At 49.7% G+C, this 114,585-nt stretch carries 119 protein-coding genes; 58 read left to right on the top strand and 61 right to left on the bottom strand.

Features of this window, described 5'->3' with window-relative positions:
* Positions 1-49: 49 nt before the first annotated feature.
* The 3 genes from pfkB to AACS80_RS10435 all read left to right on the top strand — a co-directional run bounded on the left by pfkB (position 50) and on the right by AACS80_RS10435 (position 2,333).
* Entirely contained in the window at positions 50-979 is a 930-nt protein-coding gene (gene pfkB / locus AACS80_RS10445) for a 6-phosphofructokinase II (RefSeq protein WP_135410208.1), read from the top strand.
* 101 nt (positions 980-1,080) lie between these two features.
* Positions 1,081-1,368 carry a type V toxin-antitoxin system endoribonuclease antitoxin GhoS gene (gene ghoS / locus AACS80_RS10440; protein ID WP_135410008.1) on the top strand — a complete coding sequence of 96 codons (288 nt, stop codon included), beginning with the start codon at positions 1,081-1,083 and terminating at the stop codon, positions 1,366-1,368.
* Between the two features lie 104 nt (positions 1,369-1,472).
* Complete coding sequence (locus AACS80_RS10435) at positions 1,473-2,333, top strand: fructosamine kinase family protein (protein ID WP_130257723.1); 861 nt, start codon at positions 1,473-1,475, stop codon at positions 2,331-2,333.
* Between the two features lie 40 nt (positions 2,334-2,373).
* Here the strand turns inward: AACS80_RS10435 and AACS80_RS10430 are convergent, their stop codons facing one another.
* Positions 2,374-2,910 carry a YniB family protein gene (locus tag AACS80_RS10430; protein WP_130224655.1) on the bottom strand — a complete coding sequence of 179 codons (537 nt, stop codon included), beginning with the start codon at positions 2,908-2,910 and terminating at the stop codon, positions 2,374-2,376.
* 146 nt (positions 2,911-3,056) lie between these two features.
* Here AACS80_RS10430 and hxpB point away from each other — a divergent pair, with 146 nt between their 5' ends.
* The 3 genes from hxpB to tcyP all read left to right on the top strand — a co-directional run bounded on the left by hxpB (position 3,057) and on the right by tcyP (position 6,001).
* Positions 3,057-3,725, top strand: coding sequence for a hexitol phosphatase HxpB (gene hxpB / locus AACS80_RS10425; protein WP_130208296.1), 669 nt, complete (start codon positions 3,057-3,059; stop codon positions 3,723-3,725).
* Positions 3,726-3,886: 161 nt separating this feature from the next.
* Positions 3,887-4,477, top strand: coding sequence for a metal-dependent hydrolase (locus AACS80_RS10420; protein ID WP_064529159.1), 591 nt, complete (start codon positions 3,887-3,889; stop codon positions 4,475-4,477).
* Between the two features lie 132 nt (positions 4,478-4,609).
* Complete coding sequence (gene tcyP / locus AACS80_RS10415; RefSeq protein WP_135491412.1) at positions 4,610-6,001, top strand: cystine/sulfocysteine:cation symporter; 1,392 nt, start codon at positions 4,610-4,612, stop codon at positions 5,999-6,001.
* A 46-nt stretch (positions 6,002-6,047) separates the two neighbouring features.
* Here tcyP and cedA read toward each other — a convergent pair whose 3' ends face one another.
* A complete protein-coding gene (gene cedA / locus AACS80_RS10410) occupies positions 6,048-6,311 on the bottom strand; it encodes a cell division activator CedA (protein ID WP_130208300.1) in 264 nt (87 codons plus the stop codon).
* Positions 6,312-6,493: 182 nt separating this feature from the next.
* Between cedA and katE the strand changes: the two genes are divergently transcribed.
* Positions 6,494-8,755, top strand: a complete 2,262-nt coding sequence (gene katE / locus AACS80_RS10405) for a catalase HPII (RefSeq protein WP_138183779.1) — start codon at positions 6,494-6,496, stop codon at positions 8,753-8,755.
* Between the two features lie 139 nt (positions 8,756-8,894).
* Here the strand turns inward: katE and chbG are convergent, their stop codons facing one another.
* The 7 genes from chbG to osmE all read right to left on the bottom strand — a co-directional run bounded on the left by chbG (position 8,895) and on the right by osmE (position 14,790).
* A complete protein-coding gene (gene chbG, locus AACS80_RS10400; protein ID WP_135410011.1) occupies positions 8,895-9,653 on the bottom strand; it encodes a chitin disaccharide deacetylase in 759 nt (252 codons plus the stop codon).
* Between the two features lie 12 nt (positions 9,654-9,665).
* The gene (celF, locus tag AACS80_RS10395; RefSeq protein WP_130259850.1) at positions 9,666-11,018 is read right to left on the bottom strand and encodes a 6-phospho-beta-glucosidase; all 1,353 of its coding nucleotides are present in this window, start codon (positions 11,016-11,018) and stop codon (positions 9,666-9,668) included.
* A 119-nt stretch (positions 11,019-11,137) separates the two neighbouring features.
* Positions 11,138-11,980, bottom strand: coding sequence for a transcriptional regulator ChbR (gene chbR / locus AACS80_RS10390; RefSeq protein WP_171021440.1), 843 nt, complete (start codon positions 11,978-11,980; stop codon positions 11,138-11,140).
* A gap of 7 nt (positions 11,981-11,987) precedes the next feature.
* On the bottom strand, positions 11,988-12,338 hold the full coding sequence (gene chbA, locus AACS80_RS10385; RefSeq protein WP_064529165.1) for a PTS N,N'-diacetylchitobiose transporter subunit IIA: 351 nt from the start codon (positions 12,336-12,338) through the stop codon (positions 11,988-11,990).
* A gap of 53 nt (positions 12,339-12,391) precedes the next feature.
* Entirely contained in the window at positions 12,392-13,750 is a 1,359-nt protein-coding gene (gene chbC / locus AACS80_RS10380; RefSeq protein ID WP_130208308.1) for a PTS N,N'-diacetylchitobiose transporter subunit IIC, read from the bottom strand.
* Between the two features lie 81 nt (positions 13,751-13,831).
* A complete protein-coding gene (chbB, locus tag AACS80_RS10375; RefSeq protein ID WP_000412160.1) occupies positions 13,832-14,152 on the bottom strand; it encodes a PTS N,N'-diacetylchitobiose transporter subunit IIB in 321 nt (106 codons plus the stop codon).
* 299 nt (positions 14,153-14,451) lie between these two features.
* Positions 14,452-14,790 carry an osmotically-inducible lipoprotein OsmE gene (gene osmE / locus AACS80_RS10370; RefSeq protein ID WP_064529167.1) on the bottom strand — a complete coding sequence of 113 codons (339 nt, stop codon included), beginning with the start codon at positions 14,788-14,790 and terminating at the stop codon, positions 14,452-14,454.
* 200 nt (positions 14,791-14,990) lie between these two features.
* Here osmE and nadE point away from each other — a divergent pair, with 200 nt between their 5' ends.
* On the top strand, positions 14,991-15,818 hold the full coding sequence (gene nadE / locus AACS80_RS10365; protein WP_135410012.1) for an ammonia-dependent NAD(+) synthetase: 828 nt from the start codon (positions 14,991-14,993) through the stop codon (positions 15,816-15,818).
* Between the two features lie 234 nt (positions 15,819-16,052).
* Complete coding sequence (gene cho / locus AACS80_RS10360; RefSeq protein ID WP_130259852.1) at positions 16,053-16,940, top strand: excinuclease Cho; 888 nt, start codon at positions 16,053-16,055, stop codon at positions 16,938-16,940.
* Here cho and ves read toward each other — a convergent pair.
* The 7 genes from ves to astC form a co-directional block, all read right to left on the bottom strand.
* On the bottom strand, positions 16,900-17,475 hold the full coding sequence (ves, locus tag AACS80_RS10355; protein ID WP_131161167.1) for an environmental stress-induced protein Ves: 576 nt from the start codon (positions 17,473-17,475) through the stop codon (positions 16,900-16,902). The genes cho and ves overlap by 41 nt on opposite strands.
* Positions 17,476-17,672: 197 nt before the next feature.
* On the bottom strand, positions 17,673-18,158 hold the full coding sequence (gene spy / locus AACS80_RS10350; protein ID WP_130208314.1) for an ATP-independent periplasmic protein-refolding chaperone Spy: 486 nt from the start codon (positions 18,156-18,158) through the stop codon (positions 17,673-17,675).
* A gap of 328 nt (positions 18,159-18,486) precedes the next feature.
* The gene (gene astE, locus AACS80_RS10345; RefSeq protein WP_135410013.1) at positions 18,487-19,455 is read right to left on the bottom strand and encodes a succinylglutamate desuccinylase; all 969 of its coding nucleotides are present in this window, start codon (positions 19,453-19,455) and stop codon (positions 18,487-18,489) included.
* Complete coding sequence (gene astB / locus AACS80_RS10340) at positions 19,448-20,791, bottom strand: N-succinylarginine dihydrolase (RefSeq protein ID WP_135410014.1); 1,344 nt, start codon at positions 20,789-20,791, stop codon at positions 19,448-19,450. Before astB ends, astE begins: the two co-directional genes overlap by 8 nt.
* A complete protein-coding gene (gene astD / locus AACS80_RS10335) occupies positions 20,788-22,266 on the bottom strand; it encodes a succinylglutamate-semialdehyde dehydrogenase (RefSeq protein ID WP_135410015.1) in 1,479 nt (492 codons plus the stop codon). Before astD ends, astB begins: the two co-directional genes overlap by 4 nt.
* Positions 22,263-23,297, bottom strand: a complete 1,035-nt coding sequence (gene astA / locus AACS80_RS10330; RefSeq protein ID WP_135410016.1) for an arginine N-succinyltransferase — start codon at positions 23,295-23,297, stop codon at positions 22,263-22,265. The genes astD and astA overlap by 4 nt, the downstream gene beginning before the upstream one ends.
* Positions 23,294-24,514, bottom strand: coding sequence for a succinylornithine/acetylornithine transaminase (astC, locus tag AACS80_RS10325; protein ID WP_135410017.1), 1,221 nt, complete (start codon positions 24,512-24,514; stop codon positions 23,294-23,296). The genes astA and astC overlap by 4 nt, the downstream gene beginning before the upstream one ends.
* A 445-nt stretch (positions 24,515-24,959) precedes the next feature.
* Between astC and xthA the strand changes: the two genes are divergently transcribed.
* The 9 genes from xthA to ynjE all read left to right on the top strand — a co-directional run bounded on the left by xthA (position 24,960) and on the right by ynjE (position 33,307).
* On the top strand, positions 24,960-25,766 hold the full coding sequence (gene xthA, locus AACS80_RS10320; protein ID WP_130259859.1) for an exodeoxyribonuclease III: 807 nt from the start codon (positions 24,960-24,962) through the stop codon (positions 25,764-25,766).
* A gap of 167 nt (positions 25,767-25,933) precedes the next feature.
* A complete protein-coding gene (locus AACS80_RS10315) occupies positions 25,934-26,644 on the top strand; it encodes a TVP38/TMEM64 family protein (protein ID WP_131161163.1) in 711 nt (236 codons plus the stop codon).
* A 4-nt stretch (positions 26,645-26,648) separates the two neighbouring features.
* Complete coding sequence (gene ydjY / locus AACS80_RS10310) at positions 26,649-27,326, top strand: lipoprotein YdjY (RefSeq protein ID WP_135410018.1); 678 nt, start codon at positions 26,649-26,651, stop codon at positions 27,324-27,326.
* 14 nt (positions 27,327-27,340) lie between these two features.
* Positions 27,341-28,048: a TVP38/TMEM64 family protein gene (locus tag AACS80_RS10305; protein ID WP_135410019.1), complete on the top strand. Its 708-nt coding sequence runs from the start codon at positions 27,341-27,343 to the stop codon at positions 28,046-28,048.
* Positions 28,048-28,596, top strand: coding sequence for a carboxymuconolactone decarboxylase family protein (locus AACS80_RS10300; protein WP_135410020.1), 549 nt, complete (start codon positions 28,048-28,050; stop codon positions 28,594-28,596). The genes AACS80_RS10305 and AACS80_RS10300 overlap by 1 nt, the downstream gene beginning before the upstream one ends.
* Positions 28,597-28,605: 9 nt before the next feature.
* Positions 28,606-29,772 carry an ABC transporter substrate-binding protein gene (locus AACS80_RS10295; protein ID WP_135410210.1) on the top strand — a complete coding sequence of 389 codons (1,167 nt, stop codon included), beginning with the start codon at positions 28,606-28,608 and terminating at the stop codon, positions 29,770-29,772.
* Positions 29,745-31,280, top strand: a complete 1,536-nt coding sequence (locus tag AACS80_RS10290; RefSeq protein ID WP_135410021.1) for an ABC transporter permease subunit — start codon at positions 29,745-29,747, stop codon at positions 31,278-31,280. Before AACS80_RS10295 ends, AACS80_RS10290 begins: the two co-directional genes overlap by 28 nt.
* Positions 31,280-31,933, top strand: coding sequence for an ATP-binding cassette domain-containing protein (locus tag AACS80_RS10285; protein ID WP_135410022.1), 654 nt, complete (start codon positions 31,280-31,282; stop codon positions 31,931-31,933). The genes AACS80_RS10290 and AACS80_RS10285 overlap by 1 nt, the downstream gene beginning before the upstream one ends.
* Before the next feature lie 66 nt (positions 31,934-31,999).
* Positions 32,000-33,307, top strand: a complete 1,308-nt coding sequence (gene ynjE / locus AACS80_RS10280) for a thiosulfate sulfurtransferase YnjE (RefSeq protein WP_135410023.1) — start codon at positions 32,000-32,002, stop codon at positions 33,305-33,307.
* Positions 33,308-33,315: 8 nt separating this feature from the next.
* On the opposite strand, the gene AACS80_RS10275 is transcribed toward ynjE, so the two are convergent.
* Positions 33,316-33,936 carry a CDP-alcohol phosphatidyltransferase family protein gene (locus tag AACS80_RS10275; RefSeq protein ID WP_130208343.1) on the bottom strand — a complete coding sequence of 207 codons (621 nt, stop codon included), beginning with the start codon at positions 33,934-33,936 and terminating at the stop codon, positions 33,316-33,318.
* Positions 33,937-34,023: 87 nt separating this feature from the next.
* Here AACS80_RS10275 and AACS80_RS10270 point away from each other — a divergent pair, with 87 nt between their 5' ends.
* The gene (locus tag AACS80_RS10270; protein ID WP_135410024.1) at positions 34,024-34,431 is read left to right on the top strand and encodes a pyrimidine (deoxy)nucleoside triphosphate diphosphatase; all 408 of its coding nucleotides are present in this window, start codon (positions 34,024-34,026) and stop codon (positions 34,429-34,431) included.
* On the opposite strand, the gene AACS80_RS10265 is transcribed toward AACS80_RS10270, so the two are convergent.
* Positions 34,397-34,669: a YnjH family protein gene (locus AACS80_RS10265; protein ID WP_130208347.1), complete on the bottom strand. Its 273-nt coding sequence runs from the start codon at positions 34,667-34,669 to the stop codon at positions 34,397-34,399. The two genes, AACS80_RS10270 and AACS80_RS10265, sit on opposite strands and share 35 nt — an antisense overlap.
* 296 nt (positions 34,670-34,965) lie before the next feature.
* On the opposite strand from AACS80_RS10265, the gene gdhA reads away from it, so the two are divergent.
* A complete protein-coding gene (gene gdhA, locus AACS80_RS10260) occupies positions 34,966-36,309 on the top strand; it encodes an NADP-specific glutamate dehydrogenase (protein ID WP_130259869.1) in 1,344 nt (447 codons plus the stop codon).
* A gap of 102 nt (positions 36,310-36,411) precedes the next feature.
* On the opposite strand, the gene topB is transcribed toward gdhA, so the two are convergent.
* The 3 genes from topB to AACS80_RS10245 form a co-directional block, all read right to left on the bottom strand.
* A complete protein-coding gene (gene topB, locus AACS80_RS10255; RefSeq protein WP_138183778.1) occupies positions 36,412-38,373 on the bottom strand; it encodes a DNA topoisomerase III in 1,962 nt (653 codons plus the stop codon).
* 4 nt (positions 38,374-38,377) lie between these two features.
* Positions 38,378-39,421, bottom strand: a complete 1,044-nt coding sequence (gene selD, locus AACS80_RS10250) for a selenide, water dikinase SelD (RefSeq protein WP_001295485.1) — start codon at positions 39,419-39,421, stop codon at positions 38,378-38,380.
* A 116-nt stretch (positions 39,422-39,537) separates the two neighbouring features.
* Positions 39,538-40,089, bottom strand: coding sequence for an NAD(P)H nitroreductase (locus tag AACS80_RS10245; RefSeq protein WP_130218825.1), 552 nt, complete (start codon positions 40,087-40,089; stop codon positions 39,538-39,540).
* Between the two features lie 161 nt (positions 40,090-40,250).
* On the opposite strand from AACS80_RS10245, the gene sppA reads away from it, so the two are divergent.
* The 4 genes from sppA to pncA all read left to right on the top strand — a co-directional run bounded on the left by sppA (position 40,251) and on the right by pncA (position 44,733).
* Positions 40,251-42,107, top strand: a complete 1,857-nt coding sequence (sppA, locus tag AACS80_RS10240; RefSeq protein WP_135410025.1) for a signal peptide peptidase SppA — start codon at positions 40,251-40,253, stop codon at positions 42,105-42,107.
* A 115-nt stretch (positions 42,108-42,222) separates the two neighbouring features.
* Positions 42,223-42,933 (top strand): SIMPL domain-containing protein, encoded by a 711-nt coding sequence (locus AACS80_RS10235; protein WP_135410026.1) that lies wholly within the window; start codon positions 42,223-42,225, stop codon positions 42,931-42,933.
* Positions 42,934-43,064: 131 nt separating this feature from the next.
* Positions 43,065-44,081: an asparaginase gene (gene ansA / locus AACS80_RS10230; RefSeq protein ID WP_130208360.1), complete on the top strand. Its 1,017-nt coding sequence runs from the start codon at positions 43,065-43,067 to the stop codon at positions 44,079-44,081.
* A gap of 10 nt (positions 44,082-44,091) precedes the next feature.
* Complete coding sequence (gene pncA, locus AACS80_RS10225) at positions 44,092-44,733, top strand: bifunctional nicotinamidase/pyrazinamidase (protein ID WP_131161153.1); 642 nt, start codon at positions 44,092-44,094, stop codon at positions 44,731-44,733.
* A 101-nt stretch (positions 44,734-44,834) separates the two neighbouring features.
* On the opposite strand, the gene AACS80_RS10220 is transcribed toward pncA, so the two are convergent.
* The 10 genes from AACS80_RS10220 to msrB all read right to left on the bottom strand — a co-directional run bounded on the left by AACS80_RS10220 (position 44,835) and on the right by msrB (position 54,638).
* A complete protein-coding gene (locus tag AACS80_RS10220) occupies positions 44,835-46,193 on the bottom strand; it encodes an MFS transporter (RefSeq protein WP_135410027.1) in 1,359 nt (452 codons plus the stop codon).
* A gap of 119 nt (positions 46,194-46,312) precedes the next feature.
* Positions 46,313-47,071, bottom strand: a complete 759-nt coding sequence (locus tag AACS80_RS10215; protein ID WP_135491437.1) for a DeoR/GlpR family DNA-binding transcription regulator — start codon at positions 47,069-47,071, stop codon at positions 46,313-46,315.
* Positions 47,072-47,207: 136 nt separating this feature from the next.
* Positions 47,208-48,188 (bottom strand): NADH-dependent methylglyoxal reductase, encoded by a 981-nt coding sequence (ydjG, locus tag AACS80_RS10210; protein WP_130259875.1) that lies wholly within the window; start codon positions 48,186-48,188, stop codon positions 47,208-47,210.
* A 9-nt stretch (positions 48,189-48,197) separates the two neighbouring features.
* Positions 48,198-49,145 carry a carbohydrate kinase family protein gene (locus AACS80_RS10205; protein WP_135559505.1) on the bottom strand — a complete coding sequence of 316 codons (948 nt, stop codon included), beginning with the start codon at positions 49,143-49,145 and terminating at the stop codon, positions 48,198-48,200.
* A gap of 4 nt (positions 49,146-49,149) precedes the next feature.
* Positions 49,150-49,986: a ketose-bisphosphate aldolase gene (locus AACS80_RS10200; RefSeq protein ID WP_130223455.1), complete on the bottom strand. Its 837-nt coding sequence runs from the start codon at positions 49,984-49,986 to the stop codon at positions 49,150-49,152.
* A 20-nt stretch (positions 49,987-50,006) separates the two neighbouring features.
* The gene (locus AACS80_RS10195; RefSeq protein WP_131161150.1) at positions 50,007-51,050 is read right to left on the bottom strand and encodes an NAD(P)-dependent alcohol dehydrogenase; all 1,044 of its coding nucleotides are present in this window, start codon (positions 51,048-51,050) and stop codon (positions 50,007-50,009) included.
* Between the two features lie 16 nt (positions 51,051-51,066).
* Positions 51,067-52,446, bottom strand: coding sequence for an MFS transporter (locus AACS80_RS10190; RefSeq protein WP_135410029.1), 1,380 nt, complete (start codon positions 52,444-52,446; stop codon positions 51,067-51,069).
* A 26-nt stretch (positions 52,447-52,472) separates the two neighbouring features.
* Positions 52,473-53,549: a zinc-binding dehydrogenase gene (locus AACS80_RS10185; protein ID WP_130208378.1), complete on the bottom strand. Its 1,077-nt coding sequence runs from the start codon at positions 53,547-53,549 to the stop codon at positions 52,473-52,475.
* A 361-nt stretch (positions 53,550-53,910) separates the two neighbouring features.
* Positions 53,911-54,183 (bottom strand): YeaC family protein, encoded by a 273-nt coding sequence (locus AACS80_RS10180; RefSeq protein ID WP_130208380.1) that lies wholly within the window; start codon positions 54,181-54,183, stop codon positions 53,911-53,913.
* Positions 54,184-54,224: 41 nt separating this feature from the next.
* Complete coding sequence (msrB, locus tag AACS80_RS10175; RefSeq protein ID WP_135410030.1) at positions 54,225-54,638, bottom strand: peptide-methionine (R)-S-oxide reductase MsrB; 414 nt, start codon at positions 54,636-54,638, stop codon at positions 54,225-54,227.
* Between the two features lie 341 nt (positions 54,639-54,979).
* On the opposite strand from msrB, the gene gapA reads away from it, so the two are divergent.
* Positions 54,980-55,975, top strand: coding sequence for a glyceraldehyde-3-phosphate dehydrogenase (gene gapA, locus AACS80_RS10170; RefSeq protein ID WP_000153502.1), 996 nt, complete (start codon positions 54,980-54,982; stop codon positions 55,973-55,975).
* An 83-nt stretch (positions 55,976-56,058) separates the two neighbouring features.
* Positions 56,059-56,943 (top strand): D-hexose-6-phosphate mutarotase, encoded by an 885-nt coding sequence (locus tag AACS80_RS10165; RefSeq protein WP_135410031.1) that lies wholly within the window; start codon positions 56,059-56,061, stop codon positions 56,941-56,943.
* Between the two features lie 48 nt (positions 56,944-56,991).
* Here the strand turns inward: AACS80_RS10165 and AACS80_RS10160 are convergent, their stop codons facing one another.
* Both AACS80_RS10160 and mipA read right to left on the bottom strand, forming a co-directional pair.
* The gene (locus AACS80_RS10160) at positions 56,992-57,846 is read right to left on the bottom strand and encodes an aldo/keto reductase (RefSeq protein ID WP_135410032.1); all 855 of its coding nucleotides are present in this window, start codon (positions 57,844-57,846) and stop codon (positions 56,992-56,994) included.
* Between the two features lie 89 nt (positions 57,847-57,935).
* Positions 57,936-58,682 carry a scaffolding protein MipA gene (mipA, locus tag AACS80_RS10155; protein ID WP_130208388.1) on the bottom strand — a complete coding sequence of 249 codons (747 nt, stop codon included), beginning with the start codon at positions 58,680-58,682 and terminating at the stop codon, positions 57,936-57,938.
* Positions 58,683-59,117: 435 nt separating this feature from the next.
* Between mipA and yeaG the strand changes: the two genes are divergently transcribed.
* The 5 genes from yeaG to yeaK all read left to right on the top strand — a co-directional run bounded on the left by yeaG (position 59,118) and on the right by yeaK (position 66,286).
* Positions 59,118-61,052, top strand: coding sequence for a protein kinase YeaG (gene yeaG / locus AACS80_RS10150; protein WP_064529211.1), 1,935 nt, complete (start codon positions 59,118-59,120; stop codon positions 61,050-61,052).
* A 111-nt stretch (positions 61,053-61,163) separates the two neighbouring features.
* Entirely contained in the window at positions 61,164-62,447 is a 1,284-nt protein-coding gene (locus AACS80_RS10145; protein WP_138183777.1) for a YeaH/YhbH family protein, read from the top strand.
* Between the two features lie 146 nt (positions 62,448-62,593).
* Positions 62,594-64,069, top strand: a complete 1,476-nt coding sequence (locus AACS80_RS10140; RefSeq protein WP_171021439.1) for a sensor domain-containing diguanylate cyclase — start codon at positions 62,594-62,596, stop codon at positions 64,067-64,069.
* A gap of 180 nt (positions 64,070-64,249) precedes the next feature.
* A complete protein-coding gene (gene dgcJ / locus AACS80_RS10135) occupies positions 64,250-65,740 on the top strand; it encodes a diguanylate cyclase DgcJ (RefSeq protein WP_130208727.1) in 1,491 nt (496 codons plus the stop codon).
* Positions 65,741-65,782: 42 nt separating this feature from the next.
* Positions 65,783-66,286 (top strand): mischarged aminoacyl-tRNA deacylase, encoded by a 504-nt coding sequence (gene yeaK / locus AACS80_RS10130; protein ID WP_135410033.1) that lies wholly within the window; start codon positions 65,783-65,785, stop codon positions 66,284-66,286.
* On the opposite strand, the gene yoaI is transcribed toward yeaK, so the two are convergent.
* Positions 66,287-66,391, bottom strand: coding sequence for a small membrane protein YoaI (gene yoaI / locus AACS80_RS10125; RefSeq protein ID WP_130218789.1), 105 nt, complete (start codon positions 66,389-66,391; stop codon positions 66,287-66,289). It abuts the gene before it with no gap.
* Between the two features lie 169 nt (positions 66,392-66,560).
* Here yoaI and AACS80_RS10120 point away from each other — a divergent pair, with 169 nt between their 5' ends.
* Positions 66,561-67,007, top strand: a complete 447-nt coding sequence (locus tag AACS80_RS10120) for a DUF441 domain-containing protein (protein ID WP_130208396.1) — start codon at positions 66,561-66,563, stop codon at positions 67,005-67,007.
* Positions 67,008-67,088: 81 nt separating this feature from the next.
* A complete protein-coding gene (locus AACS80_RS10115) occupies positions 67,089-67,436 on the top strand; it encodes a DUF488 domain-containing protein (RefSeq protein WP_064529217.1) in 348 nt (115 codons plus the stop codon).
* Positions 67,437-67,457: 21 nt separating this feature from the next.
* Here the strand turns inward: AACS80_RS10115 and AACS80_RS10110 are convergent, their stop codons facing one another.
* A complete protein-coding gene (locus AACS80_RS10110; protein ID WP_130208398.1) occupies positions 67,458-67,712 on the bottom strand; it encodes a putative hemolysin in 255 nt (84 codons plus the stop codon).
* A gap of 184 nt (positions 67,713-67,896) precedes the next feature.
* On the opposite strand from AACS80_RS10110, the gene AACS80_RS10105 reads away from it, so the two are divergent.
* From AACS80_RS10105 to yoaJ, 3 genes are read left to right on the top strand one after another with little or no spacing between them, the layout of a single operon-like run.
* Positions 67,897-68,922, top strand: coding sequence for a sensor domain-containing diguanylate cyclase (locus AACS80_RS10105; protein ID WP_130259884.1), 1,026 nt, complete (start codon positions 67,897-67,899; stop codon positions 68,920-68,922).
* Positions 68,923-68,954: 32 nt separating this feature from the next.
* Positions 68,955-69,053 (top strand): YoaK family small membrane protein, encoded by a 99-nt coding sequence (locus AACS80_RS10100; protein WP_001219350.1) that lies wholly within the window; start codon positions 68,955-68,957, stop codon positions 69,051-69,053.
* 2 nt (positions 69,054-69,055) lie between these two features.
* Positions 69,056-69,130 (top strand): protein YoaJ, encoded by a 75-nt coding sequence (gene yoaJ / locus AACS80_RS10095; protein ID WP_001386836.1) that lies wholly within the window; start codon positions 69,056-69,058, stop codon positions 69,128-69,130.
* A 59-nt stretch (positions 69,131-69,189) separates the two neighbouring features.
* On the opposite strand, the gene AACS80_RS10090 is transcribed toward yoaJ, so the two are convergent.
* From AACS80_RS10090 to dmlR, 5 genes are all read right to left on the bottom strand, one after another.
* Complete coding sequence (locus AACS80_RS10090) at positions 69,190-69,438, bottom strand: GlsB/YeaQ/YmgE family stress response membrane protein (RefSeq protein ID WP_064529219.1); 249 nt, start codon at positions 69,436-69,438, stop codon at positions 69,190-69,192.
* Positions 69,439-69,586: 148 nt separating this feature from the next.
* A complete protein-coding gene (locus AACS80_RS10085) occupies positions 69,587-69,769 on the bottom strand; it encodes a DUF1869 domain-containing protein (RefSeq protein WP_064529220.1) in 183 nt (60 codons plus the stop codon).
* 3 nt (positions 69,770-69,772) lie between these two features.
* Positions 69,773-70,123 carry a DUF1971 domain-containing protein YeaR gene (gene yeaR / locus AACS80_RS10080; RefSeq protein WP_240725503.1) on the bottom strand — a complete coding sequence of 117 codons (351 nt, stop codon included), beginning with the start codon at positions 70,121-70,123 and terminating at the stop codon, positions 69,773-69,775.
* Between the two features lie 181 nt (positions 70,124-70,304).
* On the bottom strand, positions 70,305-70,943 hold the full coding sequence (gene leuE, locus AACS80_RS10075; protein ID WP_130208404.1) for a leucine efflux protein LeuE: 639 nt from the start codon (positions 70,941-70,943) through the stop codon (positions 70,305-70,307).
* A gap of 126 nt (positions 70,944-71,069) precedes the next feature.
* Positions 71,070-71,993 (bottom strand): DNA-binding transcriptional regulator DmlR, encoded by a 924-nt coding sequence (gene dmlR / locus AACS80_RS10070; protein ID WP_130223483.1) that lies wholly within the window; start codon positions 71,991-71,993, stop codon positions 71,070-71,072.
* 102 nt (positions 71,994-72,095) lie between these two features.
* Between dmlR and dmlA the strand changes: the two genes are divergently transcribed.
* The 4 genes from dmlA to yeaX all read left to right on the top strand — a co-directional run bounded on the left by dmlA (position 72,096) and on the right by yeaX (position 77,219).
* A complete protein-coding gene (dmlA, locus tag AACS80_RS10065; RefSeq protein ID WP_135410034.1) occupies positions 72,096-73,181 on the top strand; it encodes a multifunctional D-malate/3-isopropylmalate/tartarate dehydrogenase in 1,086 nt (361 codons plus the stop codon).
* 250 nt (positions 73,182-73,431) lie between these two features.
* Positions 73,432-75,042: a BCCT family transporter YeaV gene (gene yeaV / locus AACS80_RS10060; protein ID WP_138183776.1), complete on the top strand. Its 1,611-nt coding sequence runs from the start codon at positions 73,432-73,434 to the stop codon at positions 75,040-75,042.
* 31 nt (positions 75,043-75,073) lie between these two features.
* Complete coding sequence (yeaW, locus tag AACS80_RS10055) at positions 75,074-76,198, top strand: carnitine monooxygenase, oxygenase subunit YeaW (protein WP_000067822.1); 1,125 nt, start codon at positions 75,074-75,076, stop codon at positions 76,196-76,198.
* A 55-nt stretch (positions 76,199-76,253) separates the two neighbouring features.
* Positions 76,254-77,219, top strand: a complete 966-nt coding sequence (gene yeaX / locus AACS80_RS10050; protein ID WP_135410035.1) for a carnitine monooxygenase reductase subunit YeaX — start codon at positions 76,254-76,256, stop codon at positions 77,217-77,219.
* Between the two features lie 41 nt (positions 77,220-77,260).
* Here the strand turns inward: yeaX and rnd are convergent, their stop codons facing one another.
* The 5 genes from rnd to AACS80_RS10025 all read right to left on the bottom strand — a co-directional run bounded on the left by rnd (position 77,261) and on the right by AACS80_RS10025 (position 83,631).
* Complete coding sequence (gene rnd / locus AACS80_RS10045; protein WP_135410211.1) at positions 77,261-78,376, bottom strand: ribonuclease D; 1,116 nt, start codon at positions 78,374-78,376, stop codon at positions 77,261-77,263.
* A gap of 81 nt (positions 78,377-78,457) precedes the next feature.
* Positions 78,458-80,143, bottom strand: coding sequence for a long-chain-fatty-acid--CoA ligase FadD (fadD, locus tag AACS80_RS10040; RefSeq protein WP_130218771.1), 1,686 nt, complete (start codon positions 80,141-80,143; stop codon positions 78,458-78,460).
* A gap of 204 nt (positions 80,144-80,347) precedes the next feature.
* Positions 80,348-80,929 (bottom strand): Slp family lipoprotein YeaY, encoded by a 582-nt coding sequence (gene yeaY, locus AACS80_RS10035; RefSeq protein WP_130218769.1) that lies wholly within the window; start codon positions 80,927-80,929, stop codon positions 80,348-80,350.
* Positions 80,930-80,967: 38 nt separating this feature from the next.
* Entirely contained in the window at positions 80,968-81,663 is a 696-nt protein-coding gene (tsaB, locus tag AACS80_RS10030; RefSeq protein ID WP_130208422.1) for a tRNA (adenosine(37)-N6)-threonylcarbamoyltransferase complex dimerization subunit type 1 TsaB, read from the bottom strand.
* Between the two features lie 57 nt (positions 81,664-81,720).
* Entirely contained in the window at positions 81,721-83,631 is a 1,911-nt protein-coding gene (locus tag AACS80_RS10025) for an ATP-dependent DNA helicase (protein WP_135410036.1), read from the bottom strand.
* A 131-nt stretch (positions 83,632-83,762) separates the two neighbouring features.
* Between AACS80_RS10025 and AACS80_RS10020 the strand changes: the two genes are divergently transcribed.
* Together AACS80_RS10020 and AACS80_RS10015 are read left to right on the top strand one after the other, a co-directional pair.
* Positions 83,763-84,107 (top strand): RidA family protein, encoded by a 345-nt coding sequence (locus AACS80_RS10020; RefSeq protein WP_010376144.1) that lies wholly within the window; start codon positions 83,763-83,765, stop codon positions 84,105-84,107.
* 433 nt (positions 84,108-84,540) lie between these two features.
* Complete coding sequence (locus AACS80_RS10015; RefSeq protein ID WP_130208426.1) at positions 84,541-84,840, top strand: DUF1889 family protein; 300 nt, start codon at positions 84,541-84,543, stop codon at positions 84,838-84,840.
* A gap of 124 nt (positions 84,841-84,964) precedes the next feature.
* Here AACS80_RS10015 and AACS80_RS10010 read toward each other — a convergent pair whose 3' ends face one another.
* On the bottom strand, positions 84,965-85,117 hold the full coding sequence (locus AACS80_RS10010) for a hypothetical protein (protein ID WP_240725813.1): 153 nt from the start codon (positions 85,115-85,117) through the stop codon (positions 84,965-84,967).
* Between the two features lie 6 nt (positions 85,118-85,123).
* Positions 85,124-85,303, bottom strand: coding sequence for a YoaH family protein (locus AACS80_RS10005; RefSeq protein WP_130218763.1), 180 nt, complete (start codon positions 85,301-85,303; stop codon positions 85,124-85,126).
* A 73-nt stretch (positions 85,304-85,376) separates the two neighbouring features.
* Between AACS80_RS10005 and pabB the strand changes: the two genes are divergently transcribed.
* The 4 genes from pabB to AACS80_RS09985 all read left to right on the top strand — a co-directional run bounded on the left by pabB (position 85,377) and on the right by AACS80_RS09985 (position 90,597).
* Positions 85,377-86,738 carry an aminodeoxychorismate synthase component 1 gene (pabB, locus tag AACS80_RS10000; RefSeq protein ID WP_135410037.1) on the top strand — a complete coding sequence of 454 codons (1,362 nt, stop codon included), beginning with the start codon at positions 85,377-85,379 and terminating at the stop codon, positions 86,736-86,738.
* A gap of 3 nt (positions 86,739-86,741) precedes the next feature.
* Positions 86,742-87,320 carry a CoA pyrophosphatase gene (locus tag AACS80_RS09995; RefSeq protein ID WP_135410038.1) on the top strand — a complete coding sequence of 193 codons (579 nt, stop codon included), beginning with the start codon at positions 86,742-86,744 and terminating at the stop codon, positions 87,318-87,320.
* Between the two features lie 183 nt (positions 87,321-87,503).
* Positions 87,504-88,868: an L-serine ammonia-lyase gene (sdaA, locus tag AACS80_RS09990; RefSeq protein ID WP_138183775.1), complete on the top strand. Its 1,365-nt coding sequence runs from the start codon at positions 87,504-87,506 to the stop codon at positions 88,866-88,868.
* A gap of 130 nt (positions 88,869-88,998) precedes the next feature.
* Positions 88,999-90,597 carry an EAL domain-containing protein gene (locus tag AACS80_RS09985; RefSeq protein WP_138183774.1) on the top strand — a complete coding sequence of 533 codons (1,599 nt, stop codon included), beginning with the start codon at positions 88,999-89,001 and terminating at the stop codon, positions 90,595-90,597.
* Between the two features lie 3 nt (positions 90,598-90,600).
* Here the strand turns inward: AACS80_RS09985 and yoaE are convergent, their stop codons facing one another.
* Positions 90,601-92,157: a CNNM family cation transport protein YoaE gene (gene yoaE, locus AACS80_RS09980; protein ID WP_000394983.1), complete on the bottom strand. Its 1,557-nt coding sequence runs from the start codon at positions 92,155-92,157 to the stop codon at positions 90,601-90,603.
* Positions 92,145-92,303: a protein YoaL gene (locus tag AACS80_RS09975; protein WP_001327808.1), complete on the bottom strand. Its 159-nt coding sequence runs from the start codon at positions 92,301-92,303 to the stop codon at positions 92,145-92,147. Before AACS80_RS09975 ends, yoaE begins: the two co-directional genes overlap by 13 nt.
* Positions 92,304-92,619: 316 nt before the next feature.
* On the opposite strand from AACS80_RS09975, the gene manX reads away from it, so the two are divergent.
* The 5 genes from manX to mntP all read left to right on the top strand — a co-directional run bounded on the left by manX (position 92,620) and on the right by mntP (position 96,756).
* Entirely contained in the window at positions 92,620-93,591 is a 972-nt protein-coding gene (manX, locus tag AACS80_RS09970) for a PTS mannose transporter subunit IIAB (protein ID WP_130223509.1), read from the top strand.
* Positions 93,592-93,653: 62 nt separating this feature from the next.
* Positions 93,654-94,454: a PTS mannose transporter subunit IIC gene (manY, locus tag AACS80_RS09965; RefSeq protein ID WP_064529241.1), complete on the top strand. Its 801-nt coding sequence runs from the start codon at positions 93,654-93,656 to the stop codon at positions 94,452-94,454.
* A 12-nt stretch (positions 94,455-94,466) separates the two neighbouring features.
* Positions 94,467-95,318, top strand: a complete 852-nt coding sequence (manZ, locus tag AACS80_RS09960) for a PTS mannose transporter subunit IID (RefSeq protein ID WP_130208438.1) — start codon at positions 94,467-94,469, stop codon at positions 95,316-95,318.
* Between the two features lie 54 nt (positions 95,319-95,372).
* The gene (locus AACS80_RS09955) at positions 95,373-95,831 is read left to right on the top strand and encodes a DUF986 family protein (RefSeq protein ID WP_000156255.1); all 459 of its coding nucleotides are present in this window, start codon (positions 95,373-95,375) and stop codon (positions 95,829-95,831) included.
* A 358-nt stretch (positions 95,832-96,189) separates the two neighbouring features.
* Positions 96,190-96,756 carry a manganese efflux pump MntP gene (gene mntP / locus AACS80_RS09950; RefSeq protein ID WP_001353153.1) on the top strand — a complete coding sequence of 189 codons (567 nt, stop codon included), beginning with the start codon at positions 96,190-96,192 and terminating at the stop codon, positions 96,754-96,756.
* Here mntP and rlmA read toward each other — a convergent pair.
* The 5 genes from rlmA to mgrB form a co-directional block, all read right to left on the bottom strand.
* Complete coding sequence (gene rlmA / locus AACS80_RS09945) at positions 96,753-97,562, bottom strand: 23S rRNA (guanine(745)-N(1))-methyltransferase (protein WP_135410039.1); 810 nt, start codon at positions 97,560-97,562, stop codon at positions 96,753-96,755. The two genes, mntP and rlmA, sit on opposite strands and share 4 nt — an antisense overlap.
* Positions 97,563-97,729: 167 nt before the next feature.
* A complete protein-coding gene (gene cspE / locus AACS80_RS09940) occupies positions 97,730-97,939 on the bottom strand; it encodes a transcription antiterminator/RNA stability regulator CspE (RefSeq protein WP_001062678.1) in 210 nt (69 codons plus the stop codon).
* Between the two features lie 39 nt (positions 97,940-97,978).
* A complete protein-coding gene (locus AACS80_RS09935; RefSeq protein ID WP_064529246.1) occupies positions 97,979-98,095 on the bottom strand; it encodes a DUF2627 domain-containing protein in 117 nt (38 codons plus the stop codon).
* Positions 98,096-98,759: 664 nt separating this feature from the next.
* Entirely contained in the window at positions 98,760-99,047 is a 288-nt protein-coding gene (locus AACS80_RS09930) for a YebO family protein (protein ID WP_130223513.1), read from the bottom strand.
* 74 nt (positions 99,048-99,121) lie between these two features.
* Positions 99,122-99,265: a PhoP/PhoQ regulator MgrB gene (mgrB, locus tag AACS80_RS09925; protein WP_130208449.1), complete on the bottom strand. Its 144-nt coding sequence runs from the start codon at positions 99,263-99,265 to the stop codon at positions 99,122-99,124.
* 156 nt (positions 99,266-99,421) lie between these two features.
* Between mgrB and AACS80_RS09920 the strand changes: the two genes are divergently transcribed.
* A complete protein-coding gene (locus tag AACS80_RS09920) occupies positions 99,422-99,661 on the top strand; it encodes a YobH family protein (protein WP_130208729.1) in 240 nt (79 codons plus the stop codon).
* A 146-nt stretch (positions 99,662-99,807) separates the two neighbouring features.
* On the opposite strand, the gene kdgR is transcribed toward AACS80_RS09920, so the two are convergent.
* Positions 99,808-100,599, bottom strand: a complete 792-nt coding sequence (gene kdgR, locus AACS80_RS09915) for a DNA-binding transcriptional regulator KdgR (RefSeq protein WP_096849880.1) — start codon at positions 100,597-100,599, stop codon at positions 99,808-99,810.
* Positions 100,600-100,775: 176 nt separating this feature from the next.
* Here kdgR and AACS80_RS09910 point away from each other — a divergent pair, with 176 nt between their 5' ends.
* On the top strand, positions 100,776-102,149 hold the full coding sequence (locus tag AACS80_RS09910; protein ID WP_135410040.1) for an MFS transporter: 1,374 nt from the start codon (positions 100,776-100,778) through the stop codon (positions 102,147-102,149).
* A 47-nt stretch (positions 102,150-102,196) separates the two neighbouring features.
* Here AACS80_RS09910 and htpX read toward each other — a convergent pair whose 3' ends face one another.
* The 4 genes from htpX to msrC all read right to left on the bottom strand — a co-directional run bounded on the left by htpX (position 102,197) and on the right by msrC (position 106,630).
* Positions 102,197-103,078, bottom strand: a complete 882-nt coding sequence (gene htpX / locus AACS80_RS09905) for a protease HtpX (RefSeq protein ID WP_000984517.1) — start codon at positions 103,076-103,078, stop codon at positions 102,197-102,199.
* Between the two features lie 191 nt (positions 103,079-103,269).
* Positions 103,270-105,318: a carboxy terminal-processing peptidase gene (prc, locus tag AACS80_RS09900; RefSeq protein WP_135410041.1), complete on the bottom strand. Its 2,049-nt coding sequence runs from the start codon at positions 105,316-105,318 to the stop codon at positions 103,270-103,272.
* Positions 105,319-105,337: 19 nt separating this feature from the next.
* Positions 105,338-106,036 (bottom strand): RNA chaperone ProQ, encoded by a 699-nt coding sequence (gene proQ, locus AACS80_RS09895; protein WP_000431365.1) that lies wholly within the window; start codon positions 106,034-106,036, stop codon positions 105,338-105,340.
* A 96-nt stretch (positions 106,037-106,132) separates the two neighbouring features.
* On the bottom strand, positions 106,133-106,630 hold the full coding sequence (gene msrC, locus AACS80_RS09890) for an L-methionine (R)-S-oxide reductase (RefSeq protein ID WP_135410042.1): 498 nt from the start codon (positions 106,628-106,630) through the stop codon (positions 106,133-106,135).
* 129 nt (positions 106,631-106,759) lie between these two features.
* Here msrC and yebS point away from each other — a divergent pair, with 129 nt between their 5' ends.
* The 5 genes from yebS (at position 106,760) to AACS80_RS09865 (ending at position 112,815) form a co-directional block, all read left to right on the top strand.
* On the top strand, positions 106,760-108,043 hold the full coding sequence (gene yebS / locus AACS80_RS09885) for a membrane integrity lipid transport subunit YebS (RefSeq protein WP_135410043.1): 1,284 nt from the start codon (positions 106,760-106,762) through the stop codon (positions 108,041-108,043).
* Positions 108,012-110,645, top strand: a complete 2,634-nt coding sequence (yebT, locus tag AACS80_RS09880) for a lipid-binding membrane homeostasis protein YebT (RefSeq protein ID WP_131161133.1) — start codon at positions 108,012-108,014, stop codon at positions 110,643-110,645. Before yebS ends, yebT begins: the two co-directional genes overlap by 32 nt.
* A 79-nt stretch (positions 110,646-110,724) precedes the next feature.
* Positions 110,725-112,164 (top strand): 16S rRNA (cytosine(1407)-C(5))-methyltransferase RsmF, encoded by a 1,440-nt coding sequence (rsmF, locus tag AACS80_RS09875; RefSeq protein WP_135410044.1) that lies wholly within the window; start codon positions 110,725-110,727, stop codon positions 112,162-112,164.
* A 117-nt stretch (positions 112,165-112,281) separates the two neighbouring features.
* The gene (locus AACS80_RS09870) at positions 112,282-112,518 is read left to right on the top strand and encodes a YebV family protein (RefSeq protein WP_002431586.1); all 237 of its coding nucleotides are present in this window, start codon (positions 112,282-112,284) and stop codon (positions 112,516-112,518) included.
* Positions 112,519-112,623: 105 nt separating this feature from the next.
* Positions 112,624-112,815, top strand: coding sequence for a YebW family protein (locus tag AACS80_RS09865; protein ID WP_130208463.1), 192 nt, complete (start codon positions 112,624-112,626; stop codon positions 112,813-112,815).
* On the opposite strand, the gene pphA is transcribed toward AACS80_RS09865, so the two are convergent.
* A complete protein-coding gene (pphA, locus tag AACS80_RS09860) occupies positions 112,816-113,472 on the bottom strand; it encodes a protein-serine/threonine phosphatase (protein WP_135407048.1) in 657 nt (218 codons plus the stop codon).
* A gap of 477 nt (positions 113,473-113,949) precedes the next feature.
* Positions 113,950-114,504, bottom strand: a complete 555-nt coding sequence (gene pinE / locus AACS80_RS09855) for a site-specific DNA recombinase (protein ID WP_000904983.1) — start codon at positions 114,502-114,504, stop codon at positions 113,950-113,952.
* Between the last annotated feature and the right edge of the window lie 81 nt (positions 114,505-114,585).

Genomic DNA, 114,585 nt, shown 5'->3' with positions numbered 1-114,585 from the left:
CTTTCCACTGATTCAGTGCCAGACTGAAATCAGCCTATAGGAGGAAATGATGGTACGTATCTATACGTTGACACTTGCGCCCTCTCTCGATAGCGCAACAATTACCCCGCAAATTTACCCCGAAGGAAAACTGCGCTGTACTGCCCCCGTGTTTGAACCAGGTGGTGGCGGTATTAATGTCGCTCGCGCTATTGCTCATCTGGGCGGGAGCGCGACGGCTATATTCCCGGCCGGCGGCGCGACCGGCGAACATCTCGTCGCTCTGCTGGCCGATGAAAATGTCCCTGTTGCCACTGTCGAAGCGAAGGACTGGACCCGCCAGAATCTGCATGTACATGTGGAATCCTGCGGTGAGCAGTATCGCTTTGTCATGCCCGGCGCAGCTTTAAGCGAAGATGAATTTCGTCAACTTGAAGAACAAGTTCTGGAAATCGAGTCTGGGGCTATTCTGGTTATTAGTGGAAGCCTGCCACCAGGCGTGAAACTGGAAAAATTAACGCAGCTTCTTTCTGCTGCGCAAAAACAAGGAATACGCTGCATCGTCGACAGTTCCGGCGAAGCCTTAAGCGCAGCACTGGCGATTGGCAATATCGAGTTAGTTAAACCTAACCAAAAAGAACTCAGCGCACTGGTAGGTCGCGAACTCACTCAACCCGATGATGTGCGTAAAGCCGCGCAGGAAATTGTTAATAGTGGTAAGGCCAAACGGGTCGTCGTTTCCCTTGGTCCACAAGGAGCGTTGGGGGTAGATAGCGAAAACTGCATTCAGGTTGTGCCACCGCCGCTAAAAAGCCAAAGTACCGTCGGTGCTGGCGACAGTATGGTTGGGGCTATGGCGCTGAAGCTGGCAGAAAATGCCTCGCTTGATGAAATGGTTCGTTTTGGCGTGGCTGCCGGTAGTGCCGCAACACTCAATCAAGGAACACGCCTGTGCTCCCATGACGATACACAAAAAATTTACGCTTACCTTTCCCGCTAATCGAGACATTCCCCCCTCGGTTGGGGGAATCACCACAAACCTGTCAGCAATGCGTTTCTGCGACTATGCTAAAAAATCACGTGATAACAAAGAGGTGAATTATGGCTGGTGGCGATCTTGTCCGTTATGTCATTACCGTCATGTTGCATGAAGATACATTAACTGAAATTAATGAGTTAAATAACTTTCTGACACGCGATGGCTTTTCACTGACCATGACAGACGATGATGGGAATATCCATGAACTCGGGACGAATACCTTTGGACTTATCAGTACGCAAAACGAAGATGAGATAAGAGAACTCGTTGCCGGACTCGCCCAGAGTGCTACAGGCAAAGACTCCGAGATAAGGATCACAACCTGGGAGGAATGGAATAGCAACAAATAAAGATTTTTGGGCAATAATCAGTCTGTGGTGTGCGTTAGCTCGTGTTTTTACACCTTATTCTTGCGCTAACCTTATGATCTGGCAGACAGCATGGGAGAGACATCATGTGGCAGGTAATCAGTCGTCTTTTGAGCGAGCAGTTAGGTGAAGGCGAAATCGAACTGCGTAATGAACTGCCTGGCGGGGAAGTCCATGCCGCATGGCATTTGCGCTATGCAGGACGTGACTTTTTCGTCAAATGTGATGAAAGAGAATTGCTTCCCGGTTTTACCGCCGAAGCCGACCAACTGGAGTTATTGTCTCGCAGTAAAACCGTCACCGTACCCCGGGTGTGGGCAGTTGGCGCTGACCGTGACTACAGTTTTCTGGTGATGGATTATCTCCCTCCTCGGCCGTTGGATGCACATAACGCCTTTATTTTAGGGCAGCAAATTGCGCATCTACATCAATGGAGCGACCAGCCACAATTTGGCCTCGATTTCGATAACGCCCTTTCTACTACCCCTCAACCCAATACCTGGCAACGCCGTTGGTCAACGTTTTTTGCTGAACAACGGATTGGCTGGCAACTGGAGCTGGCAGCAGAAAAAGGGATCGCCTTCGGCAATATCGACGCCATCGTCGAGCATATCCAGCAGCGCCTGGCCTCACATCAGCCGCAACCATCACTGTTACACGGCGATCTATGGTCAGGGAATTGTGCGCTAGGTCCGAATGGTCCGTATATTTTCGACCCTGCTTGTTACTGGGGCGACAGAGAGTGCGATCTGGCGATGTTGCCGCTACATACCGAACAGCCTCCGCAAATCTATGATGGTTATCAATCAGTGTCACCGCTACCGATCGATTTCCTCGAACGCCAACCGATTTACCAGCTTTACACTTTGCTAAACCGTGCAAGGTTGTTTGGTGGTCAACATCTGGTTATTGCTCAACAATCATTGGATAGATTGTTAGCCGCGTGACGGGAGTCGATGATAATGGCCGCACCGCGCGGCCTTTGTATTAAATGAAACCGAGCAGAGAAAAGAACACGTATCCCGCAGCAATACAAATGACCGGCAGGATATAGAGTGAAAAAAACTGCGTGAAGATAGTATGGCGTGGAACGACAATGCGCGACTCGATCTGTTCACGCGTTAACCCCTCTTCCCCTTTAGCCTTCTCCAGAATGAGTTGATCTTCAACGCCTTCGCGCAAGAAGCGCACCTGACGACTCATGCGTGCTCCAGAGTCTTGCAACGCCAGACCGACAAAAATCAGGATAAAGATCACCCAGAACATAACGTTCACACCACCATTAAAATTGGGCGTCGGCGAGTTATACCAGAACAGATTCAAAAAAGGCGTATTCGCCTGCATCATATCGATCATGACATGGGCAAAGTCGAGCATTACCGCATTAATGCCTTCCTGGGTTTCTTGCCGGGTATTCATAAACTTCAGCAAGGAAATCAACGTGGAAACAAGTGTTGGTATAAAAATCACCCAACCGAAAATCCTTTTCAAAATAGCAATGCGTCCAGCTTGTTGATACGTCATGAGTTCTCCTTGATTAAGACGCGTCGATTCACTTAGTTTACCTGTAGATATCTGTTTTCGCCCATTCTTTAAAGGCGATATGATAGGCGCTTAATCATAAGCACTGCTTAATACCTTACACATAATGCTCTAAAGGAGAGGTTGTAATGTCAACCCCACGACAGATTCTTGCTGCAATTTTTGATATGGATGGATTACTTATCGATTCCGAACCATTATGGGATCGGGCCGAACTGGATGTGATGGCAAGCCTGGGGGTGGACATCTCCCGTCGTAATGAGCTACCGGACACCTTAGGTTTACGCATCGATATGGTGGTTGATCTGTGGTATGCCCGGCAACCGTGGAATGGACCGAGTCGTCAGGAAGTGGTCGATCGGGTAATTGCCCGTGCCATTTCGCTGGTTGAAGAGACGCGTCCACTACTGCCTGGCGTGCGAGAAGCCGTTGCTTTATGTAAAGCGCAGGGCTTATTGGTTGGCCTGGCTTCAGCGTCACCGCTGCATATGCTTGAAAAAGTGCTGGCCATGTTTGACCTACGTGACAGTTTCGATGCCCTCGCCTCCGCCGAAAAATTGCCTTATAGCAAGCCACATCCGCAGGTTTATCTCGACTGCGCAGCAAAACTGGGCGTTGACCCAATCGCCTGCGTGGCGCTGGAAGACTCTGTTAATGGCATGATCGCCTCGAAGGCAGCACGAATGCGCTCCATCGTCGTTCCTGCACCAGAAGCGCAAAATGATCCACGTTTTGTGTTGGCGAATGTAAAACTTTCATCCTTGACAGAACTCACCACGAAAGACCTCCTCGGCTAATAAAAAGGGGCGTGGTGACACGGCCCCTGGTTGCTTATCTGAAATCACGTTCAACTGATGATTTTATCATCATATTATGATGAAGAGTTACACCGTCACCACTTCCGCGCACTGTACAAAAACCCTATACTGTACGTATCGACAGTTTAGTGAGTTTTATCATGACGGCGGAAGGTCACCTCCTCTTTTCTATTGCTTGTGCGGTGTTTGCTAAAAATGCCGAGCTTACACCCGTGCTGGCACAGGGTGACTGGTGGCATATTGTCCCTTCCGCAATATTAACTTGTCTGTTACCGGATATTGACCATCCAAAGTCGTTTCTTGGGCAGCGATTAAAGTGGATATCAAAACCCATTGCCCGCGCTTTTGGTCACCGTGGCTTCACCCACAGTCTGCTGGCGGTGTTTGCTCTACTGGCGACCTTTTATCTGAAAGTTCCGGAAAGCTGGTTTATTCCAGCTGATGCTCTGCAAGGTATGGTTCTCGGTTATTTGAGTCATATTCTTGCTGATATGCTGACCCCTGCTGGCGTTCCCCTACTCTGGCCGTGCCGATGGCGTTTCCGTCTGCCAATTCTGGTTCCACAAAAAGGCAACCAGTTAGAACGTTTTCTCTGCATGGCGTTGTTTGTCTGGTCAGTGTGGATGCCCCATTCACTGCCCGAAAACAGTGCCGTGCGTTGGTCATCGCAAATGATTAATACCTTGCAGATCGAGTTTCATCGCCTTATTAAGCATCAGGTTGAATACTAAAAAAACAAAAATCGCTTTTCTGGAATAAGCCATTCCATTTGAATATAAGAGCCAGCTCACAGTTCTGTTAATCTTGCTTCAACACTATGGCTACTGCGTAGCGATAGAAATAATAAGATCAGGAGAACGGGGATGAACTTTCCATTAATTGCGAACATCATAGTGTTCGTTGTGCTGCTGTTTGCGCTGGCCCAAACCCGCCACAAACAGTGGAGTCTGGCCAAAAAAGTGCTGGTAGGTCTGGTGATAGGGGTGGTTTTTGGCCTTGCCCTGCATACCATTTATGGTTCTGACAGCCAGGTACTTAAAGATTCTGTTCAGTGGTTTAACATTGTCGGTAACGGCTATGTTCAGCTACTGCAAATGATCGTCATGCCGCTGGTATTTGCCTCCATTTTAAGTGCGGTTGCCCGTCTGCATAACGCGTCTCAACTAGGCAAAATCAGTTTTCTGACTATTGGTACGCTACTGTTTACCACGCTGATTGCGGCGCTGGTCGGTGTACTGGTCACTAATCTGTTTGGTCTGACAGCTGAGGGGCTGGTTCAGGGTGGCGCTGAAACTGCGCGTCTGAACGCTATCGAAAGCAACTATGTCGGTAAAGTCTCTGACCTGAGCGTTCCGCAGCTTGTCTTGTCCTTTATCCCGAAAAACCCGTTTGCCGATCTGACCGGTGCCAATCCGACGTCAATTATCAGCGTGGTAATTTTTGCGGCTTTCCTGGGCGTTGCAGCACTGAAACTGCTGAAAGATGATGCGCCGAAAGGTGAACGAGTCTTAACCGCTATCGATACGCTGCAAAGCTGGGTGATGAAACTGGTTCGCCTGGTCATGCAACTGACGCCATACGGCGTTCTGGCACTGATGACCAAAGTCGTTGCTGGCTCCAACCTGCAAGACATCATTAAACTGGGTAGCTTCGTTGTCGCGTCCTACCTCGGTCTTATCATTATGTTTGCAGTGCATGGCATTCTGCTGGGTATTAATGGCGTAAGCCCACTGAAATACTTCCGTAAAGTCTGGCCAGTGCTGACGTTTGCCTTCACCAGTCGCTCCAGTGCTGCGTCTATTCCGCTGAATGTAGAAGCACAAACGCGTCGTCTGGGTGTTCCTGAATCCATAGCCAGTTTCGCCGCCTCTTTCGGCGCGACCATTGGTCAAAACGGCTGTGCCGGGCTGTATCCGGCAATGCTGGCAGTGATGGTTGCGCCTACGGTTGGCATTAATCCGCTGGACCCAATGTGGATTGCGACACTCGTTGGTATCGTCACTGTGAGTTCAGCAGGTGTTGCAGGCGTTGGTGGCGGTGCAACATTCGCCGCACTGATTGTACTCCCTGCAATGGGCTTGCCGGTAACGCTGGTGGCATTGTTAATTTCCGTTGAACCACTTATCGATATGGGCCGTACGGCACTGAACGTCAGCGGTTCTATGACCGCAGGTACACTGACCAGCCAGTGGCTGAAGCAGACCGATAAATCCATTCTGGATAGCGAAGATGACGCCGAACTGGCTCACCGTTAACCCTGGCTTATAACGCAAAACGCCTGTCATCCCGACAGGCGTTTTTTTATTCTTCGACCTCATTCTCTTGTCGAATCTGATTCGCCCAGCGCTGGGCCGCCTCCGGCACACTAAACGCCGGTGAGCGCAAGAATGACTCCCCCACCAGAACAAACGCTACATATTTGCCACGTAATATCCAGACATCACGAAACGAATCCATTTTAATTGCATGCTCCGGCGGCGCAGGTTCCGTGCGCGGGACATAGCTAATAATCGGGCGGTTTTGCTGACGTAGCGGTTTCTTCATTACTGGCTTCACTAAACGCATATTAAAAATCAGAAAAAATGTAGTTTAGCCGATTTAGCCCACGTCCGTCCTGCTTTGCGTACATCTTCAAATACTTTCGCCGACACCACCTCCAGAGCGAGACATCCCCGATGGTCTATAGTTAGAGGGTTTTTTGACCAAAAAAGCGGCCCTTTCAGCAATGAAATAAGGAGACGAGTTCAATGTCGCAACATAACGAAAAGACCCCACATCAGCACCAGTCCCCCCTGCACGACTCGAACGAAGCGAAACCAGGAATGGACTCACTGGCACCTGAGGACGGCTCTCATCGCCCAGCGGCTGAACCGACCCCGCCAGGCGCGCAGCCTACCGCGCCAGGCAGTCTGAAAGCCCCTGATACGCGTAATGAAAAACTCAATTCCCTGCAAGATGTACGTAAAGGTAGTGAAAATTATGCGCTGACCACCAATCAGGGCGTGCGCATCGCTGACGATCAAAACTCACTGCGTGCCGGTAGCCGTGGTCCAACGCTGCTGGAAGATTTTATTCTGCGCGAGAAGATCACTCACTTTGACCATGAGCGTATCCCGGAGCGTATTGTTCATGCGCGAGGATCTGCGGCTCATGGTTATTTCCAGCCGTATAAAAACTTAAGCGATATTACCAAAGCCGACTTCCTGTCTGACCCGAACAAAATCACCCCAGTATTTGTCCGTTTCTCGACCGTTCAGGGTGGTGCTGGCTCGGCAGATACCGTGCGTGATATTCGCGGTTTTGCCACCAAATTCTATACTGAAGAGGGTATTTTTGACCTTGTCGGCAACAACACGCCGATCTTCTTTATTCAGGATGCGCATAAATTCCCCGATTTTGTTCATGCGGTAAAACCGGAACCGCACTGGGCGATCCCACAGGGAGGTAGCGCCCACGACACATTCTGGGATTATGTTTCCCTGCAACCGGAAACGCTGCATAACGTGATATGGGCGATGTCGGATCGCGGGATCCCGCGCAGCTACCGTACGATGGAAGGTTTCGGCATCCACACTTTCCGCCTGATTAATGCCGAAGGGAAAGCGACGTTTGTGCGTTTCCACTGGAAACCTCTGGCAGGTAAAGCCTCGCTGGTATGGGATGAAGCGCAGAAACTCACCGGACGTGACCCGGACTTCCACCGCCGTGAGCTGTGGGAAGCCATTGAAGCAGGCAATTTCCCGGAATACGAACTGGGCTTCCAGTTAATCCCGGAAGAAGACGAATTCAAGTTTGATTTCGACCTTCTCGATCCAACCAAACTTATTCCGGAAGAACTGGTGCCAGTACAGCGCGTCGGCAAAATGGTGCTTAACCGCAACCCGGATAACTTCTTTGCCGAAAACGAACAGGTAGCTTTCCATCCAGGGCATATTGTCCCCGGTCTGGATTTCACCAACGACCCGTTATTGCAGGGGCGTTTGTTCTCTTATACCGATACACAAATTAGTCGTCTTGGTGGGCCAAATTTCCATGAAATTCCGATTAACCGCCCGATCTGCCCTTACCATAATTTCCAGCGTGACGGCATGCACCGCATGGGAATCGACACCAATCCGGCAAACTACGAACCAAACTCGATCAACGACAACTGGCCGCGCGAAACACCGCCGGGGCCGAAACGCGGCGGATTTGAATCATACCAGGAACGTGTTGAAGGCAACAAAGTCCGCGAACGCAGCCCATCGTTTGGCGAATATTATTCCCATCCGCGTCTGTTCTGGCTAAGCCAGACGCCGTTTGAACAGCGCCACATTATCGACGCTTTCAGCTTTGAATTGAGTAAAGTTGCTCGTCCGTATATTCGTGAACGCGTCGTTGATCAACTGGCACATATCGATCTCACTCTGGCGCAGGCTGTGGCGGAAAATCTCGGTATCGAACTGACTGATGAGCAACTGAATATTACCCCGCCACCAGACATCAACGGTCTGAAAAATGCCCCGACATTAAGCCTGTATGCCATTCCTGACGGTGATGTCAAAGGCCGTGTGGTAGCGATTTTGCTTAATGATGAAGTGAGATCGGCAGACCTGCTGGCCATTCTCAAGGCGCTGAAAGCCAAAGGCGTTCATGCCAAACTGCTTTATTCACGGATGGGCGAAGTGACCGCCGACGACGGCACAGTATTGCCAATTGCTGCTACCTTTGCCGGAGCGCCTTCGCTGACGGTGGATGCGGTCATTGTCCCTTGCGGTAATATTGCGGATATCGCAGACAACGCCGATGCGAACTATTACCTGATGGAAGCCTACAAACACCTTAAACCGATTGCGCTGGCGGGAGACGCCCGCAAGTTCAAAGCGACAATTAAGGTGGATGACAAAGGTGAACAAGGGGTTGTGGAAGCCGACAGCGCCGACGGTAGTTTTATGGATGAACTGTTAACGCTAATGGCGGCGCACCGCGTCTGGTCACGTATGCCTAAGATTGACAAAATTCCGGCGTAAATATGGGTGGCGCAATTGCGCCACCTTTGCCTGATGCGCTGCGCTTATCAGGCTTACCGGATGCTCATAATGCTTTGAAATTTCAATATATTGTATGCCGAACAAGGTGTTTACGCCGCATCCGGCAAAACAGCCTTACCTACACATCCAGATAACTACCCAACCGATAACCACGCTCGGCAATGGCATACTTCAACGACGCCGACGTTAACACATCCAGTTCCGCTAACCGTGGGAAACAGTAAGCACTCTGGCGAATTGTATTATCGACAAACGCAGGATGGCACATCACTTCCAGTGAGCGTTCACCGCGATGACTGGAATCATCCAACACTTGCAGGAACAGTGATTCACTGATCTCTTCACCATAGAATGCACTACTGAAGCCCTGTGAACTGCGCAGATTTGCGGGTAAATCACCGTCGTTAAATACTGGCTGGCGATCAATACGCAACGCAATCTCCTCTTCAACCGCAAACTTCGCCACAATCGGGAAAATCTGCGGGAACATATGCACATGATGATGACTATCAAGATGTGTTGGTTTGCGGCCAAACAATTCAATGAATCGCAGATACTGGCTGGCGAGTTCCTGGGAAATTTCTTCCAGTGGTAAGGCATCATCTTCTGCCAGCTGCCAGATCCATTTCCCCAACACACCTTGCCGGGTCAGCCCAGGCATCTCAGTCAGCGGCTTACCCAGTGTAAGGACAAAGTGCATCCCAACTGCCAGACTCGGCTCATCACGACTTAACCGCACCGCATGGTCGATAGCTTCCCCATTCACCAGCGCCGTCGTTGAGGTGACAATACCATTACGACAGGCCTCGATAATGCCGTAGTTCTGGCCTTTACTTAAGCCAAAGTCATCGGCATTAACAATCAGTAAGCGTTCCATAATCAGCCTCAGTTAATGTGCTTTTTTGAGTTCTGCAATGCAGTCAGCAAAGTTTGGCAACCACTTCTCATGCGCCAGAATCATCTCTCTTGCCAGCAGTTCCGCGTCACGATCGGAATGCACCAGCGGGCTAAGGTTGAGCGCCAGTAACACATCGTTAAATTCACCGCTAAGGGCTGCGTGACTAGCGGCAATCTCAAAACCTTTGATGGTATGAATCAAGCCCATCACTTTGTCATCGAAGTGTGTAATGCGTGGATGTGGCGTCGCGCCATCGCGCCCCAGTGTACAGGTCATTTCTACCGCCCAGTCTGCCGGAATATTATCAATATGCCCATGATGCGGTATATTAACGTAATGTTCCGCTTGCTTGTCGTTGTAGATAGCATTAATCACTTCACACGCCGCATCTGAGTAATATGCCCCGCCGCGCTGTTCCAGTTCTTTCGGCTTAACTTTCAGGTCCGGATTTTTATACAGGTCAAAGAGTTGTTTCTCGACTTTCTGTACCACCTGTGCACGTGCGCCGCCTTTATAATACTCACCCATTTCAATCGCCAGCATCTCTTTTTGCTTGAAGTAATAAAGCAGATACGAGCACGGCAACAGATTCAGTGAGCGAATTAAGCCTTCGCTAAACGGCAGATCGAAAATATTTTTTACACCAGACGCTTTTAACTGCCCGGATGCCACACCATCAAGCAATTCGGCAAAGCGAGACTTGCCATTTACCAGAACATCTTTAATAAACACCATGTGGTTCAGCCCGAACAGATCGATAGATAAATCATCGTTCTCATTCAACGCTAAAACATCGCTGATAAACATCTTCATGCCAATCGGAATATTACACACGCCGATAAAGCGTTTAAATCCGGTATGACGATAAACGGCTTCGGTGACCATTCCCGCTGGGTTCGTAAAGTTAATCACCCAGGCATTGGGGCAGAGTTCTTCAACATCTTTGACTATGTCAAAAATCACCGGAATAGTACGCAGACCTTTAAACAGGCCACCTGCACCGTTGGTTTCCTGGCCGAGATAACCATGACTTAACGGAATACGTTCATCGAGTTCGCGTGCTGGTAATTGACCTACGCGCAGCTGGGTGGTGACGAAATCGGCATCTTTCAATGCTTCGCGGCGATCAAGCGTTTTATAAAGCTTCATTGGTACACCAGCGTTATCAATCATCCGCTGGCAGAGATCGAAAATAATATCCAGCTTCGCTTTACCCTCTTCGATGTCCACCAGCCATAATTCACTCACCGGCAATTCGTGATAACGTTTAATAAACCCTTCCAGTAATTCCGGGGTATAGCTGCTCCCGCCACCAATAGTGACGACTTTTAATTTCTGGCTCATAATTTCTCCCTTCATTAGGAAATACTGATATTCGTCGTGCCTGCCGCTAAGTCAGGAATAACCCGGAAACACCAGGTTATACAGAGCAAGCATGTAAATTTAGTGTTCTGATACAATGGCTACTGATTAAATTCAGTCAATTTTTTACGATAGCTATTGGGTGTAAACGAGGTCAATTTCTTAAACGTTTTAATAAACAGACTGGGGCTACTATAACCGGCTTCAAATGCAATATCTGTTACCGAATAGTTGGTCATTTCCAGTTGTTTTTTGGCAAAATTAATGCGAATTTCATTAATAATTTGCATTGGCGTTTTGCCATAATATCGCTGGGTCGCACGCGTCAAATATTCCTGCGATTTCGCCGACAGTATCACCATATTTTCCAACGCATTTTCACTAAACTGCTCTTTATCATGCATCTTTTCAACCGTGCTTTTCAGCCACTGAGGCACATCATCAATTACCTGTTCTTCACGATAATGACGTAAGCGGTTGATAACATAAAAAGTCACTGTCTCAACAAACTCTTCCAGCCCGGTTTCACGGAAATTCAGTGAAGAGATGACCGTTTCCACATAGGTGAGAAAAGCGCTATTGGTCCGGTATACCTGTGATGCGACAAAGCAATAAGGCAACAACGGCAGATAATGCTGCTCAAAAAAACGTTTGCTGATCCCAACATTTAATATACGCGTGGCGCCAAACTCATAAAAACTTTGATGGTGCGAGCCCAACGGAATAAAGACAAAATCGCCCCGCTCCAGCAACACGCGTTTACCGTTTATCTCCTGGTAATAACGACCCGTTAACACCAGGGTGAATTCATAATAGTCATGTTGATGCAGCCCACTGATACTCTCAGTTTTGTTGTAGATAAACACATGGAAGTTTTTGCCATTAAACAGTTGTTGTTCACGGGCTGTGGCAATTTCCGGCGCGTTAATCACTGGCTGCATCATCAACTCCTTATGCCTTCAATTTTTCATGAAGCTCAATTAATTCGCTAATTAGTTCACGTGCAAGCATTGAGGTCATTAAATGATCCTGAGCGTGGACCAGCACCAGACTCACTTTCATCTTACCTTCGCCCGCATCGCCTTCAATCAGTTTCGTCTGTACCAGATGCGCTTCATTCAACGCCATTCGTGACTGATCCATCATCGCTTTTGCTGCCGCAAAATCGCCCTGCTTTGCCTGTTTCAGCGCCGCATACGCCAGACTGCGCGCCTGCCCGGAGTTGATGATAAGCCCCATCACCACTTCTTCCAGTTCTTCGGCTTCGGTTTGCGTATCCGGGATATTGTCGAGATCCATCATACTCAGTTCCTCACTTTCCTTACCCGGCACAGCGTTACCTGTGCCGATATCGATTAAAATTTCAGCGCGTTAGCAATATCTTCTTCACTCTCTTCTTTATCAATCACGTTTTGTGCTTTGTTAGCCACCACAACAAATGGCAGATAAATCAGCGTGGCGATACCGAGGTTGAAGAGTGCGACCAGTAAGGCGGCGACGCTACCGTTGGTGTTAAAGAAGGCCCCCAGACCGGTTGGCATGGTCCACGGCGCAATGTTGGTCACTGGTGGAATAATGCCCATGTAATATGCCGCCAGGGTGATTGCCGCCAGAATCGGTTGTACCAGCACAAACGGGATAAACATCACCGGGTTCATAATAATCGGCAGACCAAACAGAATCGGTTCGTTAATCTGGAAGATGCCTGACGGCAGAGCCAGTTTTGCCACCTGACGATAATCAGCACGGCGAGAAGCAATAAAGATAGCCAAAATCAGGCCCAGGGTCGCGCCACTACCACCGAGGAAAATAAAGGAGTCCAGCATCGGCTTGGCCCAGATATGGAAGGTCTTACCGGCAGCTAATGCCGCTTCGACGGAACCATATTGCTGGTAGGTCGCAATGTTTTCCAACGCCCACGGCGTCATGATGCCGTTGTCCAGTGCAGTCAGCGCCAGCGCGCCGTGAATACCGAAGAACCACAGCAGTGGAACAAAAATCACATACGCCCAGCCGACCACACTGCCCAACGATGCCAGCGGCGTCGAGATAGTATCCATAATGATCTGATGGAAGTTTGTGCCCCAGGTCGTCAGCGCCCAGGCAATAATCCCCATCACGGAAAGAATAATAAAGCCGGGAATCAATGCAGAGAAAGAACGCGATACCGACGCAGGTACGCTATCGGGCAGTCGAATTACCCAGTTGCGGCGGACAATAAAGGTAAACATTTCTGCCACCACCAGGCCGATAATAATCCCGGAGATGATATTCGCGCCGCCTAACCAATTAGCGCCGACGGCATAAGCCTCGCCGACGCTATAAGGCGTGACGGTCATAAACGCCGCAACGGATAACAATCCCGCTGCCAGCGCATCGACTTTACGCTCTTCTGCCAGCGCCATGCCGATAAAAAACGGTGCCATTAAAGACATAATCCCCAATGTTCCGTTATAAACATTTCCGCCAATACCTTTCAGACCATTGAGTGTTTCAATGGTCGAGGCGTCGAGGCGAATACCTAAGGAATAAAAAAACGACCCCTCCCCAAAGCTAAGGAAAACGTTATTAATTAATACAAACATCGCCCCTGCGAGGGTTAACGGCATTAAGCGAATAAAACCGTTTTTGATTGCATTAACGTGCGGCTGCTTTCCTATTTTAACTGCAAAAGGGAGGAGTACCTTTTCAAGCGATGCAATAACATTACTCATAGAAAAATACCCTTAAAAACCGCAACTCAAATATTGCGGTATAGATTTATGAAATAACTCTTTGACGGGAAAATTTAAAAATTAATTTGCTGCGGCTTTTTTAATTGCTGCAACTGCAGCCTTAAGCACGCCTAAACCATCGACTTTGCCATATAACAACGAGTCAATTACTTCCACCGGTTTGTTGGGTAACAAACGCTGAATTTCGGGCAACATATAAGCAATCTGCGGCCCTAATAAAACGACATCGGCATTCAGCCCTTTTTCACCAGCCAGCGTTTCTGGAAATGCTTCAATAATGACCGGAACTTCATATTTTTCTGCCTGAGCGCGCATTTTTGATACCAGTAAAGAGGTAGACATGCCCGCAGAACAAAACAGATAAATGTGTTTCTTTTCCATAAAACTGCCCTCATCAACGATTATCTGTCAGCCAGACACTCCGCAAGCCTTCACCTGCTTCCATGCTCTGGGTAACTTGCGAAACCAACATGACTTTTTTTGGTGGCTGAAAAGAGTATACGGTATTGACCTGAGCAATAGTATTTCTTTGACTATACAAATTGTCTCTCCTTGACCTGCTGTTATGACCACCTTCACATTTCGGTTAAATAATTCGCGTCAACAAATAAGAACACGCGCATAAAAAAACCGGCACAATGGCCGGTTTTCGTTGTGACTCAAGCTTTCAGATGAAGGAATTACTTCGCAGCCTGCGGATCAGTGTCGTATTCGGCACAGGTCTGATAGCCGGTATTGATCACATGCCCGGTATCATCTAACGCGACAAAATAGGTTTCTGCTTTACCATCACGTTGACCCAGAATGTAGGTCTGGCAAGTACCACGAGCATGGATCATGCTCACTTCAGACGAAGGTTTACCCGCAATTTGTGCAACCTGCGCCCGGCTCATGCCTTTTTTGACGTCTTTCACCACAGGCTGTACAAACTGGTCTTTGGTACGATCATACGCCGTACAACCTGCCAGCATGGTTAATACCGCCGCTGCACCCAGAATTCCTGCCATATTCTTGTTCATATTCCGTCCTCTTGTTTATCAGCGTGTTAGATAAGCCTGGAATACATCGGGGGCTTTTTCAAGCCTGAGAGCGAAACGGTTTCGCTTTCAGAGGATTCCTGTATGACGTTTTAACCACCATTCAACCTGCTGTCGCTTGTCGTTTCTGTAGCAACGGGTTAGCTTTAAGGAAGTTTTATTTTTCTGTCTGGAGGGGTTCAATGACATTGCAGCAACAAATAATAAAGGCGCTGGGCGCAAAACCGCAGATTAATGCTGAAGAGGAAATTCGTCGTAGCGTCGATTTTCTGAAAAGCTATCTACAAACCTACCCGTTCATTAAATCACTGGTACTCGGCATTAGCGGTGGTCAGGACTCTACCCTTGCCGGTAAGTTGTGTCAGATGGCAATTAATGAACTGCGCCAGGAAACCGGTAATGAATCACTGCAATTTATCGCCGTGCGCCTGCCCTACGGTGTTCAGGCCGACGAACAAGATTGCCAGGACGCCATTACCTTTATTCAGCCGGATCGCGTATTAACCGTCAATATCAAGGGCGCGGTACTCGCCAGCGAACAGGCATTGCGGGAAGCGGGTATCGAACTGAGCGATTTTGTGCGTGGCAATGAAAAAGCACGTGAGCGGATGAAAGCGCAATACAGCATTGCGGGTATGACTAATGGCGTCGTAGTTGGCACCGATCATGCGGCAGAAGCCATTACTGGATTCTTCACTAAATATGGTGATGGTGGCACAGACATTAACCCTCTGTATCGTCTGAACAAACGTCAGGGTAAACAGTTACTGGCGGCGTTAGGTTGCCCTGAGCATCTCTATAAGAAGGCCCCAACAGCCGACCTGGAAGATGACCGCCCGTCACTGCCAGATGAAGTCGCGCTCGGCGTAACGTATGAAAATATCGATGACTATCTGGAAGGGAAAAATGTCCCGGAACAGGTCGCCAGAACGATTGAGAACTGGTATCTGAAAACCGAGCATAAACGCCGCCCACCCATTACGGTTTTCGATGATTTCTGGAAAAAATAAACAGTGCGGCCTCCCCGCCTGAGATTGTCGACACCAAATACTTTATTCATGCCGGATGTGGCGTAACCGCCTTATCCGGCCTGCAAAACTTTGCAAATTCAATACATTGCAGGAATCGAGTAGGCCTGATAAGCGTAGCGCATCTGGCAGTTTACATTTGTCATCGGCCTTGCCTCTTTTTTAATCGCCACCCACCCGCTATACTGGATAAATGACCAGCACTCGGAGTAAACAGTGGTACGGCGTTTAACTTCCCCGCGGCTCGAATTTGAAGCGGCGGCAATTTATGAATATCCCGAACATTTACGTTCATTTCTTACTGACTTACCCACCCGACCCGGTGTGTATCTGTTTCATGGTGAAAGTAACACTATGCCGCTCTATATCGGCAAAAGCGTTAACATCCGCAGCCGCGTCCTTTCCCATTTACGTACCCCGGATGAAGCGGCCATGCTGCGACAATCCCGACGCATTAGCTGGATATGTACCGCGGGCGAAATCGGCGCTCTGCTCCTTGAAGCGCGTCTAATCAAAGAGCAACAGCCTTTGTTTAATAAACGGTTGCGCCGCAATCGTCAGCTCTGCGCCCTGCAACTGAATGAAAAACGCGTAGATGTGGTGTACGCCAAAGACGTGGATTTTTCTACTGCGCCAAACCTGTTTGGCCTGTTTGCCAATCGCCGCTCGGCATTACAGGCATTACAGACAATCGCCGATGAACAAAAGCTCTGTTATGGCCTGCTCGGGCTGGAACCGTTAAGCCGCGGTCGTGCTTGCTTTCGGTCGGCGCTAAAACGTTGCGCCGGAGCGTGCTGCGGAAAAGAGAGCCATGAAGATCATGCTCAACGTCTGCTCCAGTCGCTGGAACGTTTGCGGGTGATCTGCTGGCCGTGGCAAGGGGCGGTTGCGTTGAAAGAACAGCACCCGGAAATGACCCAATACCATATTATTCATAACTGGCTGTGGCTGGGGGCAGTTAATTCGCTGGAAGAGGCGGCAACGTTGATCCGTACGCCTGCCGGATTCGATCACGATGGTTATAAAATTCTTTGTAAACCACTACTTTCCAGTCGTTATGAAATTACTGAACTTGATCCGGTGAATGGCCTGCAAGCCAGTTAATTTCACTGAACAGCAGTTTGCCTTGCGGTTGCAAAAGCCGCAGGGTGTGTTTGCCATCGTACCAGCACGCGCCCTGGTCGGTGGTTAACAATTTTTCGCCCAGTTGCCATGCCCCGCTAATCACAAACACCACCCCGCCGCGTGAGCCAAAAGTGGTGAACGTGCGATCGGCAATTCTGACTTTCGCCTTACAGGCATCCAGGCGCGTCATAATGTTGAAATCCATCGACATCAGCCCTTCCGTCAGTTTCGCTTTTACCACCTGGTCCGCCGCAAAAGCAAAAGGCTGTAACGGCTTTAAGGTATGACTAAAACGGTCTGCGCTTTCAAGAAGCATCTCACCGCCTTCCAGCAGCGTCACACTTCTTTCCATCCCAGGAAATAAAGAAAATTCACCATTGGCCGCAATGGACGCAATGCTGGCACGCCAGTAAAAATCACGTTTCGCAGGGGGAAAACTACAGATCTCACGAGTTTCACCGGCAGCGTTTCGCCACAGGTTCACCGACATTTTACGCATATCAAAGTATTCCATACTCGCTCCGGGCATGCTCTTTTCATTGTTATCGCTCAGGCAACCGTGGATTGTTATCGGCAACTCGTATGATTTACCTTAACGTTTTCGCAAAAATGACAGGCACAGGCGCATAAAAGAAAACCGCCGATCCTGTCCACCGCCTTACTGCAAGGTAGTGGACAAGACCGGCGGTCTTAAGTTTTTTGGCTGAAAGATTATTCAGCAGTTGCAGGCATTTTACCTTTTCCCGCTGGGCGTTCTGTCAGACGCTTCTCAAAATTAGCATTAAATTGCTTTTTCTGCTCCGGCGTCAGGATGTTGTAAATCTTGTTCTGGGTTTCCATATGCGCCAGCATGTTAGCTTTGCGCTGTTCTTCCATTTTAGCAATCTGCGCTTCAGCTTTTGCTTTGTCGAAAGTATCGCTGGCGATGATGTCATGCATTGCGCGGCGTTCTTCCAGCGGCGGACGTTTCATCTGGTCACGCTGGCCTTTCATGATTTCACGAATCTGCTGTTTCTGCGCGTCGGTCAGGTTCAGGTCTTTGAACATCATGTCCTGATGCGGACCGAACTTGCCTTTATGGTGCATCATCGGCTTCGCGTCAGCCGGTGCTGCGGTAGTGGTGTCAGCGGCGTGGGCCAGGTTAGCCGCGCCAAGAGCCAGGGTAGAGGCAACAAACAGTGCAGTTAATTTACGCATATTCTATATCCTTCCTTTCAGTTATTTGTTACGGCTTTCTTAAGTAACGTGCCGTGTTGACGAGATTAACTTTACTGAGTTTAGCGTCAATTAATCAGAGCAACGGTAAATCAATGAAAGTATAAAAAACATTTTTTCGCCAATTATGGAGAAAAAAAGAAAAATTGAAGGAAAGTGATGAATAAATATTACAAGACAATGATTTTGCAGAAATTATGAAGGACTATACCTGATAAATGGCGATAAATAAAGCAAACATCCAGGATTAATCCGTATTATTCCGAAAGTCGTTATTAAATACCCGCAGAAACCTTTCTGCGGGCAAGTGCTAGGTTATTTTTTCCAGCATTAATCCCGCGCGTAATCCCAACGCCACCAATGGATTGGGGAATAGCACATATTCAATATCATGAGTCACGGTAAAACGTTCCTCATCATCCTGCGCCAATAACGTTCCTTTCTTAAACGGCGTGAAATTCAGCGTCTCGCTCGCCATATGCAACTCGAAGGCAGCAGTGTGACGGGTAATCTGCGAAACCACCCGGTAACGCTGGGGCAGTTTTCTCTCTATACCGACACTTGCCCCTGCTAACAGCGCAGCAATTGCATTGGTGGTTGGCGCAAACTGACGAAGATCGTTTTGCCCAAACGGCAGTGCTTTGCCTAGCTCCAGCGTACACGCCAGTGCGCCAAAATGTTGGCAGCTGAAATGGGTAAACGTGCCGCCGGGCGCCTGATGAAATACCAACGCCTCTAGCCCTGCCGCGCCCAGCCATGTCAGAAAACTTTCGTCCCAGGGAATTTCTCGTTGCGGTAAAACACCAAACCGCTGGTGATACGAACCGCGGATGGCTGTATGCAGATCAAGATGCCAGCGAACAGACTCTTTCCCCTGCTGATAAAAATCTTCCAGGCACTGTTCCAGCTCGCGGGCGCGGCAGGTTTCGCCGCTTTCGGCAAATTGCTGCCAGCGTCCGCCAAACATCCGGTTTATATCGCTATGGCAATAGCGCTTTCCTTGCTTGAGCGCAGGGGGATTTCCGAGGATTGCCAACAAGCGCCAGCGTAACTTAATTTCACCGTGATAAATTGCGCCAAGCAATGCATCAAGCATCTCCACAGGTGCCGTCTCATTACCGTGGATCCCCGCCGAAATTACCAACGCGCCTTGCGGTGGCGTTAATGGCGTCAGTTCCAGCACACCATCGCCCAGCCAGCGCCAGCGAACGCCGTTGATTTCTCGCTCGGTGATAACCGGTTTTTTACCCGTTAAGGTCAGAGCAAGAAAATTATCCATTGCCCCCTCCCTCGCGCTGGAACGGATAAACCGAACCGAGATTCAGTAATTGAGTCAACGCATCCAGTGCTTCCCGCCCTTCGCGCAGCAATTGCGGGTCGGCCAGATCGGCAGCAGTCAGACGATCGCGGTAGTAACGATCCACCCAGTCATTGAGCGCATTAAACAGCGTATCGTTCATCATCACCGCCGGATTCACCGCCTGACGTTCTTCATCCGTCAACACAACGCGCAAACGCAGGCACGCAGGGCCTCCGCCGTTCGCCATGCTTTCGCGCAAATCAAAAACTTTTAGTGAGCTTATCGGGTTATCCGCAGCAAGGAGTTCATTGAGATAACGCCATACTCCGGCGTGTTCCCGACACTCCTGTGGCAGCACCAGCATCATCGAACCATCATCGCGACTCAACAACTGGCTGTTAAACAGATAGGTCGAGACAGCATCCGGAACGGAAACCTGCGACGTCGGTACTTCTATCGCCATAAAGCCGTTGACCCGCGAACGCAGGTTTGCCAGTAATTGCGCCTGGCGAGCGAACGCCTGTTGATGGCAAAACAGCACCTGACGGTTACTCACGGCAATCACGTCATTATGAAAAACGCCCTGGTCGATAACGTCCGGGTTTTGCTGGGCGAAAATCACCTGCTGCGGATTAACCTGATTCAGCCTGGCTACCGCCTCGCTGGCTTCGCGGGTCTGCCGCGCCGGATAGCGGGAAGGCCGCGTACCGTTACCCTCTTCTCGCCCGTAAACAAAAATCTGCATACCGGGTTCGCCGTAATGACCGCCGAGGCGATTGTGGTTTGCCGCCCCTTCGTCACCGAGCATCGCCACCTGTGGCAACGCCGAATGAATGGTGAATTTCTCTTTATCGTTAAAAATGGCGATTAACAGCGATTCGGTGACGGGGGCTTCCAGCGAACGGTGAAATTTATTGTTCAGGTTGGCGACCGTGAAATGTACTTTGCCATCCAGCGTATCGGCGGATGGCGCTACCGTGGCCGCATTAGCTACCCACATTGGCGATGCTGAACTGACGCTGGAAAGCCAGTGTGGTGCCTGGCGGGCAACCTTTTCCAGTACCTGCTCATCGCTGCCGCTGAATCCCAACTGACGCAGCACCGGAATAAACGGACGCTCGTGCGGCGGGATCACCGCCTGGGGAAATCCCGCATCGGCAAGGGCTTTCATTTTCAGTAAGCCTTGCTTCGCCGCCAGTCGTGGATTCGATACCTGAAAACGATGACTGGTGGAGGCTTCATTACCAAACGACAGGCCAGCGTAATGGTGCGTCAGCCCCACCAATCCATCGAAATTGACTTCCCAGGTATTCATCGCGCCACCTCATCGGAAAAATCCAGCCCGGGGTTAAGCATTGCGGGCAACGTTAACGAGTCCGACTCCAGGCTCGCCATCGGCCAGGCACAATAATCCGCCGCATACCAGGCGCTGGGGCGATGGTTGCCGGAAGCGCCAATGCCGCCGAATGGTGCTGTACTGGCGGCTCCGGTAAGCGGTTTGTTCCAGTTAACAATTCCTGCCCGCGCTTCCAGTAATAGTTGCTCGAACTTTTCCCGTTTTGGGGAAACCAGCCCACAAGAGAGGCCAAAGCGGGTGTTATTCGCCATCTTTATCGCCCCATCAAAAGTGTCATAACGCCATACGCGAAGTAGCGGCCCAAACACTTCTTCATCCTGCACGCCTGAAACACCCGTCATTTCAACGATCCCCGGCGTCAGCAGCGATGTTCCCGCTTGTAGCAAACGTGGCGCAAGCAGCGTTTGCCCGCCCAATGCTTCCAGTTCCTGCCTGGCAGTAACAACCTGCTGTGCGGCCTGTTCAGAAATCAGCCCACCAATAAACGGCTGCGGTTCGTCATCCCATTTCCCCGGCGTTAACCGCTGGCTGACGGCAACAAGGCGAGCAAGAAACGCATCGCCCTGCGCCCCGCTTTTCACCAATAAACGGCGGGCGCAGGTGCAGCGTTGCCCGGCAGTGACAAATGCCGACTGGATAGTCAGATGGACAGCGGCGTCGATATCCACCACGTCATCAATAATCAGCGGGTTATTGCCGCCCATTTCGAGGGCAAGAATTTTTTCCGGCTGACCGGAAAGCTGACGATGTAACTGGTAGCCGGTATTGGCGCTGCCGGTAAACAGCAAGCCGTCGAGATCCTCCAGCGCACTGAGTGCCTGACCGGTTTCGCGCCCACCTTGCACCAGGTTCAGCACGCCCGACGGCAAGCCTGCCTGCTGCCATAAACGCATGACTGCCTCGCCGCTCCAGGGGGTTAGTTCGCTGGGTTTAAAGATTATCGTGTTACCTGCCAGCAGCGCCGGAACGATATGCCCGTTAGGCAGATGCCCGGGGAAATTGTACGGTCCAAACACCGCCAGCACGCCATGTGGACGATGCCGCAAGCTCGCCGCTCCATCCGGCATTTCACTACGCTGCTCTCCCGTGCGAGCGTGATACGCCTTGATTGATATCGCGATCTTATTGATCATCGCCGTCACTTCGGTTGCCGCTTCCCAACGCGGTTTGCCGGTTTCTCTGGCAATAATCGCCGTTAATTCGGCTTTGTTGCTTTCCAGCAGTGCAGCAAATCGTTCAACTCTTACCTGACGATCGCCAAAAGAGAGCCGCGCCCAACGCGGAAACGCTGCACGAGCGGCCCGACAAGCCTGCTCAACCTGAGCAGCATCGGCATCATTGCCCTGCCATAACACCTCGCCCGATACCGGATTACGCTTCACGCGCTGTGCGCCCTGGCCCGTCACCCAGTCACCGTTGATCCATAAAGTCATGCTGTTTTCTCCTCTGCACACAGGCGCACCAGACGAACGCGCTCCCCGGCGTGGCATTTGAGGGCATCCAGTTGTGCGGCGGTTAAAATCAAACGTTCGGTCGCCGGATCGGCTCGCACCAGCAACACGCGGAAATGGTGATAATTTTCATTGGCGACCAGGCAAGCCGGAAAATCTCCCTGTGCAGGTTGTCCTTCCGCTACTTCCACCAGCCGACTTTTGCGGATAGCGCGAACGCGGTCAATGTCACACTCCAGCGTCGGCCCGCCGTCGAAAATGTCGATATAGTTGCGGTAGCGAAAGCCCTCTTTTTCCAGCACCGCCCGCGCGGGCGCAGTTTGCGGATGAACCTGACCGATAACGTCCTGGGCTTCCTGGGATAAAAAGTCCGTATAGATCGGATGTTTCGGCATCAGTTCTGCAATAAATGCCTTTTGCCCGGTGCCGCAGAGAAAATCGGCGCGGCTAAAATCCATCGAAAAGAAGCGTTTACCGAGGCTTTGCCAGAACGGTGAATAGCCGTGTTCGTCAATCACCCCGCGCATTTCCGCGACCACTTTGTCATTAAACTTGTCGCGAAAAGCCGCCATAAACATAAAACGCGATTTCGACAGCAAATAGCCGTTGCCCTCTTTGCGCCAGTCCGGGTCGAGAAACAGCGTGCACAGCTCGCTGCTGCCGGTGTGATCGTTACTGAGAAACAGCGTCGGCAACGCGTTATAGACATTCAGCTCTTTTGAGGCGTGGACCAGCGTGCCGACGCGATAGTTGTACCAGGGATCGTTCAGCCCAACTGCCACCTCTATGGCGCAAATTCCCGCCACAGTACCTGTTTCACTCTCTTCCAGCACAAACACATAGCCCTGCTCGCTTTTGGGCAGTTCGCCCTGCCAGGTTTTGATTGCCCTTTCGATACGTGCCGAAAGCGTGGCTTCATTGGCGGGAAGCGACGTCAGGCCGCCGCCCGTTTTGCTGGCAAGCTGCATCAGCGCTGAGACATCTGATCGCTCAACGGGACGGATGACCATCATGATGAACCTCGGCTAACAAAGTGTTCGCAAGCAGCTGCAAAGCGATCCAGTCCGGTCGTTATCTCTTCTTCGCTGACATTCAGTGCAGGCGCAAAACGCACCACGTTGCCACCCGCAATCAGTACCATCACGCCTGCTTTCGCCGCTTCCTGAGAGATCTGTTTCGCTTGCCCGGCGTAATCGGCATTCAGCACACAGCCAATCAGCAAACCTAAGCCGCGAATTTCACTGAACAAACCGCAGCGGTGATTAAAGGTATGAAGACGCTCAACAAACCAGTCGTGACGCTGTTTAACCCCGTTAAGCATCTCTGGCGTGTTGATGAGATCCAGCACTTTGCCTGCTACCGCCGAGGCCAGCGGATTGCCGCCGTAGGTGGTGCCGTGGGTGCCAACGGTCATCACGCTGGCGCATTCTTCGGTTGCCAACAGAGCGCCAACGGGGAAACCGCCGCCCAGCGCTTTGGCGGTGGTTAACAGATCGGGCGTCACGCCGTAGTGCATATAGGCATACAGTTCCCCGGTGCGCCCGACGCCCGTTTGTACTTCATCAAAAATCAGCAAAGCATTGTGGCGGTCACACAATTCACGCAGACCTTGTAAAAACGCGTTGCTGGCGGGTACCACACCGCCTTCCCCCTGGATGGGTTCGACAATCACCGCACAGGTAGAGTCATCAATCAGCGCGCTGGCAGAGTTAATATCGTTATATGCAGCATGACGAATATCCGGTGGCAGTGGCGCAAAATCCTGTGAATAGGCTGGCTGCCCGCCTGCGCTGACGGTAAACAGCGTGCGCCCGTGAAACGCATTTTTGAACGCCACGATGCCGCTCTTATGGCTGCCGTAGCGGTCGTGAGCGAATTTACGCGCCAGTTTTAGCGCCGCTTCGTTGGCTTCCGCACCGGAGTTACAAAAGAAAATGCGATCGGCAAACGTGGCGTCGATCAATTTTTTCGCCAGTCGCAGTACCGGCTCGTTGGTGTAACCGTTGCCGGTATGCCAGAACTTACTCGCCTGTTCGTTCAGCGCCTCGCGCAGTTCCGGATGCGCATGACCCAATGCGTTTACCGCAATGCCACCCGCGAAGTCGATATACTCTTTCCCCTGCTGATCCCACAAGCGCGAACCTTCGCCACGTACCGGTATAAACGGTGCCGGAGCGTAAACAGGTATCATCCATTCATCAAAGTTTTCACGCGTAATTGGCTGAGACATAGCGACCTCTACAGTAAATAATTCGTTATTTATATGTTAATAATAAGTAATGTTTGCGCTGTAAATGTAGATTGCAGGGTTCATGCCAGCCAGGGGGAAAAGTGCATAAATGACGGTCACTAACTGGAAATCAATGAGTTACAACCGAACAATATGCACCTTAAGTGCATATAAAGTGAATATGTTTGCCATGTGGATGAATAAATAGAATAAAAAACGCAATGTTATGCAGAAGTAAAATATAATTCTGGAATTGTGATCATTGGCGAAATTTACTGGAAATTACTGCGCCATTCTGACGCAACTCGCACCAAAAGCGGGCATTTTCTGCGCCATCGTTGACATCATTAACAACCATCGATCAAATCACTTAACAACAGGCAGTAAGTCAGACGAATTTCTGCTAACATCCACGCACTCATTATCAGAATAAATGGCAGCGACTATGAAATTTGTCTCTTTTAATATCAACGGCCTGCGCGCCAGACCACACCAGCTTGAAGCTATCGTCGACAAGCACCAGCCTGATGTGATTGGCCTGCAGGAGACAAAAGTTCATGATGATATGTTTCCGCTCGAAGATGTGGCAAAGCTCGGCTACAACGTGTTTTATCACGGGCAGAAAGGCCATTACGGCGTGGCGCTGTTGACCAAAGAGACGCCGATTGCCGTGCGTCGTGGCTTCCCGGGCGACGGCGAAGAGGCACAACGGCGGATTATTATGGCGGAAATCCCCTCACCGCTGGGCAATGTCACCGTGATCAACGGCTACTTCCCGCAGGGCGAAAGCCGCGACCATCCCATAAAATTCCCGGCTAAAGCACAGTTTTACCAGAACCTGCAAAACTACCTGGAAACCGAACTCAAACGTGATAATCCGGTGCTGATTATGGGCGATATGAATATCAGCCCCACCGACCTGGATATCGGCATTGGCGAAGAGAACCGTAAACGCTGGCTGCGTACGGGTAAATGTTCTTTCCTGCCGGAAGAACGCGAATGGATGGACAGGCTGATAAGCTGGGGGCTGGTCGATACCTTCCGCCATGCGAACCCAGAAACGGCAGATCGCTTCTCGTGGTTTGATTACCGCTCAAAAGGTTTTGACGATAACCGTGGTCTGCGTATCGACCTGCTGCTTGCCAGCCAGCCACTGGCCGAATGCTGCGTAGAAACCGGCATCGACTATGAAATCCGCAGTATGGAAAAACCGTCAGATCACGCACCTGTCTGGGCCACCTTCCGCCGCTAATTTCTCCGTTCTCCTGGCTCGCACTGGGTCAGGAGAATTAACCTTGAGAAAAATCAACAAACTGTCAGTAATGATTTGTTGCCCGCCGTCCTTTGTTATACCGTCACTGCGTTTTTTAGTTGTCTGACCACTTCTCTATTATCAAGTTTGATATAGGAAACTCCACGATGAACGCTGAGCGTAAATTTCTTTTTGCCTGTCTGTTTTTTGCGCTGATAATTTACGCTATCCATGCTTTCGGTTTATTCGATCTACTCACCGATTTACCCCACTTACAGACACTCATTCGCCAGAGCGGATTGTTCGGTTATAGCCTCTATATTCTGTTATTCATCATCGCCACCCTCTTTCTGCTACCGGGCAGCGTACTGGTGATCGCTGGAGGAATAGTTTTTGGCCCGCTAACAGGAACGCTACTTTCGTTAATTGCCGCCACGCTGGCCTCGTCGTGCTCATTCCTGTTGGCGCGCTTTCTGGGGCGTGATTTACTGTTGAAATACGTCGGTCATTGCCACACTTTTCAGGCTATTGAAAAAGGCATTACGCGTAACGGTATCGATTTTCTTATTCTGACCCGCTTAATCCCGCTATTTCCATACAATATTCAAAATTACGCTTACGGATTAACCGCCATCGCCTTCTGGCCTTATACCCTTATTTCGGCATTAACCACTCTGCCTGGAATAGTGATTTATACCGTGATGGCCAGCGATCTTGCCAGTGAAGGCATTACGCTGCGCTTTATTTTACAACTCTGTCTGGCGGGCCTGGCGCTGTTTATTCTCGTCCAGCTCGCCAAACTCTACGCCCGACACAAACATGTGGATCTGTCTGCTTCGCGCCGCAGCCCACTTACTCACACAAAAAATGAAGGATAGAACGATGTTGCAACATTATTCAGTGTCATGGAAAAAAGGACTGGCTGCGCTGTGTTTACTGGCCGTTGCGGGGCTTAGTGGCTGTGATCAAAAAGAGAATACGGCGGCAAAAGTGGAATACGACGGGCTTTCGGACAGCCAGCCGCTACGTGTCGATGCAAATAACCATACGGTAACCATGCTGGTACAAATTAATGGGCGTTTCCTCACCGACGATACCCGCCACGGTATTGTGTTTAAAGATGGCTCCAACGGACATAAATCGCTGTTTATGGGTTATGCCACGCCGAAAGCATTTTATGAAGCCCTGAAAGAGGCAGGTGGTATCCCGGGCGAAAACATGACGATGGATAATAAAGAAACGACTCATGTCACAGGCAGCAAACTGGATATTTCAGTTAACTGGCAAGGGGCGGCAAAAGCGTATTCCTTCGATGACGTGATTGTTGACAGTAATGACAAGAAACTGGACATGCGCTTTGGCGGTAATTTAACGGCAGCAGAAGAGAAAAAAACGGGCTGCCTGGTATGTCTGGATAGTTGCCCGGTCGGTATCGTCAGCAATGCGACATACACTTATGGGGCGGTGGAAAAACGCAGCGAAGTGAAATTCAAAGGCAATGCCTCGGTTCTCCCGGCAGATAACACGCTGGCAACGGTCACCTTTAAAATCGCCGAATAAAACCAGGATAAAGGATGATGAAAATGCAATCGCGTAAAATCTGGTATTACCGCATAACCCTCATCATCCTGTTGTTCGCGATGCTGCTGGCATGGGCGCTGCTTCCCGGCGTCCATGATTTTATCAATCGCAGCGTTGCGGCGTTTACCGCCGTGGACCAACAGGGTATAGAACGCTTTATTCAGTCTTACGGCGCACTAGCGGCAGTTGTCTCGTTCTTGTTGATGATTTTTCAGGCCATTGCTGCACCGCTACCTGCGTTTTTGATCACCTTTGCCAATGCGTCGCTGTTTGGCGCGTTCTGGGGCGTCTTGCTGTCGTGGACCAGTTCGATGGCAGGCGCGGCACTGTGCTTTTTTATCGCCAGAGTGATGGGCCGCGAAGTGGTGGAAAAGTTAACCGGCAAAACCGTGCTTGACAGTATGGACGGCTTTTTCACTCGCTACGGCAAACACACCATCCTGGTATGTCGGTTATTGCCTTTTGTCCCTTTTGATCCAATCAGCTATGCTGCCGGTTTGACTTCAATACGTTTTCGCTCGTTTTTTATCGCCACCGGGCTTGGTCAGTTACCGGCAACCATTGTCTATTCTTGGGCGGGCAGCATGTTAACAGGCGGTACTTTCTGGTTTGTCACCGGACTGTTTATTCTGTTTGCTCTGACCGTGGTGATTTTTATGGCGAAAAAAATATGGCTTGAGCGCCAGAAGAGGAATGCCTGATGGGGTTACCACCGCTTAGCAAAATCCCTTTAATTTTACGTCCACAGGCGTGGCTGCATCGTCGCCATTACGGCGAGATGCTAAGCCCCATCCGCTGGTGGGGGCGGATCCCGTTTATCTTTTATCTGGTGTCGATGTTTGTTGGCTGGCTGGAGCGCAAAAGCTCACCGCTCGATCCAGTGGTACGATCGCTTGTCAGCGCGCGTATCGCGCAAATGTGTCTGTGTGAGTTTTGCGTGGATATCACCAGTATGAAAGTCGCCGAGCGTACCGGCAGCACCGATAAATTGCTGGCGGTAGCTGACTGGCGACAAAGCCCGCTCTTCAGCGACGAAGAACGGCTGGCGCTGGAATACGCCGAAGCGGCAAGCGTTACGCCGCCAACGGTCGATGATGCCCTGCGCACCCGACTGACTACGCATTTTGACGCCCAGGCGCTCACCGAGCTGACGGCATTGATCGGCTTGCAAAATCTGTCAGCCCGTTTTAATTCTGCCATGGACATTCCCGCTCAGGGGCTGTGCCGTATTCCTGACAAACGTTCTTAAGGAGAGATGATGCGCCATTGTGTATGGTTGCTGGGATTGTTATCGCTGTTTTCTTTGGCAACACATGCCAGTGACTGGCAGGAAATTAAAAATGAGGCCAAAGGGCAAACCGTCTGGTTTAACGCCTGGGGCGGCGACACCGCGATTAACCGCTATCTCGACTGGGTTAGCGGCGAGATGAAAACCCATTATGCTATAAACCTGAAGATTGTTCGTCTGGCGGATGCCGCAGACGCGGTGAAGCGCATTCAGACAGAAGCCACTGCTGGACGTAAAACGGGCGGCTCGGTGGATCTGCTCTGGGTGAACGGCGAAAACTTCCGCACCTTAAAAGAGGCTAATTTACTGCAAACTGACTGGGCGGAAACGCTACCCAACTGGCGCTATGTCGACACACAGCTGCCGGTGCGAGAAGATTTTTCTGTGCCGACACAAGGTGCGGAATCGCCCTGGGGCGGCGCACAGCTGACATTTATCGCCCGACGCGATCAGACACCACAGCCACCGAAAACGCCACAATCCTTGCTGGAATTTGCCAAAGCCACCCCTGGTACGGTTACCTATCCGCGCCCACCGGACTTTACCGGCACCGCGTTTCTTGAACAGCTGCTGATTATGCTGACGTCCGATCCCGCTGCATTAAAAAAAGCGCCGGACGATGCCACTTTCGCCCGCGTCACTGCGCCCTTGTGGCAATATCTTGATGCACTGCATCCGTATTTGTGGCGCGAAGGAAAGGATTTCCCGCCTTCGCCCGCGCGGATGGATGCTCTGCTGAAAGCCGGCACATTGCGCCTGTCGCTGACCTTTAACCCCGCACATGCGCAGCAAAAAATATCCAGCGGCGATTTACCCACCAGCAGTTACAACTTTGGCTTTAGCGAGGGAATGATTGGCAACGTGCATTTCGTCACCATTCCAGCCAACGCAACTGCCAGTGCTGCGGCAAAAGTCGTCGCCAACTTCCTGTTGTCACCTGAAGCACAACTGCGTAAAGCGGATCCCGCTGTCTGGGGCGATCCTTCGGTTCTCGATCCGCAAAAACTACCTGCCGGGCAGCGTGAAACATTGCAATCAAGAATGCCGCAGAATCTGCCGCCGGTACTGGCGGAACCGCATGCTGGTTGGGTAAATGCGCTGGAACAAGAATGGCTACGCCGTTACGGTACGCATTAATTTTTTTGCTGTGGGTGGTGATGGCGGTGATTTACGCACCGCTGGTTCCGTCGGCTTTCACGCTGATAACACCTGCCATGTCGCTGACGCACTGGCAGATGTTATTTGCCGATCCGCAGCTACCACAGGCATTACTGGCAACGCTGGTGTCGACAACCATCGCGGCGGTCGGCGCTTTGTTTATTGCCCTGCTGGTGATAGTAGCGCTATGGCCTGGGCCGAAATGGCAGCGTATGTGCGCCCGTCTGCCGTGGCTACTCGCCATCCCCCACGTGGCTTTTGCCACCAGCGCCCTGCTGCTGTTTGCTGACGGCGGCCTGGTTTATCAGTTTTTCCCTTTTCTCATTCCGCCGATGGACAAATTGGGTATCGGTCTGGGCCTCACCCTTGCGGTGAAAGAAAGCGCATTTCTGCTGTGGATCTTATCGGCAGCACTGAGTGAAAAACGCCTGGTGCAGCAAGTTATTGTACTGGATTCGCTGGGCTACAGCCGCTGGCAATGTCTGAACTGGTTGTTGTTGCCCTCCGTCGCGCCTGCGCTGGCAATGGCGATGCTGGCGATTGTCGCCTGGTCGCTTTCGGTCGTGGATGTAGCGATTATTCTTGGGCCTGGTAATCCACCGACGCTGGCGGTAATTAGCTGGCAGTGGTTAACTCAGGGCGACGCCGATCAACAAACGAAAGGCGCACTTGCCAGCCTGCTGCTGATGCTGTTACTCGCCGCCTACGTTTTGCTTGGTTATCTGTTATGGCGCGCCTGGCGATGCACGCTCCCCCGGGAAGATGGCATTCGCATGCCATCCACGCCTTTATTGCCAGGGAAGATGCTGGCGAAGTTGTTACCCTTAACTGGCGTGCTGTGTGTGATTCTGCTGGCGATCCTCGCGGATCAATCAACGATCAATCACGAGGCGCTGCTCAATAGCCTGACAATGGGACTGGTGGCGACACTCATCGCTTTGGTTCTGTTGCTGCTGTGGCTGGAATGGGGACCACAGCGTCGCCAGTTGTGGCTATGGTTGCCCATTTTATTACCGGCACTGCCGCTGGTGGCGGGTCAGTACACGCTGGCGCTATGGTTGAACATGGATGGAAGCTGGACGGCGGTGGTGTGGGGGCATCTGCTGTGGGTAATTCCGTGGATGCTGTTTATCCTGCAACCCGCCAGGCAGCGCATTGATTCACGGTTAATTTTGATTGCGCAAACACTGGGCTGGTCGCGTGTCAAAATTTTCTTTTACGTGAAATGTCCGCTGATGTTACGCCCTGCGCTGATTGCCTTCGCTGTCGGATTTTCAGTCAGTATTGCGCAGTATATGCCAACGCTGTGGCTGGGAGCCGGACGTTTCTCGACGCTCACCACCGAAGCGGTGGCACTAAGCAGCGGCGGCAGCAACGGTATTCTCGCCGCCCAGGCTTTATGGCAACTGCTATTGCCACTTATTATTTTTGCCCTGACCGCGTTAGTCGCAAAATGGGTAGGTTATGTCAGACAAGGACTCCGCTAATGCTCTGCGTGAAAAATGTTTCGCTACGTTTACCAGAAAGCCGCTTGCTGACAAACGTTAACTTTACAGTCAATAAAGGTGACATTGTCACGTTAATGGGTCCCTCAGGCTGCGGTAAATCTACGCTGTTTTCATGGATGATTGGTGCGCTGGCCGGGCAATTTTCTTGTACAGGTGAGCTATGGCTCAATGATCAACGTATCAATACCCTGCCCACCGCCCGGCGTCAGATTGGCATTCTTTTCCAGGATGCACTGTTATTTGACCAGTTCAGCGTCGGACAAAATTTACTGCTGGCGCTACCGTCGACGCTCAAGGGGACTGACAGGCGCAATGCCGTGAAAGACGCGCTTGAGCGAGCGGGACTGGCTGAAACTTATCACCAGGATCCTGCGACATTATCAGGCGGTCAGCGAGCGCGGGTGGCCCTGCTGCGCGCCCTTCTCGCTCAGCCAAAAGCGTTGCTACTGGATGAACCATTCAGCCGTCTTGACGTAGCTCTGCGCGATAATTTTCGTCAGTGGGTATTCAATGAAGTTCGCGAGCTGGCGATCCCCGTCGTTCAGGTAACCCACGATCTTCAGGATGTTCCTGCCGATAGTCCCGTTCTGGATATGACGCAGTGGTCAGAAAATTACAACAAACTGCGGTAACGCAAAGTTTTCCCCGATGTGTCAGTTCAGAATGGCGCACTCAAAACTACAATGTCGGGATTTTCGATGAAACGTGTTTCTCAAATGACCGCGCTGGCAATGGCTTTAGGGCTGGCTTGCGCTTCTTCGTGGGCCGCTGAACTTACGAAGCCTCTTACACTTGACCAGCTTCAACAACAAAATGGCAAAGCGATTGATACTCGCCCCAGCGCGTTTTATAACGGCTGGCCACAAACCCTAAATGGCCCTTCCGGTCATGAACCTGCCGCCTTAAACCTTTCTGCAAGCTGGCTCGACAAAATGAGCACTGAGCAGCTCAACGAGTGGATCAAGCTACATAACCTGAAAACGGATGCCCCGGTGGCGCTGTACGGTAATGACAAAGATGTCGATGCCGTCAAAACGCGACTACAAAAAGCAGGCTTTACGCATATCTCTATCTTGAGTGATGCACTAAGCGAACCTTCCCGACTGCAAAAACTGCCTCACTTTGAACAGCTGGTATATCCGCAGTGGCTGCATGACCTGCAACAAGGTAAAGAAGTTACGGCGAAACCTGCGGGTGACTGGAAAGTGATCGAAGCGGCCTGGGGCGCACCTAAGCTTTACCTTATCAGCCATATTCCCGGCGCTGACTACATCGATACCAACGAAGTGGAAAGCGAACCGCTGTGGAACAAAGTTTCTGATGAACAGCTTAAAGCAATGCTGGCGAAGCACGGCATTCGTCATGACACCACGGTCATTCTGTACGGGCGTGATGTTTACGCCGCAGCGCGCGTGGCGCAAATTATGCTCTACGCTGGCGTGAAAGATGTCCGCCTTCTGGACGGCGGTTGGCAAACCTGGTCCGACGCAGGTCTGCCCGTTGAGCGCGGTACGCCACCGAAAGTGAAAGCGGAACCAGACTTCGGCGTGAAGATCCCTGCGCAACCACAACTGATGCTTGATATGGAGCAGGCTCGCGGGCTGCTGCATCGCCGGGATGCATCGCTGGTGAGCATTCGTTCGTGGCCAGAATTTATCGGTACGACCAGCGGTTACAGCTACATTAAACCAAAAGGTGAAATAGCCGGGGCACGTTGGGGACACGCAGGCAGCGACTCGACCCATATGGAAGATTTCCATAACCCGGATGGCACCATGCGCAGCGCCGATGATATTGCCGCTATGTGGAAAGCGTGGAATATCAAACCAGATCAGCAAGTTTCATTCTACTGCGGCACCGGCTGGCGCGCGTCTGAAACCTTTATGTACGCACGCGCCATGGGCTGGAATAACGTCTCCGTTTATGACGGTGGCTGGTACGAATGGAGCAGCGATCCGAAAAACCCGGTAGCAACCGGTGAACGCGGCCCGGACAGCAGCAAATAACATTGCAATTACTGACGCTGGAGCGACTTCAGCGTCAGATACCCACTCCAAATCCGCGTAAATGTCGTCATCCAACAAAGCGCGCCAAATATCCACGCAAACCACGGGAAATATTCCGGAAAGAGACAACTTAAAACAAATAGCAAAATCGTCTCGCTGCCCTCTGTTAACCCGCCCAGATAGTAAAACGATTTGTGCGCATAACCGGGATTATCAATCTGATGTTTCGCCGCCAGTGCAGCAAATGCGAGAAAACTGCTGCCCGTGCCGATAAACGCAAACAGCAGCCAGCCGCCCGCCAGCGCATTTTGTTCCGGTGCGGCGAGAATAAACCCGAACGGTACCAGCGCGTAAAAAAGAAAATCCAACGAAATATCGAGAAAGCCCCCCGCGTCGGTTAACCCTCTGCGCCGCGCCAGCGCACCGTCCAGACCATCAAGCAACCTGTTCAGTAAAATGGCAATCAGCGCCGCCAGATACCAGTCCAGTGCCAGAAACGGCAGTGCCAGCACGCCGATGGCAAATCCCACTAACGTTAAACCATCAGGTGTAATGCCAGGTTTATCCAGAACCCGCACGCACTGATGCAACAAAGGCTTAATTCGGGGATGAAGATGGCGGTCTAACACGGGTACTCCTTAAGAAATAAAACCCTTCAGCTCGGGCAACACTGCGGATATTATGGCATTTTTCCTGTATTCGACCGTGTGTAATTTATGGAAATGATTGATGTTGTTGCCGCCATTATCGAACGGGATGGCAAAATTTTAATCGCGCAACGCCCTGCGCATAGCGATCAAGCGGGATTATGGGAATTTGCTGGTGGTAAAGTCGAACCAGGGGAAAGCCAGCCGCAGGCGCTGATACGCGAGCTGCGTGAAGAGCTCGGTATCGATGCTATCATCGGGAAATATGTAGCCAGCCACCAGCGGGAAGTTTCAGGGCGTATTATCAATCTTCATGCCTGGCACGTACCCGACTTCCACAGGACGTTACAGGCACATGAGCATCAGGCTTTGGTCTGGTGCTCACCTGAAGAGGCGATGCAATATCCGCTGGCCCCTGCTGACATTCCACTATTAAAGGCGTTTATGGCTTTACGCGCCGCCAGACCAGCGGATTAGTGCTAATAGTTTTATCATCCCGCTGGCATTGCAGCAGTATTCCCTCGGCTTTAATCACTGCCCCTTCGGAATAGTTTTGATCCTGATAAACGCAGCACTGGTTACAGGGCTGCGCTGACTGCCCACCAGAACTAAACACTTCCGGCGGCACATTTACCTGCACATCCGGACGATAATGCTGATTAGCCAGCGCAAAAAACGGGAATACCAACGCTACAGCGAGCAATGCTCGATTCACAGGAAACTCCTTATATTTCGTTGTCTCTGCTACTGATAACGGTAACCTGGCGGGAAAACTTTAGCGTCTGGTTGCCGGATGCGGCGTGAATGCCTTATCCACCAAATGTCCCCATTTTGGTAGGCCGAAGAAGATGTATCCGACATTAGGCGGCGTTTATAAATTCCTCACATTATTAATTTGCTTTCCGGTGCCATTTTTTACTTGCTTACCGTCACATTCTTGATGGTATAGTCGAAAACTGCAAAACAAACAACATACGCACAATCGTCTTAATATATAAGGGTTTTATATCTATGGATCAGACATATTCTCTGGAGTCATTCCTCAACCATGTACAAAAGCGCGACCCGAATCAAACCGAGTTCGCGCAGGCCGTTCGTGAAGTAATGACTACTCTCTGGCCTTTTCTTGAACAAAATCCCCAATATCGCCAGATGTCATTACTGGAGCGCCTGGTTGAACCGGAGCGCGTGATCCAGTTTCGCGTGGTATGGGTTGATGATCGCAACCAGGTGCAGGTCAACCGCGCATGGCGCGTGCAGTTCAGCTCCGCCATCGGCCCGTACAAAGGCGGTATGCGATTCCATCCCTCAGTTAACCTCTCCATTCTTAAATTCCTTGGCTTCGAGCAAACCTTCAAAAATGCCCTGACTACCCTGCCGATGGGCGGTGGTAAAGGCGGCAGCGATTTCGACCCGAAAGGGAAAAGCGAAGGCGAAGTGATGCGTTTTTGCCAGGCACTGATGACTGAACTGTATCGCCACCTGGGCGCGGATACCGACGTTCCGGCAGGTGATATCGGCGTTGGTGGTCGTGAAGTCGGCTTTATGGCGGGGATGATGAAAAAGCTCTCCAACAATACCGCCTGCGTCTTCACCGGTAAGGGCCTTTCTTTTGGCGGCAGTCTGATTCGCCCGGAAGCCACCGGTTACGGTCTGGTTTATTTCACTGAAGCGATGCTGAAACGCCACGGTATGGGTTTTGAAGGAATGCGCGTTTCCGTTTCTGGCTCCGGCAACGTCGCCCAGTACGCTATCGAAAAAGCGATGGAATTTGGCGCTCGCGTGGTCACGGCATCAGACTCCAGCGGCACAGTGGTTGATGAAAGCGGATTCACAAAAGAGAAACTGGCGCGTCTTATCGAAATCAAAGCCAGCCGCGATGGTCGAGTGGCAGATTACGCCAAAGAATTTGGCCTGGTCTATCTCGAAGGCCAACAGCCGTGGTCCGTGCCGGTTGATATCGCCCTGCCTTGCGCCACCCAGAACGAACTGGACGTAGATGCCGCGCATCAGCTTATCGCCAATGGCGTTAAAGCCGTCGCCGAAGGGGCAAATATGCCAACCACCATCGAAGCGACTGAACTGTTCCAGCAGGCAGGCGTACTGTTTGCTCCGGGTAAAGCGGCTAATGCTGGCGGTGTAGCAACATCGGGCCTGGAAATGGCGCAAAACGCTGCGCGTCTGGGCTGGAAAGCCGAGAAAGTCGACGCCCGTTTGCATCACATTATGCTGGATATCCACCACGCTTGTGTTGAACACGGCGGTGAAGGTGAGCAAACCAACTACGTACAGGGCGCGAACATTGCCGGTTTTGTGAAGGTTGCCGATGCGATGCTGGCGCAAGGTGTGATTTAAATCATTAGCGCCGCATCAGGCATCTGCCGGATGCGGCGTGAACGCCTTATCCGGCCTACGAAAGGTGCTGTATCAGTGAGTTGGGATTCAGGCATCCGACCTTTATGTTATCACTCCACTGCCCGCTTCTTCTGATGGCGGACTTTTTTTCGCACTACGTTTACGCGGAGCAGCCTTTTTCTTATCAACACTGCCACCACTGCCCGGAGCCACTATGCCGCGAAACTGCCGCACCGGCGTACGTTTGGCTTGATCAATTAGCTGATATAGCGTCCCCACCAGCGGTTGCATAAAGTCCTGGTAGCGACACTGCTTTTCGCTGATTTGCGTCAGCACCGATTCCCAGTGTGCGGTCATGTCCGGTCTCGTGGCCATCTCCGGCAGCGAATGGAATAACGCTTTTCCGGCGTCGGTGGAGTGGATATAGCGCCCTTTTTTGGTCAGGAAACCACGCTTGAACAACAGTTCAATAATCCCGGCTCGGGTCGCTTCTGTTCCCAGGCCATCGGTCGCACGGAGGATCTTTTTCAGATCTTTATCCTGAACAAAGCGTGCGATCCCGGTCATCGCCGAAAGCAGTGTTGCATCGGTAAAATGACGTGGCGGCTGGGTTTGTCGCTCTACCACTTCACCTTTTTCACACAGCAACTCATCGCCTTTCGCGACTACAGGCAGTGGTGTGCCGTCGTTTTCTTCATCGCGCTCTTTGCTGCCTAACAGCGTGCGCCAGCCTGCTTCGGCAAGAAAACGGGCTTTAGCGACAAATTTGCCTTTGGCTATTTCCAGTTCTATAACACACTTGCGGAACACCGCATCCGGGCAGAACTGCATCAGGTATTGACGAGCAATCAGGTTATAGACCTTCGATTCGTTCTCCGTCAGGTTGATGGCAGAACTACGCGCGGTCGGGATAATGGCGTGGTGAGCATCGACCTTTTTGTCATCCCAGCAGCGGTTGCGTAAATTCGGGTCAACCACCGGCTGCGGCAATAGTCCCGGCGCATGAACGCTGATGGCATTCATCACCGCGTGGCGTCCGGCAAAATGTTCTTCTGGCAAATAACGACAATCGGAACGCGGATAAGTGATTAGCTTGTGCGTTTCGTATAGCTTCTGGCAGATATCAAGCACGTTCTGCGCACTCAGACCAAAGCGTTTTGCCGCTTCAATCTGCAACGCCGAAAGCGAAAACGGCAGCGGCGCGGATTCTGATTCCCGTTTATCGTTATAGCTGGTGACAATAGCCGGTTGACCACTGATGCGGTTAACCACATGCTCCGCCAGCGGGCGATGCAATAAGCGCCCTTCTTCATCCTGGTACGGCTCGCACGCTTCACTCGGCTGCCAGATGGCGGTAAATCGTTCATCGGCAGGCGTCACAATGTGCGCTTTGACTTCAAAGAAATCTTTTGCCACGAAGTTTTCTATTTCTTCATCGCGCCGCACCACCAGCCCAAGAACGGGAGTCTGTACGCGCCCAACGGAAAGCACACCCTGATAGCCAGCATTGCGACCGAGAATGGTATACGCGCGGGTCATATTGATACCGTATAGCCAATCGGCACGCGCTCGCGCCAGTGCAGAAACGCATAGCGGTACAAACTCGCTATTGGAGCGAAGACGATCGATCGCCCGCTCAACCGCCTGCGGGTTCAGGTCGTTGATCAAGCAACGCTGAACTTGCTGGCGCTTTTCCGGTGCCAGTTGCAGGTAGTCCAGCACTTCATCCACCAGCAATTGCCCTTCACGATCCGGGTCACCGGCATGAACAATTTCGCTGGCTTCATGCAGAAAGCGTTTAATGACGTTAAGTTGTTTGGTTACGGAGGGGCGCGGTTGCAGTTGCCACTTTTCCGGGACAATCGGCAAATCCGCCAGATTCCAGCGCGCATAGCGGCTGTCGTAGACGTCTGGCTGCGCCTGCTCAAGCAGGTGACCGATACACCAGGTCACCACCTGACCATTGCCGCACTCGATAAAGCCATCGCCTTTACGGTGCGGTTTGGGCAGGACATCAGCAATAGCGCGTGCCAGACTCGGTTTTTCGGCTATAAACAACCGCATTGAATTAACGGATCTCAACCATGGCACGACCGCCACGCGCAGGCACCAGTTCGCCAATCGCCGTCAGTTCAATGCCAAACTCGGCTGCGGTAGCTTTGACTTCATTTTCAGCTTCCGGCATAACCGCCAGCAGCAGACCACCAGAAGTTTGCGGATCGCACAACAGATCGCGTACTTCACGCGGCATTTCGCCCATCAAATGGCCGTAACTGGCAAAGTTGCGTTCGGTGCCGCCCGGCACAGCGCCCAGTTTAATGTACTCTTCCACGCCCGGCAGTTTCGGGATCGCTTCATAATCGACGCGAGCCTGCACGCCTGCCCCCTGGCACATTTCGCTCAAATGGCCCAGCAGACCAAAACCGGTGACGTCGGTCATCGCTTTTACGCCTTCAATGTTGGCAAATGACGCACCTGCGATATTCATCCGGCACATCACTTCCGTCGCCAGTCCCTGATGTTCCGGTTTCAGCAGTGATTTTTTCTCAGCCGTGGTAAGAACGCCAATCCCCAGAGGTTTTGTCAGGAACAGTTTACATCCGGCTTGTGCGGTGCTGTTTTTCTTCACTCGCTCGGTCGGTACGATCCCCGTAACCGCCAGACCAAAAATCGGCTCCGGCGCATCGATGGAGTGACCGCCAGCCAGCGCAATACCCGCCTGACGACATGCATAGCGTCCACCTTCAGTCACTTCGCGGGCAATTTCCGGGGAAAGTTTATTAATCGGCCAGCCAAGGATCGCAATGGCCATAATCGGTTTGCCGCCCATCGCGAAGATATCGCTGATGGCGTTAGTCGCCGCAATGCGACCAAAATCGAAAGGATTATCAACGATCGGCATAAAGAAATCGGTGGTGCTGATGACACTGGTGCCATTACCAAGATCGTATACTGCCGCATCGTCGCGGGTTTCGTTACCCACGAGCAAATTCGGATCAACAAACTTCGCCTGCTCGCTGTGCAGAATGGTTTCCAACACTTTTGGGGAAATTTTACAGCCGCAACCTGCTCCGTGGCTGTATTGGGTCAAACGAATCGAGTTCTCGCTCATGGACATCTCCTGTCAATGCAATCCGGGTATGGTAACCTTCATTCCGTGAAGTGATAAGTGAGAGTGTCTGAATTCCTGCGCCTTTGCTCATAATCCAGACAGTTTTGCGAAAATTATCAAAAATAAGTCACAAACGGCGTCGGATCCGGAACGTTAATCGACGTTGACGCTTTCAATTGCGGCGTGCCGAGATAGAGAAAGCCGACAATTTTATCCTGCTCCCGACAACCGAACGCCTCGCGCACCACCGGACTTTCGGTTAACCCGCCACTACGCCAGATGCCGCCAAAGCCCTGGGCAACCGCCGCCATTTGCATCGCCATAACCGCGCAACCCGCAGACATCTCCTGCTCCCAACGCGGGACTTTATGATTTTCTTCACATTTCGCCACCACGGTGATGATGAGCGGCGCACGGAACGGGGCATTACGGGCTTTGTCGATAGCTTTATCATCACTACCCGCAGCAATTGCACCCTGTTGCAGCACGGTACTGAAACGTTCGCGGCCTTCCCCTTCAATCACAAAAAAATGCCACGGTTGCATGGACTTATGGTCCGGTGCACGCATTCCGGCACGCAGGATATTTTGCAGTTGTTCGCCAGTCGGCGCAGGTTCAGCCAGACGTGAGGCGCTTCGGCGGTTGATCAATAGTTCGAGTGCATCCATTTGATTAACTCCTGTCATGATGTTTATTCACAAAATTAACACGAGAGTGGATTTTGTTACAGCACAGTCCGCGATTCCTGCTGACAAGTGCCGGTTGGGTCATTACGATAACCACATCTATTGCACCTGCAACAGGTGTGACCTTTAGTCTGGGAGAATACATGCGAACCCTTTGGCGATTTATTGCCGGATTTTTTAAATGGACGTGGCGTCTGCTCAATTTTGTCCGTGAAATGGTACTTAACCTGTTCTTTATTTTCCTCGTGCTGGTTGGCGTGGGGATCTGGACGCAGGTCAGTAGTAGCGATACCAAAGAAACCGCCGGTCGTGGCGCATTACTGCTCGATATTTCAGGCGTGATCGTCGATAAGCCCGACAGTTCGCAGCGGTTTAGTAAGTTAAGCCGCCAGCTGCTTGGCGCCAGTTCCGATCGTCTGCAGGAAAATTCGCTGTTTGATATCGTGAACACGATTCGCCAGGCTAAAGATGACCGGAATATCACCGGTATCGTGATGGATCTGAAAAACTTTGCGGGCGGCGATCAACCTTCCATGCAATATATTGGTAAGGCTCTGAAAGAGTTTCGTGACAGCGGTAAACCGGTTTATGCCATTGGTGAGAACTATAGCCAGGGGCAATATTACCTCGCCAGTTTCGCCAACAAAATTTGGCTGTCCCCGCAAGGCGTGGTTGATCTGCACGGTTTTGCCACCAACGGTCTGTACTACAAATCGTTGCTGGATAAGCTGAAAGTTTCCACCCATGTGTTCCGCGTGGGTACGTATAAATCTGCCGTTGAACCGTTTATTCGTGATGATATGTCCCCGGCGGCTCGCGAAGCCGATAGCCGTTGGATTGGCGAACTGTGGCAAAACTATCTCAACACCGTTGCCGCTAACCGCCAGATCTCTGCCCAGCAGGTATTCCCTGGGGCGCAAGGGCTACTTGCTGGCTTAACCGAAACGGGCGGCGATACTGCGAAGTACGCGCTGGACAACAAACTGGTCGACGCGCTGGCAACGAATGCCGAAATTGAAAAAGCCCTGACCAAAGAGTTTGGCTGGAGCAAGGCTGATAAAAATTATCGCGCCATCAGTTATTACGATTACGCACTGAAAACTCCGGCAGATACCGGCGACAGCATCGGTGTCGTCTTCGCTAATGGCGCGATTATGGATGGCGAAGAAACTCAGGGGAATGTTGGCGGCGATACGACTGCGGCACAAATCCGTGACGCTCGCCTTGATCCGAAAGTGAAAGCGATCGTTCTGCGCGTAAACAGCCCTGGCGGAAGCGTAACGGCTTCTGAAGTGATTCGCTCTGAACTGGCAGCTGCCAGAGCCGCTGGCAAGCCTGTGGTTGTGTCAATGGGCGGTATGGCAGCATCCGGTGGTTACTGGATCTCCACGCCGGCCAATTACATTGTGGCTAACCCGAGCACCCTGACCGGTTCTATCGGGATCTTCGGCGTGATCACCACTGTAGAAAACAGCCTTGATTCGATTGGTGTACATACCGATGGCGTGTCTACATCACCATTGGCAGATGTTTCCATCACTAAATCACTGCCGCCAGAAGTGCAGCAGATGATGCAATTGAGCATTGAGAACGGCTATAAACGCTTTATCACGCTGGTTGCTGATTCGCGTAATTCGACGCCAGAGCAGATTGATAAAATCGCCCAGGGCCATGTCTGGACCGGTCAGGATGCAAAAGCGAATGGGCTGGTCGATAGTCTCGGTGATTTCGATGATGCAGTTGCCAAAGCGGCTGAACTGGCAAAACTGAAACAATGGCATCTGGAATATTACGTCGATGAACCGACCTTCTTCGACAAGGTGATGGACAACATGTCAGGTTCAGTACGGGCGATGCTGCCAGATACGCTCCAGGCCATGCTGCCTGCGCCGCTGGCCTCGGTCGCTTCAACCGTTAAAAGCGAAAGCGACAAGCTGGCGGCCTTTAACGATCCGCAAAACCGTTACGCGTTTTGCCTGACCTGCGCCAACGTGCGTTAATTCCTGCAAATATGTGGCCGATATGCTGTCGGCCACACTCCTGAACCGGACTGTCTTTCACTCCCTCTCTCCACTACATTCCCTTGCTCATTTAGCATCTGATATGGAGTCATCAGTGAATAAGGCACCCTCTTTAATTGCCGCTATTGTCCTCGGACTGGGGATCAGCGCCTGTGGTTATTTTGTTGGCGATGGTGTTAAACATCTAAAAACCAACAACCGTTATGTAAACGTGCGGGGGCTTTCAGAAAAAGAAGTTCGCGCAGATACGGCTGAATTAACAATTGCTATCAACTTTAAGGGTAATGTTCCTGGCGAACTGTTCCCGATACTTGAAGATGCGCAGAAAAAGATTGTTGCCGAATTCCACGCTCAGGGGATTAACGACAAAGAGATCAACGTGGGTCAATGGACAAGTAAGCGAACGGATGCCTTTTACCTCAAAGATGATCCGACGATGCCACGCTATAACGCTGACGGGTCTGTTACGATAAAAACGCATAACGTTGCTGCCGTCGAAAAAATCGTCGCTAAATTAAACGACCTGCAAATCGCCACAGATGGCGCGATCGCTGATAGCAAAATCGCCTACCGCTTTAATGGTATTGGCGCAGTTCGCGCGGAGATGATTGCTGCCGCAACGAAAGACGCACGTAACGCAGCATTACAGTTTGCGACGGATTCAGGTAGTCAGGTGGGGTCCATTAGCGATGCGTCACAAGGCGTGTTCCAGATTTTCGCCAGTGGCAGTGACGAAGATGATCCCTCGGCGATTAACAAAACGGTGCGTGTAGTCACGACCGTAACCTATGCGTTGCAGGATTAACCATTTTTCTCCGGCGGAACGCTAATCCCTCTGTTCCGCCGGGCTTTTCTCATATCCACAGAGTATCCAGGTGCGCTTGCTGCCCCTCACGTATATACTTTTGCTCTTTCGGTATCATTCATATCAATATCATGCAAAAGAAATCAATTTACGTTGCCTACACGGGCGGGACCATCGGGATGCAGCGTTCCGAGCAGGGATATATTCCGGTGTCGGGCCATCTACAACGCCAGCTGGCGCTGATGCCAGAGTTCCATCGCCCGGAGATGCCGGATTTCACCATTCATGAATACACGCCGCTGATGGATTCTTCTGATATGACGCCAGAGGACTGGCAGCATATTGCTGAAGATATTAAAGCGCACTATGACGAGTACGATGGTTTTGTCATTCTGCACGGCACCGACACGATGGCGTATACCGCCTCTGCGCTGTCGTTCATGCTGGAGAACCTCGGAAAACCGGTTATTGTGACAGGGTCACAAATCCCATTAGCCGAGTTACGCTCTGACGGACAAATCAATTTGCTGAATGCGTTGTACGTTGCGGCGAACTATCCCATCAACGAAGTCACACTCTTTTTTAATAATCGCCTGTATCGCGGCAACCGCACCACCAAAGCCCATGCCGATGGTTTTGATGCCTTCGCGTCACCAAACCTTCCACCGTTACTGGAAGCGGGTATTCATATTCGCCGTTTAAATACACCGCCCGCCCCACACGGCACTGGTGAGCTGATCGTTCATCCGATTACACCACAGCCGATCGGCGTAGTGACGATTTATCCGGGGATTTCTGCCGACGTCGTACGTAACTTCCTGCGTCAACCGGTTAAAGCGTTGATTCTGCGCTCTTATGGCGTGGGTAATGCGCCGCAAAACAAAGCATTCCTGCAAGAATTACAAGAAGCCAGCGATCGCGGAATTGTGGTGGTTAACCTGACACAATGCATGTCCGGTAAAGTGAATATGGGCGGTTATGCCACCGGTAACGCCCTCGCTCATGCCGGTGTTATTGGCGGTGCGGATATGACCGTAGAAGCCACGCTAACCAAACTGCACTACCTGCTCAGCCAGGGACTGGATACCGAAACCATTCGCAAGGCCATGAGCCAAAACCTGCGCGGCGAACTGACGCCGGATGATTAAGGAGACTGTAATGCCCCAACGAGCTCTGTTACTGGTCGATTTACAAAATGATTTCTGCGCTGGCGGTGCGCTGGCTGTTGCCGAAGGCGATAGCACGGTTGATGTTGCTAATGCCCTGATAAGTTGGTGCAAAGCACGCGGTGAAGCGGTCGTCGCCAGTCAGGACTGGCATCCGGCCAATCACGGCAGCTTCGCCAGCCAGCAAGGTGTAGAGCCTTATACACAGGGTCAGCTTGATGGCCTACCGCAAACCTTCTGGCCCGATCACTGTGTGCAACACAGCGAAGGTGCAGCGTTGCACCCTCTGCTGGCGCAAAAGTCGATTGATGCCGTGTTTCACAAAGGCGAAAATCCTTTAGTCGACAGTTACAGTGCCTTTTTTGATAACGGGCGGCGGCAGAAAACCGAGCTCGATGGCTGGTTGCGCGACCATGAAATCAATGAACTGATCATTATGGGGCTGGCTACGGACTATTGCGTGAAGTTTACCGTCCTGGACGCGTTACAGTTAGGTTATAAGGTGAACGTGATTACCGATGGCTGTCGCGGTGTGAATATCCAGCCACAGGACAGTGCGCACGCGTTTATGGAGATGTCAGCCGCTGGGGCAACATTGTACACGCTGGCAGACTGGGAAGAGACGCAGGGATAAAATTAGTCAGATCCATCTCTGGCCTACAATTCCTTAATTACATCGTAGGCCAGATAAACACGCCAGCATTGCATCTGACAATTGACACAATCAGCGAAAATTCAATTCACACCAGAAATTCGTTCCAGCGACACCTTCCGCGTTTCGATGCCAAAAATGGAGAGGACCAGCGCACATAACACCAACATGACACCAAGCACCATAAAGACCGTTATCGAACCATAATGCGTTAATAACGCCGCGACGCCATACGGAGTGAAGACCGCGACGATTCGTCCTACTGCATTAACAAATCCCGAGCCGCGCAGGCGTAAATGGGTTGGCCAAAGTTCCGGGATATACACCGCAGACGCGAAACAAACATACATATAAAGAAAGAAGATCATCACCAGGCCATAGCCTAAAATAGCCCATTCTGTAGTTTGTATCGAATATATATATCCCAACACAGCAATAATTATAAGCAAAGACGAGCCAAATAATCGGCGAGGAAAGTGATCAATAACTAACGCAGCTATAAATATTCCAACCGGAGCACCAATCATAATAACAGCGGTCATTAATATCGATTTATCAACATCAATACCAGAGTTAACAAATATGGTCGGTATCCATACGGTAATAGTATAAAGCGAAATATTCATTGCAATTAAAACCGTAATCGCGACTAACGTGCGCCGCAACATCTCGCCTTTAAATAGCAACCAAAAAGTACCACTGATTTCATGACTCCGACTTTCGCTTTGCCTCAAAGCAAGTGGTGGTAGATGAATACCCTTCTCTTTTTCGATTTGCTGCTCTACTTCACGAAGTTGCCTTTCTGCTCCCGGTAATTGTCCAATACCCGCCAACCAACGAGGCGACTCAATAAAATATTTACCAGAGAGTAACCATGCTAATATTATCCCAATACCGCCCAGCAGAAACATTATGCGCCAACTGAAGAAAGCGATAACGACAACGCCAATCGCCGCTGACAACATGGGCGACCAGTTGCCGACAAATGAGAGTCGCGCGGACCATTTTCCACGAACCAGAGCGGGAATAAACTCAGTAAATGAAGCATAGCCAACCATAATCAGCGCCCCCATTCCTGTCCCCATCAGGAAGCGAAAGAAGATGAGCCAGTACATATCAGGGACGAAAGCAGCGCCTGTCGCCGCAATACCGACAATCAGAAGGTTCATGCGGAATGCCCGGCGCCGTCCACAGTAATCACCAATGAATCCACCAGCAAGCGAACCGATGAAATAACCAAACATCAATGCCGACGTAAAAGCAGCATTGAGGAAATTATTTGACCATCCATTGCTTACCAGCTTTGCTAAAACAACATTGCCTGAATAACTTAAAAACCCCGTTAATAACAGACTAAAGCTGATTATGCCAAATATACGATAATGAAACCGGGCCAAAGGCAAGCGGTCCAGTCTTGCGCCAATTTGATCATATTGTTCCATTTGGTGCCTCGAATTTTGCTAAAAAAGGTAGCAATTGCGGCAAACTCACTTGCCGCATTTTTATCATCATTTTATTTCACGGGCGCTGGAACAAATAACATTGACAACGTGTGTTTAAGCTACCACACAAGCTGGATATTATTGTCTTTGCAAAACTCTTCCCATTCTGCACCCGGTGATTTATCAGTTATTATGTAATTAATATGACTAAAGTCAGCTAACTGAACAAAAGCTTTGCGATCAAACTTCGAGTGATCGACTAATAACGCAACTTCTGTCGCCTGGCGGATCATTGTCTTTTTGATTTCAGCTTCCGCTTCGTTCGAGTCCAGTGCGCCGCTGTTAATATCAAGACCTTTACAACTCATTACCATAATATCGACGTGATAACGACTGATGATCTCTTTAGTAATTCGTCCTTGCAGAGAAAGCGTGTTTTTGTTCAGTTCCCCACCGGTTGAAACAACTTTAATTTCTGACTGAGCCAGAACATGAATAGCTTCTGCCGAGTTGGTTAGCAACGTCAGCTCACTACGGTCTTGCAACAGTTTGAGCAATTCCATAACGGTACTACTGGAATCGGCTGCCATCGTCGTTTTATTGTCGATAAACGGCAGCGCCTTGCGAGCAATAAGCTGCTTCTCTTCATAAAACGACGAAGCTCGCTTATAGAAATGGATATTTTCCGTCAGCATCGCTGTATTTAAAACAGCGCCACCATAAGTTCTGGTCAAAAAGCCTTCATCTTCCAGCTTCTCAAGATCGCGGCGAATAGTTTCTTCGGTTACCTGAAAAATCGAGCTCAAATTCGAAACCGTTACTTTTTTATCGTTGGCAACCATCTGTTTAATTGCCTGAATCCTGTCTTTTGCCGCCACGATTACACCCCTGTCTCTTTTTACATCACATTAGCGCGATTATCGCATAAGCGATGTTTACTTTCAAAATAACCTGTTTGAATCACAGATTTTCATCACAGTTTTCACAGAAACAGAGGTGGATCGTGTGGGGTAGTTAACGCTCCAGGGCCTCTGCCATTTCCCTCATCAATGTTGCGTCTGCATCCGATAAGTTGATATTCAGCGCCGCCACATTTTCACGTACCTGTTCAGGCGCAGTTGCTCCGCTAAGAATGGAGATTAAATCGCTCTGTTTTAATATCCACGCCAGCGCCAGAGTAGGAATTGTGCACTGATAACGCGCACAAAGTGGCCGCCACTGTTCAAGCATATCAATCACTTTGAGCATGTTTTCACGCTGGAACCAAACTTTATTTGCCCGTGCGCCGCCTGGAATATAATCGCGAGTGATGGTACCTGTCAGCAGCCCCTGCTCTAACGGTGAATAGACCTGAACCACAATGCCGTTATCCCGACATAGCGGCAGCAATTCGTTTTCCATTGCCCGATCGAGGATGCTATATTTCGCCTGAATAATATCCAGCTCACCATATCGCAGATATTCGCGTATATGATCAGCTTCGACATTAGCAGCGCCTATCGAACGAATCTTCCCCTCAGCCTTCAGCTCATTAAGTACAGCTACGGTTTCTGCAATCGGCGTAAAACAAGGCGGCACCGACTGCCAGTGCGTCATGTAAATATCGATGTAGTCAATGCCGAGACGTTGCAAGCTGGCATCGACTTCTTCGCGGATAGATTCAGGAGAGAGGTTTTTGTACAACTGACGATCGCCGACTTTGTTGAATAAACTGCCTTCTCGTTCCCAGACAATACCGCATTTCGTTTCGACGACAATTTGTTCGCGTGGCAATTGTTTTAACGCCTGGCCGACAATAACTTCACTATTGCCAAAGTTATATCCTGGCGCAGTATCAATCAGGTTAATACCGCAACGATGAGCTTCAATAATCGTATCAATACAAATTTGCCGATCGAGATCGCCATTCCATGCAGGACCACCGCCAATGGCCCATGTCCCCAACCCCATCCGTGAAAGCGTTATATCCGTTGTGCCTAAAGGTATCATTTTCATTTGCCTTCATTACCCTTCATATTCTTCCAGCAATTGTTCGACCAGCTTTCTGTTTTTCACACCGGTGGTGGCACCAACACTCAGTACCGATATAGCTGCCGTTGCATTGGCAAAGCGCGCGCATTCACGCAGCTCTTTACCTTCCAGCAGTGCCGCAATAAAACCAGAAGCAAAGTTATCGCCCGCGCCAATGGTGTCGATGGCCGTAATTCCCGCTACTGCTGGTACCGTCATCGTCATTTCACCACGCTTGATAAAGCAGCCGTTTTTACCCGTCTTAATTACTACCGTTTTTACACCGCACTCAAGAAAGCAGTCAGCAATTTCATCCAACGTCTCTTTTCCGGTGAGTAATTTTGCCTCGGCAAAATTTGGAAACAGATAATCGACATAACGCAATGCTTCGCGAATATCATCCAGTGTTTCATTCAGACGAGGCTTGATCATATCGGCACAAATGATCATCTGCCGGGCTTTCGCTTGCGTAAAAATTTCAGTTAGCGCTTTACCATCCAATAGTGGACTGTTGAATATACTTGCTAGCGATAATAACTTTGCCTGAGAAAACCGTACAAAGTCGACATCATTAATATTCAATTTCCACAAACTGCCGTTGCGATTAGTGACAAATGTCCGCTCGCCATCCTCCGTTACAAGTCCAACGTTAATAGAGGTATCTACGCTGACGTCCTGTTTCAGGCTTTGAATATCAATATTCTCTTTGCAACAATGGTCGAGAATAAATTGTCCTGCGGCATCTTTACCAATGCGGCTCATTAATGCCGTGCGATGCCCCAGGCGAGAAATAATCGTTGCTTCATTGATTGCGTCGCCTCCCGTGGTCATTGCTATTCTTTCAAGCGGATAAGAATCTACGTCAAAAATTTTTTTACTGACCGGCTGTAATGGAATATCAACGATAGCGCCACCTATACATATAACTTCAAGATTGTCCATTACATTATTCCGCCTTGCCGTCTGAACCAAATAATTTGATTTTTTCTAATGCCCTTTCTTTAACTGCTTTACGGACTTCTCGCTCCAGGTGCAAGAAAGGCTGATCCTGATTTTCTTTCACTGCCACCATTGCGGCCTGGCACAGTTCAGTATGAATATTGATTTTCGCTATACCCAATGAAATCGCGGTTTTAATATCAGCATCACTGATCCCCGATGCGCCATGTAAAACCAGCGGAACAGAAACGGCATCGCGCACGCGTTTGACGACCTCAAAGTTCAATTGTGGCTCTGACGTATAAACCCCATGCTGGTTGCCAATGGCGACAGCCAATGAGTCACAGCCCGTGCGTTCAACAAATTCTGCGGCCTGGTCAGGATCGGTATAGTGATAGCCCGCCAGCGCTTCCTCATAAACGGTTTCATTACCGACATGTCCTAATTCCGCCTCTACCGGAATACCCAGCGGATGGAAGAAATCAACAGCCTCTTTGGTTAAACGAATATTTTCTTCGAAATCAAACGCGGATGCATCGCGCATTAAGGAGTTCATTCCATGAGTCCAGGCGTTATGGATAATTTCCATACTCCGGCCATGATCCCAGTGGGTAATTACCGGTACCGTTGCTTTTTGTGCCATTGATACCATCATATGCGAGAAATCTTCGAATGAGGTATTTCCGACAAATCCCGTACCAAAAGAAATAATAACCGGTGATTTTGCTTCTTCTGCTGCGTCGATAACCCCCATTAACATTTCAGCATTCCATACATTAAAATGGGCAATAGCATAATGTTTATTGGTAGCATCATTTTCCCAAAATCTGATATCTGCTAGCATATTCCGTTCTCCCGTAGTAATTAATCGCTAAGTTTAATAACGCCTTTAATAATGTCGCATTTGTTGTTAACCGACTCTTCAAATGCCTGTTGTACATCCTGGTAATCGTAAATATGCGTTACCATCGATTTCACATCGAATCGCCCTGATGAAATAGCTTCAATCGTGACCGGATAACGGTTGGCATAGCGGAAAACCGTCTGGATGGTGACTTCCCGATTGATTTTGAGAAAATTGATGGCCGAATCGCCGGGTACTGTGCCGACAATCATAATTTTTCCACCGCGCATCACCAGATAGGGAGCTTGTTTTACCGTTACCGCAGAACCCGCAGTTTCAAAAACAATATCTGCGCCCATGTCTTCGGTAAATTGCTGACAGCACGCAATAGTGTCTTGTTTAGCGCCATTGATGACCATTGCCGCGCCAAGCTGTTCCGCCATTGCCAGACGTTTTTCCAGCACATCAACGACGGCAATTTCTGTTGCTCCCAGGCATTTGCACGCTTGCAACGTCATCAAACCAATACAACCAGCTCCCAGAATAATTATCTTCTTACCCGGTTTAACATCTGCCAGCATGGCGGCGTGCATCCCGACCGCCGCAGGCTCCACCAGCGCCCCTTCCATCGTGTCCATATTGTCGGGCAGTTTGTAAGTAAAGCTCTCCGGATGACACAGATAGTGCGTTAATGCGCCGCGGTAGTTCGGTTGTGTCGCCATAAAATCAACGTCCGGACAGATGTTATATTTGCCTTCCAGACAGTAACGACAGTGACCGCAAGGAACGCCAGGTTCGATATTTACCCGATCCCCCGGTTTAAATTTGCGCACGCGGCTTCCCACAGCCACAACCGTCCCGGCGCATTCATGACCAAGGCCAATTTCTTGATTTGGGTCTTTAGGCGGAATAAACGGGCCTGATTCAAAACCATGTACATCTGAACCACAAATACCGACATATTCTACTTTAATCAAAACTTCATCTTCTTTAGGCACAGGTATTTCCGCTGAAATAATTTTCATTGTGCCCGGTACCTGCAATATTGCTTTTGAATTTTTCATTTTGAATCCACCAGTATTATTTATTGGCTACTGCATCAATACTTAAACTTTCAACGGAGACACCTTTGGTTTCAATTCCAATGGTGGCGATAGCAATTGCGACAATAATTGAAACCGCCCCCAGAAGAATAAAGACACCCGTTACGCCATAACTACTGAGCAGCACTGCAACGGCATAAGGTGCGGCAATACCACTGATTCGCCCTACCGCATTCGCCAGACCGGAGCCACGGAGTTTGGCCTCTGTCGGCCAGATCTCAGGGACATACACTGCTGAGGCATAGCAAACGTACATATAGACGAAAGTAATCAGGAAGAAACCAATCAACGTTATGAGCAACATACTGGTTTGCAGTGAATAGATATACCCGAGCACCGCAATCAGAATTAATAGCCCAACACCCATTGTTTTGCGCGGAATTTTATCCATCACCAACATAGCAATAAAAATGCCAAACGGCGCGCCAAACATACTCATAGTATTTAAGACAATGGAGTCTTTTAAATTAATTCCCTGGGTCATGAATATCGTTGGCAACCAGTTAATTAACGTGTACTGCACAACGTTCATGGCAATAAGTACACAAGAACCTAAAATAACGCGTCTTAGTAATACTCCCGTCAGTAAGGCAGAATACGGCACCGCTTGTGGCGCTTTACCGTCATCAGTAATAACCACTGGCGGTAAGGGTTTACCCGTCTGGCGTATGACGCCTTCTTCTATACTCCGCATGACTTTCTCGGCTTCCTGATACCGTCCGCGCGATTCCAGCCAGCGCGGGGATTCAGGAAAGTAGCGCCAGGCCAGCGCCGTAGCGATAAGCGACAATATTGCAGGAATAAGCAGTTGTACCCGCCAGTTCCACTCTGCGCTAATCAACGGCGTGAGTCCCATCGCTATCAATGAACAGAGCGGATATGACCAGTTGCCAATAAAGGAAACCCGACTGGACCACGTTCCACGATTTCTACCGGGCATATATTCGGTGAAACCAGCAAACAGTGTAACCAATAAAGCTCCCAACCCAACGCCCATCACAAAACGGCAGGCAATAAGGAAATCCATATTCGGTGAGAAAGCACCGACAACCATCGAGGCAATATGAATGGCCTCATAGAGGATGAACGCGTTTCTGCGACCGGTTTTGTCACCGATGATGCCGCCCACCAGCGCACCGAGAAACATTCCGGCGGTCGTGATTGCCGAGAATGTGGCGGTGGTGGAATTATCTGTCCAGCCCAACTCTTTCAGCTGCGCGAGGATCAAGCCACCAACGGCATTACTCCAGCAGACAAGCAAGCCAAATGCGACGATGGCAAACATTGACGAATGCCAGCGGCAATCCGGTAAGCGATCCAGCCGTGCACCACAATGCGGTTTTGTTATCTGTTCCATGCGATAACGTTCCTTCAGGAGAGTAGTTATTCATCAAAGTCGTAAGTCATGATCACTTTGATTGCGGTTTTATCGACCATCGCATCAAACCCTTCGCACCATTGCGAAAGGCCAATACGATGCGTGATCATCGGTTTGACGTTGATAGCACCGCTGGCTAATAGCCGGATAGCGTTACGCCAGGAGGTGGAGTCATAAGCCATATGTCCAATGATGCTTTTGTTCCAGGCGGTAATGTCATTAATCGAGAAATCAAGAGGTTTGAAGCCCATTCCAACGCGTACCACTTCCCCATTCGGGCGGAGCATTTCGATGGCTTGTTTCAATGCGATATTGGCACCGGAGCATTCAATCACCAGTCCCAAATTGTCTTTGCCACAAATTTGCTGGCAGCGCGCCACCACATCTTCGGTAGAACCATTTACTACTGCCGTTGCCCCCAGTTCTTTTGCAACCGGGAAGCGGACCGCCACATCTTCTTGCAGACCAACGACGACGATATTTACCGCCCCCATAATCCGCGCCATTTGTACGGAGAACAGCCCGAGTGGGCCAGTGCCGATGACGACCACATCCTGACCAGGAAGGAATTTCGATTGCTGCGCGATGGATTTGTAGGCATTACAGATAGGGTCAAGTACAGCTGCGTCCTCATAATCAACACCATCAGGGATTTCCCACAACGCATGACGATGAATTTTGAGAATTTCACCAGGAACCAGACAATATTTGGAAAAACCACCGCCCCAGGTATTGTTATCCAGACCAAGGTTTACTTTTTCTGTACAACACAGAAAATCACCTTGTTCACAGGCCGGACAAACGCCGCAAACGTGACCGCTGTTATCCGACACGACGCGTTGCCCCACTTTCCAGTCTTTGACTTTTTCACCAACCTGCGCAATACAACCTGCAAACTCATGGCCGCGGATAGAGTTAAACTCATCAGAACCGCTATCAACGTTGTAGTGTTTCATGTCTGCGCCACAGATAGCTGCGGCTTTAATTTCAATCACCACATCTTCCGGGCCACAAACGGGCCGTGGGACATCAATCATCTTGTAGCCGCCAAAGGCCTTGCCAAACCGAGCCAGTGCTTTCATTGCGTCATCCTTTGTGTTTTGTTTTGCTTAGATGACCATCATACTTACCCACATAATTTTTGAGGTCAACATTAAATCTTTAAAACACAGATATTGATCTGCGATTTACAACTTAGATCACAAATACGCAGAAAACCTGAGAATGGGTTACAGATTGATGGAAGGCGGTACGCAAAAGAGGGAAATTCAGCAGTGATCCCTACTTAACGAAAGAAAGGATGCAGGGATGAAAAATTCAGGGGGGTTAATACAGACGTGAAGCTCCGGAAAGGTTTAAAGCTACAAACGAAATCGACGAGGGATTGGACAATTAATTTCAGGCAATCCCCTTTATTAATTACCTGTAAAGGGGATAACTCCATCACTTAAACATAGCAATCGGCTTCGCCGTAATACCAAAATCTTCTTTCAGTTGCTGCTTGCTCTTCATCACCATCTGACCGTTGGTGTCGATGGTCATATGCTGCGCGTCGGTATTGTTTCGAGCTTGCCAAAGCATGACCAGTTGCAGGCAGTTCTCTTTTTGTTGTTCGGTCAGCGCAACGCCATCTGGCCATTTTCCCAGTTCAACAGCGGTCGATAAACGCTGATAAACCTCAGGCGTCATGCTGTTGATCATTTCATCAAGATTCATGATTTTTCCGCTCCTGTGGAATAAGTTGCTGAATCGTTTTTTCAACCGTTGACTTCTTCGCCATTTTCACCATCAGTGAAACGTAAAGAGGCTGAGTTAATACAATAACGTTCGCCTGTGGGCTGCGGCCCATCAGGAAAGACATGTCCAAGATGGGCATCACAGTTACCGCAACGAATCTCGATGCGCTGCATTCCATGTGACAAGTCTTTGATATAACGAATTGAATCTTCACTCACCGGTTCGTAAAAGCTCGGCCAGCCACAACCTGAATCATATTTAGACTGGGAGTGAAACAGAGGGGCATCGCAGATCAAACAGTGGTAAAGGCCGTCACGCTTATTGTGCAGTAAACGGCCAGTAAATGGCGGCTCGGTCCCGTGATTCTGTGTCACGTAAAACTGCATCTCGGACAATTTGTTTTTCAGTTCGTCTGCCGAAGGTTTGTTAGCCATTTGCTCACATCTCACTTTAATCACGCTCACATTACGCGACCAATTCTAACAAAACATTAACACCAACTGACAAAAATTTGTCCTAAACTTGATCTCAGCGAAATGGCAGCGCCTAAATCGTGATGAAAATCACATTTTTATCATAATTGCCCTTTAAAATTCTCGGCGCCGCCCTCATGTGGTTTCAGGCACAAAGGAAGAGTGAGGCAAGTCAGTCGCGTAATGCTTAGGCAGAGGATTGATTTGTCGCAATGATTGACACGATTCCGCTTGACGCTGCGTAAGGTTTTTGTAATTTTACAGGCAACCTTTTATTCACTAACAAATAGCTGGTGGAATATATGACTATCAAAGTAGGTATCAACGGTTTTGGCCGTATCGGTCGCATTGTTTTCCGTGCTGCTCAGAAACGTTCTGACATCGAGATCGTTGCAATCAACGACCTGTTAGACGCTGATTACATGGCATACATGCTGAAATATGACTCCACTCACGGTCGTTTCGACGGCACCGTTGAAGTGAAAGACGGTCATCTGATCGTTAACGGTAAAAAAATCCGTGTTACCGCTGAACGTGATCCGGCTAACCTGAAATGGGACGAAGTTGGTGTTGACGTTGTCGCTGAAGCAACTGGTCTGTTCCTGACTGACGAAACTGCTCGTAAACACATCACCGCTGGTGCGAAAAAAGTGGTTATGACTGGTCCGTCTAAAGACAACACTCCGATGTTCGTTAAAGGCGCTAACTTCGACAAATATGCTGGCCAGGACATCGTTTCCAACGCTTCCTGCACCACCAACTGCCTGGCTCCGCTGGCTAAAGTTATCAACGATAACTTCGGTATCATCGAAGGTCTGATGACCACCGTTCACGCTACCACCGCTACTCAGAAAACCGTTGACGGCCCGTCTCACAAAGACTGGCGCGGCGGCCGTGGCGCTTCTCAGAACATCATCCCGTCCTCTACCGGTGCTGCTAAAGCTGTAGGTAAAGTACTGCCAGAACTGAATGGCAAACTGACTGGTATGGCGTTCCGCGTTCCGACTCCGAACGTATCCGTAGTTGACCTGACCGTTCGTCTGGAAAAAGCTGCAACTTACGAGCAGATCAAAGCTGCCGTTAAAGCTGCTGCTGAAGGCGAAATGAAAGGCGTTCTGGGCTACACCGAAGATGACGTAGTATCTACCGATTTCAACGGCGAAGTTTGCACTTCCGTGTTCGATGCTAAAGCAGGTATCGCTCTGAACGACAACTTCGTGAAACTGGTATCCTGGTACGACAACGAAACCGGTTACTCCAACAAAGTTCTGGACCTGATCGCTCACATCTCCAAATAAGTTGAGATGACACTGTGATCTATAAAGAGCGACTTCGGTCGCTCTTTTTTTTACCTGATGAAATGAAGTTAAAGGACTGCGTCATGATTAAGAAAATTTTTGCCCTTCCGGTCATCGAACAAATTACCCCTGTCCTCTCCCGTCGTAAACTGGATGAACTGGACCTTATTGTGGTCGATCATCCCCAGGTAAAAGCCTCTTTTGCATTACAGGGCGCTCATCTTCTCTCGTGGAAACCTGCGGCTGAGGAAGAAGTTCTGTGGTTGAGCAACAATACCCCGTTTAAAAATGGTGTCGCCATTCGCGGCGGCGTACCGGTTTGCTGGCCGTGGTTTGGTCCGGCTGCACAACAAGGTCTGCCTGCGCACGGTTTTGCCCGTAACCTGCCGTGGACGCTGAAATCACATAGTGAAGATGCCGATGGCGTGGCGCTGACTTTCGAATTGACACAAAGCGAAGAGACGAAAAAATACTGGCCACACGACTTTACGCTATTAGCGCATTTCCGCGTGGGTAAAACCTGTGAAATCGATCTTGAATCACATGGCGAATTTGAAACCACCTCTGCCCTGCATACCTACTTTAATGTTGGCGATATTGCCGGGGTGAGCGTCAGTGGTCTGGGCGATCGCTACATTGATAAAGTGAATGATGCAAAAGAAGGTGCACTAACTGACGGGGTCCAGACATTCCCGGATCGTACCGACCGCGTGTATCTGGATGCCCAGGATTGCAGTGTGATTAATGACGAGGCGTTAAATCGTATTATCGCCGTAGGCCACCAGCATCATCTGAACGTCGTTGGCTGGAACCCAGGACCGGCGCTTTCTGTCAGCATGGGCGATATGCCGGATGATGGCTACAAAACATTTGTTTGTGTGGAAACAGCTTACGCTTCAGAAACTCAAAAAGTCACCAAAGAGAAACCTTCACATCTGGCGCAATCCATTCGCGTTGCCAAACGTTAATTTGCGTTAGTCACTGTGCCGGATGCATGCATCCGGCCTTGCAGCAAATCACACCATATCCAGCGCAGTTTTTCCTTTTGGTGCCGGGTACGCTTTTTCCAGCATCGCCAGTTCTTCCCCTGAAAGCGTCAATTCCAACACTGCCGCATTTTGTTGGACATGTGCGACAGTTGCCGCTTTCGGAATCGCCATCACGCCCTGATGGCTGATCACCCACGCCAGCAGAACTTGCGCCGCAGTGACATTGTGAGCATGAGCAATTTCGTTGACCACTGCGTTTTTTAGCAAGCCATTACGTAAGCGCCCGGCCTGCGCCAATGGACTGTATGCCATCACTGGCATATGTTGTTGCTGACACCAGGGTAGCAGATCATATTCAATACCGCGCGAGCCGAGATGATAAAGCACCTGATTGGTAGCGCATTGATTTCCCCCTGGCACCTGCCAGAGTTCCTGCATGTCGGCATAATCAAGATTAGAAACGCCCCAGCGCCGAATTTTGCCCTGGGCGATCAGTTTTTCCATTGCCGCAACAGTCTCTTCAAAAGCGAAACTGCCAGACCAGTGCAATAAGTAGAGATCGAGATAATCGGTATTGAGACGACGTAAACTGGCTTCGCAAGCGTTAATGGCTTTTTGCCCGCCGGCATTCCACGGATAGACTTTGGAGACGAGGAAAACCTTATCACGCAGGCCGGATAATGCTTCACCAACCATCTTTTCGGCACCGCCTTCGGCATACATTTCAGCGGTATCAATGAGAGTTAAACCAAGATCAATGCCCGCACGCAGTGCATCAACTTCGGTTTTACGCTGACTGACCTCTTCGCCCATATACCATGTTCCCTGCCCTATGGCTGGCAGTGAGACATCGCCACTAAATTGAATCGTTTTCTGTTGCATCGCTTCCTCCCAGTTTTTGCACCACCGTAATGCAAAACAGGGCATTACGCCCTGTTTTTATGCACAAAATGCCCTGGAAAGATGCATTATCAGAATTTGTAGGTGATCCCGGTAGAAATCAGGCCAGTCCAGGATTTATCCACCATCGGGCTGTCGGTAACTTCGTCAGACAGGCGGGTATAGCGCGCGGTGCCATAAACGTTCCAGTCGCCGAGGAAGTTGTAGCTGGCGCTCAGCTCCAGATACGGGCTCCAGCTGTCATTCGGGTTATAGCCACGCAGGCCGCTGCGAGCGGACTCTTTACGCGATACGCCATAATAGTATTCGTTATGGTTTTCGCTGTTCCACTGAACACCGATACCCGGGGTCAGAGTCAGACCACCATTGGTGTAACGGTATAACCAGGCAGTATCCCAGACAATGCCGTTGCTGTTATCCAGGGTATCGCCAGCCAGGGTGGTACGCAGGTAACCATACTGGGTAAAGTGAGCGTAAGACAGACCTGCCATCATGGTGCTCTTACGGTCATCCAGGTGACGCATTTGGTGATCGCCACTGTCTTTGGCTTTGAAGTAGAGCGGCGACCAGTAAGCGGTAATCGAAAGTTTATCCGTTGCATCATTCCACAGGTAGTAACCACCACCTAAGCCACGGAACCAGAAGTTATCGCCTTCGTAGTTGATTACTGGTACTGGGTAAACATCGGTATCGTAATCTTTATAAGGGTGTTCAACGACACCTACGCCTGCGCCCAGGGAAAAATTACCTTCAGCGTGTGCTACGCCTGCAGACGTTGCGATAAGCACTCCAAGTGCCAGAAGTTTGAGTTTGGTCACAATTAATTATTCCTTAAACAAATGTTTAGCGGGCGACAAAGTTTACCCGTCAATACAACGAAACCCAAACTTTTTGCGTTTTCATTTCAAAAGGTAACTGTTTAATTTTCCTGACGCTGATGACGCGGCGCTTACAGCTGAATGAATTTTGCGTTAATGGCGGCATTATTCTTTACATTAGTTATGCAATTTTTATGGATGAGTTGTTGATATGCCATTGAAATTCAGAAAGCCGTGCAGGCAAGTTTCTCAATTGCCATCTACGCTTAATTTTGAAGGTGTATCACCGGGCACGTTGGTCTCATGGTCCGCAGGATGGCATGAGAGTTGCTGTGTTTTAGCAAGAGACGTCGTTCAGTTTACCTCTTCCGGGAGCCTCTACTATTCATATGAACGGCTCTTAACCTGTGCTAAAAAACGAAAGGACGGCATACCATGAATATATTCGATCACTATCGCCAGCGATATGAAGCTGCCAAGGACGAAGAGTTCACACTGCAGGAGTTTCTTACCATTTGTCGGCAAGATCGCAGTGCTTATGCCAACGCGGCAGAGCGGCTATTGATGGCTATTGGTGAGCCTGTCATGGTCGATACAGCCCAGGAGCCCAGACTTTCTCGACTCTTTTCTAACCGGGTCATCGCACGTTATCCGGCATTTGAAGAGTTTTACGGCATGGAAGACGCGATTGAACAGATTGTCTCTTATCTGAAACACGCGGCTCAGGGGCTGGAAGAGAAGAAACAAATCCTGTATCTGCTGGGACCTGTGGGTGGGGGTAAGTCGTCACTTGCTGAACGACTGAAATCATTAATGCAACGCGTGCCTATTTATGTATTGAGCGCCAACGGTGAGCGAAGCCCGGTTAACGATCATCCGTTCTGTCTGTTCAATCCACAGGAAGATGCGCAGATCCTTGAAAAAGAGTACGGCATTCCACGCCGCTACCTTGGCACCATTATGTCGCCGTGGGCGGCAAAACGTCTGCATGAATTTGGTGGCGACATCACTAAATTCCGCGTGGTCAAAGTGTGGCCGTCTATTCTGCAACAGATTGCCATTGCCAAAACGGAACCGGGCGATGAGAACAACCAGGATATTTCCGCGCTAGTGGGGAAAGTGGATATTCGTAAACTCGAACACCACGCCCAGAACGATCCGGATGCCTACGGCTATTCCGGTGCGCTGTGCCGCGCCAACCAGGGGATCATGGAATTTGTTGAGATGTTCAAAGCACCGATTAAAGTGCTGCATCCCCTGTTAACCGCCACTCAGGAAGGTAACTACAACGGGACGGAAGGTATCTCCGCCCTGCCGTTCAACGGGATTATTCTCGCCCACTCGAACGAATCTGAATGGGTGACTTTCCGTAATAATAAAAACAACGAAGCCTTCCTCGACCGTGTCTATATCGTGAAGGTGCCATATTGCTTGCGTATTTCCGAAGAGATCAAAATCTACGAGAAATTACTTAATCATAGTGAATTGACTCACGCGCCATGCGCGCCAGGCACGCTGGAAACATTATCACGTTTTTCCATTCTTTCGCGCCTGAAAGAGCCAGAAAACTCCAGCATTTATTCGAAGATGCGCGTTTATGATGGCGAAAGCCTGAAAGATACCGATCCGAAAGCCAAGTCATATCAGGAATATCGTGATTACGCGGGCGTCGATGAAGGGATGAACGGTCTGTCTACGCGTTTCGCGTTTAAGATCCTCTCCCGCGTGTTCAACTTCGATCACGTGGAAGTGGCGGCTAACCCGGTTCATCTGTTCTACGTTCTTGAACAGCAGATTGAACGCGAGCAGTTCCCGCAAGAACAGGCCGAACGCTATCTGGAGTTCCTGAAAGGTTATCTGATCCCGAAATATGCCGAGTTTATCGGCAAAGAGATTCAGACGGCCTACCTTGAATCCTATTCTGAATATGGGCAGAACATTTTCGACCGTTATGTCACCTATGCGGATTTCTGGATTCAGGATCAGGAGTATCGCGACCCGGATACTGGTCAATTGTTTGATCGCGAGTCGCTGAACGCCGAGCTGGAGAAAATCGAAAAACCGGCGGGGATCAGCAATCCGAAAGATTTCCGTAACGAGATCGTCAACTTTGTACTGCGTGCCAGAGCGAATAACAGCGGACGCAATCCGAACTGGACCAGTTACGAAAAACTGCGCACGGTCATTGAGAAGAAAATGTTCTCCAATACCGAAGAGTTGTTGCCGGTCATTTCGTTTAACGCCAAAACCTCAACCGACGAGCAGAAGAAACACGACGATTTTGTCGACCGTATGATGGAAAAAGGCTACACCCGTAAACAGGTACGTTTACTGTGCGAATGGTATTTGCGCGTACGTAAATCGTCTTAACAACAACGGCCCGGTGCGCATGCGCCGGGCCTACAACGACAGCGAACCGTGTGCCAGACAGGCGGCAACACAGGCGTAGCATACAGTTGGCAAATGCAGTACGGGGGGCATATGACCTGGTTTATTGACCGGCGTCTGAACGGCAAAAATAAAAGCATGGTGAATCGCCAGCGTTTTTTACGCCGTTATAAAGCGCAAATTAAACAGTCGATCTCCGAGGCCATTAATAAGCGTTCGGTGACCGATGTCGACAGCGGCGAGTCCGTTTCCATTCCAACGGAAGATATCAGCGAACCAATGTTTCATCAGGGGCGTGGCGGCTTGCGCCATCGCGTTCATCCGGGCAACGACCATTTCGTACAGAACGACCGTATTGAGCGGCCTCAAGGCGGCGGCGGTGGTTCTGGTAGCGGTCAGGGCCAGGCCAGCCAGGACGGTGAAGGTCAGGATGAATTCGTCTTTCAGATTTCGAAAGATGAGTATCTCGATCTGCTGTTTGAAGATTTGGCTTTACCAAATCTGAAACAAAACCAGCAACGCCAGTTGACCGAATTTAAAACGCATCGCGCGGGTTATACCGCTAACGGCGTTCCGGCCAATATTAGCGTGGTACGCTCATTGCAAAATTCGCTGGCGCGACGTACCGCGATGACCGCGGGCAAGCGGCGGGAACTGCACGCGCTGGAAGAAGATTTAGCGATAATCAGCAATACTGAACCTGCGCAACTGCTGGAAGAGGAACGCTTGCGCAAAGAAATAGCCGAACTGCGAGCTAAAATTGAACGTGTTCCTTTCATCGACACTTTCGATTTACGCTACAAAAATTATGAGAAACGGCCCGATCCCTCCAGCCAGGCAGTAATGTTCTGCCTGATGGACGTTTCTGGCTCGATGGATCAGTCCACCAAAGATATGGCCAAACGTTTTTACATTCTTCTGTATCTGTTCCTGAGCAGAACATACAAGAACGTAGAAGTCGTTTACATTCGCCATCATACCCAAGCGAAAGAAGTTGATGAACATGAGTTTTTCTACTCACAGGAAACGGGCGGCACCATTGTTTCCAGCGCACTGAAACTGATGGATGATGTGGTAAAAGAGCGTTATAACCCGGCGCAGTGGAATATCTATGCTGCGCAAGCATCGGACGGCGACAACTGGGCTGATGACTCTCCGCTGTGCCATGAGATACTGGCGAAGAAATTACTGCCAGTTGTTCGTTATTACAGCTATATCGAAATTACCCGTCGTGCTCATCAGACATTGTGGCGCGAATATGAGCACCTGCAATCTACTTTCGAAAACTTTGCGATGCAGCATATCCGCGATCAGGATGATATTTATCCGGTATTCCGTGAACTGTTTCATAAGCAAAACGCAACTACTAAAGACTAATACCATCAGCCAGGTCATTATTACCTGGCTGATTTTTAGCTTACTGTAAATTATTTAATTTATTACATACGTTAGCTTACAATTGCTTTAAGTATGACAGCGCAACCTTTACACAATTTAGTTCCAGAAAACAATCATTCGGAAAAATGATTCGGTTAACACGTATTTTCCCGGGGCTATTCTTTAATTATTTTTTATTGATAGCGAAAATTGATCTTGGTCAAAACTATATATCTCGAGCATCAATAAAATTCAGCACTCACATTGCTCTCCTTTTTATGATTTCTATGTGTACACAAAAGCTAAAAGCACAAAGCTTTTTTATTTTCAGTTTACTGCTGACATTGATTTTATTTTGCATCACCACCTTATATAACGAAAACACCAATGTAAAACTCATCCCGCAGATGAATTACCTGATGGTTGTTGTGGCTTTGTTTTTCCTTAACGCCGTCATTTTTCTATTCATGCTAATGAAATATTTCACTAACCGTGAAATTTTACCAACACTCATTTTAAGCCTTGCATTTTTAAGTGGCATTTTCTATTTAACTGAAACCATTGTCATTATTCATAAACCTATCAGTGACAGTACGCTTATTCAGGCTAAATCAAATGATGTTTCCATATTATATCTGTTTCGCCAGCTAAGTTTCATTTGCTTAACAGCGTTAGCTCTCTTCTGTTATGACCGAAAAAGTATTCTAACGAACAACAAGAAAAAAACCTGCATCCTGTTGTTGGCGCTGATACCTTTCATGTTGTTTCCCTTACTGGCACACAACCTGAGCAGTTATAATCCTGACTATTCCTTATACGTCGTAGATTACTGTCCGGATAGCAATTCTGCGAGCTGGGGAATTAACTACACAAAAATTTTGGTTTGTCTGTGGGCATTTTTGCTGTTCTTTATTATCATGCGCACACGACTAGCAAGCGAACTTTGGCCGTCAATAGCGTTATTATGTCTGGCATCGCTCTGCTGTAACTTACTTCTGCTGACTCTGGATGAATACAATTACACCATTTGGTACATCAGTCGTGGTATCGAAGTTTCCAGCAAACTGTTTGTTGTTGCTTTTCTGATTTATAATATTTTTCAGGAGCTGCAACTCTCCAGCAAACTGGCGGTTCATGATGTGTTGACCAATATTTATAATCGCCGTTACTTTTTCAACAGCGTAGAGTCATTATTGTCGCGACCTGTTGTGAAGGATTTTTGTATCATGCTGGTAGATATTAACCAGTTCAAACGCATCAATGACCAATGGGGGCATCATGTGGGTGATAAAGTGCTGGTTTCAATTGTCGATATTATCCAGCAAAGTATCCGCCCCGATGACATTTTAGCCCGTCTTGAGGGTGAAGTATTTGGCCTGCTATTTACCGAACTCAATGCTGCCCAGGCAAAAATTATTGCTGAACGTGTGCGTAAAAATGTCGAACTCCTGACCGGCTTTAGTAACAGATATGCTGTTCCTGAACCAATGACTATCAGCATTGGCAGTGTTTTTTCCACCGGAGATACGCACAATCTTTCACTTGTCATGACAGAAGCAGATAAAGCCTTACGTGAGGCGAAAAGCGAGGGAGGCAACAAAGTGATTATTCATCGTCTTTGAGTGCAAAAATATTCACCGCCATGCTTTTTGCGTGGCTTTTGCATACAATTAATATCTAATACCACTAAATTTCTCCTCCCCAACGGCACAGAGATGAGTATAATTAGCGCCCCTGTGCCAGGCCGCAATCGAACTTTAACTGGTTTTCTCATTTCACTAACCGAAGGAGTGCCATTTATCATGAAATTGCACCATAGAATGCTCCGGCATTTTATCGCCGCAAGTGTCATTGTGCTGACATCTTCCTTCCTTATTTTTGAACTTGTCGCCAGCGACAGAGCGATGAGCGCCTACTTGCGCTATATCGTCCAGAAAGCGGATTCCTCCTTTCTCTATGATAAGTATCAAAATCAGAGTATTGCCGCACATGTCATGCGCGCACTTGCTGCTGAGCAGTCAGAGGTGTCGCCAGAACAGCGACGTGCTATCTGTGAGGCTTTTGAAACGGCCAATAATACTCATGGATTAAATCTGACGGCCCATACTTATTCTGGCTTGCGCGGGACATTACAGAGCGCATCCGATGACTGTGACACAATTGTGGAAGCAGCGGCGCTATTACCCGCATTTGATCAAGCGGTGGAAGGTAATCGCCACCAAGATGAATATGGTTCCGGTCTTGGGATGGCCGAAGAGAAATTTCACTATTATCTCGATCTCAATGACCGCTATGTCTATTTTTATGAGCCGGTAAATGTTGAATACTTCGCCATGAATAACTGGTCGTTTTTGCAATCAGGAAGCATTGGCATTAACCGTAAAGACATTGAAAAGGTGTTTACCGGTCGAACCGTATTATCGAGCATTTACCAGGATCAGCGTACCAAACAGAATGTGATGAGCCTGCTGACGCCGGTTTATCTCGCAGGTCAACTTAAAGGGATAGTGCTGCTGGATATCAATAAAAACAACCTGCGGAATATCTTTTACACTCATGACCGCCCTCTCCTCTGGCGTTTTCTCAATGTTACGCTTACCGATGTAGATTCGGGTCGGGACATTATTATCAACCAGAGTGAAGACAATCTGTTTCAGTATGTCAGTTACGTCCATGACTTACCTGGCGGAATTCGCGTTACATTATCCATTGATATTCTTTACTTTATTACATCTTCATGGAAAAGCGTTGTCTTCTGGCTGCTGACGGCATTGATATTACTGAATATGGTGCGCATGCACTTCCGCTTGTACCAAAACGTGACTCGCGAAAATATTAGCGATGCGATGACCGGATTGTATAACCGCAAAATATTGACTCCTGAATTGCAGCAACGCTTGCAACGCCTGGTTCAGGCAGGTTCTGCAGTCATGTTCATTGCTATTGACATGGACAAGTTAAAGCAAATTAATGACACACTCGGCCACCAGGAAGGTGATTTAGCGATTACTTTATTGGCACAGGCGATTAAACAGTCGATTCGTAAAAGCGATTATGCTATCCGTCTCGGCGGTGATGAATTTTGCATCATCCTGGTCGATTCGACGCCACAAATTGCTGCGCAATTGCCTGAACGTATTGAAAAACGCCTGCAACACATCGCACCGCAAAAAGAGATCGGCTTCTCTTCCGGCATTTATGCGATGAAAGAAACCGATACGATTCACGATGCTTATAAAGCGTCCGACGAACGTCTGTATGTCAATAAACAGAACAAAAACAGCAGTTCATGATAATCTTCTGTGGTTGTTTAGTTATAAATCCAGGAGCGTGAAATGACTGAAACGGCTAAAGGAAGCGTGACGCATCAGCGCTTAATCGCTTTATTATCACAAGAAGGCGCTAACTTCCGCATCGTCACCCACGAAGCGGTGGGCAAATGTGAAGCGGTGTCAGAAATTCGCGGCACCGCTTTAGGTCAGGGCGCTAAGGCGCTGGTATGTAAAGTCAAAGGTAATGGCGTTAATCAACATGTATTAGCGATACTTCCTGCCGATCAACAGGCCGATCTGAGCCAACTCGCCAGTCACATTGGCGGGTTACGCGCCTCGCTTGCCAGCCCGGCGGAGGTCGATGAACTCACGGGCTGCGTTTTTGGCGCCATCCCGCCTTTCAGCTTCCACCCCAAACTCAAACTGGTCGCTGACCCACTACTCTTCGAGCGATTCGATGAAATTGCCTTCAACGCAGGCATGCTGGATAAATCAGTTATTCTTAACACCGCAGATTATTTACGCATTGCGCAACCAGAGCTGGTCCATTTCCGCCGTACTGTATAACTAGCTGGTCCGTTCAAGTAGCAAAACTGACAGTACCAGCACAACCGCAATGGCAAAAAACGATGACGTGATAATCAGTGTCTCAATGAACATTTGATCGTTCATGGTTTTACCCCTGGAGATAACTGTTTTCACGTTATTGTTAGCGTACGCACATGGCAGTTTGATGACAATTCTCCCTATTTTTTATGCAAAAAGTGTAATTAATGTCTGATTCCTGCCCTCAGCAAGCGTAAAGTACGAGGGATAATTATTTTTTGGCAAGGAAACCACGATGTTTGATGTCACTTTGTTAATCCTCCTCGGATTAGCTGCGCTGGGCTTTGTCAGCCACAACACCACTGTCGCCGTTTCAATTCTGGTGTTGATCATTGTCCGCGTCACACCGTTGAGCACCTTTTTCCCCTGGATTGAAAAACAAGGGTTGAGTATCGGGATAATTATTCTCACCATCGGTGTTATGGCCCCAATCGCCAGCGGGACGCTGCCACCGTCGACACTTGTTCACTCGTTTCTGAACTGGAAATCATTAGTCGCTATTGCCGTAGGCGTGATTGTTTCCTGGCTTGGCGGACGCGGCGTCACGTTAATGGGTAGTCAGCCACAACTGGTAGCCGGATTGCTGATGGGTACGGTTTTAGGCGTAGCGCTTTTTCGCGGTGTGCCCGTCGGCCCGCTTATTGCTGCTGGCCTGGTTTCGCTGATAATTGGTAAGCAGTAGTTTTTGCCGCAGCCGCCATAACCATAAAAACAAAGTGCTATAGTGGCGTGGCAATGTTGCGTGAAAGGGAGAACAAACACGATGAATATTCAGTGTAAACGCGTCTATGATCCGGCTGAACAAGGCGATGGTTATCGCGTACTGGTCGATCGTCTCTGGCCGCGTGGTATCAAAAAAACAGATTTAGCACTTGATGAATGGGACAAAACCATCACGCCTTCAACGGAATTACGCAAAGCCTTTCACGGCGAAGTGATCGATTTTGAAACCTTTCGCGAACAATATCTTGCAGAACTGGCGCAGCATGAGCAAGAAGGGAAACGACTGGCGGATATTGCCCGCCAGCAGACACTAACCCTACTCTATTCGGCAAAAAATACCACGCAAAACCATGCTCTGGTGCTGGCCGATTGGCTACGCAGTTTGTAATTCTCGCCCGGCATCCGGTTGTTATTTTCTATCAGCCGGATGATCCCTCCGCCATAATGCCCATTCATCAATCGTTTCGCCGCCCGGTAATTTGCAATTGTTGCTGACCCCTTGCGCTGTTTGTACCGGAATAAGCGTACCTCCCTTTTGCTGGCAGTAGACCGATGCAGGATTAGCCATTCCAACATGTGGCGGTTTAGGCGCATCGGGTTGAGAAGCAGTTGAACACCCCGCCAGGACTAACAGGCAAGGCAAAACAAAACGGATAATTTTCATATAGTGATCTCACTCGTTTATCTACACTTTAGAGTATCGCGGTATCGTTATGTTTTGCAGCACTATTTCTTTTACATTCATTCGAAATATATTACGTCTGGTTTCATCTTTGTTGATGATGTTTTATCATGCCTGTAAAGATTAAATATTCAGCATTTTACCTACCACCGCCTGGAGTTCTTTCGTGTCAGATCAGATCATTGCCCGCGTCTCGCAGTCACTCGTCTCGGAACAGTCTCTGGAAAGTCTGGTCCGGCAACTTCTGGAGATGCTGGAAATGGTTACCGACATGGAGTCGACGTATCTGACAAAAGTGGATATTGACGCGCGCCTGCAACACATTTTGTATGCCCGTAATAGCCAGAAAATGCACATCCCGGAGAATTTTACCGTTTCCTGGGATCACTCATTGTGCAAACGCGCAATTGATGAGAACTGTTTTTTCAGCGATGAAGTCCCTGACCGTTGGGGCGACTGCATTGCGGCACGCAATCTTGGGATCACGACATTTCTGAGCACGCCGATTCACTTACCGGATGGCTCATTCTACGGCACGCTTTGCGCCGCCAGCAGCGAGAAACGCCCGTGGAGCGAACGCGCGGAGCAAGTTTTGCAGTTATTCGCCGGGCTTATTACACAATACATCCAAAAAGAGGCGCTGGTTGAGCAATTGCGTGAAGCTAATGCGGCGTTGATTGCGCAATCTTATACTGACTCTTTGACGGGACTGCCGAATCGAAGGGCAATTTTTGATAATCTGACGACACTGTTTTCTCTCGCGCGGCATCTGAAACGTAAAGCCATTATTGCCTTTATCGATCTGGATAACTTCAAATTAATCAATGACCGTTTTGGTCATAATAGCGGAGATCTGTTTCTTATTCAGGTTGGCCAGCGCCTTAACACACTACATCAGAATAGCGAGATTATTGGTCGTCTCGGCGGTGATGAATTTTTGGTCGCATCGCTGGCCGATGAAAATGCCGATATCCCGTCATTGCGTGAGCGTATTCAGCAGCAAATACGCGGTGAATATCACTTAGGTGATGTTGACTTGTTTTATCCTGGCGCCAGCCTCGGCATTATTGAAGTGGATCCTGAAACAACTGATGCCGACAGCGCCCTGCATGCCGCAGATATCGCAATGTACCAAGAGAAAAAACACAAAGAGAAAAAACCTTTTGTCGCGCATTCAGCTCTGGATTCCTGAGGCGTATTCAAATCCTTTTGATTGGTGATAACATGCGAATCGGTATTATTTTCCCTGTCGTAATCTTTATTACGGCAGTCGTATTTTTAGCGTGGTTTTTTATTGGCGGCTATGCTGCCCCGGGAGCATAAAGATGAAAAAAACAACGATTATTATGATGGGTGTTGCGATTATTGTCGTCCTTGGTACCGAGCTAGGGTGGTGGTAACACAGCACCTGTAAAAATAGCAAAGGCTGCGAAAAAGCAGCCTTTGTTTTATTTGAGCGTTAGCTTTTGACTTTTCTGTAGATAAACAGCACGACAAGCGCACCGATCACCGCAACCACGAAGCTGCCAAAGTTAAAGCCATCGACTTTACCAAAGCCAAACAGTGTACTGATCCATCCGCCAACCACGGCGCCGACAATCCCCAACAGGATAGTCATGAAGAATCCACCACCATCTTTACCTGGCATAATCCACTTCGCCAGAATACCAGCAATAAGCCCAAAAATAATCCATGACAGAATGCCCATTTTATCCTTCCTTATCTGTTTTGTATTAGCGAGTTGGTCGCTAATAAAAAGCATAGCACAACATCAAAGAAGTAAAAATTGTGATGAGCATCACGCATATTTTTTTTGCGATGGCGCATAAAATGGCGAATTTTTCTATCAGGTAAAATTACCAGCCACAAACATCATGTTCGTTTTCTGTGTCATAAGAGCGCACCGTGTTAACAAGATCTTTTAACACTTCCGCCGCAACTTCTGGCACCAGCAATGTCATCGGTGTCTCTGTTTCGTAATCAACAGAGACACCATTACTGTTATTGGTGACGGTTACGGTATACGTTGCTTTGCCCATAATTCATCTCCCGGTATGAATGACTTTCCGTTGTTTTGCGCCTTCCATCAGGACTTCAGGGGCAACGAAGAAGTCGATGTTGAAATAAGTATCGTCTGTCATGGCTTCAATGTTGTGCCATTTTTCCGGCGGGAACACCGCAAATTGCCCCGCTTCGATAAGGATCACCTGATCAGGTTCTGTGCTGTGTTCATCAGCATAGCCGAGATATTTGACCGCCCCATGCATAACGGACAATCGAGGGTAAACCCCGGGACGAGTTCCTTTATCAAGATGACGTTCGAATATTCCGGCAGGTGCGGTTTGTTTATTCCAGAAAGGTGTTGAGCGTGTATGAATGTAATTCTGTGGGATTTGTAGCATCCTTCTCCCTCCTTCGGTAAATGCGCTGAAAACCGTTTATTCCAGCCGTTTCAGGGTACGCCTGATAATTTGCATTTTAAATACCATTTATTGGTTACTTTTTAGCACTGCGTCAACGTCCAGGCGCGGTAGCGTTCAGGAAGGAAGCCCGCGGGATCGCGGGCGGAAAGCACTAAGATTGCAGCGTCGCCAGTCGAGCGGCAAAACCGACAAACATCAAACCAATCAGAGAGTTGCCTAGTTTTGCCAGTTTCTTTTTAGTGCGAATGTACTGCGTGACAAAGGCGCCGGAAATAATCAGGAAGCTCAAATAACAGAAGCTGACTATCTCAAGTGTCATCGCCAGAATAAAGAACGAAATACCCGTATGTGGCGCATTAACGTCGATAAATTGCACGAAAAATGACACGTAGAATAAAATAGCTTTCGGGTTGGTCAGGCTCAATATTAAGGCGCGCTTGAAAATAGCGCCATATTGTGGTTCATCCGATTTGGCCTCGCTATTGTTGCCCTTCAGGGTGGCGTAAAGAATTTTACCCCCAAGATAGAGCAAATAAAACGCGCCAAGATAACGTACGATGTTGAATAATATCGGTGTGGTCTTAATCAACGTTGCCACACCTGCCCACGCCAGAAACATTAATACCGCATCACCAATAAATACGCCGCAGGCTGCAAGATAACCACCTTTCACTCCACTGCTGACGCTATTTTTAAGCACAAACAAAGTATTCGGCCCAGGCACCAGCACGATAAAAATGGCCCCAACCAGATAGGTCCAGTAATTCAGAACCCCATATTCAGCGAACACGTTAACCTCTTTAATTTTCTTTGGGAAATGCGCGATTAAAGGTGAATATGCTAACCAATCTGTAGTGGCTTAGAAAGGAGAAAATCAGGTTTTAACCTGATAATAACCCGATAATTGAATCATTAATCAGGCGTGATCCAGTGAAAAATTCGGGTAGTGCTCGGCAAAATACTGGCGTAAAAACTCTACCGTTATCCGCACCTTCGCTGATGTTGCCAGCCTGGATACATACACCGCCCAGACATTCGCGGGCTGATAATACTCCGGTAGTACCTGCACCAAATGGCCACTGGCAATATTTTCGCTGACATCCCACCAGGAGCGCAGCGCAATACCCTGACCATCGAGACACCATTGATGCACTATTTCACCATGATTAGACGCTAGCGGGCCAGTGACTTTAATGGCGTGGTTTCCTTCTTTATTGCGCAATTGCCAGACGCCAAATGGATGATCGCGCTCTTTTATAACCAGACAAGGTAACGCTGAAAGGTCCGTGAAATGTTTCGGCGCACCATGTTGTGCAATAAATTCCGGCGACGCGCAGAGGATACGGTAATTGGTCGCCAGTTTGCGGGCGATTAAGTTAGGTGCAATGTCATCACCAATACGAATATCGAGATCGACGCCTTCATTGACCAGGTCGACCAGTCTGTCTTCCACGTCAAAGCGTAATTCCAGTTGCGGATAAGCCTTTGCCAGCGCCGATAATGCCGGAGCTACAACTCGCCGTCCAAACCCAAAACTACTGATAACACGCAACATCCCTTGTGGCACGAGTCGCACGTCGGAGAGTTCATCCATCATCTGCCCGACATCCTGCAATATGCGCTGCGCCCACTCATAAATCCGCTCACCTTCTTCGGTGATCGTCACGCGACGCGTGGTGCGGTGTAATAACACCACATTCAGTGTTTGTTCCAGTAAGGCGATACGCTTGCTAACGAAAGCCGGAGAAACACCCATTTCTTCTGCTACAGCAGCAAAACCAGCCCGGCGAGCCACCAGCATAAAGACGCGCAAATCGTTCAGCAGCGGTAAATTATTCATGATTCGTGTTTTATGTTTCACCAGTTGCGGGGATTAATTCCTTTTCAGTCAATTATAGGATGAGGGTATTGTCAATTTTGATGGTCAGGAAGTGAGAACCCAATGATGAAAACGTTTCGGATCGCTGCAATACCCGGGGATGGAATCGGCAAAGAAGTCCTTCCTGAAGGGATTCGTGTGTTACAGGCTGCCGCTGAACGCTGGGGCTTTGCCTTAAGCTTTGAGCAGATGGAGTGGGCAAGTTGCGAATATTACAGCCATCACGGCAAAATGATGCCGGACGACTGGCATGAACAACTCAGCCGTTTCGACGCTATCTACTTTGGTGCTGTCGGCTGGCCGGATACCGTTCCGGACCATATTTCGTTATGGGGATCGCTGCTGAAATTTCGCCGTGAATTTGACCAATACGTTAACCTGCGTCCGGTCCGCCTCTTTCCTGGCGTACCTTGCCCACTGGCGGGGAAACAGCCTGGCGATATCGATTTTTACGTAGTGCGCGAGAACACAGAAGGCGAATACTCGTCTCTGGGTGGACGGTTAAACGAAGGAACGGAGCATGAGGTTGTCATCCAGGAATCGGTATTTACCCGCCGTGGCGTCGACCGTATTTTGCGTTATGCCTTTGATCTGGCACAAAGCCGCCCACGTAAGACGCTAACTTCTGCCACTAAATCGAACGGTTTAGCCATCAGCATGCCGTACTGGGATGAGCGAGTGGAAGCAATGGCTGAGAATTACCCGGCGATCCGCTGGGACAAACAGCATATTGATATTCTCTGCGCGCGCTTTGTGATGCAACCAGAACGTTTTGACGTGGTGGTGGCATCCAATTTGTTTGGCGATATCCTTTCCGATCTTGGCCCGGCCTGCACCGGCACCATCGGCATTGCCCCATCCGCCAACCTGAATCCGGAACGTACTTTTCCGTCGCTCTTCGAGCCTGTCCACGGTTCCGCGCCGGATATCTACGGGAAAAATATTGCTAACCCTATCGCCACGATTTGGGCCGGTGCAATGATGCTCGATTTCCTCGGCAATGGCGATGAGCGTTTCCAGCAAGCGCATAACGCTATTCTGGCAGCGATTGAAGAAGTGATTGCTCACGGGCCGAAAACACCCGATATGAAAGGCAATGCCACCACGCCACAGGTTGCCGACGCGATTTGCAAAATTATTTTGCGTTAAGGTCAAACCAGTTTATTTGAACCGCGTCACTGACGCGGTTTTTTTATTCATTCTCTTCAGTAAATAACCTGCGTCATTTCACCTTTTATTGTTTCCGTTTCGTGTTTTATGGCTTTCCGTATTCTTAATTGTTTAATTTATGTAACATGCAAATAATCAATTTGTTAAACACAACATGCAATTCATTACCCTGCACATAATTACAACTGGCAAAAGCCAGAGACGGGCTTTTATGCCCAGGAGATGACTCATGATGAGCAATGTTAAGAAAAAAGATGTGCCGCTGATAAGCATCAGCCTGGTGGCCATTCTTTTCATCGCAGCTGCATTAAGCCTTTTCCCACAACAATCGGCCGACGCGGCCAACGCAATATTCACTTTTGTCACGCGTACGTTAGGTTCCGCCGTACAGGTATTGGTTTTGCTGGCAATGGGACTGGTGATTTATTTAGCCACCAGTAAATACGGCAATATTCGTCTTGGCGAAGGAAAACCGGAATACAGCACGCTCTCCTGGCTGTTTATGTTTATTTGTGCCGGTTTAGGTTCTTCTACGCTTTATTGGGGGGTTGCTGAGTGGGCCTATTATTATCAAACGCCTGGTTTAAATATCGCGCCGCGTTCACAACAGGCACTCGAATTTAGCGTTCCCTACTCCTTCTTCCATTGGGGCATCAGCGCGTGGGCAACCTATACGCTGGCCTCATTAATCATGGCTTACCACTTTCATGTGCGGAAAAATAAAGGGCTGAGTCTTTCCGGCATTATTGCTGCTATTACCGGCGTTCGCCCGCAAGGTCCGTGGGGAAAACTGGTCGATTTGATGTTCCTGATCGCCACTGTCGGCGCACTGACTATTTCCCTGGTCGTCACCGCCGCAACTTTTACTCGTGGTCTTTCCGCACTGACCGGTTTACCGGATAACTTTACCGTACAGGCTTTTGTTATCCTGCTTTCCGGCGGCATTTTTTGCCTTAGCTCGTGGATTGGTATCAACAACGGTTTGCAACGTCTGAGCAAAATGGTCGGCTGGGGCGCCTTCCTGCTGCCATTGCTGGTTCTGATTGTCGGCCCAACCGAATTTATTACCAACAGCATCATCAATGCCATCGGCCTGACCACGCAAAACTTCCTGCAAATGAGCTTATTTACCGATCCGCTTGGCGATGGTTCATTTACCCGCAACTGGACCGTTTTCTACTGGCTGTGGTGGATCTCATACACGCCCGGCGTGGCAATGTTTGTCACCCGCGTTTCGCGCGGCCGTAAGATTAAAGAAGTTATCTGGGGACTGATCCTCGGCAGCACCGTCGGTTGCTGGTTCTTCTTCGGTGTAATGGAAAGCTATGCCATTCATCAGTTTATCAATGGCGTAATCAACGTCCCTCAGGTGCTGGAAACACTGGGCGGTGAAACAGCTGTGCAGCAAGTTCTGATGTCGTTGCCAGCCGGTAAATTGTTCCTCGCCGCATACCTGGGCGTGATGATTATTTTCCTTGCCTCGCATATGGATGCGGTGGCCTACACCATGGCGGCGACCAGTACGCGTAATCTCCAGGAAGGTGAAGATCCTGACCGTGGGCTGCGTCTTTTCTGGTGCGTGGTGATCACACTGATCCCGCTTTCAATTCTGTTCACCGGCGCGTCGCTGGAAACGATGAAAACCACCGTCGTGCTCACAGCCCTTCCCTTCCTCGTCATTTTACTGGTGAAAGTCGGCGGATTTCTTCGCTGGCTGAAACAGGATTACGCCGACATTCCGGCTCATCAAGTTGAACATTATCTCCCGCAGACACCGGTTGAAGCCCCGGAAAAAACGCCTGTGCTCCCTGCGGGAACCGTATTCAAAGGCGACAACTGAGCGCCATCATCCTAACGATAAAGGTATCCCTATGAGCAATCTGAGCCCTGACTTTGTACTACCCGAAAATTTTTGCGCTAACCCGCAAGAGGCGTGGACCATTCCTGCCCGTTTTTATACCGATCAGAACGCCTTTGAACACGAAAAAGAGAACGTCTTCGCTAAAAGCTGGATTTGTGTCGCCCACAGTAGCGAACTGGCGAATGCTAATGATTACGTGACGCGTGAGATCATTGGCGAAAGCATCGTGCTGGTACGCGGTCGTGATAAGGTTTTGCGCGCGTTCTATAACGTTTGCCCGCACCGTGGTCATCAGTTGTTGAGCGGTGAAGGAAAAGCAAAAAATGTGATTACCTGCCCGTATCACGCATGGGCATTCAAACTCGATGGCAACCTGGCCCATGCGCGTAACTGCGAAAACGTCGCCAATTTCGATAGCGACAAAGCGCAACTGGTCCCGGTGCGTCTTGAAGAGTATGCCGGATTCGTCTTCATCAACATGGACCCCAACGCCACCAGCGTAGAAGATCAGTTACCCGGTCTGGGAGCGAAAGTGCTGGAAGCCTGCCCGGAAGTCCACGACCTGAAACTGGCGGCCCGCTTTACCACCCGCACGCCTGCCAACTGGAAGAACATTGTCGATAACTATCTCGAGTGCTATCACTGTGGTCCGGCGCATCCAGGTTTCTCCGACTCCGTTCAGGTTGATCGTTACTGGCACACCATGCACGGTAACTGGACACTGCAATACGGTTTCGCCAAACCGTCAGAACAGTCGTTTAAATTTGAAGAGGGTACGGATGCGGCATTCCACGGTTTCTGGCTGTGGCCGTGCACTATGCTGAACGTCACACCGATCAAAGGGATGATGACGGTCATTTATGAATTCCCGGTGGATTCTGAAACCACCCTGCAAAACTACGATATTTACTTCACCAATGAAGAGTTAACCGACGAGCAAAAATCGCTGATTGAGTGGTATCGCGATGTGTTCCGTCCGGAGGATTTACGTCTGGTTGAAAGCGTACAGAAAGGGCTGAAATCGCGTGGCTATCGTGGTCAGGGGCGCATCATGGCCGACAGTAGCGGTAGCGGGATTTCCGAACACGGTATCGCCCATTTCCATAATCTGCTGGCGCAGGTATTTAAGGACTAATGACATCGGCGGCGGTCTATTCCGCCGCCGGGCTGATTTTTGATGGAGTACAGCAATGTCAGACTATCAAATGTTTGAAGTACAGGTGAGTCAGGTAGAACCGCTTACCGAGCAGGTGAAACGCTTCACGCTGGTGACAACCGATGGCAAACCATTACCTGCGTTCACCGGAGGAAGTCACGTCATTGTGCAGATGAGCGATGGTGATAACCAGTACAGCAATGCGTATTCGCTGCTGAGTTCGCCGCTCGATACAACTCATTATCAGATTGCCGTTCGACTGGAAGAAAACTCGCGCGGTGGTTCGCGCTTTTTGCATCAGCAGGTGAAAGCTGGCGATCGGTTGACCATTTCGACGCCTAATAATCTGTTTGCGCTAATTCCCTCGGCCAGAAAGCATCTGTTTATTGCGGGCGGTATTGGTATCACCCCTTTCCTGTCGCATATGGCAGAGTTGCAACACAGCGACGTCGACTGGCAGCTACATTACTGCTCGCGAAATCCAGAAAGTTGCGCATTTCGTGATGAGCTAGTCCAGCATCCGCAGACTGATAAAATCCATTTTCATCACTCATCGATCGGAACGCGACTTGAATTAGCGCGATTATTGGCGGATATCGAACCTGGCACACACGTTTATACCTGTGGCCCCGAGGCGCTAAATGAAGCGGTAAGAAGTGAAGCTGCACGTCTGGACATCGCCGCCGATACGCTGCATTTTGAGCAGTTTGCTATTGAAGACAAAACCGGCGATGCGTTTACACTAGTGCTCGCCCGTTCCGGTAAAGAGTTTGTGGTGCCGGAAGAGATGAGCATTTTGCAGGTTATTGAAAATAATAAAGCGGCAAAAGTGGAATGTTTATGTCGTGAAGGGGTATGCGGGACCTGCGAAACGGTGATTCTGGAAGGTGAAGCTGACCATCGGGACCAGTATTTTAGCGATGAAGAACGCGCCAGCCAGCAAAGTATGTTGATCTGTTGTTCACGCGCGAAGGGTAAACGCCTGGTGTTGGATTTGTAGTTTGCCTGAAGCCGGACGCACCTGTCCGGCTCAGGAAGGTTTTACTGCGGATATTCCTGCAATAAATTGTGCAATGCTTCTGCCATCAGCTCACCGCGCCAGCCGGAAATTAGCTCCGGCAAATTGTTCTGCGGTTTCAGTTTCCAGTGCCAGTTCAGCAGCTGGTTGATTTGCCGACGCGATGCCAGCAATTCGGCGCTGATTTTGTGCGTTTCGCTCACGTCAGTAATCAGCGATTTAATCGCTTTAAACGCTTTGCGATAACCGGGCATGTCCATCAGGTTAAGCATCGGCTGCGGTAAGGCCTCTTCCGGCAATGCCTGCGCTTTTTCCACCAGCGCCAGCAGCGTTTTACCGTGGAAGCGGATTTCGCTACCGGATAAACCCAGGCTGTCCAGTTCTCCTAAACTTCCCGGCATATAACGCGCTACCGACCACAAATGCTCTTCACGCACGACAAAGTTCACCGCCAGATCGCGCTCCCGCGCCTTGCGCAGTCGCCAGTCGGCTAACAGTTGCAGACAGGCCAGTTGGCGCGTACGTAATTGCCAGGCATTGGTGATATCACGCCAGGCATCTTCCGGCGCAACGACTTCCTGACGACGCATTTGCATCAGGCGGCATTCATCCAGCGCCGCAGGTAACCAGCCAGAGGCTTCCGTTTCTACTATTAGCTTTGCGGTGATCGGTAACAAATACCAGACGTCCGCTGCCGCGTATTCGCATTGACGTTCGGTTAGCGGTCTTGCCAACCAGTCGGTGCGCGATTCACTCTTGTCGAGCGTAACGCCGGTGTACTCTTCCACCATGGAAGCAAATCCCCACGACATCGGGCGTCCGCAGAAAGCAGCGAGGATTTGCGTGTCAATTAGGGGTTGTGGTAATTCGCCAAAGACATTGAGGAACACTTCCAGATCCTCACTGCCCGCATGGAGAAATTTGGTAATGGACGGATCACGCAGGATCGCTTTCAGCGGTGACCAGTCGGTGATCCCGAGCGGATCGATTAGCGCCAGATGCTCGCCATCGAAAAGTTGAATCAACCCCAGCTGCGGGTAATAAGTGCGCGTACGAACAAATTCAGTATCCAGGGCTATTGCCGGAAAGGCACGGACAGCTTCACACAAAGAAGCCAGCGCATCGTCCGTGGTAATCATTTGGTAATTCAAATTGTATTCTCTTTAGTGGGCGTCAAAAAAAACGCCGGATTAACCGGCGTCTGACGACTGACTTAACGCTCAGGCTTTATTGTCCACTTTGCCGCGCGCTTCGTCACGTAATTCTCGTCGCAAAATTTTTCCGACGTTAGATTTCGGTAACTCATCACGAAACTCCACCAGCTTCGGTACTTTGTAGCCCGTGAGCTGACGGCGACAAAAGGTCACCAGTGACTCTTCGGTAAGCGATGGATCTTTTTTCACTACGAAGATTTTCACCGCTTCGCCACTGGAGCCGGAAGGTACGCCAACAGCCGCGACTTCCTGTACGCCAGGGTGCTGCATGACGACATCTTCAATCTCGTTGGGATAAACGTTAAAACCGGAAACCAGAATCATGTCTTTTTTACGATCGACAATGCGCAGGAATCCTTCTTCATCCATCACCGCGATGTCGCCAGTGTGTAACCAGCCATTTTTGATGATCTCATCGGTAGCATCCGGACGCTGCCAGTACCCCAGCATCACCTGCGGTCCTTTGACACAAAGCTCACCCGGTTGACCCGGTGGTACTTCGTTGTCGTCGTCATCCACCAGTTTGGCTTCCGTCGATGGCACCGGCAAACCGATGCTACCGCTATGATAATCAATATCATACGGGTTAACGCTGACCAGCGGCGCGCACTCGGTCAGGCCATAACCTTCCAGCAGATACTGTCCGGTCAGTTTCACCCAGCGTTCTGCCACCACTTGTTGAACAGGCATCCCACCGCCTGCGGAAAGGTGCAGACTGGAGAAATCCAGTTGCTGGAACTCTTTATTGTTCAGCAACGCATTGAACAAGGTGTTTACGCCGGTGATAGCGGTAAACGGATATTTTGCCAGTTCTTTCACCAGCCCCGGAATATCACGTGGGTTAGTAATAAGCAGGTTCTGCCCGCCCAGTTCAATAAACAGCAGACAGTTAATGGTTAGTGCAAAAATGTGATAGAGCGGCAGTGCCGTTACTACCAGTTCTTTACCTGGATGCAGCAACGGCCCATAGGTGGCGTTGACCTGTTCCAGGTTCGCCAGCATATTGCGGTGAGTCAGCATCGCGCCTTTCGCCACGCCTGTAGTGCCGCCAGTGTATTGCAGGAAAGCTAAATCTTCCGGCACCAGTTCAGGTTTGACGTACTGCATCCGGTAGCCGTTATGCAGGGCGCTACGAAATGATATGGCATCTGGCAGATGATATTTCGGCACCAGACGCTTGATGTATTTAACAACGAAGTTGACCAGCGTCCCTTTCGCCGTAGAAAGTTGATCGCCCATACGGGTCAGAATAACGTGCTGGACTGCAGTTTTATCAACCACTTTTTCCAGGGTGTGAGCAAAGTTAGACACGATAACAATCGCCGATGCGCCACTATCGTTAAGCTGATGCTCAAGCTCGCGCGGGGTATACAACGGGTTGACGTTTACGACAATCATCCCGGCGCGCAAAATGCCGAACAGCGCCACTGGATATTGCAATAAGTTAGGCATCATCAGCGCAACGCGATCGCCTTTCTTCAGCCCCAACCCTTGTTGCAAATAAGCGGCAAACGCGCGACTGCGTTCTTCCAGCTTGCGGAAGGTCATTACCTCCCCCATATTCATAAACGCGGGCTGATCGGCGTAGCGCGTGACCGACTGCTCAAACATATCTACCAGAGATTGATAACGGTCAGGGTTGATCTCCGTCGGAACGTCCGCGGGATAACGGTTAAGCCAAACCTTCTTCAATTCTTCACCTCTAAAATGCGTGTTCGTCGTCATCGCAACCCCAAGTGATAAACATATTGTTAACATAATATTAACTCATCTTACCAGCTTGATAATTACCCAACGAAAAGGTTGCGAAGCGCGTCACTATTTATTTTTATCTTTACCGTAAGAATGCAGAAACAGCGGACCAGCCGCTGTTTCTTTTTCTTTAAAAACAAGCAATTATTCAGTTACAACTGTTTGTACTCTCGCGGGGCCGGGATTATACCAGCCCCATCCGCCGTAGCCATAGGGCCAGCCTCGCCCACCATAAAACCAGGGATCAATCGGCTGTGGCGGCATAATCACCTGCTGGGTTAAATGCCAACGTTTGTAACCCGTTGCCTGCATTACCATAAATTTATATGGCGTGTTGCCAATTTTTCCGTCAACCGTACCGGTGATTGGCCCGACAACTGTCACCAGCTGGCCTCGGAAATCGACCGGATCAAGAAAACCATTCACATCGGCATAAATGCGCCCACGCGACGGTTCTCCCAGCGTCGGTCTTGCTCCGCTGTCGAGTGGTACAGTGGCAATTTCCAGGCGGGTTTTCCCTTGCTGGTTTTGCACCGCAACCACTTTACCGCCAAATCGCGCTTCCTGACCAACGTACAGCTGCGGCGCATTCATCACCCGAACTAAATCTTGTTGCGGCGTTGGGCTACTGCCTTTAATGGCGTCCGGCACAGTGACACAACCGCTCAGTATTAGCGCAAACGTACCTGCCAGTATGCCTTTGATAACATTGTTTTGAACCGCCATGATGCGACTCCTTTTTTCTCAGGGCATACTCTTAAGATTCATTCTTTGCCCGGAAGTTTCTTCCACGCGACGTTGTTACGCAAATAAACCGGCTCGGCATGTTCCACCGCCACCGTTTTACCCTCGGCAAACATCTGACAGGCAATCGGCAGCATATCTTCTGCAGCGGGCAGTAACACTTCGCCATCGCGCAAAACCAGACCGCTCTCTTTACCGAGATCCGGCCAGGCTTGCCAGCCTGTACCCACGGTCGCCCATTCACCGGAAAGCTGTTGCATCCGTTCATGAACGAGTTCTGGTTTGAGTACGGCTTCGGTTTCTTCACCGTGCCAGACACCGTTTTCATCACGCTGATATTCGGCCCAGTAAACTTCGCCCATTCGCGCGTCAATGGCTGCCAGCACGCGGGTTGCGCCGTTTTTGCGCCACGCCCCTTGCGCCATCGTCATTAGCGTGGAGACGCCAATCATCGGTAGCTCCGCACCAAGTGCCAGTCCTTGCGCGATGCCAATACCGATGCGTACGCCGGTGAAACTACCGGGGCCGCGCCCGTAAGCCAGAGCGTTAATGTCAGTCAGGGAGGTTCCGCTGGCGGTCAGGATATCCTGCACCATCGGTAAGATTCGTTGAGTATGTTCACGTGGGCAAAGCTCGAAATGAGCATTGACAGTACCGTCGTTCCACAGGGCGACAGAGCAGGCCTCTGTCGCGGTATCGATAGCCAGAATTCGCATGGGTCTTCGTGCTTAGATCAATAAAAAGGCGCGCATCATACCATACTCCATCACAAATTACCTGGAGGATGGTATCGCAAGGAAACGAACCGCACGGGCAATATCACGGGTACGCGGCGCGGGCGGCAGGCTGGCAAGGAAAGTAGCGCCATAAGGGCGCATCACCAACCGATTGTCACAAATCACCAGCACGCCGCGATCGTCGGCGTCGCGAATCAGTCGCCCTACTCCCTGTTTGAGAGTAATGACGGCATCTGGTAGTTGCACTTCATCGAACGGGTCACCACCACGCAAACGGCAATCTTCCATGCGCGCTTTTAACAGTGGATCATCCGGCGAGGTAAACGGTAATTTGTCGATAATCACCAGCGACAACGTATCGCCACGCACGTCCACCCCTTCCCAGAAGCTGCTGGTTGCCACAAGAAGCGCGTTACCGGCAGTGACAAATTGCTGCAACAATTGCCCTTTGCTGGTTTCCCCCTGCAACAATACGGGAAGCGTCATGGTGGCGCGGAACTGCTCAGCCAGATCGCGCATCATGGCGTGCGAGGTGCAAAGCATAAAACAACGACCGTTGTTGGCTTCGATGATCGGTCGCAGCATTGCTGCCAGTTGCCGTGCGGAACCTGGCTGGTTGGTTTGCGGCAGGTTGCGCGGCACACAGAGTAACGCCTGGCGGCTGTAATCAAAGGGGCTGGGTAACAGCAACGACTCGGCCTGTTCGATGCCAAGCCGCGAGGTGAAATGATGCAGATCGTCATTCACCGACAACGTTGCCGAGGTAAAGATCCAGCTTCCGGGCTTTTGCGCCATTAGCTCTTTAAATTTATCCGCCACGCTGAGCGGCGTGAGCGCCAAAGTAAAATGGCGCGAAGTGCATTCGTACCAGTAGCTGTAGCCTGGTTGGTTGATCTCTTTCAACCGCTTCAGACGTGTACGATATAACGTGGCACGTTCAAATGCCGCATCCAGCAAGGCGGAACGCCCCAAAGACAGTTTCGCCACGTCGTAACAGAGTTCAAGGGTGTCATCGAGCAGTAAAAACGCCCGCTGAATTTGTGGGTTGGCTAACAGTTCGCGCAGATTACCGCGATAACCTGGCTCGCCGAGTTGCAGACGAAAATCCTGCGCGCTCTGGGCAAGACGGTCGGCGCATTTTTGTAACTGTTGAGTGTCTTTTAATTCGGTGCGATAGGCGATGGTGATGTCTTTTGCCAGATCGAGCAGTTGTCGGCTGGAGAGCGACTGTCCAAAGTACTGGCTGGCAATGTCCGGCAGCTGGTGGGCTTCGTCGAAGATCATCACGTCTGCTTCCGGGATCAACTCGCCAAATCCACTTTCTTTAACCACCATATCCGCCAGAAACAGATGATGGTTCACCACAACCACATCAGCATCCATCGCTTTTTTACGCGCTTTGACCACAAAGCAATCTTTATACATCGGGCAGTCGCTGCCAAGACAGTTGTCGTTGGTGCTGGTGACCAGCGGCCACGCCTGCGAGTCTTCCGCCACGCTAACGCAGGTGCTGATATCGCCATCTACCGTCTGATTTGACCATGAACGCAGGAGGATCACATCGCTTAAGGTTTGTACTGGCAAATCTCCGCCCGCCAGTGCCTGCTGTTCCAGTCGTTCGAGGCAGAGGTAGTTTGAGCGCCCTTTCAGCAACGCCACGTTGCCAGTGTATTTCAGCGCCTTTGCCACCGTCGGCAAATCGCGGCTGTAGAGCTGATCCTGCAACGCTTTTGAGCCAGTTGAGATGATGACTTTCTTTTTCGCCCGCAGTGCAGGAGCAAGGTAGGCATAGGTTTTACCCGTACCGGTTCCCGCTTCCACCACCAGCGGCTGGCTTTTTTCTATCGCCTGGGTCACAGCGACTGCCATCTGTCGCTGTGGTTCACGCGGCTTAAAACCAGGTATCGCTTTCGCCAGTTGACCGTCTGGTGCAAAATCGTCCGTCACACTACCCCCTGTTGATTTGAACAGGGATTATGTCAGGCCAGGCTGGTTTTCGCCAGTTGAAGTGGTGACGGCAACCTCACATTGTGGCAGTCTTTGCAGCACAAAAATGGAAAGTTAATGAGGACATAATGATGACTATCGTTCGTATCGACGCTGAAGCCCGCTGGTCTGATGTGGTGATCCACAACAACACGCTCTACTACACTGGCGTACCAGAAAACCTCGATGCCGATGCTTTTGAACAAACCGCCAACACGCTGGCGCAAATTGACGCCGTGCTGGAAAAACAGGGCAGCAATAAATCGAGCATTCTGGATGCCACCATTTTCCTTGCCGATAAAAACGACTTTGCGGCAATGAATAAAGCATGGGATGCCTGGGTTGTAGCGGGTCACGCGCCGGTGCGCTGCACGGTGCAGGCGGGGCTGATGAATCCGCAGTACAAGGTTGAAATTAAGATTATCGCTGCGGTTTAATTCCTGAAAAAGAATTCTATCAAAGTAAAAATCTGACGATAATTGTTCGAAAATACTGGTCGGTTATAAACAAATCGGCCAGTGTTTAAGAGGATACTTTAGATAAATAATGAAATCCGTCAGGTAACTTATTTTTATGATTTCAACTGCATCTATACAAAAATGATATTAATCACCCAAATTAAACCATTCTGTTAACTCCCCGAGCCGTTTACTCTGACTTTTCTGCCCTTAACAATCTGGCTGGAGCGCGGCGATTTACCGTTAATTTTTTGCCATATCACTAGAAAACCCGCCATGACCTGCTACCTTTAAAATACCTGAATGTCAACAGGTTAACTAATGAGATATCGTTATAATCCCTTTGATATTAGATGCAATTTAAGGTCATATATAGCCTTATCAAAAACGTGGTTAATTTAAGGACAAGAATATGCCTGCTGCAATAGATAAAGCCCTGGATTTCATTAGTGCCATGGATGTATCAGCATCAACACCAAGCTCGATGAATGAAAGTACGGCGAAAGGAATATTTAAATATTTGCATGACCTGGGAGTCCCCGCGAGTACCGCCGATATTACTGCGCGAGCTGAACAGGAAGGCTGGAATCCTGGATTCACGGAAAAAATGGTGGGATGGGCAAAAAAGATGGATTCTGGCGAACGCGTGGTGATTAAAAACCCTGAATACTTCTCGTCTTATATGCAGGAAGAACTTAAAGCCCTTGTGTGAGTTAAAACTCCAGCTTTAAAAATCAATCCGGACGCTTTCATTGACCTCAGAAAAGCGTCCTTTTTTCTCGTCATCATAAACACAGCCAAAATTAATCAACAGATATGGCCCCGTGATTTTTGTTTCAACACAGCGGACCATTGTCATAACGCGCGCCGTCCAGGCACAGACCGTCAAAAATGGCACGATGTAAGTTCATGCCGGAAAAATCCCAGCCGATGAGGCTATCCGTATCAAGATACAGGACGTCATCCGTGACGAAATCGATACGGATCATTTTGTGTTACTCGTCTTCATCCTCAAAACGCGCCACTATTTGCTCGCCGGTATGGTTGGCGCGCAGCTCTTCTGCCACCAGCGCGATTGCCTGACCGCTGCTCATCCCCTGTGCCATCAGTTCCTGAATACGCTCAACGGCTTTTTGCTGCTGTTCATGGGTGAGTGAAGGTAAACCTGCAAACATTGTTAACTCCTGCTAAATTGTTGGCGCTAATTATTTCATGCTACCCGGCACATAGCCAGTAGAGTCAGGACTGATGAAGACGTTATCTCCCGCTGTGATTACTTTACCCTGGCGTCAGGACGCCGCTGAATTTTATTTTGCCCGCTTAAGCCACCTGCCGTGGGCGATGTTGTTGCACTCCGGCTACGCCGACCATCCGCATAGTCGCTTTGATATTGTGGTGGCTGACCCCGTTTGCACTTTAACCACTCACGATAATGAAACCCGGGTATGTGAAGGAGAAATCCGCACAACGACCACTGACGATCCGCTCAAAGTGCTCCAACAGGCACTGGACCGCGCAAACATTCACCCGTCGCATAGCAATAATTTGCCATTTCAGGGCGGCGCGCTTGGGCTGTTTGGCTACGATCTGGGTCGTCGGTTTGAGTCACTGCCAGAAATTGCGCAACGAGATGTCGACTTGCCTGACATGGCGGTTGGTATCTACGACTGGGCGCTGATCGTCGACCACCAGCGTCAGCGTATTTCGCTACTCAGCCATCGTGATGTCAATGCTCGTCTGGCGTGGCTGGACAGCCAGCAAATAGCACCACAGCAAGATTTCAAGTTAACCTCCGCCTGGCAATCCAATATGAACCGCGAGCAGTATGGCGAGAAATTTCGCCAGGTGCAGGAATATCTGCACAGCGGCGATTGCTATCAGGTGAATCTCGCCCAGCGTTTTCACGCGACCTATTCTGGCGATGAATGGCAGGCGTTCGCTCAGCTTAATCAGGCCAACCGCGCACCGTTCAGTGCCTTCCTGCGTCTGGAACAAGGCGTGATTTTAAGCCTTTCACCAGAACGGTTTATTCTTTGTGATGGTGGTGAGATCCAGACCCGCCCGATTAAAGGCACGCTCCCACGCTTGTCCGATCCTCAGGAAGATAGAAAACAAGCTGAAAAACTGGCGAACTCACCGAAAGATCGCGCCGAAAACCTGATGATTGTCGATTTAATGCGCAACGACATCGGTCGCGTTGCTGTACCAGGCTCAGTAAAAGTGCCTGAACTGTTTGTTGTAGAACCCTTCCCTGCCGTGCATCATCTGGTCAGCACCATAACGGCGCGACTACCAGAACAGTTACACGCCAGCGATCTGCTGCGCGCGGCTTTTCCTGGTGGTTCAATCACCGGCGCGCCGAAAGTGCGGGCAATGGAGATTATTGATGAACTGGAACCGCAGCGACGCAATGCCTGGTGCGGCAGCATTGGCTATTTAAGCTTCTGCGGCAATATGGATACCAGCATCACCATCCGCACGCTGACGGCGGTTAACGGGCAGATTTACTGTTCCGCTGGTGGCGGCATCGTTGCTGATAGCCAGGAAGAAGCGGAATATCAGGAAACTTTTGATAAAGTTAATCGTATCCTGAAGCAACTGGAGAAGTAAGACGTGGAATACCGTGGCCTGACGCTTGATGATTTTTTATCGCGATTTCAACTATTGCGTCCGCAAATTAACCGGGAAACCTTAAATCATCGTCAGGCTGCCGTGTTAATCCCCATCGTACGCCGACCGCAACCGGGCTTGCTGCTGACTCAGCGTTCCATTCATCTGCGCAAACATGCTGGACAAGTCGCATTCCCTGGAGGTGCAGTCGATGACACGGACGCGTCAGTTATCGCCGCTGCGCTGCGTGAAGCCGAAGAAGAGGTCGCCATACCGCCTTCAGCCGTTGAGGTTATCGGCGTGTTACCCCCTGTCGATAGCGTTACGGGCTACCAGGTCACTCCCGTGGTCGGCATTATCCCGCCTGATTTACCGTATCGCGCCAGTGAAGATGAAGTCTCCGCAGTATTTGAAATGCCGCTCGCCCAGGCGTTACATTTGGGCCGTTATCATCCTTTGGATATCTACCGCCGTGGCGATTCGCATCGGATATGGCTTTCCTGGTACGAACAGTATTTTGTATGGGGAATGACCGCAGGCATAATTCGTGAACTGGCGCTGCAAATTGGTGTGAAACCCTGACTATACTTATCTTTACATCTACAAAACACTACTTGAGACAATCATCGCAATATTAGTTAAATCGCGGTTTTTGATTAGTTTAATTCATGTGAATAGTTAAGCCTGTCGCCGCGTTCCCTCTTACACTATGCGCTGTTATTCGTTCGTTACTGGAAGTCCAGTCACCTTGTCAGGAGTATTATCGTGATTAGTCTATTCGACATGTTTAAGGTGGGGATTGGTCCCTCATCTTCCCATACTGTAGGGCCTATGAAGGCGGGTAAACAGTTCGTCGATGATCTGGTCGAAAAAGGCTTACTGGATAGCGTTACCCGCGTTGCCGTGGACGTTTATGGTTCACTGTCGCTGACGGGTAAAGGCCACCACACCGATATCGCCATTATTATGGGTCTTGCAGGTAACGAACCTGCCACCGTGGATATCGACAGTATTCCCGGTTTTATTCGCGACGTAGAAGAGCGCGAACGTCTGCTGCTGGCACAGGGACGGCATGAAGTGGATTTCCCACGCGACAACGGGATGCGTTTTCATAACGGTAACCTGCCGCTGCATGAAAACGGCATGCAGATCCACGCGTATAACGGCGATACAGTTGTTTACAGCAAAACTTATTATTCCATCGGCGGCGGTTTTATCGTCGATGAAGAACATTTTGGTCACGATGCTGCCAACGAAGTGAGCGTGCCGTATCCGTTTAAATCCGCCACCGAGATGCTGGCATACTGTAATGAAACCGGTTATTCCCTTTCCGGTCTGGCAATGCAGAACGAACTGGCGCTGCACAGTAAGAAAGAGATCGACGAGTATTTCGCTCATGTCTGGCAAACCATGCAGGCATGTATCGATCGCGGCATGAACACCGAAGGCGTATTGCCTGGCCCGCTGCGTGTTCCGCGCCGTGCGTCTGCCCTGCGCCGAATGCTGGTTTCCAGCGATAAACTGTCTAACGATCCGATGAATGTCATCGACTGGGTAAACATGTTTGCGCTGGCAGTTAACGAAGAAAACGCAGCGGGGGGGCGTGTGGTAACTGCACCGACTAACGGTGCTTGCGGCATCGTTCCGGCAGTGCTGGCATACTATGACCACTTTATTGAATCGGTCAGCCCTGATATTTATACCCGCTACTTTATGGCGGCCGGAGCGATTGGCGCACTGTACAAAATGAACGCGTCTATTTCCGGTGCGGAAGTCGGTTGCCAGGGCGAAGTGGGCGTTGCCTGTTCAATGGCTGCGGCGGGTCTTGCAGAACTGTTGGGCGGTAGCCCTGAACAGGTTTGCGTGGCGGCGGAAATTGGCATGGAACACAATCTTGGTCTGACTTGCGACCCGGTTGCGGGTCAGGTTCAGGTTCCGTGCATTGAACGTAACGCTATTGCATCAGTGAAGGCGATTAACGCCGCGCGGATGGCTCTGCGTCGTACTAGTGCACCACGCGTCTCACTGGATAAAGTCATCGAAACGATGTACGAAACAGGAAAGGATATGAACGCTAAATATCGCGAAACCTCACGCGGTGGTCTGGCGATTAAAGTCCAGTGTGACTAATACTTTATCCTCGCCCATCTGCAACGGATGGGCGAATTTATCCCCGCTTTCTCGTCTGCTGTAATTTTCCCCACTACACTTCCACTGTTGCGTCAGGCGTTTGTCGCCATACGCTTACCGGGTGGCCCGCATGCAAAAAGCACAACGGATCATTAAAACCTATCGCCGTAATCGAATGATTGTTTGTACGATTTGCGCACTCTTTACGTTTGTGGCAACACTGAGCGTGCGATTTATTTCACAGCGGAACTTAAATCAGCAGCGGGTAGTGCTCTTTGCCAATCACGCCGTTGAGGAATTAGACAAAGTCCTGCTTCCACTTCAGGCGGGTAACAACGTACTGCTTCCCCTGATTGGACTCCCCTGCTCAGTCGCCCATCTCCCCTTACGCAAACAGGCGGCAAAACTGCAAACTGTACGGTCAATTGGCCTGGTGCAAGACGGCACGCTTTATTGTTCCAGCATTTTTGGTTATCGCAATGTTCCTGCTGAAGATATCCAGGCTGATTTACCCGCGCCGCAGCCCCTTTTACGCTTAACTACCGACCGCGTATTAATTAAAGACAGCCCGGTATTGATTCAGTGGACACCTTTACCGGGCAATGGTCGAGATGGCGTGATGGAGATGATCAACATCGACCTGTTGATGGCAATGTTGCTGGAGCCGCAATTACCGCAAATAAGAACGGCCAGCCTGACGGTAGCCGATCGCCATTTACTCTATGATGATGGTCTGGTTGATTCTTTACCTCCGCTTAATGGCAATGAACGTTACCAGGTTTCATCGCAGAATTTTCCTTTTATCATCAGCGTTAGTGGACCTGGTGCGACAGTGCTGGCGTTGCAATATCTTCCCAGCCAGTTCCCACTAGCGGTACTGTTGAGTTTACTGGTGGGGTACATCGCATGGTTGGCCACGGCCCATAGAATGAGCTTTTCACGCGAGATAAATCTCGGGCTGGCGCAGCGCGAATTTGAGTTATTTTGTCAGCCCCTGCTCAATGCACGCTCGCAGCAATGTATTGGTGTAGAGATTTTGCTGCGCTGGAACAATCCGCGTCAGGGCTGGATTTCACCGGATGTGTTTATTCCTATCGCGGAAGAACATCATTTAATTGTGCCACTGACCCGCTATGTGATGGCAGAAACCATTCGTCAGCGCCATGTTTTCCCGATGAGTAGTCAGTTTCATGTTGGCATTAACGTCGCACCCAGCCATTTTCGCCGTGGTGTGCTGATAAAAGATCTCAATCAGTACTGGTTTAGCGCTCACCCGATTCAGCAACTGATCCTCGAAATCACCGAACGCGATGCCTTACTGGATGTTGATTATCGGATTGCCCGCGAGCTGCATCGTAAAAACGTCAAACTGGCGATTGATGACTTCGGCACCGGCAACAGCTCGTTTTCCTGGCTTGAAACATTACGTCCTGACGTGCTGAAAATTGATAAGTCATTTACCGCAGCTATAGGTTCTGACGCGGTTAACTCGACGGTGACCGATATCATCATCGCGCTGGGGCAAAGACTGAATATTGAACTGGTGGCGGAGGGCGTGGAAACGCAAGAACAGGCGAAGTATTTGCGCCGTCATGGCGTGCATATTTTGCAAGGGTATTTGTACGCACAGCCGATGCCGCTACGTGATTTTCCCAAATGGCTGGCGGGCAGCCAACCGCCGCCCGCCCGGCATAATGGACATATCACGCCCATTATGCCGTTACGTTAACGCTTACTCATCTTCATCGTGCGCCGGTTGCTCTTTAACAATGCGAACCAGATCAACACGATAATCATTGGCTTCAATGATGGTGATATGCAGTGGCCCTACATCAATCACATCGCCCACACGGGGAATGTGACCATTTGCCGAGATCACGAGGCCCGCGACCGTCGCGATATCATCGTCATCGGCAAGGTGCTCAACATCAAGCGCCTGCTGCAAGGCATGCAAATCTGTACCGCCTTTTACCAGCCAGCCGTCACCATCAGTAATGATTTCCGGCGTTTCGTCAGCGTCCGGGAATTCACCCGCAATGGCTTCCAGCACATCCAGCGGCGTGACCAAGCCTTGTACCACACCAAACTCGTTGGTCACGATAACAAAGCTCCCGCGAGCACGACGCAGCACGCCCAGCAGGTTGATCGGATCGAGGGTTTCAGGGACGATAATCGCCGGAGACGCCGAAGCAATCGCCGCCACATCAACGCCCTCTTCCAGCGCCACCAGCAGTTCTTTAGCACGTACGATTCCGATGATTTCATCCAGTTCACCGCGACATACCGGGAACAGGCTGTGCGGTGAGGAGAGCAGCTGCTCGCGGATTTCATCGACCCCGAGATTAGCGTCAACCCAGCTTATTTCACCGCGCGGCGTCATGATCCCGCGCAGAGAACGCGACGCCAGCGTCAGTACGCCGTTAATCATGTAACGTTCTTCTTCGGCAAATGCACCTTCCGGGATCGGCATCGGCATCGGGTTATCGGCATCGTGCTGAACATTGGCCTGACGTTTCCCGCCCATCAAACGCAGGATGGCATCGGCAGTACGGGCTCGCAGCGGCAAAGTCGACTGGTGACGAATAAAGTTGCGACGCGCAATCTGGTTAAACACTTCGATGATGATCGAGAAGCCAATCGCGGCATACAGGTAACCTTTCGGAATGTGGAAACCGAAACCTTCTGCCACCAGACTCAGACCAATCATTAACAGGAAGCTCAGACAGAGCACCACCACCGTGGGGTGCTGGTTAACGAATCGCGTCAGCGGTTTGGATGCCAGCAACATAACCGCCATCGCAATCACTACCGCCGCCATCATCACCGGCAGATGGTTAACCATCCCTACTGCAGTAATTACCGCATCCAACGAGAAGACGGCGTCAAGGATGACAATCTGTGTGACGACCACCCAGAAACTGGCGTAGCCTTTACCGTGGCCGGAATCATGATCGCGGTTTTCCAGCCGTTCATGCAGTTCGGTTGTTGCTTTGAACAGCAAGAATATCCCCCCGAACAACATAATCAGGTCGCGTCCGGAGAAGGAGAAATCCATGACGGTAAATAGCGGTTTGGTCAGCGTGACCATCCATGAAATCAGCGACAGCAGCCCCAGACGCATAATCAGCGCCAGTGATAACCCCAGCAAACGCGCTTTATCGCGTTGTTTTGGCGGCAGTTTGTCAGCAAGAATGGCGATGAAGACCAGGTTATCGATACCCAGCACAATTTCGAGAACAACAAGCGTGAGTAGCCCCGCCCAAATTGAGGGGTCCATTAAGAATTCCATGACAAGCTCCTGCTTAAGGAATAGCTATTCGACGCCAGAAATAATGCAGGCGTAACGACAAAATGCAAACGAAAGGTGCGGCATAGAGTGCCAGAAAGGCAGGCGTTAAAAGGCCTGATACTGAAATGACGTCGGTGACGATCCATACTGCGGGCTACTGCCCTATACTCCATGGTTGTTAAACGGGAGTTAAACATATCAGAGACGCCTCTGATTTGGCAAAGATTTACCTTCCTTTGCAAACGAATGTGACAAGGATATTTTACCTTTCGAAATTTCTGCTAATCGAAAGTTAAATTACGGATCTTCATCACATAAAATAATTTTTTCGATATCTAAAATAAATCGCGAAACGCAGGGGTTTTTGGTTGTAGCCCTTATCTGAATCGATTCGATTGTGGACGACGATTCAAAAATACATCTGGCACGTTGAGGTGTTAACGATAATAAAGGAGGTAGCAAGTGACCATTGCTATTGTTATAGGCACACATGGTTGGGCTGCAGAGCAGTTGCTTAAAACGGCAGAAATGCTGTTAGGCGAGCAGGAAAACGTCGGCTGGATCGATTTCGTTCCAGGTGAAAATGCCGAAACGCTGATTGAAAAGTACAACGCTCAGTTGGCAAAACTCGACACCACTAAAGGCGTGCTGTTTCTCGTTGATACATGGGGAGGCAGTCCGTTCAATGCTGCCAGCCGCATTGTCGTCGACAAAGAGCATTATGAAGTGATCGCAGGCGTTAACATTCCAATGCTAGTGGAAACGTTAATGGCTCGTGATGATGATCCAAGCTTTGACGAACTGGTAGCACTGGCCGTAGAAACAGGCCGCGAAGGTGTGAAAGCACTGAAAGCGAAACCAGTTGAAAAAGCAGCACCTGCCCCCGCCGCAGCGGCACCGAAAGCGGCTCCTGCACCGGCAAAACCGATGGGACCAAACGACTATATGGTAATTGGCCTCGCGCGTATCGACGATCGTTTGATTCACGGTCAGGTTGCTACCCGCTGGACCAAAGAAACTAATGTCTCCCGTATCATCGTAGTTAGTGACGAAGTGGCTGCGGATACCGTTCGTAAGACACTGCTCACCCAGGTTGCACCTCCCGGCGTAACAGCGCATGTAGTTGATGTCGCCAAAATGATTCGCGTCTACAACAACCCGAAATATGCGGGCGAACGCGTGATGCTGTTATTTACCAACCCGACAGATGTTGAGCGTCTCGTTGAAGGCGGCGTGAAAATCACCTCAGTCAACGTCGGTGGTATGGCATTCCGTCAGGGCAAAACTCAGGTGAATAACGCGGTTTCGGTTGATGAAAAAGATATCGAAGCGTTCAAGAAACTGAATGCGCGCGGTATCGAGCTGGAAGTCCGTAAGGTTTCCACCGACCAGAAACTGAAAATGATGGATCTGATCAGCAAAATCGATAAGTAACGTATTGTGTTGATTATCACTCAGTTTTCACACTTAAGTCTTACGTAAACAGGAGAAGTACAATGGAGATTACCGCTCTTCAAATTGTGCTGGTATTTATCGTAGCCTGTATCGCAGGTATGGGATCAATCCTCGATGAATTTCAGTTTCACCGTCCGCTAATCGCGTGTACCCTGGTGGGTATCGTTCTTGGGGATATGAAAACCGGTATTATTATCGGTGGTACCCTTGAAATGATCGCACTGGGTTGGATGAACATCGGTGCCGCTGTTGCACCTGACGCCGCCCTGGCTTCTATTATTTCTACCATTCTGGTTATTGCTGGTCATCAGAGCATCGGTGCCGGTATCGCGCTAGCAATCCCTCTGGCAGCAGCAGGCCAGGTGCTGACCATTATCGTTCGTACTATTACCGTTGCCTTCCAGCACGCTGCGGATAAAGCAGCTGAAAACGGTAACCTGACGGCGATTTCATGGATTCACGTTTCGTCTCTGTTCCTGCAAGCTATGCGTGTGGCTATTCCGGCCGTTATCGTTGCGCTTTCTGTTGGTACCAGTGAAGTTCAAAACATGCTGAACGCCATTCCGGAAGTGGTGACCAATGGTCTGAACATTGCCGGTGGCATGATCGTGGTAGTTGGTTATGCGATGGTTATCAACATGATGCGTGCTGGCTACCTGATGCCGTTCTTCTACCTCGGCTTCGTAACCGCAGCATTCACCAACTTTAACCTGGTTGCTCTGGGTGTCATCGGTACCGTTATGGCGGTGCTCTACATTCAGCTGAGCCCGAAATATAACCGTGTCGCCGGTGCGCCAGTTCAGGCTGCTGGTAACAACGATCTCGACAACGAACTGGACTAACAGGTGAGCGAAATGGTTGATACAACTCAAACTACCACTGAGAAAAAACTCACTAAGAGTGATATTCGTGGCGTCTTCCTGCGTTCTAACCTCTTCCAGGGTTCATGGAACTTCGAGCGTATGCAGGCGCTGGGCTTCTGCTTCTCTATGGTGCCGGCGATTCGTCGCCTCTACCCGGAAAATAACGATGCCCGTAAACAGGCGATTAAACGTCACCTCGAATTCTTTAACACCCAACCGTTCGTGGCGGCACCAATTCTGGGCGTAACCCTGGCGCTGGAAGAACAGCGTGCTAACGGTGCAGAGATCGACGATGGTGCAATCAACGGTATCAAAGTAGGTCTGATGGGTCCGCTGGCAGGTGTAGGCGACCCAATCTTCTGGGGTACGGTACGTCCGGTATTTGCAGCGCTGGGCGCCGGTATCGCGATGAGCGGCAGCCTGTTAGGTCCGTTGCTGTTCTTTATCCTGTTTAACCTGGTACGTCTGGCAACGCGTTACTACGGCGTAGCATATGGTTACTCCAAGGGCATCGATATCGTTAAAGATATGGGCGGCGGCTTCCTGCAAAAACTGACGGAAGGGGCGTCTATTCTCGGCCTGTTTGTCATGGGGGCATTGGTTAACAAGTGGACACATGTCAATATCCCGCTGGTGGTCTCACGCATCACTGACCAGACGGGTAAAGAGCACGTTACCACTGTACAGACCATTCTTGACCAGTTAATGCCAGGCCTTGTACCACTGCTGCTGACCTTTGCTTGTATGTGGCTGCTGCGCAAAAAAGTTAATCCGCTGTGGATCATCGTTGGCTTCTTCGTCATCGGTATCGCTGGTTACGCTTGCGGCCTGCTGGGACTGTAAGACTGTTGTACACTACCGGGGCCTTTTGGCCCCGTTTTTTTATCTGGAGGATTAATGACAATCACGGACCTGGTACTGATTCTTTTCATCGCCGCACTCCTGGCCTTCGCGATCTACGATCAGTTCATCATGCCCCGCCGTAACGGCCCCACCCTGCTGGCAATTCCTTTGCTCCGGCGTGGTCGCATCGATAGCGTTATCTTCGTCGGATTGATTGTCATTCTTATCTATAACAACGTCACGAATCATGGCGCGCTAATAACAACATGGTTATTAAGTGCACTGGCTCTGATGGGTTTTTATATATTCTGGATCCGCGTTCCGAAGATCATCTTTAAACAAAAAGGTTTTTTCTTCGCCAATGTCTGGATTGAATATAGCCGGATAAAAGCAATGAACTTATCGGAAGATGGTGTCCTGGTTATGCAATTAGAACAGCGTCGGTTGTTAATCCGCGTTCGAAATATCGACGATCTGGAAAAGATTTATAAACTTCTTGTTTCAACTCAATAGGCTATATTATCTCTTCGATCATTTGTTATTTATTTTAACGTTTCATTTATATATAAATCTAAATGAAAATCGTTATCAATGAAGTAATGAAATAATATATTCCAACAGTTGTTTTATATTCTCAAAATATGTTAAGGTTGCGCCCTCATTTGGGGAGTAGCCGATTTCCAGACTCCGGAAATGTACGTGTCAACATACTCGTTGCAAAACGTGGCACGTACGGACTGAACATTTTCAGTCAGGCGAGACCATATGCACATCAATCGCTATGCCTGCATGAGCGCCTCTTGTCGTTCATGTGTGCATGTTTGCGGGGGGCGAAGATGTGTTTTATGGATACCCCGGTCAGGACGTTGTCATGAATATCACTGCTACTGTTCTTCTTGCGTTTGGTATGTCGATGGATGCATTTGCTGCATCAATCGGTAAAGGTGCCACCCTCCATAAACCGAAATTTTCTGAAGCGTTGCGAACCGGCCTTATTTTTGGTGCCGTCGAAACCCTGACGCCGCTGATCGGCTGGGGTATGGGCATGTTAGCCAGCCGCTTTGTCCTCGAATGGAACCACTGGATTGCGTTTGTGCTGCTGATATTCCTCGGCGGGCGAATGATTATTGAGGGTTTTCGTGGCGCAGATGATGAAGATGAAGAACCGCGCCGTCGACACGGTTTCTGGCTACTGGTAACCACCGCGATTGCCACCAGCCTGGATGCCATGGCTGTTGGTGTAGGTCTTGCCTTCCTGCAGGTCAACATTATCGCGACCGCATTGGCCATTGGTTGTGCAACCTTGATTATGTCGACATTAGGGATGATGGTTGGTCGCTTTATCGGCTCAATTATTGGGAAAAAAGCGGAAATTCTCGGCGGGCTGGTACTGATCGGCATCGGCGTCCAGATCCTCTGGACGCACTACCACGGTTAATTTGTTCGCTGCCAGAGGTGAATATTAAAGTCCGTCTGGCAGTCGAATACTTCTTTTGCCGCCAACGTTTGCCAGACATCAGGCTTCGCACGCCAGGCAAACGGCGTCATCTGCAACAATGCAACAGCTTCATCGCCGCGAAGACGCATCGGATACCGCAGTTCATCGCTCTGCTGTAATGCAAAACCTTCCAGTTGTTCAGTATGGGGGGCATGCAGAAGTACTTCGTCGTAAATCAGCCCTTTCAACTCCATTAAATGTCGTGGCCCTGGAGTAACTGTAATTACCCACCCTCCCGGTTTGACGACACGCGCTAACTCTTCTGCTTTGCATGGCGCGTAGATGCGAATAATGGCATCCATACTGGCATCGGCAAAAGGCAGACGATGGCTGGAAGCGACACAAAAGGTAACCTGCTTATAGCGTTTCGCCGCAGCTTTAATTGCGACCTTAGAGACATCAAGACCAAAGGTTGTCACTACTGGCAAGGCATCGGCAAAAGCATGAGTGTAATACCCTTCCCCACAGCCAATATCCAGTACCGCTGTTGCGTGCTCATTAAGACATCCACGCAATTGAGCGACTATCGCATCACGAAGCGGCTGGTAATGACCGGCATCTAAAAACGCACGTCGCGCCTGCATCATTTCCGCGCTGTCTCCCGGATCGCGGGATCGTTTATATTGAACGGGTAGCAGATTGACATATCCCTCTTTCGCCATATCAAATTGATGCCGCTGCGGACAGATATAGCTATTTTTTTCAAGAGATAGAAGCTGGTGGCAAAGTGGACAGGAAAACGACATGAAAACTCCGGCGGGATACTAAATGCCGCAAGTGTAGCGCGAATCGCGCTGCGGGCAAATATTCGAAGGTCGTAAGCGAGCATTAAACAAAGTAAAAAGCCTCGCTTTTTCGACGAGGCTTTATAGCGAGATTGAAGTGCGTTAACACTTCAGATCAGTGAATTCGATCAGATAGCGGTTACGTTAACAGCTGCCGGACCTTTCTGGCCGTCCTGAATTTCGAACTCAACGTTCTGGCCTTCGGCCAGAGTTTTGAAGCCATTACCCTGGATAGCGGAGAAGTGTACGAACACATCTTTGCTGCCATCAGCCGGAGTAATGAAGCCAAAACCTTTAGACTCGTTGAACCACTTAACCTGACCTTTAATCTTTGCCATTTGAAAAATTCCTTAGATTGTTTTCTTCGCCCGCAGGCATTACAGAGATAAAACTGACACATTACTGCTTGAGGCACTAATATAAGGTTCGGCAGAGAAGCGGTATTCAACGACAACGTGTTTACTCAGGACTTCTTTACTGAAAATGCCACACATAAACAGAACTGTACCTCGTTTAACCCAAAGCTGTTATCACATACAACGTTAATTATGGCAAGCCATTTTTAAACATGTCTCGATCAGCTGCACAAATCTCGATGCGCCTTCCACTTTTTTTGCACATTTATGCAACGAACTGCGTGTCGATATATCGAGACACTTAAGCATACCAGTACAAACAGATGCCTGAACTGATGTGGTTTCTAACATAGTTCAATAAGTTCTAATCTTCCAGTTCAGAAATACAATTTAATTCCACAATGTGTGTGATATCACCTTTTATACTATGTAATGATAAAGTGTTATATAACTTTATCTCATAAAACAGTCAGTTAACAACATACATAGATGCAATGCCGATGCCATATTCAAAGCATATTAATAATGTAAAATAAGAAAAAATGATGAATGATAAAAAATGAGAAGAGAAACGTTTCGCTTATAAACAATACTGTAATTAATCAATATTCCGATGCAAACATCCCAATCAGCAAGTACAAAAAATAACTTTTTCTGATATCAAAATAAATGAATAAATAACAGAGAAAATAATCAAAATCCAATAAAGGATTAATTTTAATCAATTGCATCATTATAGTGCATGTAAGAATGATGAGATGAGTAACCCATCAACACAGGGTTACTCAAATTGCAGGAAGGATTACCGTTCTGCTACCAGACGAATAATATCTTCATCTTCACCCGTTTTTTGGTTCTCAGTAACCTTTTCATCGGCTTTTTCAGGTGCGTTAGCTTCGCACAAGCGGCGTAACAGTACATTCTGCCGTTTTTGCTGATCCAGTAATGCCTCAAGCAGTTCAATCTGTTCGTTAGTCCGGGAACTGGCACGGTTGATGAAAAACCACAAGATGAGCCCAATAATAAGAACTACTACCGATACGACCAAAGACGCAATGTTCATCACGCCTGAATTTACAACTTCGTTCATTTAACCACCTCTAAGTAGAGGCGCCATTTTACCACTGCTACGCAGGAAGGAAATCTACTGATGAAAAAATGATATCACCATGGGATGAACTGATTGATGGCACAAATTCCGCTGAAAAATTGCACATCCTGATCGCACATTATGTTGAATACCTGCATCCATAGCAGCAAGAAAGCCAGCACAGCGGCAACCAGAACGACCCATCGAAACTTTTTCACTCCAATCTCCGTTTAACCTATCTTCTGCCTTTAAACTATCATGCGTTAGTTAAACAACGTCTAACCATGTCGATATTCGTGCTTTTTCGGAATGATACGCTTACTTCAGTCCATATTGCCGCTACGATTAAGCAAACAAAAAGAGAAGAGGTCGTAATGCGATTCATCATTCGCACAATTATCTTGATAGCACTGGTATGGACAGGATTATTACTCAGCGGATATGGCGTTCTGATTGGAAGCAAGGAAAATGCTGCCGGGTTAGGGCTGCAATGCACATATCTCACCGCCCGAAGCACAAGCACGGTGCAATATCTGCATACTAAAAGTGGATTTTTGGGGATTACAGATTGCCCGCTGCTACGTAAAAGCAATATCGTCGTCGATAATGATTGATAGATAACGGTACAAATATCCACATCAAAACTAATGGATATAAAGTACTTTCATCTTCTGCTCGAACGATATCACTATTAACATTATTTAATCCACGCTAAATGAAGAACCTGTCTGAATTTTATGCAGACAGGTTCTTATTTTAATCAGAATGGATAGTCGTGATACCCCATTTGTGCGGATATTTTGCGCGCTGCCGTATGCAACATAGCCACATACTCCTGCAAACGTTCTTCAGAAAAACGCAGCGTCGGGAAGGAAATACTCAAGCCGGCAATCACCACGCCAAAGCGGTCAAACACCGGAACGGCGATGCAGCGCAGCCCTTCTTCCTGCTCTTCGTTATCTTCGCCGTATCCCTGCTCACGGACCTGATCTAACACGGGTAATAACGCCTCTGTGCTAGTGATGGTCCGATCGGTGCTGCGTTTATATTCAACGCCCTCAAGAATTTGCTTCACTTCATCGCGATCGCGCCATGCAAGCAGCACCTTACCAATCGCAGTGCTGTACAGCGGATTACGACGGCCAATCCGTGAATACATGCGCAAATTGTACATAGAGTCAATTTTGTGGATGTAAACGATACTGTCTTCATCCAGTGCGCCAAGATGAATGGTTTCTTTGGTCAAACGGGAGATCTCACGCATCTGGATATCAGCACTGCGAATAAGATCGACGTTTTGTAGCGCACGAGCGCCCAGCTCAAATAATTTCAGGGTCAGAGAGTATTTCTCCGACTCCCCTTCCTGCGCGACATAGCCCAAGGTTTTCATGGTCTGTAAAAAGCGATAAACGGTGCTTTTTGACATCATGACGCGCTGTGACAGCTCGGTTATCCCTATTTCGCGCTCTTCGCCCAGCGCCTGCAAAATGCCAAAAACCTTCAGTACGGAAGATACAGAATCAGGTTGTTTATCCAGATCTGCGTTAGCCATTTATCACCTCATTGCGAGTGTTTTATAAAAATTAGAACTGTTTTTTATTATAATTTCGCGCCAGGGTGGTCGCAATCCATCTTTTGCCGGTTAGTTACAATTCTGCGACATTCACCGTGAATATCAGTGCTAAAATCATACCCCTGTTGATTATTACCAAAAGATATAAAATTCCTATGCCAAAAGTTCAGGCCGATGGCCTGCCGTTGCCTCAGCGGTACGGCGCAATTTTAACCATTATTATTGGTATTTCGATGGCGGTTCTCGACGGCGCTATCGCTAATGTCGCCTTGCCAACCATTGCAACCGATCTCCAGGCCACACCAGCCAGTTCCATCTGGGTGGTGAATGCCTACCAAATCGCGATTGTTATCTCCTTACTCTCGTTCTCTTTTTTGGGCGATATGTTTGGCTATCGACGAATTTATAAATTCGGTCTGGTGGTTTTTCTGCTCTCATCGTTGTTCTGCGCTCTTTCTGATTCACTGCAAATGCTAACCCTGGCGCGTGTAATACAAGGTTTTGGCGGCGCGGCGTTAATGAGCGTCAATACTGCACTCATCCGCTTAATCTACCCACAACGTTTTCTGGGGCGAGGGATGGGAATTAACTCTTTTATCGTCGCCGTCTCCTCCGCTGCCGGGCCGACGATCGCCGCCGCAATCCTTTCAATTGCGTCCTGGAAGTGGTTATTTTTAATTAATGTACCGTTGGGTATTATCGCCCTACTCCTGGCAATGCGTTTTCTGCCGCCAAATGGTTCTCGTGCCAGTAAGCCGCGGTTTGACCTGCCCAGCGCCGTGATGAATGCGCTGACATTTGGCCTGCTTATTACCGCATTGAGTGGTTTTGCTCAGGGGCAATCACTGACGCTGATCGGTGCTGAACTGGCGGTAATGATTATTGTTGGTATTTTCTTTATTCGCCGCCAGCTTTCCCTTCCTGTTCCACTGCTACCGGTGGATTTACTGCGTATTCCGCTGTTTACACTATCAATTTGTACCTCCATTTGTTCTTTCTGCGCGCAAATGCTGGCGATGGTTTCCCTGCCTTTTTATTTGCAAACCGTACTTGGACGTAGTGAAGTTGAGACAGGTTTGCTCCTGACCCCGTGGCCGTTGGCAACGATGGTAATGGCTCCGCTGGCAGGTTATTTGATAGAGCGCGTCCATGCAGGATTGCTTGGTGCTTTAGGGCTGTTCATCATGGCCGCGGGACTTTTTTCTCTGGTCCTGTTGCCAGCTTCGCCTGCCGATATCAATATCATCTGGCCGATGATCTTATGCGGTGCAGGCTTTGGGTTATTCCAGTCCCCCAATAATCACACCATTATTACCTCCGCCCCGCGTGAGCGTAGCGGTGGTGCCAGTGGAATGTTGGGTACAGCGCGTCTGCTTGGTCAGAGTAGCGGTGCAGCTCTGGTGGCGCTGATGTTGAATCAGTTTGGTGATAATGGTACGCACGTCTCGCTGACGGCTGCGGCTATTCTGGCAGTGATCGCCGCCTGTGTCAGTGGTTTACGCATTACCCAACCGCGCGCACAAGGCTAAAAAAAAGCGCGTCAACCAGGACGCGCTTTTTTATAATTTACTGCAAATTACTTCAGGTATTCACCGGTACGCAGGGCTTCAATACGTTTATCCAGTGGCGGGTGAGTCATGAACAGCTCACTCAGCGATTTGGACTTACCATTGATACAAAATGCCATCATGCTGGTTGCTTCCTGCGGCTCATAGCTGGTTTTCAGACGCTGCAGCGCAGCAATCATTTTCTCACGACCAACCAGTTTGGCTGAACCTGCATCGGCATGGAATTCACGGTGACGCGAGAACCACATGGTGATAATGCTCGCCAGAATACCAAATACCAGCTCCAGCACCGTCGCAACCGCAAAGTAGATCAGCGGGTTGCCGTTGCTCTCTTCACCTTCATCACGGTTACCGCCCATAAAGCCCGCGGCAAGCTGCGCCAGAATACGTGAAATAAAGATAACGAAGGTGTTTACCACGCCCTGAATCAGCGTCATGGTAACCATGTCACCATTCGCAATGTGGCTAATTTCGTGGGCAATTACCGCCTCGGCTTCATCCGGGCTCATGTTCTGCAGCAAACCGGTGCTGACAGCAACCAGAGAGGCATCACGACGAGCACCTGTCGCAAAGGCGTTGATATCCGGCGCATGGTAGATAGCTACTTGCGGCATAGCAATCCCCGCCTGACGGGCCTGGGTTGCTACAGTATTGACCAGCCAACGTTCCCTTTCGTTACGCGGTTGCTCGATCACTTCCCCGCCAACAGATCGTAATGCCATCCATTTGGACATCAGAAGCGAAACGAAGGAACCACCAAAACCGAACAGCAAGGCCATAATCATCAGCCCCTGAACGCTGCTCGACTGTATCCCTGTCAGGCTCAGTACCAGCCCGAAAACGACCATAACGGCCAGGTTCGTTAGCAGGAAGAGCGCGATTCGCATCATAATTTTCTTTTTACCTCAGTTTAACAAAACGCAATATGCGATACCCACATCGTATGGGTTACGCGACTATTTTCAAGTCTGGATAGAGCGTAAGTCACCAGAAAGACACAACTTTACATTTTGTAGCATCTGATTTACGGCATCTTGCCACTGTTAAAAAATCAGGCACAATTTCTTGTGCCTGATTGATGTTACTTGACGGGAGCGGGCTGTTCCGCTGGTCTGGATTTTTCCAGCTTCGCCAGATCGAGTGCGATATTCACTGTCTCGTCCAGATACGGATCTGGCTCCTTGTAATCTTTTGGCAAATCATCCAGTTTCTTCAACTCCGGTTTGCCTTCGCGTTTAAAGCGATCGTTCAAGCGCGCCAGACGCATCGCATCATCTTCATTGTTCTCTTTCTCACGTACAGCGTAATTCAGAGAAACAATATTGCGTTTGTCCTTCATGGCATTGAAACGAGCAATATCCTTCATGATGTTCTGGAATTCAGGATCTTTCGCGATACGCGCATTATGTTCCTTCAGCAATTCCGGCTCAAACGCCGATAAATCGCCAGATTTCACATAAGTTGCGGCATCAATGCTATCCCACGGCAGCGCGTTATCTTCGAATTTCTCTCCCGTTTCCGTCTCTTCATTGCCTGTCGGCATGATGATATCCGGCGTCACGCCCTTACGTTGGGTACTACCACCGTTAACGCGATAGAATTTCTGGATTGTATACTGCACTGACCCCAGCGCCGGCCATTCAGGACGTAACATCTGATCGTAGATACGATTCAGAGAACGATACTGCTGGACAGTGCCTTTGCCGAATGTTGGTTCGCCCACAACCAGAGCGCGACCGTAATCCTGCATCGCGGCGGCAAAGATTTCTGAAGCCGAAGCACTGAATCGGTCAACCAATACCACCAGCGGGCCTTTATAGAACACCTGGCCGTCGGTATCACTGTCCTCGCGGACTTTACCATTGTTATCACGGACCTGAACAATCGGACCGGAAGGAATGAACAAACCAGAGAGCGATACTGCCTCGGTCAGCGCCCCGCCGCCATTGCTACGCAGGTCGATGACGACGCTGCTGACATTCTGTTTTTCCAGCTTCTGCAACTGAACTTTGACATCGTCTGTCAAGCCAACATAGAAGCCTGGAATATCCAGTACGCCCACTTTTTCTTTGCCGACGGTCTTCACGGACATTTTAACTGCGCGGTCTTCCAGACGAATGCGTTCACGCGTCAGTGTTACCGTACGGGTTTTAGTCCCTTTACCGGCAGGTAAAATTTCTAAACGAACTTTACTGCCTTTCGGCCCTTTGATTAAGGCAACGACATCATCAAGACGCCAGCCAATCACGTCAACCATCGGCTTGCCGTTTTGACCAACACCGACAATTTTGTCACCAACGCTGATAGCTTTACTCTTCGCTGCCGGACCACCTGCCACCATCGAATTGATAACGGTGTAGTCATCATCCATTTGCAGCACCGCTCCAATACCTTCCAACGACAAGCTCATTTCAGTATTGAACTGTTCGGTATTACGCGGGGAAAGGTAGTTGGTATGCGGATCAATTTCGCGCGCAAACGCCGTCATTGCCAGCGAGAACACATCTTCGCTGTTAGTTTGCGCCAGACGGCGAATGGCAAATTTGTAGCGCCGAGTCAGGGTTTCACGAATTTCTTTATCCGTTTTTCCTGTCAGCTTCAGACTTAACTCGTCGAATTTGACTTTGCTGTCCCACAGCGCGTTCAACTCGGCCTCGTTTTTCGGCCAGGGCGCTTTGCTGCGGTCCAGGTTATAAGTGTCGTTGCCGGTAAAATCCATCGGTTTTTCCAGTACCGATAAGGCGTACTGGTAACGTTCAAAACGGCGTTTTTGCGCCAGATTGTAAAGATCGTAGAAAACGTCAAGTTTACCGGAGCGCAGTTCATCGCCCAGCTCATTTTTCTTTTTCGCGAACTGTTCAACATCGCTTGCCAGCAGCACATTGTGGCTGTAATCAAGCAGGTTCAGGTAGCGGTCAAAGATTTTGGCCGAGAATGCCTGATCGAGGTCGAACTGGCGATAATGGGAGCGGGTAAAGCGCGACGTTACGCGCTCACTCACCGTCGCATGCTGCGTCTCTTCCTTTAATACCGGAATCTGATCAGCACGCGTAATATCTTCTACTGCGAAGGTCTGGCCTGCTATTGCAAGCAGGCCAGCTAACGCGGTAAGCCTAAAAAACATGTTCATGCCTGGCCCGGCCTCCGTTTCAGAACACCAGGTGTTCTGCGCGCACAATCAAAGACATACCCGAATTCAGCTGGACGCGGACGCCGTCTTTGGTGATTTCTAATACGGTGGCATCCATCGCATTTTGACCAGCTTTCACCTTCAGGGCTTGTCCGACAGTCAGAGCTGAAATGTCAGAAACTGGGGTGTGCTGTTCTTCGCGAGGTGCTTTTACTGTTTTTGGCGCTTTCTCAGCCGGTTTCTGCGCGCGAGGTTTGCGCTCGGCGCCTTCTTTACGGCGTTGCGCGGCAGGACGTGGCTTGCGTTCGCGGCGTGGTGCGTCTTCTTTCTCACCTGCAGCTGCGGCAGCTTCGCGTTTTTTCGCCTGCTGTTCGGCACGCTGCGCCTGGACGCGCGCTTTCGCTTCTTCAAGCTGCTTGCGAGCATGTTCTACATGCTGCTCGTCCAGCTCACCGCATGGGTTGCCGTCGAGATCGACACGCGTCGCGCCTGGTTTAACGCCATACAGATAGCGCCAGCTCGAAGTGTAGAGACGTAAAGCGGATCGCAGTTGCGTTTTGCTAAGGTTCATTTCCCCAGCAACGCGATCGACCAAATCCTGAAAAATACCGATTTTCAGCGGACGCGCTTCACCTTCCGCACTGAAACAGTGGGGAAAACGTTCGGCCAGAAACGCGATTACTTCTTTACTGCTATTCAACTTAGGTTGATTTTCCATGAAATTTCCTGATTACAACGGACGTAGCCAACAAGCGCAGGCATGAACAGGCGTCATTATAATGACGTCATCAGTAAATGCTACGTTATCCGTTGATTATCCTGCGACGCTCGCAAAGAATTTTTTGTAATCCGTCGTTGCAAGCACCTTTTCAAGCTGTGCCACAAGCTGACGTAAGCCTTGCTCGTCCTCGTCTGTAAAGCGACCGAAGACAGTACTGTCGATATCGAGAACGCCAATAATCTGATTTTTCACCACCAACGGCAGAACGATTTCAGAATTACTCTCCGCATCACAGGCGATATGCCCATCAAAGGCGTGAACATCCTCGATTCGCTGTACTTCATTGCGGGCAACTGCAGTCCCACACACGCCACGCCCTACCGGGATCCGTACGCAGGCAATTTTGCCCTGAAACGGCCCGAGTACCAGCGTATCGTCCTCAAGTAAATAAAATCCAGCCCAGTTTACGTCAGTCAGACGCTCGTATAACAAAGCACTGGTATTCGCCAGCGTTGCCAGAAAACTGGTTTCTCCCGCCATCAACGCATTAAAGTCGCGGTTTAAGTCCGCGTAAAATTCTGTTTTGTTCATTATATAATCACTTAGTTGTCTTACCTGGAACTGCCAGCCTATTAAAATAAGCATTAAATGCGTTAATGCTCAAGATCATTCCCATCATGGGTTAAGATAAATGTTAATTCTTATTACATTTGGCATGTCATGGCTCTTAACACCCCACAAATTACGCCGACAAAAAAGATAACAGTGAGCGCAATTGGCGAGGCACTACCGTATGGTGATTATCAGCGTTGCCCGCAATGTGACATGCTGTTTAGCCTGCCCGAGATAAATTCTCACCAGAGTGCCTATTGCCCGCGCTGTCAGGCGAAAATTCGCGATGGGCGTGACTGGTCGCTCACAAGGCTGGCTGCAATGGCTTTTACTATGTTGTTGCTTATGCCGTTTGCCTGGGGCGAACCTCTATTACATATCTGGCTGTTAGGTATCCGTATCGACGCCAATGTAATGCAAGGCATCTGGCAAATGACCAAACAGGGCGATGCGATAACCGGCGCAATGGTGTTTTTCTGCGTTATAGGTGCACCTCTCATACTGGTGACCTCTATTGCTTATTTATGGTTTGGCAATCGGCTGGGAATGAATTTACGCCCGGTGTTGCTGATGCTGGAGCGACTAAAAGAGTGGGTAATGCTGGATATCTATCTGGTCGGCATTGGCGTTGCTTCTATAAAGGTACAGGATTACGCCCATATCCAGGCGGGCGTCGGGCTATTCTCTTTTTTCGCGCTGGTGATTTTAACAACGGTGACGTTGTCACATCTTAATGTTGAACAGCTGTGGGAGCGATTTTATCCGCAGCGCCCTGCCACGCGTAGGGACGAGAAATTACGCGTTTGCCTGGGTTGTCACTTTACCGGCTATCCCGATCCGCGCGGTCGTTGTCCCCGTTGCCATATCCCACTTCGCTTGCGTCGCCATCATAGTATTCAAAAATGCTGGGCTGCTCTTTTGGCTTCAATTGTCTTGTTGTTACCTGCCAACCTGCTGCCTATTTCGATCATCTACCTGAACGGTGGACGACAAGAAGATACGATTCTTTCCGGAATTATGTCGCTGGCGAACAGCAATATTGCAGTTGCCGGCATTGTTTTTATCGCCAGTATCCTGGTGCCGTTCACCAAAGTGATCGTCATGTTTACTTTACTGGTAAGCATTCATTTTAAATGCCAGCAAGGCTTACGCACGCGGATTTTGCTATTGCGGATGGTGACCTGGATTGGCCGCTGGTCGATGCTCGATCTGTTTGTCATTTCGTTAACCATGTCGCTGATTAATCGCGATCAGATCCTCGCTTTTACTATGGGACCCGCTGCGTTTTATTTCGGCGCAGCGGTTATTTTGACTATTCTTGCTGTGGAATGGCTGGACAGCCGCTTACTTTGGGATGCACATGAGTCAGGAAACGCCCGCTTCGACGACTGAAGCGCAAATTAAAACTAAACGCCGTATCTCACCTTTCTGGCTGTTGCCGTTCATCGCGCTAATGATTGCCGGTTGGCTGATTTGGGGTAGTTATCAGGATAGAGGCAATACCGTCACCATCGACTTTATGTCGGCAGACGGTATTGTTCCGGGTCGCACGCCTGTTCGTTATCAGGGCGTTGAAGTCGGCACGGTGCAGGATGTCAGCCTCAGCGACGATCTACGTAAGATTGAAGTCAAGGTCAGCATCAAGTCCGATATGAAAGATGCCCTGCGCGAAGAGACACAGTTCTGGCTGGTGACGCCGAAAGCCTCACTGGCAGGTGTTTCCGGGCTGGATGCGCTGGTCGGCGGTAACTATATCGGCATGATGCCGGGCAAAGGTAAAGAGCAAGATCATTTTGTGGCGCTCGATACCCAGCCAAAGTATCGGCTGGATAATGGTGATCTGATGATCCACCTGCAAGCCCCCGATCTCGGTTCATTGAACAGCGGTTCGCTGGTCTATTTCCGTAAAATTCCGGTGGGACGCGTCTATGACTATGCGATCAATCCCAATAAGCAAGGCGTGGTGATTGATGTCCTGATTGAGCGGCGTTTCACCGATTTGGTGAAAAAAGGCAGCCGCTTCTGGAACGTTTCCGGCGTTGATGCCAATGTCAGTATCAGTGGCGCGAAGGTAAAACTGGAAAGTCTGGCTGCCCTGGTTAACGGTGCGATTGCCTTCGATTCACCAGAAGAGTCGAAACCTGCCGATCCGGAAGATACCTTTGGTCTGTATGAGGATCTCGCCCACAGCCAGCGTGGGGTGATCATAAAGCTGGATCTACCAGGTGGAGCCGGATTAAACGCCGATTCAACGCCGCTCATGTACCAGGGACTGGAAGTCGGGCAACTGACCAAACTGAATTTAAACCCAGGTGGCAAAGTCACCGGAGAAATGACCGTTGATCCCAGCGTCGTCACTCTGCTTCGTGAAAACACCCGCATCGAATTACGTAACCCGAAGTTATCCCTCAGCGACGCCAATCTCAGCGCCCTGCTGACCGGCAAAACGTTCGAACTGGTACCGGGTGATGGCGAACCACGCAAAGAGTTTGTCGTTGTGCCTGGCGAGAAAGCTTTACTGCATGAACCCGATGTTCTGACGCTAACCCTGACAGCACCAGAAAGCTATGGAATTGATGCCGGTCAGCCGCTCATTCTTCACGGCGTACAGGTAGGTCAGGTTATCGACCGTAAACTCACCAGCAAAGGCGTGACATTTACCGTCGCTATCGAACCCCAGCATCGCGAACTGGTAAAAGGCGACAGCAAATTTGTCGTTAATAGTCGTGTCGACGTGAAAGTGGGTCTGGATGGTGTCGAGTTTCTCGGTGCCAGCGCCTCAGAATGGCTCAACGGCGGGATCCGTATTCTGCCAGGCGACAAAGGTGAGATGAAAACCAGTTACCCACTGTACGCCAATCTGGAAAAAGCCCTCGAAAATAGTCTTAGCGATTTACCTACCACGACCGTGAGTTTAAGTGCGGAGACACTGCCGGATGTGCAGGCAGGGTCGGTAGTGCTGTACCGTAAATTTGAGGTCGGTGAAGTGATTACCGTACGTCCACGGGCCAATGCGTTCGATATCGATCTGCACATTAAACCGGAATATCGCAACCTGCTGACCAGCAACAGCGTGTTCTGGGCTGAAGGTGGCGCGAAAGTTCAACTTAACGGCAGCGGCCTGACCGTTCAGGCGTCACCGCTTTCGCGGGCGTTAAAGGGAGCCATCAGCTTCGATAATCTCAGCGGTGCCAGCGCCAGCCAACGTAAAGGCGATAAGCGGATTTTGTATGCTTCCGAAACAGCGGCTCGTGCGGTTGGCGGGCAGATTACGCTCCACGCTTTCGATGCCGGAAAACTGGCGGTCGGTATGCCAATTCGCTATCTCGGTATTGATATCGGGCAAATCCAGACTCTGGATCTGATCACCGCGCGCAATGAAGTACAGGCAAAGGCGGTGCTCTATCCTGAATATGTCCAGACCTTTGCTCGCGGTGGTACACGCTTCTCAGTGGTCACACCGCAAATTTCGGCAGCAGGCGTTGAGCATCTTGATACGATCCTCCAGCCGTATATCAACGTCGAACCAGGTCGGGGTAATCCTCGCCGTGACTTTGAATTGCAAGAAGCAACCATTACTGATTCGCGTTACCTTGATGGCTTAAGCATTATTGTTGAAGCGCCGGAAGCCGGTTCGTTAGGTGTTGGTACGCCTGTGCTGTTCCGTGGTCTGGAAGTAGGTACAGTCACCGGAATGACGCTGGGTACATTGTCAGATCGCGTGATGATTGCGATGCGCATCAGTAAACGTTACCAGCACCTGGTACGTAACAATTCCGTCTTCTGGCTAGCTTCGGGCTACAGTCTGGACTTCGGTCTGACGGGCGGCGTGGTGAAAACCGGTACCTTTAACCAGTTTATCCGTGGGGGTATCGCCTTCGCCACGCCTCCAGGTACACCGCTGGCACCGAAAGCCCAGGAAGGCAAACACTTCCTGTTGCAGGAAAGTGAACCGAAAGAGTGGCGTGAATGGGGAACAGCACTCCCCCGATAAGCCACATTGCTCCGGCGTGCCTGCGCCGGAGCGTTTATGCTAAACTGCGCGCCTGTTTTTTTGCCAGTGGTACATGCTCGTGGCCCAACACACCGTTTATTTCCCGGACGCCTTTCTGACACAAATGCGCGAAGCCATGCCTTCGACGCTCTCTTTTGATGATTTTCTCGCCGCCTGTCAGCGCCCGTTGCGCCGCAGCATTCGCGTAAATACCCTGAAAATCTCCGTTGCTGATTTCCTGCAATTAACCGCCCCTTACGGCTGGACGCTAACGCCGATTCCGTGGTGTGAAGAAGGTTTCTGGATTGAACGCGATGATGAAGAAACCTTGCCGTTGGGCAGTACCGCCGAGCATTTAAGCGGCCTGTTTTATATTCAGGAAGCCAGTTCAATGTTGCCCATTGCCGCATTGTTTGCCGACGATAATACCCCACAGCGGGTGATGGATGTCGCCGCCGCGCCTGGTTCAAAAACCACACAAATTGCCGCTCGCATGAATAACGAAGGGGCGATTCTTGCCAATGAGTTTTCCGCCAGCCGGGTAAAAGTGTTACATGCCAATATCAGTCGCTGCGGTATCCGTAACGTCTCTCTGACTCATTTTGATGGCCGCGTCTTTGGTGCAGCGTTACCAGAAATGTTCGATGCCATTTTACTGGACGCCCCCTGCTCTGGCGAAGGCGTGGTGCGTAAAGATCCCGACGCACTGAAAAACTGGTCACCAGAAAGCAATCAGGAAATTGCTGCCACCCAACGGGAACTGATCGACAGTGCCTTTCATGCATTACGCCCTGGCGGTACGCTGGTTTACTCGACCTGTACCTTAAACAAGGAAGAAAACGAAGCCGTTTGCTTGTGGCTGAAAGAGACTTACCCCGATGCAGTAGAGTTTTTACCGCTGGGCGATCTCTTCCCTGGTGCGGACAAGGCACTCACCGAAGAAGGCTTTTTGCACGTTTTTCCGCAAATTTACGACTGCGAAGGCTTCTTCGTTGCCCGGTTACGCAAAACACAGTCGATTCCCGCCTTACCCGCACCGAAATACAAAGTGGGTAATTTCCCGTTTAGCCCAATCAAAGATCGCGAAGCCGCACAAATTCGCCAGGCGGCGACTGCCGTTGGCTTACAGTGGGATGAAAATCTGCGCCTCTGGCAGCGCGATAAAGAACTCTGGCTGTTCCCGGCGGGTATTGAAGCCCTGATCGGTAAAGTCCGATTTTCCCGTCTGGGAATTAAGCTTGCTGAAACGCATAACAAAGGTTATCGCTGGCAGCATGAAGCGGTTATTGCCCTGGCCTCCCCCAACCATACGAACGCTTTCGAACTGACGCCTCAGGAAGCGGAAGAGTGGTATCGCGGGCGCGATGTTTACCCGCAAACCGTGCCAACTACGGATGATGTGCTGGTAACCTTCCAGCATCAGCCAATAGGTTTAGCCAAACGTATTGGCTCGCGACTGAAAAACAGTTACCCGCGTGAACTGGTGCGCGATGGGAAACTTTTTACCGGTAACGCCTGATAGCGCACAAAAAAAGCGCACTTTTTGACTGGCACATTCGCCTGCCTCAACTACGCTGAAAAATGGTGCGATCGGACTGGTCGTACCACAACCGGCAGATAAATGGAGAGCACGAAGATGAAAACCAGTGTGCGCATAGGCGCTTTTGAAATCGATGACGGCGAGTTACACGGCGAATCGCCAGGTGATCGAACATTAACTATTCCTTGTAAATCTGACCCCGATTTGTGTATGCAACTTGATGCCTGGGACGCCGAAACCAGCATTCCAGCTCTACTAAACGGCGAACACTCTGTCCTGTACCGTACCCGCTACGATCAAAAGTCTGATGCCTGGATTATGCGTCTTGCCTGATCCAAAAAGAACCCGTCGGCATGACGGGTTATTTATTCTGGTTATTTCCCCGAAGTAAAATCCTCTCCTAAACTTAACGGTACGGCACCACACTTCGAGGATGAAATGTTCGCGCTGGTACTTTTTGTTTGCTATCTGGACGCTGGCTGTGAAGATATTGTTGTTGATGTTTACAACACGGAACAGCAGTGCGTCTACTCAATGGACGATCAACGGATCCGCCACGGCGGCTGCTTTCCTGTTGAGGATTTTATTGATGGGTTCTGGCGGCCCGCGCAGGAGTACAGTGACTTTTAATTACTGGAGTTGTTCCACGGTGAGTGTCCCTCCGAAGACGGCGCCAGTGTCTATATAATGCAAGTTTCCAATATCTACTCGATGAGGTAACGGCGTATGACCAAACCAGAAATGGTCAGCACCGGTAATTCCCTGCCCTTTTTGGCCTTCACGTAATCGCGAACGACTCCACAATACCTGGTGCAAATCGACGTCCTTTTGCCATTGATAAACGTCGTCAGGATAATCAGCATGGGCAATAACGTGTTTGCCAGTGCGACTGTTTAATTCAAGAATAAAAGGCAAATGCTGGCATTTGCTGAGCGCCCTTTCTGCTTGCTTCTGTTGCTTATCTGCCAGCGCAGCAAACCAGTCGCCACCGTTCATATACCATAAAGACATCTGCTGCGCGGCCAGTGCATCTATCGCCATCTGCTCATGATTGCCTCTTACCGCTCTGACCCAGCGTTGCTCCAGTAGTTGAAGACAACGTAAACTCTCCGGACCACGATCAATAACATCACCTACCGAGATCAATAAGTCTTGCCACGGGTCAAAACGGCAATGCCATAATTTGATACGCAGTAGCCCAAGGCAGCCATGAATATCCCCCACCAACCAGATATGTCGCCAATGGCTGCCATCAATTTTCTGATAGGTGCGGCCTGCCTCTTTCATCAATTTTTTACTCCCGCGCAGAAGGTCACATTATTTTAACATAAATGTTAAAAAAGGCTGGACTGAAGCAGTAGAGTGTGTGTTATGGTTGATTGTGAAGTCAGCACAGGGAAAACAGTGATGTATTCATCCGCTGGCTTAATAGATAAAAAGAGACCGAATACGATTCCTGTTTTCGTTGGCGAGATAAAAAACACATAAAAATCAATATATTAATCGAATCTGCGCATATTTTTTACCCCCAAACACATGCCATTACATACCAATACATTCAATTAGTTACCATTTTTTTCGAGAGTTTTAGAGAAAATTTCGGGAATATTTCAGGTCAATCCATGCATACACGAGCAATTCCTGTATTGAATAATTCCGTAGCAATTATGTAAAATCATCTCCGGCTGATTTTCATTCAAACTCGCGCTATCGAACGTCCATCAGCCAGCCGTTGCACGTTCTTGCATACGACGTGCTACGGTTTCATTTATCTCCGACCGGAAACTTCTTATACAAAGTCGATACGCCAACATCATAAATGATCGCCACCTTCTGGCGAGGAACTCCTGATGCAATTAATCGCCCGGCCTGCGCCCATTGTTCTGGTGTAAGTTTGGGACGACGTCCACCAATTCGTCCCTGTGCGCGAGCAGCTTCCAGTCCAGCTTTTGTTCGTTCAACAATCAGTTCTCGTTCCATTTCAGCCAGGGCACCCATCACATGAAAGAAAAAACGCCCCATCGGTGTGCTGGTATCAATAGCATCCGTCAGGCTGCGAAAATTAACGCCACGTTCGCGCAACTCCTCAACCAGAATGACCAGATGCCGCATACTACGCCCCAGCCGATCCAGCTTCCAGACAACCAAAGTGTCACCTGCCGATAATGTCCTGAGCAGTTTTTTCAGTCCCGGTCTTTCGGACTTTGTACCGCTTATCTTGTCTTCAAAAATCAGCTCGCATCCTGCACAGTTCAGCGCATTACGTTGTAGATCTGTGTTCTGGTCATTTGTTGACACACGTACATAGCCAATAAGCATGGTAGATCTCCCTGACAAAAGCAGGAATGATGCCATTTGCTCGTTATTTCTGCATTTTCATAAACGTTGGTTTGGGAGAAG

Origin of the sequence: Escherichia sp. E4385, assembly GCF_963883145.1 — a bacterium.
Lineage (GTDB): Bacteria > Pseudomonadota > Gammaproteobacteria > Enterobacterales > Enterobacteriaceae > Escherichia.
This window is presented reverse-complemented; position numbering and strand designations above follow the sequence as displayed.

What these genes read in the sequence shown, in the direction of transcription:
- rlmA (WP_135410039.1), bottom strand. Translation starts at nt 97,562, where the DNA reads ATGTCGTTTTCCTGTCCACTTTGCCACCAGCTTCTATCTCTTGAAAAA.
- AACS80_RS10010 (WP_240725813.1), bottom strand. Translation starts at nt 85,117, where the DNA reads ATGATCCGTATCGATTTCGTCACGGATGACGTCCTGTATCTTGATACG.
- ydjY (WP_135410018.1), top strand. Translation starts at nt 26,649, where the DNA reads ATGTTGCAACATTATTCAGTGTCATGGAAAAAAGGACTGGCTGCGCTG.
- AACS80_RS10315 (WP_131161163.1), top strand. Translation starts at nt 25,934, where the DNA reads ATGAACGCTGAGCGTAAATTTCTTTTTGCCTGTCTGTTTTTTGCGCTG.
- AACS80_RS09955 (WP_000156255.1), top strand. Translation starts at nt 95,373, where the DNA reads ATGACAATCACGGACCTGGTACTGATTCTTTTCATCGCCGCACTCCTG.
- osmE (WP_064529167.1), bottom strand. Translation starts at nt 14,790, where the DNA reads ATGAACAAGAATATGGCAGGAATTCTGGGTGCAGCGGCGGTATTAACC.
- astC (WP_135410017.1), bottom strand. Translation starts at nt 24,514, where the DNA reads ATGTCTCAGCCAATTACGCGTGAAAACTTTGATGAATGGATGATACCT.
- AACS80_RS10140 (WP_171021439.1), top strand. Translation starts at nt 62,594, where the DNA reads ATGATTCGGTTAACACGTATTTTCCCGGGGCTATTCTTTAATTATTTT.
- xthA (WP_130259859.1), top strand. Translation starts at nt 24,960, where the DNA reads ATGAAATTTGTCTCTTTTAATATCAACGGCCTGCGCGCCAGACCACAC.
- AACS80_RS10005 (WP_130218763.1), bottom strand. Translation starts at nt 85,303, where the DNA reads ATGTTTGCAGGTTTACCTTCACTCACCCATGAACAGCAGCAAAAAGCC.
- hxpB (WP_130208296.1), top strand. Translation starts at nt 3,057, where the DNA reads ATGTCAACCCCACGACAGATTCTTGCTGCAATTTTTGATATGGATGGA.
- prc (WP_135410041.1), bottom strand. Translation starts at nt 105,318, where the DNA reads ATGAACATGTTTTTTAGGCTTACCGCGTTAGCTGGCCTGCTTGCAATA.
- ghoS (WP_135410008.1), top strand. Translation starts at nt 1,081, where the DNA reads ATGGCTGGTGGCGATCTTGTCCGTTATGTCATTACCGTCATGTTGCAT.
- spy (WP_130208314.1), bottom strand. Translation starts at nt 18,158, where the DNA reads ATGCGTAAATTAACTGCACTGTTTGTTGCCTCTACCCTGGCTCTTGGC.
- msrB (WP_135410030.1), bottom strand. Translation starts at nt 54,638, where the DNA reads ATGGCTAACAAACCTTCGGCAGACGAACTGAAAAACAAATTGTCCGAG.
- celF (WP_130259850.1), bottom strand. Translation starts at nt 11,018, where the DNA reads ATGAGCCAGAAATTAAAAGTCGTCACTATTGGTGGCGGGAGCAGCTAT.
- rnd (WP_135410211.1), bottom strand. Translation starts at nt 78,376, where the DNA reads ATGATTACCACGGACGATGCGCTGGCTTCTTTGTGTGAAGCTGTCCGT.
- yeaY (WP_130218769.1), bottom strand. Translation starts at nt 80,929, where the DNA reads ATGGCGGTTCAAAACAATGTTATCAAAGGCATACTGGCAGGTACGTTT.
- AACS80_RS10120 (WP_130208396.1), top strand. Translation starts at nt 66,561, where the DNA reads ATGTTTGATGTCACTTTGTTAATCCTCCTCGGATTAGCTGCGCTGGGC.
- AACS80_RS10205 (WP_135559505.1), bottom strand. Translation starts at nt 49,145, where the DNA reads ATGGACAATCTTGAAGTTATATGTATAGGTGGCGCTATCGTTGATATT.
- AACS80_RS10180 (WP_130208380.1), bottom strand. Translation starts at nt 54,183, where the DNA reads ATGAATCTTGATGAAATGATCAACAGCATGACGCCTGAGGTTTATCAG.
- AACS80_RS10305 (WP_135410019.1), top strand. Translation starts at nt 27,341, where the DNA reads ATGATGAAAATGCAATCGCGTAAAATCTGGTATTACCGCATAACCCTC.
- topB (WP_138183778.1), bottom strand. Translation starts at nt 38,373, where the DNA reads ATGCGGTTGTTTATAGCCGAAAAACCGAGTCTGGCACGCGCTATTGCT.
- cspE (WP_001062678.1), bottom strand. Translation starts at nt 97,939, where the DNA reads ATGGCAAAGATTAAAGGTCAGGTTAAGTGGTTCAACGAGTCTAAAGGT.
- kdgR (WP_096849880.1), bottom strand. Translation starts at nt 100,599, where the DNA reads ATGGCTAACGCAGATCTGGATAAACAACCTGATTCTGTATCTTCCGTA.
- selD (WP_001295485.1), bottom strand. Translation starts at nt 39,421, where the DNA reads ATGAGCGAGAACTCGATTCGTTTGACCCAATACAGCCACGGAGCAGGT.
- astE (WP_135410013.1), bottom strand. Translation starts at nt 19,455, where the DNA reads ATGGATAATTTTCTTGCTCTGACCTTAACGGGTAAAAAACCGGTTATC.
- tsaB (WP_130208422.1), bottom strand. Translation starts at nt 81,663, where the DNA reads ATGCGAATTCTGGCTATCGATACCGCGACAGAGGCCTGCTCTGTCGCC.
- AACS80_RS10145 (WP_138183777.1), top strand. Translation starts at nt 61,164, where the DNA reads ATGACCTGGTTTATTGACCGGCGTCTGAACGGCAAAAATAAAAGCATG.
- yeaW (WP_000067822.1), top strand. Translation starts at nt 75,074, where the DNA reads ATGAGCAATCTGAGCCCTGACTTTGTACTACCCGAAAATTTTTGCGCT.
- nadE (WP_135410012.1), top strand. Translation starts at nt 14,991, where the DNA reads ATGACATTGCAGCAACAAATAATAAAGGCGCTGGGCGCAAAACCGCAG.
- AACS80_RS09935 (WP_064529246.1), bottom strand. Translation starts at nt 98,095, where the DNA reads ATGTGTGGCATTTTCAGTAAAGAAGTCCTGAGTAAACACGTTGTCGTT.
- ansA (WP_130208360.1), top strand. Translation starts at nt 43,065, where the DNA reads ATGCAAAAGAAATCAATTTACGTTGCCTACACGGGCGGGACCATCGGG.
- cedA (WP_130208300.1), bottom strand. Translation starts at nt 6,311, where the DNA reads ATGCGTTTAGTGAAGCCAGTAATGAAGAAACCGCTACGTCAGCAAAAC.
- AACS80_RS10165 (WP_135410031.1), top strand. Translation starts at nt 56,059, where the DNA reads ATGATTAAGAAAATTTTTGCCCTTCCGGTCATCGAACAAATTACCCCT.
- yeaX (WP_135410035.1), top strand. Translation starts at nt 76,254, where the DNA reads ATGTCAGACTATCAAATGTTTGAAGTACAGGTGAGTCAGGTAGAACCG.
- chbR (WP_171021440.1), bottom strand. Translation starts at nt 11,980, where the DNA reads ATGATGCAGCCAGTGATTAACGCGCCGGAAATTGCCACAGCCCGTGAA.
- AACS80_RS09930 (WP_130223513.1), bottom strand. Translation starts at nt 99,047, where the DNA reads ATGAACGAAGTTGTAAATTCAGGCGTGATGAACATTGCGTCTTTGGTC.
- AACS80_RS10015 (WP_130208426.1), top strand. Translation starts at nt 84,541, where the DNA reads ATGCCTGCTGCAATAGATAAAGCCCTGGATTTCATTAGTGCCATGGAT.
- AACS80_RS10270 (WP_135410024.1), top strand. Translation starts at nt 34,024, where the DNA reads ATGGAAATGATTGATGTTGTTGCCGCCATTATCGAACGGGATGGCAAA.
- AACS80_RS10085 (WP_064529220.1), bottom strand. Translation starts at nt 69,769, where the DNA reads ATGGGCAAAGCAACGTATACCGTAACCGTCACCAATAACAGTAATGGT.
- proQ (WP_000431365.1), bottom strand. Translation starts at nt 106,036, where the DNA reads ATGGAAAATCAACCTAAGTTGAATAGCAGTAAAGAAGTAATCGCGTTT.
- msrC (WP_135410042.1), bottom strand. Translation starts at nt 106,630, where the DNA reads ATGAACAAAACAGAATTTTACGCGGACTTAAACCGCGACTTTAATGCG.
- AACS80_RS10300 (WP_135410020.1), top strand. Translation starts at nt 28,048, where the DNA reads ATGGGGTTACCACCGCTTAGCAAAATCCCTTTAATTTTACGTCCACAG.
- AACS80_RS10160 (WP_135410032.1), bottom strand. Translation starts at nt 57,846, where the DNA reads ATGCAACAGAAAACGATTCAATTTAGTGGCGATGTCTCACTGCCAGCC.
- AACS80_RS10430 (WP_130224655.1), bottom strand. Translation starts at nt 2,910, where the DNA reads ATGACGTATCAACAAGCTGGACGCATTGCTATTTTGAAAAGGATTTTC.
- AACS80_RS10200 (WP_130223455.1), bottom strand. Translation starts at nt 49,986, where the DNA reads ATGCTAGCAGATATCAGATTTTGGGAAAATGATGCTACCAATAAACAT.
- yeaV (WP_138183776.1), top strand. Translation starts at nt 73,432, where the DNA reads ATGATGAGCAATGTTAAGAAAAAAGATGTGCCGCTGATAAGCATCAGC.
- AACS80_RS09865 (WP_130208463.1), top strand. Translation starts at nt 112,624, where the DNA reads ATGTTCGCGCTGGTACTTTTTGTTTGCTATCTGGACGCTGGCTGTGAA.
- AACS80_RS09975 (WP_001327808.1), bottom strand. Translation starts at nt 92,303, where the DNA reads ATGGATCGTCACCGACGTCATTTCAGTATCAGGCCTTTTAACGCCTGC.
- chbG (WP_135410011.1), bottom strand. Translation starts at nt 9,653, where the DNA reads ATGGAACGCTTACTGATTGTTAATGCCGATGACTTTGGCTTAAGTAAA.
- pfkB (WP_135410208.1), top strand. Translation starts at nt 50, where the DNA reads ATGGTACGTATCTATACGTTGACACTTGCGCCCTCTCTCGATAGCGCA.
- astA (WP_135410016.1), bottom strand. Translation starts at nt 23,297, where the DNA reads ATGATGGTCATCCGTCCCGTTGAGCGATCAGATGTCTCAGCGCTGATG.
- manY (WP_064529241.1), top strand. Translation starts at nt 93,654, where the DNA reads ATGGAGATTACCGCTCTTCAAATTGTGCTGGTATTTATCGTAGCCTGT.
- astD (WP_135410015.1), bottom strand. Translation starts at nt 22,266, where the DNA reads ATGACTTTATGGATCAACGGTGACTGGGTGACGGGCCAGGGCGCACAG.
- sppA (WP_135410025.1), top strand. Translation starts at nt 40,251, where the DNA reads ATGCGAACCCTTTGGCGATTTATTGCCGGATTTTTTAAATGGACGTGG.
- yoaI (WP_130218789.1), bottom strand. Translation starts at nt 66,391, where the DNA reads ATGAACGATCAAATGTTCATTGAGACACTGATTATCACGTCATCGTTT.
- yebT (WP_131161133.1), top strand. Translation starts at nt 108,012, where the DNA reads ATGAGTCAGGAAACGCCCGCTTCGACGACTGAAGCGCAAATTAAAACT.
- dgcJ (WP_130208727.1), top strand. Translation starts at nt 64,250, where the DNA reads ATGAAATTGCACCATAGAATGCTCCGGCATTTTATCGCCGCAAGTGTC.
- AACS80_RS10245 (WP_130218825.1), bottom strand. Translation starts at nt 40,089, where the DNA reads ATGGATGCACTCGAACTATTGATCAACCGCCGAAGCGCCTCACGTCTG.
- ves (WP_131161167.1), bottom strand. Translation starts at nt 17,475, where the DNA reads ATGGAATACTTTGATATGCGTAAAATGTCGGTGAACCTGTGGCGAAAC.
- AACS80_RS10115 (WP_064529217.1), top strand. Translation starts at nt 67,089, where the DNA reads ATGAATATTCAGTGTAAACGCGTCTATGATCCGGCTGAACAAGGCGAT.
- AACS80_RS10295 (WP_135410210.1), top strand. Translation starts at nt 28,606, where the DNA reads ATGCGCCATTGTGTATGGTTGCTGGGATTGTTATCGCTGTTTTCTTTG.
- htpX (WP_000984517.1), bottom strand. Translation starts at nt 103,078, where the DNA reads ATGATGCGAATCGCGCTCTTCCTGCTAACGAACCTGGCCGTTATGGTC.
- chbA (WP_064529165.1), bottom strand. Translation starts at nt 12,338, where the DNA reads ATGATGGATCTCGACAATATCCCGGATACGCAAACCGAAGCCGAAGAA.
- AACS80_RS09910 (WP_135410040.1), top strand. Translation starts at nt 100,776, where the DNA reads ATGCCAAAAGTTCAGGCCGATGGCCTGCCGTTGCCTCAGCGGTACGGC.
- yeaG (WP_064529211.1), top strand. Translation starts at nt 59,118, where the DNA reads ATGAATATATTCGATCACTATCGCCAGCGATATGAAGCTGCCAAGGAC.
- manZ (WP_130208438.1), top strand. Translation starts at nt 94,467, where the DNA reads ATGGTTGATACAACTCAAACTACCACTGAGAAAAAACTCACTAAGAGT.
- AACS80_RS10090 (WP_064529219.1), bottom strand. Translation starts at nt 69,438, where the DNA reads ATGGGCATTCTGTCATGGATTATTTTTGGGCTTATTGCTGGTATTCTG.
- yoaE (WP_000394983.1), bottom strand. Translation starts at nt 92,157, where the DNA reads ATGGAATTCTTAATGGACCCCTCAATTTGGGCGGGGCTACTCACGCTT.
- gapA (WP_000153502.1), top strand. Translation starts at nt 54,980, where the DNA reads ATGACTATCAAAGTAGGTATCAACGGTTTTGGCCGTATCGGTCGCATT.
- katE (WP_138183779.1), top strand. Translation starts at nt 6,494, where the DNA reads ATGTCGCAACATAACGAAAAGACCCCACATCAGCACCAGTCCCCCCTG.
- chbB (WP_000412160.1), bottom strand. Translation starts at nt 14,152, where the DNA reads ATGGAAAAGAAACACATTTATCTGTTTTGTTCTGCGGGCATGTCTACC.
- AACS80_RS10100 (WP_001219350.1), top strand. Translation starts at nt 68,955, where the DNA reads ATGCGAATCGGTATTATTTTCCCTGTCGTAATCTTTATTACGGCAGTC.
- tcyP (WP_135491412.1), top strand. Translation starts at nt 4,610, where the DNA reads ATGAACTTTCCATTAATTGCGAACATCATAGTGTTCGTTGTGCTGCTG.
- AACS80_RS10285 (WP_135410022.1), top strand. Translation starts at nt 31,280, where the DNA reads ATGCTCTGCGTGAAAAATGTTTCGCTACGTTTACCAGAAAGCCGCTTG.
- yeaK (WP_135410033.1), top strand. Translation starts at nt 65,783, where the DNA reads ATGACTGAAACGGCTAAAGGAAGCGTGACGCATCAGCGCTTAATCGCT.
- pncA (WP_131161153.1), top strand. Translation starts at nt 44,092, where the DNA reads ATGCCCCAACGAGCTCTGTTACTGGTCGATTTACAAAATGATTTCTGC.
- ynjE (WP_135410023.1), top strand. Translation starts at nt 32,000, where the DNA reads ATGAAACGTGTTTCTCAAATGACCGCGCTGGCAATGGCTTTAGGGCTG.
- AACS80_RS10190 (WP_135410029.1), bottom strand. Translation starts at nt 52,446, where the DNA reads ATGGAACAGATAACAAAACCGCATTGTGGTGCACGGCTGGATCGCTTA.
- AACS80_RS09870 (WP_002431586.1), top strand. Translation starts at nt 112,282, where the DNA reads ATGAAAACCAGTGTGCGCATAGGCGCTTTTGAAATCGATGACGGCGAG.
- pinE (WP_000904983.1), bottom strand. Translation starts at nt 114,504, where the DNA reads ATGCTTATTGGCTATGTACGTGTGTCAACAAATGACCAGAACACAGAT.
- AACS80_RS10220 (WP_135410027.1), bottom strand. Translation starts at nt 46,193, where the DNA reads ATGGAACAATATGATCAAATTGGCGCAAGACTGGACCGCTTGCCTTTG.
- yebS (WP_135410043.1), top strand. Translation starts at nt 106,760, where the DNA reads ATGGCTCTTAACACCCCACAAATTACGCCGACAAAAAAGATAACAGTG.
- AACS80_RS10110 (WP_130208398.1), bottom strand. Translation starts at nt 67,712, where the DNA reads ATGAAAATTATCCGTTTTGTTTTGCCTTGCCTGTTAGTCCTGGCGGGG.
- chbC (WP_130208308.1), bottom strand. Translation starts at nt 13,750, where the DNA reads ATGAGTAATGTTATTGCATCGCTTGAAAAGGTACTCCTCCCTTTTGCA.
- AACS80_RS10195 (WP_131161150.1), bottom strand. Translation starts at nt 51,050, where the DNA reads ATGAAAAATTCAAAAGCAATATTGCAGGTACCGGGCACAATGAAAATT.
- AACS80_RS10420 (WP_064529159.1), top strand. Translation starts at nt 3,887, where the DNA reads ATGACGGCGGAAGGTCACCTCCTCTTTTCTATTGCTTGTGCGGTGTTT.
- AACS80_RS10435 (WP_130257723.1), top strand. Translation starts at nt 1,473, where the DNA reads ATGTGGCAGGTAATCAGTCGTCTTTTGAGCGAGCAGTTAGGTGAAGGC.
- mntP (WP_001353153.1), top strand. Translation starts at nt 96,190, where the DNA reads ATGAATATCACTGCTACTGTTCTTCTTGCGTTTGGTATGTCGATGGAT.
- pphA (WP_135407048.1), bottom strand. Translation starts at nt 113,472, where the DNA reads ATGAAAGAGGCAGGCCGCACCTATCAGAAAATTGATGGCAGCCATTGG.
- astB (WP_135410014.1), bottom strand. Translation starts at nt 20,791, where the DNA reads ATGAATACCTGGGAAGTCAATTTCGATGGATTGGTGGGGCTGACGCAC.
- ydjG (WP_130259875.1), bottom strand. Translation starts at nt 48,188, where the DNA reads ATGAAAATGATACCTTTAGGCACAACGGATATAACGCTTTCACGGATG.
- pabB (WP_135410037.1), top strand. Translation starts at nt 85,377, where the DNA reads ATGAAGACGTTATCTCCCGCTGTGATTACTTTACCCTGGCGTCAGGAC.
- gdhA (WP_130259869.1), top strand. Translation starts at nt 34,966, where the DNA reads ATGGATCAGACATATTCTCTGGAGTCATTCCTCAACCATGTACAAAAG.
- AACS80_RS09920 (WP_130208729.1), top strand. Translation starts at nt 99,422, where the DNA reads ATGCGATTCATCATTCGCACAATTATCTTGATAGCACTGGTATGGACA.
- AACS80_RS10185 (WP_130208378.1), bottom strand. Translation starts at nt 53,549, where the DNA reads ATGAAAGCACTGGCTCGGTTTGGCAAGGCCTTTGGCGGCTACAAGATG.
- dmlR (WP_130223483.1), bottom strand. Translation starts at nt 71,993, where the DNA reads ATGAATAATTTACCGCTGCTGAACGATTTGCGCGTCTTTATGCTGGTG.
- AACS80_RS10290 (WP_135410021.1), top strand. Translation starts at nt 29,745, where the DNA reads ATGGCTACGCCGTTACGGTACGCATTAATTTTTTTGCTGTGGGTGGTG.
- dmlA (WP_135410034.1), top strand. Translation starts at nt 72,096, where the DNA reads ATGATGAAAACGTTTCGGATCGCTGCAATACCCGGGGATGGAATCGGC.
- AACS80_RS10020 (WP_010376144.1), top strand. Translation starts at nt 83,763, where the DNA reads ATGACTATCGTTCGTATCGACGCTGAAGCCCGCTGGTCTGATGTGGTG.
- AACS80_RS09985 (WP_138183774.1), top strand. Translation starts at nt 88,999, where the DNA reads ATGCAAAAAGCACAACGGATCATTAAAACCTATCGCCGTAATCGAATG.